Below are 81,137 nucleotides of genomic sequence, written 5' to 3' on the forward strand. Positions count from 1 at the left end.
TGGTTAGTGGTTAGTGGTTAGTGGTTAGTGGTTAGTGGTTAGTGGTTAGTGGTTAGTGGTTAGTGGTTAGTGGTTAGGAAAGTTGAAAAAAATTGGTGAAAAATAATTTTTGGAATCGTTAAATTTTATCATGAAAAGCACGCCTCACTATACCCAATGCGCTGTACTTATTACGTTTTACCTGGTAAGAAGTAGTTGGTACGGAGCAGGTGGTAAGAAGTAATTAGTATAAAGTGGTTAGGAAAGTTGAAAAATAGCCCTTGAAATCATCAACTTATGCACTAAAAGCGTATCCTAAAAGACATATAGTAAGGAGCGCTCCGTACTCAATACTTTGTACTTACTACTTTAAACTTCACAGCAAATTTGTACTTCTTCCCCAGAAACCTATATTTGTACGTATAACTACGCATATTTTGAACCATACAACCATTGTATTAGTAGACGATCATTCCTTGGTAAGGGACGGTATCCGAGCGCTTTTGGAGAGTGAGGACGATTTAAAGGTAATCGGTGAAGGGGCCGATGGTACGGAAGCCATTCAGCTTGTTGCCGAAAAAAGACCCGACCTGTTGATCGTGGACATTCGCATGCCAAAAATGACGGGTATCGAAGCCGTGGCACAATTAAGCAATTCCGGCAGCACCGTAAAGAGCATTATTCTTTCCATGCACGATTCAAAGGAGTATATTTTAAAGTCGGTAGCGGCGGGAGCTAAAGGGTATCTCTTAAAAGACACTGGTAAAACCGAGTTCATTAAAGCCATCCATACCGTTCGCGATGGTGGCAAATACTACAGTGGCGACATCTCCAACGTATTGGTAGACCATGTACTGAACCCTACCGTCGATACAAATGAAACGGCCAAACCGACCCCTACCCATGGCAATCATTTTGATTTGACGAACAAGGAAATTCAGGTTTTGCAACTGGTATTGTCAGGACTTACCAACAAACAGATCGCCGAAAAATTACAGAACAGCAAACGTACCGTTGAAACCCACCGTTTTAACCTCATGCGAAAAATGGAAGTAAAAAATTTGATAGACCTCTCTAAAAAAGCACAGGAGTTTAAGTTGGTGTAATCGTTAGTAAATTATAACTCTTCAAAAAGAACGAGGCAACTCCCTTCCCACTAACTAAAAAATCTTGTGGATTTCAGCTTACACATTTAAAACAATATCCTATTATTGAAAGTTATAATGAAAACAATCCTTGTACTTGTCTTATTTGGATTTTTCGTAGGATGCATCTCAAATGAAAAAGAAGTTTGCCGGAAGGGACTTTCCGACAACGACTATGATTTTCTAAAAGATGTCAATAGGCAATCAAATCGGGACTATCTGGAAACTATAGTAGATTTCAAGCAGTTTGGGTCTTATTCGAAAAATAAGTGGCTCCGAGAGCCATTAAACTTAAATATATTTTATGGGTCATTAAAAGCGGTAGGACTTCAAAAATTCATTTCCAAAGATGAATTTAACAAACCTTTATTCGTCGATCACTGGACCGAAACAGTTTGGGGAAACAAATCACTAAATCAAATTCTACAAGACTTGATCTCATCTTATTCCGACACTACGGGGGTTGACAAATATTATATGGAGTTTTGGAATCGAAGAAAAGCGGAAAATAATGAAAAGGTAGTTTACGACATTTTTCGTGACATCTACATCTCCTATAACCATGAACCTATCACCGAGGAAATCGGATTGGTAAGTAATCCAAAAATTGTTAGTCTTCTAGAGTTCGAAATAAAGCTAAAACATAGCGATTCAACAAATGTCAAAAAGATAACCATTGCATATTTCAATTACCTAAAGCGTATTGGCCTGTATAGTTCAGCCAACAATTTATTGAGGTATGAGAGAGAAGTCTACTACAATTCAACAAAAATTTGGGATCGGGATTATGAGGAACTCATCAAAACGATTGAAACAGACTCCGTCGATTGCGATACCTATTGGAATTGGAGAGAAAATGCGAAATGGTTTAATGAAGTATATGATTATGGCCCCTAGCGCTGCGGTGGCAACAAATGCCGAAAGTTTAAATAGTAAATAAGACATTTAATAATTCAAGAGCTCCATTGTTGTTTCCTAACATCTCAGAATTTTTGATTTGGATTGTAAAATAAAAAGGAACACAACAAAATAATAAATTCTAGCTACGTGAAACGGCCAAAACGAAAAATTTCACTCCCTTTAAACCCCGACTGGCCGAACCGTTGTTTTGAACTTTAAGAACACTATGAAGAAACTATTTTTAATACTGTTAACCACCACCATTTTTATCGTAAGCTGCGGCGAGCAGAAAAAGAAAAAAAAGACCATGGGGAAAGAGGTCCTAAAAATGGAAGCTACCGATAAAAAAAATGATTCTTTAACGATTGCAAAAGAAGAAAATGTAGATCGTAAAGAGGTCGTTATACGATACTTCCCGGATAAAAAAGATACCATAGAATTTGACACTCTTATTTCAGCGCAAAATCTGCATATTTCAATTCAAAGTAGAACTCTTGACTCTTACGTTACTAACGAATTTGAAAGTGACGGAAAAAAATACATCGACAAATACAGGGACAGCGAAAAGCATTTAAGAATATGGAAAGAAAACCAAATAGTTGTGGACACCATATTTATTAAAGAAATATTTGGCTCCTATGCTGGCAATGAGTTTCTTAACATTGCTAACTTAAGCGGGTACTGGTTCAATAGTGTTGACAACAATAGCATCGCGTTTTTCGGAGTTATCAACAAGCCAGAAACAGATTTGTCATATGACTTCTACCATTTTTTTGACCTATCAACGCGTAAGTTTAGAATAGAAGAACATATTGACGAAGAAATTTAAACAGGAATTGGCAACATCGCAATAGGCAAGTATGGTGCTCATTGGTTCAAATAGGTTCAAGACTATTGACCAACATTATTTTATTGAAAGATTATCCTTAAGGGAAGCCCTCCTTCATACCAGCTTCGGAAAACCCGAAAGTCAGAGCCCTTCAGATTTCTCGGTTATACCGCAACACCCGCAAAGTCAAGTACCGGCCAATACAACTGATCATTTCAAAGTCCTTTAAAGTATTAGGTTAAATCTAATGGATTATACTTTTGTACCTCTCTATAAAACGAAACACCGTTTTAAACAATACTATCCCACCCGAATTCGTTATCCTAAAGTAAACCGATCTTCCCCTAGAAAAGATATTTGCTTTGAAAATAACAAAACGCTGGAAACGTATTGTATTGGCGCTCATTTTTGCTCCCATTTTAGTGGTCGGAGGACTCTTGGTCTACATCCAAAGCAACCAAGCCGAAATCATCAAAGGGGAAATTGCAAAACTGAACCAAGAGCACAAGGGCCTAGTTCGTATAGGTGATAGCGAATTCACCCTATTCGGTAATTTTCCCCACATCTCCATAAAGGTTTACGATGTTCAAGTTTTTGAAACAAAACAGGACAATGCCCCCCTTGTCATGGCGGTAAAGGACATTTATATCGGTTTTAACCTATGGGACATTGTAAAGGGAAACTATGACATCCAATCGCTGCTCATAGAAGATGGCGTTTTTAATATCGTAATTCACGAAAACAATACCACCAATATTCAAAACTCCCTGGCCAGCCCTTCGGACACCACAACGACCTCGACCAATATCCATTTAAAAAAAATCGAGCTTAAAAACCTGGATGTCCACACCTTGGATGAAGCCACCAATACCGATGTCGAGAAATTCATTTACAATGGCAAAGGCGGTTTTCGCCAAACGGACAGTAGCATCGCCGGCCATATCGATACGGACTTTAAGTTGAACGTGATCAAAGACGGCGATACGACCTTCATTCGCAAAAAACACTTTGAAATTCATACCGATGTGGTATTTAACGAACATACCGGTATGCTCGACATACAACCCTCGGGCATTGTTATGGAAAACGGTGATTTTGAACTGGAAGGAGCCATTGATACCAAGAACGATATGGACTTGGACCTCTCCATAAAAGGGACCAAGCCTAATTTTGATATGCTCATCGCTTTTGCCCCGGCAGATGTAATTCCCGTATTGGAGAAATACAAAAATGCCGGGGAAATCTATTTCAATGCCAAGGCCCAAGGACCTGCCAATAAAGGAAACAGGCCTTTTATCAGCGCTAATTTTGGTGCAGGGGAGGCCTTTTTGGAAAACACCGCAAGCGCAAAAAAAATTGATAATATGGGCTTTAAAGGCCATTTTACCAATGGTGAAAACAGGGATGCCAGTACCATGGAATTTTCATTGACCGAAATGACCGCGTCTTTGGACAAAGGAACCTTCAACGGCTCCCTTTTCGTAAAGAATTTTGAATCCCCCGAGGTTGATATGCGACTAAATGCCGACTTCAATTTGGATTTTATAGCTGCCTTTTTTGAACTGGACCAAGTACAGGATGCCTCCGGTAAGATTTCGCTAAAAATGAATTTTCACGATATCATCGATATCGATTTTCCCGAAAAGGCGCTACAAAAACTGAACCAGGCGTATTATGCCGAATTGAAAGTTGAAAACCTAAGCCTAAAGGCAAAAGAGCTTCCAGCGCCTTTGAATGGTCTCAACGCACATTTGGTAATGAAAGGAAAAGAAGCGACGTTGAAACAATTTGAACTGTTGATGGGCAATTCAGATCTGTCGGTAAGTGGTTTTTTATCGGACCTACCAGCCATTGTACACCATACCAACATCCCGGTGGAAACCCATTTGGATATTGCCTCCAACACCTTGGATATAGCGGAGTTGACTCGTTTTTCGGAAAAGGATACTACCCAAACCGGTTTTGACGAACAAATAGAAAAGCTACGCTTGGGGCTTTCTTTCGTTGCTTCTGCAAAGGACTTTACCGAGTCCAAATACTTGCCAAAAGGGGAGTTTTTTATCGATAGCTTGTTTGCGGAGCTGAAGCATTATCCGCATAAGCTACATGACTTTCACGCCGACATCCTAATAGATGACGCGGACTTAAAAATTGTAGATTTTACAGGGTATATCGATAATAGCGATTTTCATTTTGATGGGTTGATACATGATTACGCCTTTTGGATGCAGCCAACACTTCAGGGAGATGTAGCGCTGGACATTAATCTCACTTCAAACAAATTGGGATTGGAGGACCTCTTTTCTTACAAGGGCGAAAACTATGTTCCCAAAGAGTACCGACATGAATCGTTCGATAATTTGGCACTGCATTTTACCTCTAGTATGCACTACAAGGACTCGGCGCTACATTCCATTGACCTTTCTTTGGATAAGTTGGACACAAAAATGAAACTGCACCCGCAACGCTTCCACGACTTTAAAGGAAACATACATTATGAAGACCAACATATTGTTATCGACGACTTTCATGGTGAAATCGGAACGACCAATTTTAATTTTGACCTAGGTTATTATTTGGGCGATGGAAAACAGTCGAAAAACCGGGACAATTATCTAGAAGTACGAGCGAATTACATCGATTATGACGCGCTCTTCAATTTCAACCTCGATCCGCCGAAACCTGCGGCAATTGCTAACTCCAAAACGGATGACGTGTCAACACATGCCGATGCGTTTAACATTTATGAACTGCCGTTTACGGCCATGCGGTTCAAGGCAAATATCGGGCATTTTATATACCACCGGATCGATCTTCAAAACATCAATGCGGCCATAAGAACGACCCCCGATCATTATATCCATATCGATACCCTGAATATGGATGCAGCCGGTGGGAACATTCGTTTGAGCGGCTATTTTAACGGTAGCGACCCAAAAAACATTTACATGCGACCCGATTTGGCGATGAACAACATCGATCTGGAAAAACTACTTTTCAAATTTGAAAATTTTGGGCAGGACCATCTCGTCTCAGAAAACTTACAAGGAAAACTCACCTCTCGAATTCGAGGCAAGGTCCGGGTATATCCGGATATGGTGCCAGATTTGGACCAATCCACTATTGAAATGGACGTAAAAGTACTAGATGGTAGTTTAAAGAACTATGACCCCATGTTGGCACTATCCGATTATATGGGCGATAAAAACCTGCGCAACATTCGGTTCGACACCTTACAGAACAGTTTGGCCATCGACAAGGGAAAAATGAGTATTCCGGCCATGACCATCGAATCGACCATCGGCCATATGGAACTATCGGGAACGCACGACAGCGATCAAAATATCGACTATTTTGTGCGTATCCCTTGGAAAACGGTACGACAGGCGTCCTGGCAAAAACTGTTCGGGAGCAAGAAAGATACGATTGTAGATCCGAACCGAATAGACGAAATTGTAGAGGATGATCCCAACAGAAAAACAAAGTTCCTTAACCTAAAGATCAACGGGTCCATAGACGATTATAAGATATCGTTGGGCAAGAAAAGAAAACAAAAACGTTGATTTCAGGTGCTTCGTTTAGGGACGAAATCCCAGATACCGGTGGAATCTGCTGCAATTGAACGCGCAAAACACCCTTGGGAAAAGACCGGGATAGCCACGATTGACAGCTCCCAAACGCTGGTATAGAAAACAACATATTTACAAAAAATAACATTTCGTTTTTAAACGGAGCCGAATTCCTAAAATGCACCCCGATCTAGCGCAAATACAAACCGATATTTATGACAAATGCGGACTTAAAATGTCGGCGTACCGGGCAACACCGGAAAGCAAAGAATACGCCGCATGCCGATTTGAATTGAATGGGTTGAACATAATCTGTAGGAATTCGAAGGTTACGCCAAAAAAAAATTGGTCAGTTTGTCACCTTTTGGAAACGGAACACGGACGGGCTTATCGCACCATTAGAGGAAACCGAGGAAGTTGACTTTTATGTAGTAAACGTACGAACCGAAAAAGCCTTCGGACAATTTGTTTTTCCAAAATCCGTATTGATCAAAAAGGAATACTGACATCGACCAAAAAAGAAGGCAAAAGGGCGTTTCGCGTGTACCCAAGTTGGGACGTTGCCACAAGCCAGCAAGCGAAACGAACACAACATTGGCAATTGGCACATTTTTACGAAATAGACGCTGTAACGGACCTTAAGAAGGTGATACGATTGTATGCGATGGAATAGCGCTTTAATACCATTTCTACCTTAAAATGGTATAAAACAGTCTCCGATATTAGGTCCGTTTTCTACGTAAAAAGAACATACTCATCATAACGTAACGAGATTAGGGTTACGAAAAATAATGCTCCTGACCGATAAACATGCGGCGCATAGGTTTCCGAAAAAAGCAACGAAATTCCCCAATCTTTAACAATCCCCTAAAATAAGCCCAAACTATTACCAAATAAACACTACGTATTTATACGTATTTTTCTAATTTGCTTTAAGAATTTGATCAGGGTATGGCCATGCGGTTTTGCTTGCGGGAAAAACCATTTCTATACCATATCAAAAACACTTGGTATGCAGAAAAAGAAAACAAAAAAAACAATCTGTTCCTATTGTGGGGTGGGCTGCGGCATTCTTGTAGATATCGACAACAAGGGCGCTTTAACGGTTTCCGGAGACCCCGACTACCCGGCAAACAAAGGAATGTTGTGCACCAAGGGGAGAAACCTCAACTACGTGGCCCAAGATACTACCGATCGCATTTTACACCCGCAAATGCGATGGGGAAGAAACCACCCCATGCAAAAAGTAAGTTGGGACACCGCTTTTGAAAGGGCCGCTGCCGTTTTTAAAAGTATCATCGCCAAACACGGCCCGGATAGTGTGGGTTTTTATGTTTCGGGACAATGCCTTACCGAAGAATATTATTTGGCCAATAAACTGACCAAAGGGTTTATCGGCACCAATAACATCGATACCAACTCTCGGCTCTGTATGAGCTCTGCCGTGGTCGGGTATAAAAAAACCATTGGGGAAGACTCGGTTCCCATTTCCTATGAGGATATCGAATTGGCCGATTGTTTTCTGATCGCCGGGGCAAACCCGGCATGGTGCCATCCAATTTTGTACCGTCGCTTGGAACAACGCAAAGCGGACCGCCCCGAAATAAAGGTTATTGTCGTCGATCCCAGAAAAACACAAACGGCCGCTGCTGCCGACCTACACCTGCAAATTCTGCCTGGTACAGATGTCTTTTTGTTCAATGCCATTGCCCGTTGGCTCATCGAAAAACGAAAAACCGATACGGCCTTTATTAAAAAACATACCGTTAATTTTGAGGCGGTCAAAACTGCGGCATTTTCCCTTTCCATACGACAAGCGGCCGAAAAATGCGGTATTCCGGCCTCCGAAATACGAAAAGCGGCGCAATATATTGGAGAGGCAAGTAAATTTTTGAGCATGTGGACCATGGGGCTCAACCAAAGCGTGATCGGTGTTTCAAAAAACGTTTCCCTACTCAACCTCTCCTTGTTGACCGGACAAATCGGAAAACCGGGTTGCGGTCCGTTTTCGTTAACGGGCCAACCCAACGCCATGGGCGGGCGCGAAGTAGGTGGTATGGCAAACCTTTTGGCCGCGCACAAAGACCTTGGAAATGCCGTCCATCGAAAGGAAGTATCGGACTTCTGGGGCGGGGAGGCACTAATCAAGGGAGAACCGGGCTACACCGCTACCGAAATGTTCGACGCCCTTGAAAAAGGGACCTTAAAGGCTATTTGGATCATTTGTACCAACCCGGTAGTGAGCATGCCGAATGTGCACAAAGTAGAAAGGGCCCTTAAAAATGCCGCTTTTGTGGTGGTACAGGATATCTCCCACAACTCCGAGACCACAAAATTCGCCGACTTGTTGCTTCCTGCAGCGGGTTGGCTGGAGAAAGAAGGTACGATGACGAATTCCGAGCGCAGAATCAGCTACCTGCCCAAAATGATCGATGCCCCTGGAGCGGCATTGCCAGATGTGGAAATTCTTTGGCGTTTTGCGCAGGCCATGGGGTATAAAGGCTTTGATTACGGCAACGCAAGCGAAGTATATGACGAGCATTGCCTGCTCACCAAAGGAACCAATATCGATATTTCCGGGCTGTCCTACGAAAGGTTAAAAAACGAGGGCAGTTTTCAATGGCCGGTACCCCACCCTACCCATCCCGGAACCCCAAGGCTGTTTACCGATATGAAGTTTCATACAAACGACGAAAAGGCCCATTTTAATGCACCATTAAAAATGGAAAACCAGTCGGAGACCACCGATGCGGACTATCCGTTAATTTTAAATACCGGTCGGGTACGGGACCAATGGCATACGCGAACAAAAACGGGGAAAGTAAAACGGTTGCTGACCCATATTCCGGAGCCCTATTTGGAAATGAACAAGATAGACGCGCACCTACGAAAACTAAAGGAAGATGATATTGCCGTAATCAAAAGCCGTAGGGGAGAAGTACGGGTAAAAGTAAAAGTGGGCTACGACATACGGGAAAAGGTAGTTTTTCTGCCCATGCATTGGGGCAAAATTTTAAACAATGATTTTGGTAGGGCGAACAACATCACCAATGATATTGTAGATCCCGTTTCAAAAGAACCCGATTTTAAGTACTGCGCCGTACAGGTTAGCAAGTATGTAAAACCAAATCAAAAAATAGTGGTTATCGGTGCAGGGGCCGCCGCCTATCGGTTCATACAATCGTATCGGGAAAAGAACAAAAAGGATGAACTACATGTTTTTTCCAAAGAAAACGACCCCTTTTACAACCGTGTGCTCTTACCCGAATATGTAAGTGACGAGCTTTCCTGGGAAGCTTTGGAAAAATTAAAAAAAGGGGAGTTGCAGAAATTGAACGTGCAATTACACCCCGGAATCGGTATTACGGCCGTCGATGCAGCGCAAAAAACGGTCACCGACACCAACGGCACCTCCCATTCTTATGACATACTGGTCATGGCCACCGGAAGTCGCGCCTTTGTGCCCAGTGAGGTACAAATGGACCTCCCCGGACGTTTTACCATGCGGGAACGTGGCGATGCCGATAAATTGAAGCGGTACCTGGCCAAAACCGGGCTTCCCCCGAACGCGCAACATGTGGTTATCGTTGGTGGCGGGCTATTGGGCCTTGAGCTGGCCGCGGCCCTAAAAAAAATAGACATCAATATCAGTATCGTACAGCGGGCACCACGGCTCATGGAACGCCAACTGGACGGTATTGCCAGTAGATTGCTTGCCGAAGATGTGGCCGAAAGAGGCATCCAAATTTATTTTGATAACGAGGTGAGTACCGTTTTTGAGGAACGGGAACGATCCAATTCCCTAAAAGTGAACCTCAAAACCGGCCGTTCCATCCAATGCAATGCCATTGTATATGCCATTGGTACCCGGCCCAATATCGAACTTGCAAAACAATCGGGGCTACAGACCCGTAGGGGCGTACAGGTCAATTCCTATTTACAGACCAGCGACCCCCATATTTTTGCCTTGGGCGAAATAGCGGAATTCAACAATTCCCTGTTCGGGATTACCTCCGCGGCAGAGCAACAGGCCGATAGCGCCGCCAATTACATTTTAGGGGACTATGGGAGTCTTTATAACGGATCGGTGCTCATGAACATCTTAAAATTCGAAAACCTGGACCTCTGCAGCATCGGTATGGTAAACGCCCCGACGAACGACCCTGCCTATGAGGAGATCATTCTTATGGACGTCAGCAAACGTTTTTATAAAAAATGCATTGTTAAGAACGATACCCTTAAAGGGGCTATTTTAATGGGGGATAAAAACGAGTTTGCCGAATTCAAGCGGCTTATCGAAGAAGAGATCGAACTTTCCGAAAAACGCAACGAACTATTAAGGGGAACATCGAATACCGTTCCCTTAAAGGGCAAATTGCTCTGTTCCTGTAGCCAAGTGGGCGAAGGAAACATTATGGATGCCATAGCCGAGGGCTGTAGTTCCTTTAAAACGCTCTGTTCCCAGACGGGGGCAGGCTTGGGCTGTGGAAGCTGTAAACCGGAAATTAAAGCGATTATGGACAAACAGTTACAGTTAAATTGATACATCCCAAAACAAATTGGTAAAGGGAAGATACATCGCTCCAAAACACAATAATGACCTTAATATAGGTCGACCAATACGAATACCATGGCAATGAACGACGATTTACATCGAATTCTATTAAAGGGAGGGGTCACCTCACCAGGGGAACTCAAGGATATCATCACCATGCTCGAAACCACCGGTTTGACGGAAATTCATTTCGGCTCGCGCCAGGACCTCTTGTTCCCTTTGGACAGTTCCAAAGAGGAACAATTGGAAAGCATTTCTACCTTCAATGCCGATATTATCGGCGAACGCAGCTACCAGAACATTGTGTGTTCCTATGTATCCGCCGATATTTTTCAAATGACCCATTGGCTAAAAGGGTCCACCTATTTGTACATTTTGGAGGGGTTCGACTATTTGCCCCAGCTACAGATCAATATAACCGACCCCAAGCAACGTTTGGTGCCTATCTTTAGTGGCCATTTGAACTTTATTGCTTCCGAAAGTGAGGATTATTGGTATTTGAACATCAAACTTCCCCATTGGAGCCAATCCGTCTTTTACCCGGTTCTGATCTACAGCTGGGACATCACCGCCATATCCAAGGCCATAGAGGCCATACACGAAACGGTTACCGATATCGACGACCTGTTTTTGAGAATGAACAAGAGCTTGAGCACCAATAACAAGAACATCGAAAAAGCCTTAAAGGTGCCGTTTACCACCTTTCCCTACTACGAGGGGGTAAACCGTATGGGAATCGACCAGTATTGGCTTGGGCTGTACTGGCGCAACAATCGATACGACCTTGCTTTTTTAAAGGAGTTTTGTGGTTTTTGCCTGGACAACAGTATCGGAAAAATTTGCATCACCCCCTGGAAATCGTTCGTAATCAAAGGCATCAAACAAGATAGCCGTCCAGAGCTGGAGCGTTTTTTAGGGCAGTGGGGCATTAATGTAAGGCATTCACAATTGGAAATGAACTGGCATGTTCCCGTAGACGATAAAGAGGCCTTGGAACTGAAAAAGTTTCTGGTCCGTAGCTTCGACCAAAACGATATCAGTACCTATGGACTCACCTTTGGTATCAGCAACGATGTGGGAAAAAGATCCCATTTTGCCGCAATCATCATCGAAAAAAACGAGGCGCCTACCCTAGTAAAGGACTTTGAAGTACGGCCAACATACAACGTACTGCATTTTCAAGATTTCGACCCGAATACGCGAAAGTATTTGACCCATGCCCAAGATGTTGATAAAATTGAACTGCCGGGCCTGCTCATGGAACTCAGTAAAATTTACTTCGATCAACTGGGAACGGTAAAAGGTCCGCAAGAAAGTGCCAAAAAAGCGGTCGAAACCACCACAAAACAGGTATACCAATGCCTATCGTGCCTTACGGTATACGATGAAACCTACGGCGATGAAAAGGCCAATATTTCTCCGGGAACCCGTTTTAACGACCTCTCGGAACAATACGTTTGCCCGGTATGCGATGCCCCAAAAAGCGAATTCCGGGAAACGGCGTTGGCGTTAACATAGCGGTGACAGCCTGTCGGGAAAATAATAAACTTAGTTCTTATTACGTACTGTAGGCACAGCCCAGAAAGAATCACAAAAGACATCTGCAGCGCCAATTTTACGCTTTCCTTGAATTTGGCTACTTTTAGGCGAACAAGTCCTAAACCACATATGTTAAAAACCTCCTGCTTTATCATTGAAGATGACGTCATCGCTTTGGACTGGCTCGTTCGGACCGTACAAAAGGAGTTTCCCCAGCTAGAGGTCGTCGGAACCGCCACAAGCGTATCTGAAGCGGTAAGAGGCATTCAAAAAACCCGCCCTGCCCTCTTACTGACCGATATTGAGTTGGATCCAGGGTCCTCATTTGAGGTTTTAGAGCAGTTAGATACCCTAGAGTTTGGTATTATTTTCATCACCTCCTTTGAACAATATGCGCTGCAGGCCATTAAGCTCAGTGCTATTGATTATGTGAGTAAGCCCGTAGACGTTTCGGAACTTCGGACCGCAATATCAAAATTCACTCAAAATCAGCAGCAACAGCTGCAAATAGAAAATGTACTGGCGCACTTGAACCGAAACCAGCAACCTAAAAAGTTGGCCATTCCCACCGAACAATATGTAGAATTGGTCGAAGTGGCTTCCATACTTTATTTTAAGGCAGAAATCAACTACTGCAGGATTTTTTTAGAGGACCAAAAACCGATTTTGGTTGCCAAAACCTTGAAAGAGTACGATTCCCTACTCGCTGATGACGACAATTTCATCCGAATCCATCAATCGCATTTGATCAACAAGAACAAGGTCAAAAAAATTATAAAATCCAAACTGCCACAGGTAATGATGTCGAACGGGGATGTGTTGAACGTCGCACGTGCCAAAAAGGGCGATTTTGAGGCACAAATGTTCCGGTGATGGTTAAGTTTTGAACTGTTTTAGACCTTTGGGATACCCCCAAAAGCATAGGCCACCGATCTTGCGATACGATGGCCCTCCCAAGCACAAGGTTAAATTAACCAAGCGCATTAGCGTTGTTCGGCACTCCACAGAACCAAACTAACGATGAATAATTAACACAGGTAAATATGCGAATATCACGTGCTATGGAAAAGCGACATGTATCGTGGAGCCCCGTTCCTGTATTATTCGGTAGAGGCGATCTATTATTTGGTATCCCTGTGGTGAAAAAAATTATACGGCGCCATTTGTAAATAAAGAAAGTGCTATCAAAGGGAAGGTTTCGGACTTAAATATTGGATTTTTTAAAGGGAACAGCATGTTTCCTGGCAAAACCGATCTATCGTTTTTACTTTCGGCAAACAAAAATCAAAAGAGAACGGGGGTGGAAAACCTGGTAATCACAAGTTTGGGAAAGCGGCGCCACTACAGCTGTTTTTAAGAGGTAAACAAAAGTCTGGTAGCGTATTTTTTGTTCAACCGGGTGAACTCATATTTAATCTTAAGACGGTCGCATAGGGTTCGTATGATGGTATGCCCCAAACCAAAACTTGGTATAGTTCTTTTAACCGATTTTTCAAGTACGAGCAAATTTTGTAGCTGTTCGGAAAACGAGTTTCGAATTTCCAATTGAACCCCTTCTCTTGTTTTAGTGACCTCAATATCGATACTTCCTCCCGCAACCCCGTACTTTCTTATGTTTTCGAATAGGTTGTCAAAAATAATGGAGAGCGACTCAAGATTATTTTGTGTGTACAAACTACGATCGACCTTGTAATTTAGTTGAATATTGGAAGCTTCAAAATGGGACTCAAAAAAATTCAACCGTTCTTTGATCAAATCGTAAATATTTATTCTAGTGGTCGATATGGCAATGTTCTCGATATTGCTTTTTATCAAGGACAAGATAATTTTGATTCGGTTCGATAATTCTTCAGTGTCCCTACTAACGTTATGGAGAATAAAGTCCAACTGCCGATCATCCAATGCTTTTGTCCTATCGATGATCTGACTCAATCCGTAGTGCATTTGATTCACTGGCTTTTTAACTTGATGCCCCAAAATCATCAACAGGTTTTCGTACTCCTTACCATACTGTTGCAGGCTTAAATTTTTTGCCAAAATGGCCTCGTTCAATTTTCGAATCTTATTGCGGTCGTTGAATATTTTATAAAGTAACAAGCTGATCAACAACAGCACGATGATCATTCCCCAAACAATCTTAAAAAAAATACTGTTCGTCTTTTTCTCTTGCACGATAATGCCTTCCTTCTCGTGTAAGAGCGCATTATTTTCGCTGATTCTTTTATTAAAGACCTTATTGTTTACATATACGTAGTTATCGACCAGCGTTTGCTTTTTTTCCTTTGCTATTCGCTGCAGGGAATCTATTGCGGTGGCCATTTCCAAACTGCGATAGTTTAAATTCCCATTGGTTTCTTGAAGCAGTTCCAAAAGCCATAAGCGGTACGATTCGCTCAAGCCCGGTGATTCATCCATAAACGTAAACGAGTCGTCCAAAAGAAGGCGTCTTTCCGCAACAGAGCCTTTGTCAGAATCCAACACCAATTGGATCATCTTGCCCAAATCGGAAACCAAGAATTCCCGGCTTATCAATTCCCTATCGATCATTGCGGAAAGATACCGTGGATTCCAATTGTCACGATCAATGGGGAACAAACAGCGCATCACATTTTCCTGAATGCTTGAATCCGAAAAGGTTTCTAGCGCTCGAATAAATTGGACCCTGGCATCATCAGGGCACCCTTCTTCCTGTAATAGAACACCCTCGTAAAAAGTGTAGTAAGCAACGACCTTGGCATTATACTTTTTAGGGTTTTCCAAGACTATCGTCAAAATTTCCCGAGCCTTTTCATAACTACCCATATTGATATGCACGGAAATAACATTAAAAAGGGCATACATGGTCAGTTGATTCTCAAACTTAGGGTCACTTAAAACGACCTCCCAGAGGTCTTCCATCCCTAATCGAAAACGATTGTTGCCAAAGTAAAGATTTGCCCTTCGCAAACGTACGGCACCGTTCAAAGAATCGATTGCCAAACATTTGGAAAGATACTCCCTAGTTTGTTCATATGCTCCACGGGAATCACTTAGAGCCGCCAAACCTAAGGCGGCATGCAATGTCCAAAAATCATCATTTGCCTTCTTGGCAAACCGATACGCCTTTAAAAGATTCGCTTCTTGTAATTCGAATTCCTTAAAGTGCTTATAAAACATTGAAACACCAAAGTGTCCTATCGCTAAATTTCTGTAGTCATCTTTTTCGGTCAAGATCAGTGCACTTTCGTAATGCCTCTTGGAAGTTTCAAAATCCATTAGTTTTTGGGAAAATCCTCCCTTAAAAAGATAATACCGAATACGGTTTTGGGTATCGGCCAAATAAAGATTTTCAGCAATTAGCGCGTCGATTTCGTGCAACCGGTCGTTCCCGTTTTTACTGAGTAGTTCTTCGCCTGTTTCCAGTAGCTTTTCAATATCGGCCGATGAAGTAGGGCGGTCATTCGCCCTTGCAGATGGGGTGTCCATCATCAAAAAAAGGAATACGGGTACCAGCAGATATTTTACTGTTACATAGAAGCCATTTTGATGCATGGTGAGAAGGATAGAAAAATCATTACGAACACTGGAAGGTAGCAAAAAACTTAAGGTTTTTAAAAATAAGCGGGGGCTTTTCGATATGTGGTATGGAAAAGAACCTAAAAATTCAGAAAAGGGAACATTCAAATATCGGAGCCGTTTGTTCGAATTCTTCATGGACCATATACTATATTGCTCTGTGATCCGTTATAATATTCCCAAGCATAGCGCATATTTTACAATGTAAATGGTACTTTTCCATGACAAGGTATATATATGCTTTTCTCTTATTATTATGTGTTGTCCAAAATACCAATGCCCAAGAAGAGGTATTGATACTGACCGTGAACGGTTCCGCCGAGGACGACAGACATTTTGAGAATTTTCAAAGTCTTTTTGGCGCCACGAATACTATCTCCATATGTGATGTTTCCATTGGGCCTGCTACGAATATCCCTCCCACGACCTGTATGGCGGATCTGGCTTCGTACGATTTGGTAATGGTCCAGGGACTTTACTCTAGTTTTACGGAAGCCTTTATTGATTGGTTGATCCTTTATCTTCAGGGAGGTGGTAATCTTTTTTTTGAAATCGACCCCGCCACTATAAGTAGTCCCGGGCTTGAAAATTTGCAAGAAGACAACATCAATAGGCTCCTTGCCGGCATTGGACAGGCTTCCATAAACCTGCAGGCCCACAACGAAAGTATTACGGATAGTTCTCCGTCAATCTTGATAGATGGAAAATTATCTACCTGTATCGCGGAACGGGTCTCTTTTTCTACCGGGGGCGAAATGGTCGGCCCCGCTCTTGATAATGCAGTTACGTTAGCCATTGGTCTGGAAGTGTATCAGGCCTATTGGGATACTGGTTTTGGGGGAAGATTGGGAGTTGCCGCCGAGTATTATACCGCTGGGCATCCCTTGCCATCGGGAGAGTCCAATGTGGGTGCGGCACAAATGGTTTGGAACTTCATGCAGGGGGTGCCCGACTGTGTTGTTTCCAAATCCTGTCTTGGGCAAGAAATGGTTTCCAACCCGGACTTTGAAACGTTCGATACATGCCCCGACAACTCTGGACAAGTAATTCGGTCAACCGATTGGAGGGCTCCCGTTGTACTGCCCTCCGGATCTAACGGATCGGAAGCGCCTGATTATTTTAATTCCTGCGCTCCTTTCATCCTTGGAACGGACTATGTAGGTACCACGGCAAACTATAAGGGAGGCTTAAATCCATTTTCAGGAGAAGCGTACGCCGGGATCCATACCTATATTACGGGTGGCCCTTCCAATAAGGAATATCTGGTTACGGAATTGTCCACCCCTTTAATCGCTGGTCGGGAATATCAAATTTCCTTTGTCTACAGTTTGGCAAAATCTTCCTCCTTTGCTTCGGATGCTTTGGGAATGTACTTGGGCGCGACCGAACCCAACACTTATGCTTCCGTCAACAATCATTTGACCGCGAATCCGCAATTGGTAACTCCTGCCGGGGTCTTTATAGACAATAAAGCCAGTTGGAGCTTGGCCGCCGCGACCTACACGGCCACGGGTGGTGAACGTTTTGTAGTTATAGGTACATTTCACGATAACGTACCCGAACAAATTGGGGTCACTTCTTTCGGAGGTGCCTACTACTATATCGACGCCGTTTCAGTGCGAGAGCGACAAGGAAATGCTACGCTGAATGCAGGCGAGGACAGCACTATAGCCTCCGGGGGGAGTACGGTGCTAATGCCCACGGCCACAGGTGGCACACCAATCTCGTATTCGTGGAGTCCGGTCGATGGTCTTGATGATACAAGTTCGGCGAACCCCATTGCCAGTCCCAACGAAACCACCACCTATACGGTAACTGCCGATTTTGGTGGAGGCTGTTCAAGTAGCGATAGCGTAACCGTTATGGTAGACGAGCTTGAAAGCAATGGTTTTCAGAGTTGCTCCGGAATAAACAACAATTGGTACTTTGGGCTGAATGCGGGACTGTCATTTAACAATGGTACGGTCACCGCCATAACCGATGGCCAATTGTCCACCGATGAGGGAACGGCCGCCATAAGCGATAACAATGGAGCGCTTTTGTTTTATACCGATGGAATACGGGTATACGATCGCAACGGAAATATTATGCCCAATGGGTCAGATCTTAAGGGCGGGAACAGTAGTGCACAAAGTGCGATAATCTTGCAAAAACCAGGAACCACCGATCGGTACCTCATATTCACTTCGGAGGAAGCCGGCAATTTTAATGGCCTCCAATACTCTGAAATCGATATGGAGTTGAATGGTGGGATGGGCGATGTAACCACTGTAAAAAATGTACAACTTGTTGAAAAAATCACCGAAAAACTAATCGCCGTACCCCATGCCAATGGAACCGATACCTGGATAATAGTACACCGATGGCAATCCAATGAATTTTTAAGTTTTTTACTGTCCCCCAGCGGAATCGATTCTGGCCCAACGATCAGTGCCGTTGGTGAAACATTGGGTATTTTGGGCAAATATGGCACCATGAAGGTGAATTCCGATGCCACGCGCATCGCAAACAGTTCCATCGATACCGGAAACGTACAACTATTCGATTTTAATGCCGGCACAGGGCGACTCTCAAACCCGCAAACCCTGAGCGACATGTTAAAACCATACGGAATAGAATTTTCTGCGAACAATCGGTTTTTGTATGTAGGGGAAAGCGGAAAGGCAGCCGATGGTAGCCGACTTTTTCAATACGATCTCAATGCCGGGACCATTGATGAAATACAAGGCTCACAAACGGTATTGAGCAATACGCCTCGCTCTGGAGGAGCCCTACAAATAGGGCCAGATGGTAGAATATACCATTCTGTTTTTAATCAGACTTCCTTGGGCGTTATTGCAAATCCGAATTTACTTGGAATGGCTGCGGACTATCAACAGGATGCCATTGATCTTGGTGGGAATCTGGCGAAACTGGGCTTACCTCCTTCGGTATTATGCAGCACATCTTGCACCGATATCGTACTAAACGATGCCGAAGTTCAAATAAGCATACCGAACTGTACGGAAACCAATGGATCCATTACCAATATCGATATTCAGGGCACTACAGAAACCGCAATTTACCAATGGTCCGATGAAAACAACACTATAGTAGGCACCTCTCCGGATTTATTGAATGTAGCGGCCGGAAGGTATACCCTTCTCGTGAGCGATACAGCTTGCGAAAATAGCATCGGCCCCTTTGATCTTCAGTGCGACCGATCGGCCGATCTGGAACTGCCCGTTACCATTGCCAATACCATGACCCCCAATGGAGACGGCGCCAACGATACTTTTTATATCCAGGGTATTGAGGCCTACCCCAACAACCAATTGATCATTTACAACCGATGGGGAAACAAGGTCTATGAAAGTGCCCCGTACAGAAACGACTGGTATGGCACCGCCAAAGGGAAAAAATTACCGGTAGCGGTGTACTACTATCAACTGCTTTTGGGCCAACAACGGCCAGAACCCATCAATGGTTACATCAGCATACTAAAATAGCCCGATGCGAACAACACTGCACGTGGAAAAGAACCATACATTGAAAACACCATATATTTTTGTCCTCTTTTTCGTTTTTGGAAGCTTTTTGGTTTGGGGGCAAAACCTTGTTGAAAATCCAAGTTTTGAGGAGATTCAAGGAAACCCGAATACTTGTCTGAACCAAGGATGCGGTTTTGGTGGCGAAGCCATAAAAAGAGCGACCGGTTGGGTTTCATACTCCTTTTCCTGCGATTTGTATCTCCCAGAATCCTGGGGCTGTTTTCAAAGCTGGGAAGAAAATCAAACCCCAGATGAACGACCACAAGAAGGGATTGCCTATGCAGGTTTTCAGGCTTACTATCCCTATAATCCGCCTAACCCCAGCTTTCCGGATATATACGGCACCCGCGAGTTTTTAGGGACCCGGTTGACCTGTCCGTTACAGCCAAATGTTCCCTATCGTATCCAAGGTTTCTTTAAAATGGGGTTTGTGGGAAGATTTAGCATTAACAAATTAGGTTTTAGATTTCAAAACAATCCGTCACTAGCAAGTAACAATCAATGCGGAACGGGAACCAACAATGTAGCTCCGGCCCATATTTGGACCGATAATCCGGTAGGTGCCGGTTGGACCGAAGTGTCCGGGGTATTTGTACCGGATACTTCATACTCACATTTGTTAGCCGGAGTTTTTGCCGGACATTCAGAAATCAGTTTTACCGATAAAGAGAATAATCCTTCCAGCAGTAATCCAGCCTACTATAATGTCGATAATATCAGTGTAGTGCCCCTTGCTGCCTGGATAGCGAATACAAATTATGAAAACATGATTACTATAAGCGCTGGTACAATGATTACACTTGAGGCGTTTGGCCCGGGCCCCTACAATTGGATATCCTCTTCTGGAGAAACCATCCCAGCGGTCAAAAATCCGACCGTGTCCCCGACTTCCACGACCACCTATAGCATTTCAGCGGATCTTGGCTGTACCACGGCAACCACGATGATCACTGTTCAAATAGCAGGTTCTAACGCCTGTGTAGGTCCCAATTTGGTTCCCAACCCAAGTTTTGAGGAGAATCCGGGCTGTCCACAGGGAATTGTGGCCAATGCGAATAACGATAGAATAGAAGATATCCTAAACGACTGGGAGCAACCTACCAATGCCACCCCGGACTATTATAACCGCTGCGCTACGGATTCTCGCATTTCGGTACCTACCAATAATAACGGCACTCAGAATACACCCGACGGAGAAGGTGATGGGTTTGTCGGTTTTTATGCCCTATCAAATACAGCGATAAACTATAGGGAATACCTTCAAGTGAGGCTTTCCGAAGTTTTGACAGCAGGCAGCACTTACCGGCTTAGCCTAAAGCTAAACCTACGTGACAATGCTATCTATTCTACCGACGAAATCGGAGTATTGTTCGAGTACAATAGCGTACGACCTGCTGGTTTTTTCCAAGAAAACCTCTCAAATATCCCTCAACTAACTACGCCCGCCGACTCTTTTATTAATGATAAGGACAATTGGACAACATTTAGTTGGGAATACACCGCAACAGGTGGTGAAGAATACATGGTAATCGGAAATTTTAACCCTGACGCTACTACGAATCTTCAAACTGAACCTGTACCATCTAGTTTTGAAGGTTCGAGCTATTATTATTTAGATGATGTTTTCCTAACCGAACTATTGACTCCGGGAAACGTAGATGCGGGAACCGACATTACTATTTTGCCCGGGGAAAACACGCAACTCGAATCAAACACTACGGGAACACCGATAAGTTACCTGTGGAGTCCCGCGATCGGACTTAGCGATATTGCGGTTCCCGACCCTATCGCGAGCCCTACGGCGACAACAACATATACGGTGACCGTAGATTTTGGAGGAGGTTGTACCGCCAGTGATACCGTAAACATAATCGTAGAAGGCGACTGCCGCTTCTCCTTAAGCGGTGGCATGGCAAACGATGCCACCTGCGCGCTAAACGATGGTAGTGTTACAGGAATTATGGTCAACGGAGCCTCTGGTAGCGAAACTTACACGTGGACCGACGCAAACGGGATGACCGTTGGGAACACTATTGACCTCCCGAACGTGGGCCTGGGCACTTACACGCTTTCGGTGACCGATGGAGCCGATTGTGAAGCTGGCTTAACATTCAACATTAACGAAGATGGCCCTCCCGATCTTAACGCCGCAAACGTTCAACTGACAACTCCTCAATGTGATGGGAACAATGGCTCCATATCGGGCATTACATTTATTGGTGACCTTACCGATATCGAGTTCGTCTGGACAGATGCAGCAGGGCTTGTAGTGGGAAGCGCCTTGGAAGTTACAGGTATTGGTCCTGGGACCTATATCCTTACCATATCCGATGGGCAAGGTTGTGGCGCAGTGGCCGGTCCTTTTACATTAGGCAACCCTTTAGTGTGCGACGGTACTGATACCAACGACGCACTTCCGGTTAAAATAGCCAATACGATGACCCCAAATGGTGATGGAGCAAACGATACCTTTTACATGCAGGGAATCGAAAACTATCCGAACAATAACTTGGCCGTGTACAACCGATGGGGGAAGAAGGTATTTGAAACAAAAGGATATAGCAACGATTGGAATGGCACATCCAAAGGAAAAGAACTGCCGGTAGCGGTCTACTATTTTGTACTCCGGTTAAACGACCCGGAACAGACCGTAGTCAATGGATACATCAACATTTTAAAATAACGAACCCCAAACTTTAAGCCAAGACCTATGTTGTCAACAATAAAAATGAACATAAAGCCAGGTATACTGCTTATGATATTGCTCAGTAGTTTTTGCGTCTGGAGCCAACAAAACCCTCAATTTTCCCAATACCTACAGAACCCGGTAGTTATCAACCCCGGCATGACCGGGGTGGAATCCTATTTGGAACTAACTGCGGCATACCGCAATCAGTGGACCGGTTTTGAAGGTGCTCCAAGGACCACTACATTCAGCTTTCATACCCCAACCTACTTGTTATCGTCGAGGTCCTCCGTTCGTGAGGGGGATACCCATCAAGGTATCGGCGCCTTGGTATATACCGATGATACAGGGCCTATAAAAAGGGGAGGTTTTTATGGGAGTTATGCATACCACCTGAAAGTATCGAACAAATGGCTTGTTTCCGTAGGTACCTTTTTAGGTGCAACGCAGTTCAAATATGATGCTTCACAGGCCATATTGGTAGAAAACCCATTTGACCTTCTGGTACAGGATACCTCTAGCTTAAACTTCGATGCCAGTTTGGGCATTTACCTATACTCCGATAATTTTTTTGGTGGAATAACCGGGAACCACCTGTTCGAAAACGATATTCCCTATGCCGTTGAGGATGGGGTATTAAATACCTCGGGAACGTTTCGCAGGAACTATAACCTTCTTTTGGGAGGAAGGATCCCTTTAAGCGATTTATGGGAAGCGGTTCCGTCCGTTTTAATAAAATCGGTATCCGGAGCACCCGTCCAGTGGGATTTAAGTACCAAAATGACGTATGACAACAAATATTGGGGTGCGCTATCCTATCGAAATCGGGATGCGATGGTGTTCATGGCGGGCGTACAATTGGCGGAACGCTTTTTAGTAAGTTATTCTTATGATTGGACGATATCCGATTTTAATCCTGGCCGGTCGGGAACCCATGAAATTATTTTGGGCTACCGATTTGCGTTTGGGAACCAAAAATGTGCTTGCCCCCAATACTCCATGTAAATAAGTAAAAAATGAACTACCCCTTGTTTTACAAACATTGTTGCCAAGGATTTCTTTTGGTCATTGCCATGGTTATGGTGCCAGTACGGGCAAATGCCCAATGTAGCCCTAATTTGGTGCCCAATCCCGGTTTTGAAACCGGAGCCTGTGGGATTCCAAAAGGAACTTTCCTGGACCTCTATTCGGTAAACAACGTTAATCAAGAACCCACCTTGGACCATTGGTATAATCCTACCAACGCCACACCGGACTGGTTCAATTCCTGCACAAATTCGGTAAGCTATTCACCACCGGTAACTTCGCACGCCGCTACCTATAACATCCAGGATACAAGGGCGGGCAGTACGGCACATGCAGGTTTTCTGAGTTACGGCGACACCGAACCCCGCGATAATGTAAAAGCGGATTATCGCGAATACCTTCAAGTACAATTGGATGCCCCTCTTTTAGCGGGAGCCCGCTACAATGTTAGTTTTTATGTGAATTTGGCCGCATTCGAAACGGCCGATGTGGAGTACACAAGCAACACGGCCTATTTTAACTATAACTTTCGAATTTTTGGAACGGATAAAATTGGGGCCTTCTTTTCAAACGGTCCTATTACGGATTACAATATGGATCCCCTTGATACGGTAATCGATGTAGAGCCCCAAATAGAATATGTAGGCGCCCCGATAACGGAGGCGAACGATTGGATACTCGTAAATGGATCGTTCATTGCCACGGGCGGTGAAGAATACATGACTATCGGCAACTTTAGGAACAACTCCGAAACCAATTTCGAATTGGTACGCAATGCAAGTACAGAGTTTGGTAAGTATCCCGATCAAATCATCGAACCCATCTTTCAAATAGCGGAATACGCATATTACCTACTGGATGATATTAGCGTGGTTCAAGAGCCCGTTCTTAATGCCGTAGACGCGGGAGCGGATGTAAGTATTAATGCAGGGGATGATTATACCTTCTCGATTGCGACGACCGGATTGCTTCCTACATCGTACAGTTGGTCGCCAGCTACAACATTGAACGACCCTACCCTGGAAAACCCGACGGCTTCTCCAAAAGAAACTACGGTTTACACGGTAACGGTCGATTTTGGTGATGGCTGTCCCGTATCGGACCAGATAACCGTAACCGTTGTCCCTTGCCCTTTGAACATTGATTTGACCAACGTATCCAGCGGTTACATCGACTGCAATCTGACCGAAACCGATATCACGGGTATTGTGGTAGCCAATGCCAGCGCCTCGGCAACCTATACCTGGACCGATGCCTATGGTAATGTAGTAGGAGACCGGCTCATATTGGAAGACGTGGGTATCGGGCAATATGACCTGCTGGTCTCGGACGGGCCAAATTGTCAAGAAACGATTTCTTGGGCAATAGATGGCGACCAATCCATTTCATTTTTAGAATATAATGTTTTTCAAGTATGCCCAACCCCCGGTAATTCGGATGGCTATATTTCGGGTATTATCGGGTTCCCTGTCGGAGGAACCTACGCTTGGACCGATGAAAACGGAACGAACCTAGGGTCAGGTGCCGGAATCATCGATTTGGGGCCAGGTATTTATACCGTTACCTACACCACTGGTGCATCCGGTAGTTGCAGTATTCGTAAAACGTTCGACCTCACCGAAAACGGTATTTGTAGCGATAACTGCCCCGGACTTATTTCCGTAACGCCTTACGCCGACAATGATCGGGACAATGTGGGTACCTTCTTTATCGATTTAGGGGATACCGTTTCATTGTATCCTGGAATACGCGCGTCCGTTACCGCAAGTGCCGATTTTTCATGGAGTACCCCGGGAAATCCCGATTTTCATCCGTTCCAGATACTATCGGACATTTCGCCTACAGAAACCACGACCTACACCATTGCGGTAGACTATGGGAACGGCTGTATTCGATCCGGTACCATAACGGTGGTGGTAAACGATCCTGGTTGTCCGTTACAAGTTCTGGATGGTACCATCGTATCCAGCAGCTGCGGTGCGGATAATGGGGGCGTAAGGGATATTACCGTCCTCAATGGCGTCCCCGGGGAAACCTATACCTGGACCGATGAAAACGGAACTGTAGTAAGCAACTCGCTTGCCCTGGACGATGTAGGGCAAGGACAATATACATTACTGATCGATCAGGGAGGGGGATGTACCAGGTCCAGAACTTGGGAGGTGCCTGTTTCGGACGGATATGACATCGATGCCGGGCCTGACGTTGCCATTGACTTCGGTAACAGCTCCTTATTGGAAGCGATTCCTTCCGGCGGTACTCCGGTAAGTTATAACTGGAGTCCGGCCACTGGATTAGATGATGTTACGCTGGCAAACCCTACCGCAAGCCCAACAACAACTACGACTTATACGGTCACTGCCGATTTTGGTGGTGGGTGTACCGATACCGATACGGTAACGGTAAATGTTAATCAGCTTGTTTTGAACTGCTCTGGTAACAACCTTGTCCCAAATCCCGACCTTGAGTCCACGAGCGGTTGCCCACAAGGATTTTCCACGGGGTTCACCTGTAATCAGAACGACCCCAACTGGCAATATCAAAACAACCTTTGTTTCGTAGAAAATTGGTTCAATGAAGGGCTATCGACACCAGATTTGATCAGTATCTCCTGTGCGGATACAATGACCGGAACCGATAATACCGCTCGGGATTATAAAACGTTGGCGGACCAGCAAAATCCTAGGTCAGGTCAAGTTATGGGTGGTATCATTACATACAACACTGCGAATTTTGACCCTAATGAGAATTCCTACTCGGAATACTATACCGTTGCTTTAGATGCAACATTGCAACAAGGTATCGAATATAGCGTTGTCTTTTACTGCTCTCTGAGTGAGGTCGCTACGATAGCTAGTTCCATAGGGGCTCATTTTTCCGAAGACCCGGTACGAAGCGCAGGGTTTAATACCTTTGTTCCGGAAACACCACAGATCGTATCCGAAGGCAATGTTACCGATACGACAAATTGGGTACGGGTATCGGGAACCTTTACCGCCCAAGGAAACGAACGATACATGACCATTGGCCGTTTTCTAGATGGATACACACCCGAGCAGGTGCAGAATACAGAACCTGTTATTACGAATGGTGAAATCTCCGCGTATTATTATATTGACGATGTATCGGTAACGGCAACCTTAAATACCATTATAATAGATGCAGGTACCGATGTATCCCTTGATCTTGGCGACAGTATCGTTTTACAGGCAACTCCAACAGGTGGCACACCGATAAGTTATAGCTGGAGCCCGGCCACGGGCTTGGATAATACCGCAATAGCGAACCCTACGGCCAGCCCCACGATAACGACCACCTACACGGTAACGGCAGACTTCGGAGGGGAATGTTCGGATACCGATACGGTAACGGTTACGGTCATTGATCCTAACTGCCCCTTGATGCTCTCCGGAGGGAATAGCGTACAAGCAACCTGTAAACAAATTGATGGCGGTATCCTTGGAATAAACGTAACGGGCAACAGCGGTAATGAGCGTTACAGCTGGACAGATGCCAATGGCATAGTGGTGGGCGCCCAATTGGACCTGGCCAATGTAGGCCTGGGAAATTATACGCTCACCGTCACCGATAACCCCGATTGTGAACGTGTACTTTCCTTTACCGTTAACGAATCGGGGCCTCCGGATTTGGACGACGCTACCCTAGAGCTAACGGATGCCGGCTGTGCGGAGACTACCGGTAGCATTGGCGGAATCGTTTACATCGGCGAAACGGTCGGCACCATATTTACTTGGACCGATGCTCAGGGGGCCATTGTAGGAAATACGTTGGAGCTGGATGGTATCGGTGCTGGCAGTTATTCCTTGGCGGTAACGGACGCTCTGGGTTGCGGTGCCATCGCGGGCCCATATACAATAGGCAGTCCTGAAGACTGTGAAGACCAATTTTCAGAAGAAGGTCCCGTACGCATCGCAAATACCATGACCCCTAATGGCGATGGCGCGAACGACATGTTTTATATTGAAGGCATAGCGGCCTACCCCAACAGTATTTTAAAAGTGTATAACCGCTGGGGCAATAAAGTATATGAAAAAAGAGGCTATGCGAATAATTGGTATGGCAACTACCAGGGAACACCCTTACCGGTCGGAACGTATTACTATACCCTTCAATTTGGAAACCCCGACCAAAAAAACATAAAAGGCTATATCGCCTTGTTAAAATAAAACCATTAAACAAACCTGTAATCGCGAAAACCCGTAAACACTATAATTTTAAAATGATGAAAGAACGTCTTCAAATCGTATGGGTATTTATTGTTTTTTCGGTTTCCTTACACCACAGTTCGGCACAGGAATTGGATTTGCCTATAGAGGTGTTTCGGATAAAGACCAACGATGACCCCGAGATATGGGACAATACGGCAGAGCGACGTTTGGACCTAGGGAATTTCGACCAAGGTGAATTGTGGCTTTTTCTTCAGGTGAACAACCTGAACGCAGCGGCGTCCATGGAATATCGAATAAAACAGGGGAACGGCGCCTACGGACCATGGCAGGCTTGTAGGCCGGATTGGACGGCCTTCCCAAAAGATCGCGCGTATGGAGGGTTAAACGGAGGTTTTGCTACCACAGCATTTAGCACTCCCTTATCGGGAGCGAGGGCCAATGGAGAAAATACCATTATGTTCCGATTCCTGGCGCAGCCAAACGAAGCGACTTCGGGATATCGGATCATACGTATCGCATTGCGCAGCAGTAATACCAAAAATGCTCCCGACCTTATTATAACTCCCCGTAACAATATAAGCGGGGCAGCATTTGAAGGCCCATTTATGGGAGATCCGAACAGGGCCGCTATGGCACAGGAAGGTAAAAAGCTTTGGATGGGAACCGTTGGCAACAATCTTTTGGACCGTAACAAAAATCCGATACAGGCCAAATGCACACATTGCCATACACAAGATGGGAGCGACCTTAAATACTTCAACTACTCGAATAAATCGATCATTGCCCGTTCTAACTTTCACGGATTGACCAAAGAAGAAGGACAGCAAATTGCGCAGTATATACGAGATCTAAATATGGACCGATCAAAAAACGGCCGTCCTTGGGAACCCCCTTACCAACCTGGGCCAAGTGCCGATACAGATGCTAGGGAATGGGCCGCAGGGCAGGGTTTGGACGCCGTATTGGAGACCGATTTGGAGATGATGGAACCCTTGTTCGGATCCAAGGAACCCTCAAAAACGCAGGTCCAAAACACCATTGCCGGTTTTGAGGGGAATACCAACATTAGAACCATGCCCATATCAGTTCAATTTCCGGATTGGAACATGTGGATGCCAGAGGAACACCCCATGGATCAACGCGATGTTTCGGCCCAATGGCCACAACTGAACACGGCCTATCAAAACCTAAGGAACAAATTGAATACCCCTGAAAAGGTTGTTCAGCGCAACACCAAAACGCAGGTATTTAAACCCTTTTTGGAAAACGGTGTGGTGGAGGCTTTCGGAGTATTTGCGGCAGAAGTACATAAGGTGGTCATAGACCTGCCGGGATCCTCATGGGCAGAAGTTTCCGGTGTTAGAAATCAAATCGACAACGGTTTTCCCGTATCGCCCGTTTGGGCCGAAAATGTGAACAACAATTATTCGGAAACCTCCAAACGAAGGGAAAAAGCCAAGCAAAGTATCGCGTTCTGGTACAGCACAAAATTGTTCGAGATCATTCAAGAGTTTGAGCTGTATCAATTGCGCCTGAACAATGTTCCCGCCAATGATCTGGAACCATTTCAATGGCCTATTCGAGAATGGTCCGTATTTCAAAATGCAGCACATATCATCGGCGCAAACCGAAACGACTCCTATTTTGAGAGCGATGCGGGTTCGGAAGATGACAAAACAAGAGGAATTTACCTTTCATCGATATGGTATCAGGTACAACTGACCTTAACTCCGGGGCATCGTCGCGGAAGTAATATCGGTCCTAACGACTTTGCGTACAACCTACAACATATTCATCGATTGGGGGCACGTTCTGGAATCTACGAACCCTCCCGGTTTTTTCAGAACTATTTAAAAACAGGCGAGCAACGGAACAATGGTACTGCCCCAGTGGCATCTTCGAACAATAATGGAAATGTATATCCCGGGTGGAACATGCGCGAACTAAGCCCTTGGCGTTTATATAGTACCGGTAAAGGAGACAGAAGGACATTTACAGAAACCCTTTCCCCTACAACAAGGCTTGCCATTCAAGAAGCCTTTATGGACGAAACCATGCGTATCCTTGAAGGATTCGGGGACAATTGGAACCGCATTCCGATTGAAACCAGCGGAAAACGTTATGATTATGAACTGGAAAATCGAGGTGCCTTGCCCTTGGACGGGTCGGCAAACCCAGGGGACTGTTTATTTTTAGATCGACGGAGCGACTGCAACGATTCGAACGACGCGGTGGAAATCGATGCCTTTTTTACATTATTGCGCAAACTCCGTCAAGATGGGGAAATTTCCTGTGCCGTTTTCGATCGTATTCGAAACTGGGCCATTGCCCGTTGGGACTATCCTGAACCAAATTGGCCCCGTTGCGGTACCGTTGTGCCGATCGAATACCGACTGAACATCGAAAATGGAACCGGTGCCGGAACATATATAGAAGGGACTGCAGTTACCGTTTCGGCAAATGTTCCCAACGGAACAGTGTTCGACAAATGGACGGGAGATACCCAGTTCCTGAACGATACCGAAACACCAACGGCACAGTTGACCATGCCCCCGCGAAACGTTTCCATTACGGCTACCTTTAAAAATCCCGCACCGGAGAACTACGTACTTAATGTAACCGACGGAAATGGATCGGGGGAATACCCGGAAGGGACGACGGTTACCGTTTCGGCAAATATCCCCAACGGAACGGTGTTCGACAAATGGACGGGAGATACCCAGTTCCTGAACGATACCAAAACACCAACCGCACAGTTGACCATACCCCCGCGAAACGTTTCCATTACGGCTACCTTTAAAAATCCCGCACCGGAGAACTACGTACTTAATGTAACCGGCGGAAATGGATCGGGGGAATACCCGGAAGGGACGACGGTTACCATCTTGGCCATCGTTCCCGATGGAATGGTATTTGACCAATGGACGGGCGATACCCAGTTTATCACCGACCTTTTTGCAATAGCGACGCAATTGCAAATGCCATCGCAAAATATCGTTTTAAAACCTCTTTTTACAACACTTACGCCCACACTTTTTAAGTTGGAAGTAATCAATGGAACGGGTTCAGGCTCGTATAGGGAAGGAGAACAAGTGACTATTGCCCCCCTATTGGAGGAAAGTGAGCAATTTGTGGTGTGGAAAGGAGATACCATTCACATCGCGGACAGCATGTCGCCTATTGCCACCTTCACGATGCCCGATAAATCGATTAGATTGGAAGCCCTCATCCAAAAAAAAGGCGGCGATAGCATAATTGTGTATCCGAACCCGGCCAAGGATTACCTATATGTAGAGCATTACACAGGCGGCCCAACAGCTCCCAGGGTGATAACACTGTGGACCCTTGGTAATAAATTGGTTCGGGTAATTCCTATTGATACCCTTCTTCCTGGCAACAACGAAATATTTATTGGCGACCTTCAAAATGCCGTTTACATTTTAAAATACAGTTCTTTTGGTTTTGATAAGAGCGTGAAGATTACTGTTCAACATTGAACCCTCCATATTTATATGGAGAAAAGAACAGTTATATTTAAAAAACACCCAGTCAATCAATTTTATTCATTTTACAGACCTATTTTTGTTTAAAGCTTTTTAAAAATTTATAAACAATTGATTTGTAGATTTTTATAATAGTATATAGAGTGCTATTATTTTGTCTATTACTTCTCATAAAAATAGATTTCTCAAAAAATAGTATCGTTTTTACGAAATTTTTAAAATAAGGTGGTATGTTTATAACAAATAATTAACACTTCTAGTAGCGTTTTTCGTTACGGCATATTTCCCAAGCCAGTTATAAGTTACCAAGTTTTTCGAATGGTACGTGCCATTGAACAGGGCACCTATCCAAACTATTACTTCGTATAACTTTAACTTAAGATGTTGATTATGAAACGACTTCTACAATGCTTGTTTAGCTTATTCATTTATACCGGCTTTGCCCAGACCGGCACTTTACAGAAATATATAGTGGTAGACCAGTTTGGTTACCGCCCTGGTGACGACAAAGTTGCCGTAATCGCAGATCCGCAACAAGGGTTTAATGCGGGGGATTCATTTACGCCGGGCAACACTTATCAGGTAAGACGACTTTCGAACGATAACGTGGTACTTGAAGGAAGCCCGGTACAATGGAACAATGGCGCAACGGACCCTGATAACGGGGACCGTGGTTGGTGGTTCGATTTTTCTTTGTTGGATCAAACAGGAGACTTTTACATCTATGATGTTCAGAAAAACCGACGCTCCCATGTTTTTCATGTTAGCGAAAATGTATATGAAGATGTACTGAAGACGGCCATGCGAACTTATTATTACCAGCGTCTTTCCGATACCGGCAATAATATTACCAAATCTTTTGGTGACGACCCTTGGAAATTCAGCGGACGATTTAGAAAGCAAGACAATGCGGCCCGAGATGCCAATAATCAAATCGCCAGCACTGCACGCGACATGAGCGGGGGATGGATGGATGCCGGAGATTCCAATAAATACGTCACCTTTGCCGCTACTGCGGTTCATGATCTACTTACCTCCTACAGGGAAAACAAAGCCATGTGGGACAACTTGGACTTGGATATTCCCGAGAGCAACAATACCATTCCCGACATTTTAGATGAGATAAAATGGGAATTGGATTGGGTTTTAAGAATGCAGGATGCCGATGGAGGGGTTTTTATCAAAATAGGTCAGATAGGTCAAAATCACCCCGATGTGTTTAACGATGCTTCCGGCGCGTTTTACGAAAAAAAATGTTCCTCTTCTACGGTCGCCGCAGCAGCAATGTATGCGCATGGCGCAAAGGTGTTTAGAAGTATCGGTGAAAACACCTATGCGAACACCCTCCAACAGGCTGCCATAAATGCATGGAACTGGTTTGTTGACCCTGATGGAAACAATAGGGAAATACAGATTGACTGTGATCCAAAATTAGTACGCTCCGGAGACGCAGATGGTGGTAGTGGTCCAGATACGATCGATGATAGAAGAGCGGCGCATCACGGAAATATAGTTGCCGCTACGGTTTGGTTATGGGAAATTACCGGAAACAATACATACCATAATGAGTTTTTGAATTATTACGATACCGAACCGAGCATGTATGTAAATTTTAAGCCGACGGAATGGGGAATGTATCAAACCTACGCTTCGGATGCCCTGGAATATTATTTGGGTTTGAACAACGCCAACTCCGGAGCGAAATCTATTATCAATGCCGCAAGGTCGCAAGCGGTTGCCAATCCCAAGTTTGTTATTACCAGTAATGAAAATTTGTACCGTTTTAAAAATACCCAAAACCATTGGGGCAACACCAAGCCAGCCGCGAATATGGGTAATTCCGCCCTTGCTTTTAGCAAGACCGGTGCGAATAACGCAAATAACAAACTATTTAAAAAGAGAGCCCTGAACATTTTACACGGGTTTCATGGGGTAAATGCGCTTCAAATGGCGTATTTGACCAATATGAAAAGCTCCTCGCGAATTCGCTGGGGCGCGGAAAGCTCTATCAATGCTATTTTTCATACCATGTTCAAGGATGGAAGTAATTATGATAATACACAAGAAAACAATGGCCCGGTGCCAGGTTACCTAACAGGAGGACCGACAACCCAGTGGATTTCTGCATTCAGCTGGCCGGAGATTCCGGGAGACCCCAGTCCCTATAAAGTACAATTGGGCACTCGGGTATACAACGCTTTTATGGTAGATCAGCCCAAAGACAAATTATATACCGAAAACACGGACGCCTACGACGAACAAAGAAACCAGTTGATGTGGCCCTATGTACTCAACGAAAACTCCATAACCTACCAAAGTGCCTATGTAAAATTATTGGCCAATTTTGTGGGGAGAAATTCGGGTAGTCCCGTGCCCGATGATGATGAAATAGGTATTTCCAATGACCTCTCCGCCAACCTTCCGCAAGATTTGGAAATCGGTGCGGACAACGATCTGAGTTTTACCTATACCGCTACCAAAAACGGGACAATATTCGTATCGCTACTGGACGCCTCTAGCGAGGACGGATGGTCCGGAATAGATGGTGCCGAGGCACAGGTAAACATAAACGCCGGCAGTGGTACGGCGACGGTAACCCTTCCGGTTCCCGCCAACTTGACCCCTGGTCCCGACTACGCCCTTTACATCAATCTGTTTGATCGCGAATTCAATAATACATTGGCGTCATACCCGACCGACAAAATCGCTTTGGTAGCCAATACCGGTGGCGGCAACAATAATGACGATGGTGATATCGTAATCAGGGCAAAGGGAGTGTGCGGCTCGGAAAGGATGGAGCTTAGGGTCGATGGAAGCGTGGTTAAAACATGGGGCAATATCTCCACAACTTTCTCTAACTACAATTATAGTGGGTTTAGCGGGGGCGATATTGAAGTGGTATTTACCAATGACTATCCGAACAATACCGCTTGCGATAGAAATTTCACCTTGGATAACATCACCGTATGCGGAACCACATATGAAACAGAAGACAACGCCACTAGAGAAAATACCAGTGGCACCGAAGATACCTTATGGTCAAATGGATATTTTGATTTCGGAACCCGCTCTTGTAACGGCACCGATAGCACCGGTACTACCTATTACTACATTCGCAATAAGCAGTTAAATGATTATCTAAGACCGGCCAATGCAAACAATGACGCCCGAATTTTGGTACAGGATAAAGACAATTCCGATTGGTTCAAATGGGAAAAAGTGGCCACGGGAAACGGACATTTTTATTTAAAAAATAAAGCATCCGGGAAATACTTTAGGCCAGCGGACAACGTGGACGTAAAGACCAATGGTTCGGTAATGCAACAAAAATCAACAGCTTGGAGCGGCAGCTACACCCAATGGAGAGAAGTGGACAGCGGTGATGGCACCTACGTACATTTGGCCAACAGACAAACAGGTCTTTACTTTAGGGCATTGGGCAATACCGACAGATATCTGATAGCAAGACCGGCATCTTGGACCGGTAGTTGGACACGTTGGTCTTTCGAGCCCGTATCATCGAATTTAAAAGCAGATTTGACTGCCGGGGAATCAGCAATTTTGCTCTATCCCAACCCGGCCAAAAACATACTGTTCCTTGCCAATGCAAAAGATAACATTTCCTATAGCATTTATGACCTATCCGGTAGGGTAGTAAAATCGGGAACGTTTTCGGATAACGCAAAAACGGGTATCGATATTACAACCCTCGAAACCGGTCTATATCTTTTAAGCACTCCCGAAAAAACCTTCAAATTCATTAAGGAGTAGCCCACAATTGTCTTGTTTGTTAGCTAAAAAGTCGGCCCTCCCTTAGGGGGCGGCTTTTAGTCGGCTACCGTACTATTACGGTCGCGGGCCATGGCACAACCTCATTTTACCGATAGATCAACATCCAATATCATATAAATAAAACAGTATCCAATGAAAAATCTATACTATTTACTGCTGCTGATAAGTATGCTCCAAACAGTTGTTCGGGGCCAGGAGGGCACCGTTCAAAAATACATAACGGTAGACCAGTTCGGCTATCGTCCCGGTGATATGAAATATGCCGTATTGGCAAATCCACAAGTGGGTTTCAATGCTTCGGAGTCCTTTGTTCCGGGCGCTACCTATGAAGTTCGCAAATGGGGAACCGATGAAACCGTTTACTCGGGAACTCCCGAACTATGGAACCAGGGTGCCGTTCATGAAAATTCGGGCGACCGAGGATGGCAGTTCGAATTTACGGATGTTCAAGATGATGGGGACTACTACCTGTATGACGTTCAAAACGAAATGCGTTCATACAAATTTCATATCGGAGATGACGTTTATGAAGATGTGTTAAAAGCCGCCATGCGTATGTTTTACTACAACCGTTCCGGTATTGCCAAAGAAGCTCCCTATGCCGAGGGCAATTGGATAGTAAACGAGGTATTCAATGAAAACGAAGTACACAGCTATTTTGTGGACGACATGGACAATGAGGACCTGGTAAGGGATATGAGCAAGGGATGGATGGATGCCGGGGACTCCAACAAATATGTGACGTTCACCTCTTCGCCCATGCATCAGTTATTGACCTCCTATACCGAGAATACGAGTATGTGGAATGCTTTGAACCTGAACATTCCCGAGTCGGGCAACAATGTTCCGGACATTCTTGACGAACTAAAATGGGAATTGGATTGGTTAATGAAGATGCAGGATATGGATGATGGCGGAGTTTTCCTTAAAATCGGGGTACGCGGTTTTGGTGCCGTCCCTTGGGAAGATGATCGTAAACGCTTTTACGAGCAAAAGTGTTCTTCTTCGACCATCGCTGCCGCCGGAATGTTTGCCCACGCCCATTTAGTGTATAAAAACATTCCGGGAATGGCCGATTATTCGGAAGAGCTAAAGAGGAGAGCCGAATTGGGATGGTCAAATTTCAAAGATTTGAATGAAGGTATTTTTGAAACCGATTGTGACCCCCAATACGACCCGAACAAGCCCTATGTCGTTGATGGCGATGGAAGCGGGGTCTGCTGTGGTGATGCAGACCGCGAGGTAAGCCCGCAAAAAGGGGAAGCCTCTGTAGCTGCCGCCTATTTACTAGGGGCAACAGGCGAACAGAAATACCAAGATGCATTTTTGGAATACTATGAAAGTAACGCCAACTATGTAGGGTATACTACCTGGGGGCAGTACAGCACATTTATGGGCGATGCGTTGACGTATTACATCGGCTTGCCCAATGCCGATCAATCTGCAAAGGCAAACATCATCAACAATAAAACATCCGGCAGTACCAATGCGGGGCTATTTATGTTCGAAAAAAACGACGATCTATACAATGCCGCTTTTAATTCTTTCCACTGGGGAAGCGCACAAGTTCGTAGCAACTTGGGGAACGCCGCTTTTGATTTTGTCCGATATGGTGTAAACAGGGGCAATAATGACAAGTACATTCAGAGAGCCAAAAACCTTTTGCATCACTTTCATGGGGTAAACCCCCTTTCTATGGCGTATCTGACCAACATGAAAGAATCTGGCATGATCAAATACGGAGCCGAATTTTCCGTATCCGAAGTATTCCATACCTGGTTTGAAGAAGGAACCGAATATGACAATGCGATAGCGAATGCCTACGGTCCGGCACCCGGTTTCCTACCGGGAGGACCGAATTCGAGATATGACGATAACTTTCCCTACAAGGTAAAGCTTGGAAACACCCTATATGACGGGGAAATCAGAAATCAGCCTAATGAAAAGGCCTTTACCGTCGAAAATTTAGGCTGGGACGATGAACTGCAACAAATAACGAACAGTTGGCAACTTAACGAGCCGGGAATTTACTATCAGGCGGCCTACATTAAATTATTGGCGAATTTTGTCGGCAAGGATTCGAAAGATGGTTCCATAGATGTGGGCGACCCTTCTAATTTTGTTGCTGCCACGCTGTTAAAAGAAGTGGAGCAAGGGGATGCCTTCAATGCCAGTATAAACTATACCTCTGGTTGCGAAGCCACTATCATTCTCCGTTTGATGGACAATTCTATGGAGACCCCCACGGAAGTTATTGCAATTTCCGAAAATGTCGCTGCAGGCACAAATGAAACGACCTTAGGTTTCGATATCCCTGCGGATTTACCGGTAGGTGATTTTTATACCATAGACATCTCGTTAAAGTCTAGAGATCTACAGACCGAACTCGCCTTCTACCCAGGACAGCCCCTAACCGTATATCTTCCCGGTGAAAAACCGCTAAGGCATTCGGTGGCAGCTGAAATTCCGACAGATATCGCGCCGGGCACGGCACTTACTTTCGACCTCGATTATTATACGGAGGATGACGGTAATCTTTTCGTCAATGTTTTTGAGACCTCCACCGGGGATTGGGTTCCCGTATTCGACGGTTCTTCCACTCCCATACTGGCCAATACTTCAGGAACGGAAACGTTTCGTTTTGAAATTCCGGAAGATATCGATGCAGAAGGCAGTTACTTTGTATGGCTGACCATCTTCGACGCAGGGTGGTCCAATATTCTGGCAAGAGAGCAAATAAACATCTCATTTCAAGACGATACATCGGCTCCCGCGACAGAGAACGGTATCAGTGCCGAGATTCCCACTTCCTTTACTTCGGGTACGACAACGGCCGTTGAAATTACCTATAGCACTTTAGAAGATGCCAATATCTTCATCAACTTGTTCGATGATTCTTCGGGAGAATGGGTGGCCCTGAACGACGGTGCATCTATTTCCGTAGTGGCCGGTTCCACCGGAACCACCACTTTGGACATCACCGTTCCCGAAGGCGCCAGGGAAGGTGATGGTTATGTCGTGTTTTTAAATATGTTCAACAGTGATTATGGCGCTACCCTGGCATCTTTTCCAAATACCGAGGTAAGCGTGGGAGCGGGAACCGCACCGCCAACCCGGAACAGCATTACCGCTACCATCCCCGAAACCTTCGCTCCCGGTAGCGCAACCCCGATCGAAATCGAATATAGCGCAATAGCGGATGCCAATATCTTTCTAAACCTTTTCGATACCTCCTCGGGAGAATGGGTGGAACTCAATAGCGGGGCCTCCGCTCCCATCGATGGTAATACCAGCGGAACCATATCCTTGGACATCACCGTTCCCGACGGCGCCAGGGAAGGTGATGGTTATATCGTGTTTTTAAATATGTTCAACAGTGATTATGGCGCTACCCTGGCATCTTTTCCAAATACCGAGGTAAGCGTGGGAGCGGGAACCGCACCGCCAACCCGGAACAGCATTACCGCTACCATCCCCGAAACCTTCGCTCCCGGTAGCGCAACCCCGATCGAAATCGAATATAGCGCAATAGCGGATGCCAATATCTTTCTGAACCTTTTCGATACCTCCTCGGGAGAATGGGTGGAACTCAATAGCGGGGCCTCCGCTCCCATCGATGGTAATACCAGCGGAACCATATCCTTGGACATCACCGTTCCCGACGGCGCCAGGGAAGGTGATGGTTATGTCGTGTTTTTAAATATGTTCAACAGTGATTACGGCGCTACCCTGGCATCTTTTCCAAATACCGAGGTAAGCGTGGGAGCGGGAACCGCACCGCCAACCCGGAACAGCATTACCGCTACCATCCCCGAAACCTTCGCTCCCGGTAGCGCAACCCCGATCGAAATCGAATATAGCGCAATAGCGGACGCCAATATCTTTTTGAACCTTTTCGATACCTCCTCGGGAGAATGGGTGGAACTCAATAGCGGGGCCTCCGCTCCCATCGATGGTAATACCAGCGGAACCATATCCTTGGACATTACCGTTCCCGAAGGCACCAGGGAAGGTGATGGTTATATCGTGTTTTTAAATATGTTCGACAGTGATTACGGCGCTACCCTGGCATCTTTTCCCAATACCGAGGTAAGCGTGGGAGGTAACACGGTCGAGGTAGTGGAAAATCTGCTGCTAACCTCCATATGTTCGGAAAATCCATACGCTGCAAGAAACTGGCGTGTTCGAAATCCGAACAATTTCGATATTGCAGTACGATGGGAAGTCTATGGTACAGATCAATCGGGGGGGTTGACCGTTCCAATGGGAGATAGCTTTTTTGAAACGGAAGCCATAAACGGTTCCAACACTACCAAAATATATTGGTCGGACGAAAGCGGAATCGAAAAATCGACGACCAAAGCTTCGAGCGGGGCTCGTTGCGAAACGGCAGCAGCGTATTTTTATATCAAAAACAAACAACTTGGTGATTACCTAAGGCCGGAATCGAATACCGTTGATACCGATATAATAGTGGCAGCGAACGATGGTTCCGATTGGTTCAAATGGGAAAAAGTAGCCACGGACGCTGGGTTTTTTATATTGAAAAACAAACAGACCGGCATGCATTTTAGGCCAATGGCAAACGCAAGTGGCTCCCCAATGCAACAAAAGCCCGCCAGCTGGACAGGCTCCTGGGTACAATGGTCGGAAACTCCGGCAGCGGATGGCAGGCATTCCTATTTGGTAAACAAAGCCACTGAAAGCTATATTCGCCCAATAAGTGCCCAAAATCGGGCGTTGGTGCTGCGGCCGAACTCTTGGAACGGGAATTGGACACAATGGCTTTTAGAATCGGCGCAGAACGGTCTTGTTACGGCAAAAACCCAAGGATTACGCAAAGCGCATTCCTTTTTTGTTCACCCCAATCCGGTAACCGACACCTTTATACTTGAAAACAAGGACTTTGAAGGTAACTTCTATCTCTATGATTTTAACGGTCGGTTGGTCCGTCGGGGATTCATCAAAAAGGATACTTCAAAGGGCATCTCCGTTCAGGCATTGCCGACTGGGATATATTCATTACAACTGGGAACCGCCCAATTAAAGATTATCAAACGTTAAAAACACTATTGGGCCTTATAAAAACCCGATTATACACACTGCAAAACTGCCCGGCTATCATATGGCGGCCGGGCAGTTTTTATATTGGTGCTCTTTTCAGATCGAAACAATCGCTTCACCGTCCATAAGAACAAATACTGTTATCTTTGGGTAGTTGTTGTACATCCCTATGGAAATTAAAGACCGTTTTTACCGCTACATTCAAGAGTTGCAAAATACGATCACCTCCGAAATCGAAAAGGTAGACGGCACCGCTAAATTCAAAGAAGATACGTGGAAACGGAACGAAGGAGGGGGAGGCCGTTCCCGAATATTGGAAAATGGCAGCGTATTTGAAAAAGCCGGGGTCAACATCTCTGCCGTACACGGCGCACTGCCCAAGAGCATGCAAACCTATTTTGGGGTTGCCGATGCCGATTTTTTTGCTTGTGGACTCAGCTTGGTGCTACATCCAAAAAATCCTATGGTGCCCACCGTCCATGCCAATTGGCGCTATTTTGAGATGTACGACAAAAATGGTAAGCTGGTAGACCAGTGGTTCGGGGGTGGACAGGACCTTACCCCCTACTATCTTTTTGATGAGGATGCCGTTCATTTTCATTCGGTCTGTAAGCGGGCTTGTGACGCGCACGATAACGGTTTTTACAACGCGTACAAAGAAAAATGTGATGCTTATTTTTGGAACGCACATCGGAACGAGGCCCGTGGGATAGGCGGCTTGTTCTTTGATTATTGCAAGGCCTCCGAAACCAGAACAATGCAGGACTGGTACAACTTTGTAACCGAGGTGGGAAACAGCTTTTTGGATGCTTATATACCAATCGTTATGAAAAGAAAGGCGCTTCCCTTTACCGACAAACAAAGGGATTGGCAGGAAATTCGGAGGGGACGTTACGTAGAGTTCAATCTGGTGCATGACAAAGGCACCCTTTTTGGCTTAAAAACGAACGGCCGTATCGAAAGCATCCTTATGAGCCTACCGCCCAAGGTGCAATGGGTATATGATCATCGACCGGATGCAGGCAGTGAGGAAGAACGGCTGATAACAGTATTGAAGGCACCAAAAATATGGGTCACCTAACCTAACGAAGCGCACAAGTGTTTACCAAAAACGTCATTTTTTTCATAGTTGTAACAACGGGCATACTGCTGTCCTGTAACCCGAAAAAGGCAAAAAGCGATATCGATATTACATTTACTCCCGATACCCTTAACGTAGGGTATACCTATTGGTGGCCAGAATCGGGGCCTTTTATCGGAAGTTGTGGCGAAGAACTTTCCCTAGTGTTGGTAGGCACCCTAGTTGCCCTCGATGCTCCCAACGACGATCCGGGACCTTTGTATACTGCCCAACGCGGTGTGGTCCAAATAGAAAAGGTATTTAAAATTAAGGCGTTGGAAGAACACACCTATGCCTCCCAACAGTTTTTGACTACCGACTGTTTTTATGGGTCCGGGCTAACCGAAGGGGATCAGGTACTGGTAAGTTGTTATGACTATGAAGGCGATTATAGCATTCCAGGGGGAAAGTCCATCCTAAAGATAAAGGGCCTTGATGTTCCTTTGATCAACTCGATCAAAACCTACATCGACACCGATCAGGACCCAAAATCCATTGAAAATGACTTTGAACTATGGGCCGAACAGGGCATGGGAAAGGCATTGTTACAGCTTTTGGATTGCGGCGAGGTGTTAGGGGAAACGGAATAATACCATTTCAAGAGCAGCACTACTTCCAAGTAATGGCCTTTTCGGGGACCTCCTTAAACTGATAGAGAATATGGGAAAGTCTAGCTTTTAACAGCAACTTTCGACCTAAGACCGTTCGGGTGTACACCAATTTGGAATCATTTACATGCTCCTTCCAATAGCCATGAAACTGTTGGGCATCGCTTTTTCTTTTACCGAACAGGGCGGGCACCACATAATAATTTCGCATTCCCCAGTACCGTTTGATCCAATGGCGGTATTCCATTAAATAGCGTGGATTTTCAATAGGTGCCAACACCTCGGCCAATAGGTTTACGAATACGCTGCTCTCGGCATTCGAAGCACCTTTCAAATAGCAGACGAACACGCCCTTACCTTGCTGTTCGGCCACTATGGACACCTGCTCGCGCGCGGTATGAAAATGATGTTGTGCATACCCCATAGCAAGTATGGCCCTGGCAATTTTTTTGGTCTTTTTATAGGTGTCCCCAAAAACGATGTACAGCCGGATCGCCTTATATGTTTTTACGGCAAAGGTGAGCGCCAATCCCACCAAAAGCATATAAATAAATTGAAAAATGCCTTTTCCGAAAAGGGTGTCGATATGCTTGGCCAGAAACTCCGGAAAAAACAGCCCTATGCCGGTAATTATCTCTAAAAACAAATATTTGGAGGCGTTGCCCCATCGTAGCTTTTTAGTTTCTTGATAGGGCAGTTTACCCAAGTAGGGCAATTTCACCTCGCGCAACAAAATACTACCTTTGGCAATTGCCTCGAACCATCGTCCTTTTAAGGCCGACCGCGCTACTGCAAGTGCTAACGATTCGCGGTTGAGGCGCTCTAAATCAAGGTTGGCACCGTAGTCAATGGGCAACTCCAGGCGTTCGATGCCATTTTCGATATAGGTAACACCTCGGGCGGACACCCCGGAAAAGGATTCGAACCTACGCTTTAGTTTTTCCATATCCCTGCCCCCATTGCCCATGGTGGGGTCGATACAGGCCAAATGCCATATATTTCCTGTTTTTCCCGGGTTATCGCTATCCACCCGTATGGCCCTTCCCCGCATTTGATTGGAGGAAACAAAGGAACCCACATAGGAAGCCAACACCAAGGTATTCATGGCCGGAGCGTCCCAACCCTCCCCCAACAGCGATTTGGTCCCGATCAGTACCCTTATCGTGCCGTTTTCAAAAAGTTCGGTAATGGCAGCGACTACCTTGCTCTTTGCTGCCCCTGTGGGCGACACGATAACGAAATCAAGGTCGCCCGGTAGGGGGCTTTTTTGAAATCCTTCCGTACCCATCAAATTTTCAAACCCTAAAAGCGCCCTAGTATGTAAAATGACCACCGAACCCGTCAATACCGCCAAATCCGATTTTAGATCCGTTTGGGAGCGCACATACTGAAAAATGGAGATGACCCCCAAGTTGTTCAGGGACGTTGGATCGGTGCCCGAAAAACTTAAAAACTCTTTTCGAATAAAATCGGTAAGCACCACCGCTTTTAAATCCTCCTTCAGTTCCTGCTTTTCCGCTTTTAAAATAGCGGCGATACTTTCCAACTTGGAAGGGCTGTTGGCCAAAGAGCGATAGAGCTGATCGCCACCGACAAAATCGACCCGCTTCTTCTCGTATGCCCCGATACGTGAAAGTTCCCTTTCCATCGAGCGCAACATGCTTTCATAAGTAACCAGGGAATCCCTTCTGGTTACTAGTAGTTCTTGTAACAAGGTTTCCAACCATTCATATGATAGGCTCGGAAATGTAATATCATCACCATCGAACCCAAGAAAATGAAGCTTGTTCTTGTCGATCTTATGGCCTGCGGCATTCAAAAAAATAAGGATCGCGGAAAAAAAACCGGGATTTTCATACACTTCTTCCAAAGCATCCGCCGTGTTGGCATAATGGGGAAGGTCCAAAAGTAGCTGCCTGAAAGCTTCGTCTTGCAGCAGCCTATCGATAAAGGCCATAATCTGTTCCCTGTAGTTTAAAATATAGGCAACCTGCGATTCTTGGGGCTTTGAAAAATATACAAAGTCCTGATGCGGACACAGATCACCGTTCTTAACCAGATCGGGCACGGCGATCTCGTCGTCTATGGGGCCACAAAGCTCAAAATACTTGCCCAACTCGTAAGCAGTGCTATCATAAGGTGGCGTTGCCGTTAATGCGATTATGGTAACATCCTCGATTTTTTTTAACGCGAACAGGCTTTTCCACCATTCATTTTTTAAATGGTGTGCCTCATCCAACACAATGGTACCGATGCCATGGCTCCGTATAAAATCGATCAGCGTTTCGGTCGTTTCCGAAAACCTTTTATCCAAGGCGTTCAAGGATTGATAGGTAGAAAACGTAATTTGCTTGGGAGCCTTGATCGAAAGGGAATAATCGTGAAAAGGAATGTCCTCCACAAAAAAACTTTGCAGCCGATCCAACCACTGGTCACGTATCGTTAAGGTAGGCGCCAGCACCAAGGTAGTTTTGTTTACACGTATTAGCATTTCCAGGCCCAAGATCGTTTTGCCCGATCCCGGCGGAGCCACAACGTGCAGATGGCCGTCCGTTAGGTGTTCCTGAAAACGATCCAGAAATCGTTTCTGATAATCCCTCCAGGTAAATCGAAAAACTAGCTGTCGTTTACGTTCGCTCAAGTGCTGCGCTGATTTTAGAATGCGATGTGGAATATTCATACCATTTTTAACTTTGAAATGGCGCGTATAGAAATTGAATTATTTTTTAGTTGTTCGAGTCAAAAAGCCTGTCACCGGCTTGACCGGGAATCAAGCATAGCCTTAGCTACGGTTATATTTTTTAATGAAGAACAGCTGAAAATAAACGATTTATTAGCGCTATTTCAAAGTTAAAAAGGTATAGGTACCTTTGGTATTTCAAAAATACGCCGATCATATGTACCCATTACGAAGAAACCGCAGACTTAGAACTAACGATGCCATTCGACATTTAGTGCGCGAAACCATTTTGACGCCAAGTGATTTTTTGGTGCCGTTGTTTGTTGTGGAGGGCACCAATGTCAAGGAAGAAATTGCCTCCATGCCGGATTATTATCGGTTGAGCCTGGACTATCTGGAAAAAGAGGTTCGGGAACTTTGGAATATGGGGCTCTGTGCCGTACTGCTTTTTGCCAAGGTACCCGAACATTTAAAGGACAATGAAGGTACGGAAGCCCTAAACCCGGACGGGTTGATGCAACGTGCCATAAAAACGGTAAAGAACGTTTGTCCGGAAATGTTGGTCATGACCGATGTGGCGATGGACCCCTACTCCAATTTCGGCCATGATGGTATTGTGGCCAACGGACAAATACTGAACGATGAAACGGTTGAACTGTTGGCCGAAATGAGCGTATCGCACGCAAAAGCGGGGGCCGATTTTGTGGCGCCCAGCGATATGATGGACGGGCGCATCCTTTCCATACGGGAAACCTTGGAAGAAGAGGGGTACTTTAATACCGGTATTATGAGCTATAGTGCCAAATATGCCAGTGCATTTTATGGTCCCTTTCGCGATGCTTTGGATTCCGCACCTGTAGACCTTAAAAATGTGCCCCGGGATAAAAAAACCTATCAAATGGACTCGGCCAACCGTTTTGAGGCCATTACGGAAACCCAAGCGGATATCGATGAAGGAGCGGACATTGTTATGGTAAAGCCCGGGCTGTGCTATTTGGATATCGTGCGGGAAATACGGAACGAGGTCGATTGTCCCGTAGCCGTGTACCAAGTAAGCGGGGAGTACGCCATGCTCAAGGCCGCAGCGGAAAAAGGATGGCTCGATCATGATGCCGTAATGATGGAACAGCTAATTGCCATAAAAAGGGCCGGTGCGAACATTATTGCCAGTTATTTTGCCAAAGATGCCGTGCGCTTGATGGGTTGAATCGCCCATATTGGCATCTGTTCAAAAAAGGCATGTTCCAATAGACCTGGAATACTATGGAAAAAGTCATCATCCTTCTGTTGATAGGGTTCGGCGTAGTAGCATTGAATGCGCAAGAACGTGGAAAATCCGATCACGGTCCTTCCCTTATCGCAAACAGCGCCTTACGTTTAAAAACCTCGTTAAGCCAAGATTCCGTTGCGATATACAATAAAGTGGACTCCCTAATGACCATTGGTATAACGAACAAGGCCTTTCCGGGGGCACAACTCCTTGTTGCCAAAGGGGGTAAGATCGTTTTCCATAAAGCATATGGTTTTCATACCTATGATAGCCTTCGGGCCGTGAACCTCCACGATCGTTACGATCTGGCCTCCATTACCAAAATAGCAGCGGCACTGCCCGCACTAATGAAATTGGTAGACGAGGGCAAGCTGGAGCTGGACCGCCCCTTTAGCGACTATTGGATCCGCTGGAAGGGTATCAAGGATAAGGAACGGCTGACGTTACGTGAAATTTTAGCCCACCAGGCAGGGCTTACGCCCTATATCGTTTTCTTGAACGAGATCGTTAAAAAAAATGGGCGTTTGAAAAAACGGTTTATAAGGATCGGAAAAAAGGGACGCTTTACACTTCAGGCCTATGATCGCCTATTCGTGAAACAACGCTTTAAACAAAAAATGTATCGGATGATCGACCGGTCGCCGGTGGAAACAAAAAAAGAATACACGTATTCCGGACTTTCCTTTTTACTACTTCCAGAGTTGGTACAGCAGCTGAGTGGGATGGACTTTGAAACCTATCTAAACACTCACTTTTATCGCCCTCTAGGAGCAAAAACCATGGGGTTTCAGCCAAAACTGGCCGGCCTGCCCAACGCCATCGTGCCCACGGAATATGATAGTGTATTCCGAAAGAGCCTAACGTATGGTTGGGTCCATGATGAAAATGCTTCCCTAATGGGCGGCATTTCCGGTAATGCGGGCCTTTTCTCCACTGCACGGGACCTAGCCAAGCTCATGCAGCTCTACCTCCAGTACGGCAACTATAACGGGGAACGTTATGTTTCCGAAAAGACCTTAAAAACGTTCACCGAAGTACAATACCCTGCCAATAATAACAGACGCGGCCTTGGTTTTGACAAACCGCTTCCCAACAATGGCCAATTGTCCTTTAAAGAGGCATACCCCAACCCGGAAGTTAGTCCGTTCAGCTTTGGCCATAGCGGTTTTACGGGCACTTTTACTTGGGCCGACCCGCAAAACCAACTGGTGTTCGTTTTTCTTTCGAATCGCGTACACCCATCCCGCAAGCACCGCAAACTCTATGGGATGAAGCTCCGGGAGGCATTGCTCCGTGTTTTTTATACCACCCATGACTAGTCGGTAGGCCCGGTTCCCATTTAATTGGTATCTTCGTTTCCATATTTTTTCACCTATGGGCCTTCTAATTTTTTACGCTGTAATTTCTATCTTCTTTTCGTTTTTGTGCTCCATTCTGGAAGCGGTACTATTGAGTGTCAACCCTACCTTTATCAATGTGAAAAAGAAGGAAGGCAAGGCCTACGCCACTACGTTGGGACTGCTAAAAAAAGATGTGGACAAACCGTTGATCGCAATACTCACTTTAAATACCATTGCGCATACCGTAGGCGCTATTTTGGTAGGGGTACAGGCTAAAGTGGCCTATGCCGAAATGTACGGTACTACCGAGCGAAGCGTTTTGGGCATTACCCTAACGGAAGATCTAATGGTAGGCCTGGTTTCAACGGTAATGACCATTTTGATCCTGATCGCCTCCGAAATCATTCCAAAAACCATTGGGGCCACTTATTGGAAACAACTGGCCAACTTTACCGCAAAAGCGCTGAAAATAATGGTACTTGCCCTAAAATGGACGGGGTTGCTGTGGATTTTACAGTTGTTTACAAGACTGGTAGGCGGCAAGGGACACCATGGTAGCGTGCTGAGCAGGGAAGATTTTAGTGCGATGACGGACATTGCCCAAAAGGAAGGGGTGTTCGAAAAATCGGAATCAACGATTATAAAGAACCTGCTCCAGTTCGATGAAATTAAGGCAAAGGATATCATGACTCCCAGAACGGTGTTAAAAATGGCGCCGGAAAACATGCCCATTGCCGCATTTTTTGAAGAAAACCCTAAAATGCGTTTTTCCAGGATACCGGTCTATGGGGAACATCCTGATGATATTACGGGCTTTGTTCTAAAGGACAATATTTTGGAGGAGCTTATCAACGAAAATGGTGCGATAACGCTTTCCGAAATTAGGCGGCCTATTCAATTGGTAGAGCGCAACACGCCCATACCAAAGCTTTTTGAAACCTTGGTCGCAAAAAGGGAACATATGGCCCTTGTAGTAGACGAATACGGCTCGCTGAGCGGTTTGGTGACCATGGAAGACGTAATTGAAACCCTTTTAGGACTCGAAATCATGGATGAAAGCGATAATGTGGCCGATTTGCAGGAACTCGCCCGTAAAAACTGGGAACACCGCGCCAAAAAAACCGGCATTATCGAAAATACCGATACTTCCGACTAATGGAGACCATTTATATTGAAACGCCTTTGGGGATTGCGCGATTGGAAGGCGACGATGCCGGCATCGTTTCCGTATCCGTATTGGATACAATTAACAAAGCACCGACCAAGGTATGTAGCGAGTCATTACAAAAGGCAGCAAACCAATTACAAGAATATTTTGATGGGAAACGCCAAACCTTTGATCTTCGCCTAAATCCGCAAGGAACGGCATTCCAAAAAAGAGTTTGGCAAGCGCTATCGTCGATTCCCTTCGGAAAAACAATTTCCTACCTGGAATTATCTAAAATTTTAGGTGATGTAAAAGCGATTCGCGCCGTTGCAGCGGCCAATGGAAAAAATCCCTTATGGGTCATCGTTCCCTGTCATAGGGTAATCGGCAGTGATGGTTCGCTGACCGGATATGCTGGTGGGCTACACCGCAAAAAATGGCTGATCGACCATGAAAATCCGGTAAAACAGCAAACGCTGTTTTAATAATCACCGACCAGTGGGTCGGTCACCCCGTAAATTTTAATCGAAAAATGTTTCCAACGTGTCGTTGGTCGAAATTTTTTTGGTTTTTATCCGAACCGAGAAGGCGCTAAAATTTATGACAGAACTACCAGTAGACCGCTGGGTCGGTTTTATCAAAATAGCCCGTTTTTTACCGGTCCAAAAAAATCGGACTTCAACGGTGCCCATTCTTGCCTTTTCAATCACATGCTATCGCACTGAACGGTCTTGAATCGGATATGGCATCCTCTTTGGAGAGCGTTTCTTGAAACAATACGAACTGATCGATAGCATGTCCCGAAGATCTTGCCGAAATTTCCATGACATAGTTTCCGGGTTCGTCAAAGGAAACATAAATAGCATGGGCATTGTTGTCAAAAGTATTGGCCTGCCACTTAAAATCCAGGTCGTTTCCGCTTCGGTATACCTTAAACCAGCCCTCAGCCGTAGCACCATCAGGATTGGGTGTTTTCCCACTTCCTTCGGGGTAAACGATACTGGCATCCTTTTGGGCATAAAAATCGGCGGCATCCGGAAAACGGAGCCAGGTGTCGTTATGGTCGGAACCGCTATTTCCCATTTTTACGGCAGATTTCCATAAAAAACGGTAGGTTCCGCTGGTCCCTATAGTAATCGTGTAGGTTGCCAGACCCAGTCCAGGTGTTTTCAACGACTGCTCTCCGGTCCACACCATATATCCCTTACCTGAAGTGATATCGCCATCTTGGTTCAATTTCCAGGCATCGTCAAAAAGGGTCTCTTCAAACTGTACTTTTACAAAACCGTCCGCTTCCAAATAACGATAATCCACTACATTGGTACAACCGGCCGGTGGCGTAACCGCGATATTTTCATCTAAAGGGGTTTCGGTACTTTCCTCGGAACAGCCGACAAGAATAAAGGCCAAAGCTGCAACGGACAGCTTCAAAAAAGAAAGGGTGCTGGTACCAAAAGAGTAGTGCATAATAACGGTAGGACTTGGGGGTTCCGGTAACATAACGCCATACCTACCTAAAAAATTGAAAGAAAAAGGGACATTTCGATGAAATACAACATTTTACCGAAACAATGATTGTTCAATATTACCGTTTTCAGGGTAGTTCGGTATGCGGGACACTTGTAACTTTGTCCCCAATACCATTTCTGATGTTAAATTACGCAAATAAAAACCAGGGATTTTTTGGGTAGGCGAAAAAGAAAATCCAAGCATAGCAGTAGCTATGGTTAGATTTTATTTTGAAGCATACACGGAAAAGAACAATTTTTAAAGGGTAATTTAACATCAGAAATGGTATAAGACCTTAACAAATCGCTTATGATGCCCCTTTCCTTCAACCACATTACCCAAAAGGCCCAAAAAGCCTTTAACCGTTTTCCTGTAGTACTCCTATGGGTGCTTTTCGGTACCCTTTTTTGCATTTACAAGACCGATAACAACACGGACGACCTATTTGATAGCTCCTACGGTACTTTTTTGACCTTTATTTTGGGAGTAAGCTGGCTGGTAGCCGCCCAGTTTTTTATTGAACAGCAAAAAAATCCGAAACGATGGCAGGCCCTAAAGTTCGTAATAGTACTGTTCCTGCTCCTGTTTTGGTGGTCGTTTCCGAACACGGCGGAAACCGAAGCGGGGCCCGAATCGGTAGCACGCTTTTTTATATACCTGATCGCCGGACATCTCTTTGTTTTTTTTGCCCCCTTTATCCAAAAATGGAACAAAGCGGCTTACTGGAATTACCTTAAAGCTATAGGGAAGGCCATTTTAAGGAGCGGGTTTTTCTCCGGAGTACTGTACATTGGCCTATTGTTGGGGCTTTTGGCCATTGATGCCCTTTTTGACGCCCGTATCAAGGATGTTCGTTTCCTACAACTGTTCTTCTTCTGTTTGGGCGTTGTGAACACCTGGATCTACCTCTCCGATTTTCCCAAAAACGTCTTGGACAACAACACCATTCAGTTTCAAAAGGCGTTGGAGGTATTTGTAAAGTACATCCTAATACCTTTGGTACTATTGTACCTCGCCATTTTATATGCCTATAGTTTCAAAATACTTCTAGAATGGGAACTTCCGAAAGGGTGGGTCTCCTATTTGGTAACCATCCTGGCCTTCCTGGGCTTTTTGGTACAGGTCATCATCAACCCGATTCAAAAAAGCATCCAAGCATGGACCATAAATCGATTTTATCCTTGGTTCTATTGGCTTCTGCTGCCCCTTTTGGTACTCTTGTACGTAGCCATCTTACGCCGGGTGTTTGATTATGGCATTACCGAAAACCGGTATTTTGTGCTGTTATTGGCCCTATGGATCACAGCGATGTGCTGTTATCTATTGTTTGCCAAAAATAGAAGGCTTATCGTTTTGCCGATTTCCCTTTTTTTGATGACCATGTGCTGCTCCTTCGGATTTTGGGGCGTTTTTAAAGTTTCTAAAAACAGTCAAGTACGACAATTTGAAAAGGTATATACCTCCGTCGTCGCCAACAATAATTTTGGCACCTCCAAAGAACTGAAACAGCTGAAATCGATACTAAAATACCTGGACGATCGCCGAATGTTGTCCGAATTGGACCCCATTACGGGAATCGCCATGGTACCTGCCTTTAAGGACAGTACATACCAAACAGATTCCTATAGAAGCCGATACACCTGGACCGATACCCGAAAAATACTGGATTCCCTGAGCATATCCTTACACCCGAGCGAAGCATCGGACCGGGAAAACGACAGCTATACCATGTACAACTACAATAGCGATTACTTTTTTAGGGGGAAATCCATATCCTTGACCGGGTACGATTATTTTGCCCCGATCTTTTGGTATGAAAATTCCGATACGATCACCGATATGGGAGATTTTAAGCTAACTTACGATAAACGGACCCTTAGCCTGTTGTTCAGCTCAAAAACGGATACCAGTATACGCCAAGCCGTTTCTTTGGAACAAAAACTAGAGGCGCTAACGAAGTATAATTCTCAAATACCTGAAAAAAACAAGCATGAAATGATATTGGACTTTAATGAAGGAGTACTTTCGGGAAAATTGATATTGACCGATATCGGATATCGAAAACAGCAAAACGATTCCATTGTATTGTATCGCGCCCATGCCTATCTATTTTTAAAACCGTAAGCCATGCTGGAACGACTGAATTTGGAACACATCTTGTTCCTTGATATTGAAACGGTACCGGAACAACCATCCTTTGATGTACTCGACCCGGAAAAGCGGGAATTATGGGAACAAAAATCACGATACCAACGCAAAGACGCATACACTCCCGAAGAATTTTATGATAGGGCCGGAATTTGGAAAGATCATCTGTATTTCCGTGGGCTACTTTAACCTAAAGGGGGATATCAGAAATTTTCGGACCACCACCTTTCACGGGGAGGAAGTTACCCTTCTGAAAGCGTTCAAGAACCTTATCGACACCCATTTTAATGGCACCCGCCACCTGCTTTGTGGCCATAATGCCAAGGAGTTCGATTTCCCTTATATCGCAAGGCGCATGATCATACATGGGATTTCATTGCCTTCAAAATTGAACCTTTTTGGAAAAAAACCCTGGGAAATACCCCATTTGGATACCATGGAACTGTGGAAATTTGGCGATTACAAACACTACACCTCCTTAAAACTATTGACCAATATACTGGGCATTCCATCTCCAAAGCAGGATATTGACGGGAGTATGGTACATCAGGTATATTACGGGGAAAACGATCTGGACCGGATCATTACCTATTGCGAGCTCGATGTTATCGCCACCGCTCAGGTATTTTTGCGACTTCGGAACGAACCGTTATTGGTCGACGATGAAATAAGGCACCTGTAACAATATACCGAACGGTTACAGTAGTATTTACCGATCAAGGATTGTACTTCAACTGAATGTATACGGGAAAGTGATCGCTGTATCCCCCGATATACTTCCGCCCGGAATACGTACGATATGGGGTTCCCTTGTATTTGCCCTTAAATTCCTTTAAGTACTCCTCATCAAAGATATTGGCGTGCGCAAAGCTGTGCGTACCCTTTTCGTAATTCAAAAAATTATGCGAAAAAATAATTTGATCGAACATGCTCCATTGCCTTCTATAGTTGGCGGTACCCCTAAACTTGCTCAATAGTTTTTCGGAAGGGTTGTACAAATTTTCGAGCTGCATGAGCGTTTGAATGCTTTTGGATTTTGGCCCATCGTTAAAATCACCCATTATAATGTAGTTCGAATTGGGCGATTTCGCCTCTATTCCCGCTACAAAGGCAAGTAGGGTATTTGCCGCTTTGATCCGTTTATAGTCCGTTTCCGTCTCACCGTCCCTTCTGGAAGGCCAATGGTTGACGAACACATGAACGGTTTCACCGTTCAGCTCTCCGTGAACGTATAAGATATCGCGGGTAGTATCCCTACGGCCGTCGGGGTTCTCGATCAAAAGCGTGATCGGTTCCGAATGCAATACCTTAAAGTGTTCCTTATAGTATATCAATGCGGCATCGATACCCCGTTCGTCTGGAGAATCGTAATGCACATATCCATAATCGCTATTTCGAAGGTGTTCCGCGTCAAGAAGGTCTTCTATCACCGTTTTGTTCTCTACCTCGGCCACTCCTACCAAGATCGGAACCTTGTCGGCCGTAGCGGCGCCGATTTCCGAAATGGTCTTCGCCAATTTGTACAATTTTCGCTTGTACCGCTTCATCGACCATTTCTTTTCGCCCTTTGGAGTGAACTCGTCGTCCAGGGTATCCGGATCGTCGATGGTATCGAATAGGTTTTCAAGATTGTAGAAGGCGATACTGAAAAGTTCCTTTTTGGTGTTTTCCGCTGTGTTTGCGACAGACATGGTCTTTTGCTTTTGGGGTGGCCAAATTTACAAAAATCGCTTGGCAACTATTGTGTAGATTTGCACTTTAAACGGGATATGCTAGAAAAGAAATCGATAGAATACGAAAAAACGGTGCTGATCGGGGTTATCAACCAGGAACAGAGCGAGGAAAAAGTAAAGGAATACCTCGACGAACTTGAATTCCTTACCTATACCGCAGGAGGAGAAGTGTGCAAACGTTTTGTACAACGCATGAACATCCCCAACCCCAAAACACTGATCGGTAGCGGCAAAATGTTGGAAGTGGAGGCCTATGTGGACGAAAATAAAATCGGTTCGGTAATTTTTGACGACGAACTTACGCCCGCTCAACAGCGCAATATCGAGAAACAGTTGCGTTGCAAGATTTTGGACCGAACAGGGCTCATCTTGGACATTTTCGCGCAAAGGGCGCAGACCAGCTATTCCAGAACACAGGTAGAACTGGCCCAATACGAATACCTACTGCCCCGTTTGACCGGCTTGTGGACACACTTGGAGCGGCAAAAGGGAGGTATCGGCATGCGGGGGCCCGGAGAGACGGAGATCGAGACGGATCGCCGGATCGTACGCGATCGGATCAGCCTTTTGAAAAAGAAACTGTTGAAAATCGACCGACAAATGGAGACTCAGCGCGGCAACAGGGGCGCCCTGGTACGTGTGGCACTGGTAGGGTACACCAATGTTGGAAAATCGACTTTGATGAACAAGATCAGCAAGAGCGATGTTTTTGCAGAAAACAAACTCTTTGCTACCTTGGACACCACCGTACGAAAAGTGGTAATCGGCAACCTCCCCTTTCTTTTGAGCGATACGGTAGGGTTCATTCGAAAACTGCCTACACAATTGGTAGAAAGTTTTAAAAGTACCTTGGACGAGGTCAGGGAAGCGGACCTGCTGTTACATGTTGTGGATATTTCGCACCCCCAGTTCGAGGAACACATCAATTCGGTAAATAAAATTCTGGACGAAATCAAAAGTGCCGATAAAAATACCATTATGGTATTCAATAAAATAGACCGGTACGAGCATGAGACCATTGCCGAGGATGACCTTACCACGGAAAAAAGCGAAAGGCACTTTACCATTGAGGAATGGAAAAAAACGTGGATGCAACGTGTCGGCGACAATGCGTTGTTCATATCGGCCCTGAACAAGGAAAACTTTGATGAGTTTCGAAAGCGGGTCTACGACGAGGTACGCGATATCCATGTTACCCGTTTTCCGTACAACAACTTTTTATACCCCGAACATTTGGACGAGTACTAGGCACAATAGCATTGGCGCGGAATCGCCCTATTGCGCTCATTTGCTTCTAATGCCACATCAAAACTATTGCTCCAACAAAATGGCAAGCAGTTTTGGGAGTGTCCCAAGCCCTGATCCGGGGATATCGCAAAGGACGCTTAACCCCGAATACATACCACTTATCGAGAAAAGGGAACCGTTCATATTTTTCACAACAGAAAGCATAGTATTCACAACATAAATTCGGTATAGGGCCATTTGCGACGTAGTTTTACCCTGTAATAAAGAAACAGTATTTGCCCCAACAAATACGATGAACTTAACCCATTTAACAGAAAAAGACAACAACCACTGACCTACTTAAAATTCACTTTAAAAATACTACATGTAACAAACCTACTTTTTAAAAAACCCGGCTCCCCGCCGGGTTTTTTTATGCTCAAAACATGCCGTTCATCGCGCTTTTCAAACACAAAAAAAAGGGACGGGCATGCGGTTGGTCGAACAAATCGTACCGTTCATAGGACACACAACAACTCAGGCTCGGTTGACAACAAATATCGTTATCAAAGCACAATGAAGCCGTACATTTACACTGTAATCGAGCAACAATATTGCCCCCAAACAATTGCCATTGCTTACCTACTTAACCGACTATAAGGTACCCCAAACACCTGTAGCCGACCTATTAAAGCTTTCCGATCCTATCGGACCAAATTTTACAAGAATACCTACTTAACTAAAAAATGCCCCGAGTAAATCGGGGCATTTTTTTATGCTGTTCGGTTTCTGTATTCCAACTCCTTCAAAAATAGTTCTGCTCGGCGCCGCAGCCGCTCTGCCGCTTCCCTTTTCTTACGGTTGTTTTTTAAAAAAATTTTCCTTCCGTTTGGTATCGGAAACTTCCTTTCGCTGCGTTCCGTACGGACTTTCGCCATCGGCATCGCCGACAATATATACCCAATCCTGCATCATATCCTTGAGTCGTTCTACAAGAGTGTTCGAGATCAGCTCTTTGTTCTAGAATATCTTTAAGGTATTAATTGTCCTTTCCGCTCCGTACATTAATTGGGCAATGTTACTTGAAGGCTGACGGTAAACTTAAAATAAAACCCTAGTTGAACTGTATTTTTATGTCGGCCTGGCCGTATAATTTTTATAATATCACCTTGTTTTCTTCTTAAAATCGGGAAGGATTTTAAGAAGAAAAAGTGTTAACGGAACATAGAACAACGACTTTACCTTACCGTTCGTCGAAGATTTTGAGCAGTTCATATTTTTCACAACACTTTCGTCTAGGCACACAACAATAATTTATTGGTGTTGCGCCTTAGCAGTAGATTTGTTCTGGAATTAATGTCGAAAAACCATCTGTTTAAACGTTTTAAAACGATTTTATACCAAAAATACCAAGCCAGATTAGACCAAACCTACTTTACCCAAAGCCCCGGAAATTCCGGGGCTTTGTCATTTAGGATGTTGACGGTCCTATATCGAGTAGAATGACCGTACAATAGCCAATTCCCTTTCCGAACTGACTGTCTCCGTCAAGTTTTGAATACCGAACCAAATTTGAGGCAGAAGTTCCGGACGCGGCTGTAAAGCGTTACGATAAAAAGGTATTTTATCGAAGAAATAGTGCATTTTAACGGATTACACCACAGCTTTGGACCAGTTCACAACAAAAATTTATTCCCGGAACGCTTTGCCCATACATTCGTCCTGTATTTAAGATTTAGAGTGTTTAATGTTTCGGCTTCATTGTTGGAACGGTCCCAAATTCGCATATGACTTTATAAGTTCGATTTGATGGAATGTGCAACCTAATTAACCAATCCTACTTAACAAAAAAACGCCCCGTGACTGTCGGGGCGTTTTACTTTAAGGCCATTACCTATGGCCGAGATATCGGTACTATGTTAGAAAGCGTAGTTCAGACCGAACATCCAATAGCTCTGTGTTTCATTGTCGATGGAATCGAAGGTCGCATCGGTATTGGTCACCAAATCATTGGCAAGCGTTTCTTGCTTGTTTCCTCTTAAACCAAACTCGAAACCGACACCGATTCCTTTCCAAAGGGTGTATCCAAAGGAGTTGATCCAGGTCCAGTTGCTCAGATTGCTGTCCTCATAGCTCTGAAAGGTAGAAAGGTTGGTCTTGAAATTGATAGCTCCCAACTGCTTTGTATAGTCTACCACGATTTTGGCACCCGCCGATGATTCGTATACGGCATCGTTATCCGCAAATACAAAATTGTAGTTCAAAGGATGGATCACCACTACCATATCGGGTATAGGGGTCCAAGTGGCACCAACACCGACATCCAGGTAACCTGGATCGTTAAAATTGTTGATGATGGAGGTACGGTATTCCCCAAGGGCCGAAATAGCAAATTTATCGCTAAGTTTATATCCGTACAAAGAGGTAATATTGAACACATCGGTGGTCCCGTCAAAACTATCGCTGTCTTCCGGATTGTCCTTATCGTCCAATTTCACCCATTGCAGGTTGACGTTTGCGGAGTTCCTCCAAAAGAACTTTTCTTTGTCCAAATTGGCAAAACCGTTTACGGTAACCCCGATATTACCCGAATTATTGTTGGGCGTTCCCTGTAGGTACCAGTTGCTAAAATTGGAAATGTTGGCTCCAATAGTACCGAAGGCACCGGTTTTCCAGCCGGGAAAGGCATCTATTTGCCCTTGTAGGGCGTCGACCCTTGCCTGGATCGCGGCAATCGAATCCTTTTTGCTTGCCTGTTCGGCTTTCAGCTCATCTACTGTCTGTGCAGTTATTGTCGAACATAAGAGTAACGACACTGCGGTAAAAATTAATTTTCTCATAATGGTAAAAGTGTTTAAAATTATTTTCGAAGGCAAAAATAACAATTGCGCACCTATACCTTACTAGATTAACAACAATTATTTCTTTTTAAAGAGTGGCACTGCGGAGCAGGCTTCGCCGTACATCAGGGACTTTGCAACGGGTAAAAGCTTTGTGGTGGCCCACAGATAGGCATTGTCGGGAACCGGTTTTTTACCGCATCCTTTTATGATAACGGAACGATCTTTAAAGGGAGATACGTCTAAATCTGCAATAATTTCCTGATATAGGACCGTTTCCAGGTCCTCTAAAGTGCCCAACACTATTTTTTTTGCCCTAGCGGCAAGTTTACTGCTCAACAGCATATATGCCCATACGGGCACTATGGCGTCCGAAGAACAATGCAAGGCCACAAAACTGTCATCATAAGCTTCCCAAGCGTGGTTGTCGGCCAGCTCTCGAAAGGGTTTTTCGCGAAGTACGAGTCCCTCGTACAGCCAGTCCTTAATGTCCAAGACCATTCTTTTGCCTTTGGGATAATAGGCCTCCAAATCAAAGGTGACCAGTTTGCTTTGGGCGACCCTATTGATAATTTCTTCTGCCATGGCAATTTGTATTTTTTTCTAAGGAGTGGTCGGTTATGTTATACCATTTCTGGTGTTATGGGCCTATAACAGTCCCAATTCCAATTTGGCCTCTTCACTCATCAGATCTTGTGTCCATGGCGGATCAAAGGTAATTTCTACCTCGGCATCGGTGACCATGTCCAACGACTTTACCTTTTCTTCCACTTCTACCGGTAATGTTTCTGCAACCGGACAATTGGGCGAGGTAAGGGTCATCAAAATTTTCACTTCGTTGGCCTCATTGACCAAAACGTCATAAATCAGCCCTAGTTCATATATATCCACGGGAATTTCGGGGTCATAAATGGTTTTTAAGACCCGTACGATTTTCTCTCCCAATGCTTCCGTTCCGTTCGCTTCGTTCACTTCGCTCATATCTTCTGGGTTTTTCTATTTTAACTGTGTCTGATATGCCACGGCATACAGCTTTAATTGTTTGATCATACTCACAAGACCATTGGCCCTAGTGGGGCTCAAGTGTTCTTTTAGCCCTATTTTATCGATAAAGAGGGTATCGGCCTCAATAATGTCCTTTGGTTTTTGATTGCTAAAGGCCCGTATCAAAATCGCAATGATTCCCTTTGTAATAATGGCATCGCTATCGGCAGTGAAAACCAATTTGTCCGTTTCCAGTTCCGCATGCACCCATACCTTACTTTGACATCCTTTTATAATATTGTCGTCGGTTTTATAAGTTTCTTCGATCAATGGTAGGGATTTGCCCAACTCGATCATATACTCGTACCGTTGCATCCAGTCGTCGAACATCGAAAACTCCGCTATGATATCTTCTTGTATTTCCTTTATGTCCATCTCCCAATTTTGTACAAAAGTACAACAAGCGCCGCAGCTATTCAACAGTTTAAGCCAATGATAGGATCAGCGATCTCGATACGGTTTAACCCGGATTATGCATTAGAAAATCTATTACAGCTTCCAGCTACTTCAAAATATGATGCTGCGCTACATTTTTAAATGTAACCGTAGCGGTGCTATGCTTACATTCATAAAATGTCATATTTTATCGCAGCTAAAAGCTTCATTACGAAGTTCTAATGCATAATCCGGGTTTAAAGTTGAAAACGGTACCGCGTATGCTGTTTCCACATGAGTATACAATAAAAAAGGCATTCTTTCGAATGCCTTTTCCGGTCAGTGTAGTTAACAAAATAATATCAGTTGACAAAACCTTCCCTAGGACCGTTCGCAACGAACAAAGCGCGCATACGATCACGTTGCCCGTTGGAGAACATGTACATACAATCGTCCTGAACGTAATCCATATAATTCATGGTCATATCGTTACTTCTGCAATGTACCGTTGGATAGTTCGGGCAGTTGTAATTGGCCTGGTCCGATTTTGGGGTATCCGCTACATAGTCGTCCCGATTGCAACGGCCGTCCCCCCAAATGTGCCTAAGGTTCAACCAGTGACCCACTTCATGTGTGCCCGTTCTTCCTTTTCCGTAGATTCCACCCGCTGCATTTTCGCCAAAAAAGTCCGTCCCGATGACCACCCCGTCCGTTGCGTCCGCTCCTCCAGGAAATTGTGCATACCCGAGTATTCCTCCGCCTATTTCGCAAACCCAGATATTTAGGTTAGTGGTGGGGTCGGTGGGTGCAATCCCCCCCTGCGATGGGTCTTTCATGGCATCGTTCGATCCCCATGAAGCTCGCCCATCTACCTTTCTGTTTACCGTGGCCGTTACAAAATTAACCGCAACATCGGCTACCAACCCGGCAAACTCTGAAGGTACATTGCCCGTATTTGCGTTGTTGTTATTAAAATCCTCGTTCAATACTCGTATTTGTGAGGTAATTTGGGCCTGGGTCACTTCTCCAGAAAATCTTTCCAAGATATTGACCACTACCGGAATGGTTATCGCACCCTCATAGATGGGCGGTGTACCTCCGCCGCCTCCGGGCCTTCCCCTTCCGTTCCCTTTTTCGGCAATGGCTTTTCGTACTTGGTACTCGATATCGTACATTCTTTGTGAAAGGCCTTTATCTTTGGCCAAACGGTATTCCAAATTTTTCATGGAAACGCATTTCTCCGCGTTTCCTGCGACCTTCCCCGTTAAATCGTCGTCAGCTACATACAGACTAAAATCGTCCATATTGATGATAACGTCTTGTTCTTGGGCGTCCAAGGTTTCCTTTTCGGAATTTGCCACCTCACTTTCACAGGATGCCAGCAATACCACTAGCGCTCCCATACATAGAATCACTTTTTTCATAAATAAATAGTTTGTGTTAATGTATGGCGAGGTAAGATTAAACGCATAAGCAAAATCCTAACACTAATGTAGGCATTATCATTTTATTAACACAACATATCATTTAAGAATATGTTCGGAAAACAACTCCAACTTCGGTATGCAGGTATGTCGAGCGTGTCAGGAAAGCATTTTGCGTGCCCTTTCTACGGCCGCTACCAGGGCATCGATCTCTTCCTTGGTATTGTAAAAACTAAAACTGGCCCGCACCGTTCCGGGAATTTGGTAGAAATCCATAATGGGTTGCGCACAATGGTGGCCCGTACGTACGGCAATGCCCAACTTGTCCAAAATGGTACCGATATCGTAGGGGTGTATGCCTTCGATATTAAAGGAGATGACAGCTGTTTTGTGGGCCGCGGTACCGTAAATTTTTAGTCCCGCTATCTTCAACAGTTCCTCTGTTGCGTATGCTAGCAGTGATGCTTCGTAAGCCGCTATTTCTGTAAGACCGATACCATTTAAATAGTCCAACGCGGCTCCAAAAGCGATACCACCGCAAATATTGGGCGTCCCTGCCTCGAATTTATGGGGCAGATCGGCATAGGTGGTCTTTTCAAAGGTAACTTCGGCTATCATCTCGCCCCCGCCTTGGTAAGGGGGCAATTTGGCGAGCCATTCCGATTTTCCGTAGAGCATTCCTACACCGGTAGGGCCACAAAGCTTATGTGCCGAAACGGTATAAAAATCAACATCCAAAGCCTGAAGGTCCGCTTTCACATGAGGGGCGGCCTGTGCTCCGTCGATTACAACGGCCGCATCTACGGCATGGGCCGCCTCGATAATCTCCTCGATCGGATTGATAGTGCCCAGCGCGTTGGAGATATGATTGCAGAACACCAGTTTGGTGTTTTCGGACAACAACTCGCGGTAAACGTCCATCCGAAGCTCCCCTTCGCGATTCATGGGAATCACTTTTAAGGTAGCCCCTGTACGTTCACAGAGCATTTGCCATGGGACAATGTTGGAATGGTGCTCCATGGCCGACACCAAAAGTTCATCGCCTTTTTGTAACAGCGTGGTAAACCCATTGGCCACAATATTGATGCTATGGGTGGTACCCGACGTAAAAATAACCTCTCGGGAAGCGGCAATATTAAAATGCTGCTGTATTTTCTGTCGTGCTTGCTCATAAGCGTCCGTAGCTTCCTGTGAAAGGGCATGCACCCCTCTATGGATGTTCGCGTTGTATCGGGAATAATAGTCCACGATGACGTCGATTACCTGTTGCGGTGTTTGGGAGGTTGCGGCATTATCGAGGTATACCAAGGGCTGACCATTGACCGTTCTGGAAAGGATGGGAAAATCGGCACGTATTTGAGCAACATCTTTCATAGTCATATTTCTAGCATACAAAGATACTTGATATCCGGATCAAGCCGTGGCGTAAACGGTCTAAAAACGAAACCCCGGCCCAACTTTTATGTAATACCATTTCTAATGTTAAATTACCCATTAAAAATTGTTCTTTTCCTTAGAAAACAAAACGTTTATCTACATCTGGAGTAGAGGGGTTAACGAAAAAGGTAGTTGAGAGAAACTTGAAATACGGTATTAAAATTCTGAACGTCCCCGCCCGCCCCGTTGTTCAAACGGTTGCGCACCCCCTGGTAGATACGGCCGGAAACCGCCCATTCTTCGTTAAGGTGGTACGAAACTCCGGCGGCCACACCATAATCCAGTTCAAAATCGCCGTTTACGGAACGTTTTTCGTCCAAAGCACCACCGTCTACCCCTTCAAAATTCTTCAGTTTGGTCACCTCGTTCAGTAAAAATCCAAATTGAGGTCCAAATTGTAGAGAAAAGCGGTCGTTCAACGAAAAGTCTCCCAGCAAGGGTACGGTAAGGTAGTTCGATTGCACTGCGGTCTTAAAATCGTTGCCATCGCCAGTGCCGCCCCCTTCGATAAATGCCAAGTCGGTATTGAACTGAAAGCCTTGGGAGGAATACAACAGTTCCGGCCGCAGCGCAAATTTTCTGGAATAGCGTACGGAAACGAACCCGCCAAAATGTCCGGAAAACCTTGGGTTGACCCCTTCGGTAAGGTCGCCTACGATAGTACTGTAATTCATGCCCGCCTTGAGCCCAAAACGGGTTTCCTGTGCGGAGGAGGTACTGTTAAAAAAGGAGAGTACCACTACCAAACATACCGACCGAAACGTTTGGTCCAAAACCTTTTTACCCTGCGTTCGGGCAATGGTGACACTTAAATGGTTGAACATTGGCTATAGGGCTATAGATCAAAACCCAAATTGACGCCGAGCTTTTTCGCGATCAATTTATTGATACGTGTTTTTAACTCTGGAATGCGCACACTTTCCAATACGTTGTTGGCAAATGCATACATCATCAATGCACGGGCCTCTTTTTGGGGAATGCCCCTCGATTGCAGGTAAAAAAGCGCATCCTCGTCCAACTGCCCGATGGTACAGCCATGCGAACATTTGACATCATCGGCAAAAATTTCCAATTGTGGTTTGGTGTTGATCGTTGCCTTATCACTTACAAGAATATTGTTGTTTTGTTGAAAGGCGTTCGTTTTCTGTGCTATTTTATCGACCACGATCTTTCCGTTGAACACGCCCGTGGCATTTTCCCCATAGATTCCCTTGTAGTCCTGATGACTTTCGCAATTGGGTTCAATATGGTGTACCAAGGTATGGTGGTCTACGTGTTGTTTTTCTCCAAGAATGGTCACTCCTTTCATGGTAGAATCGATATGCTGCCCATTTTGGTAGAAGTTCAGATTGTTCCGCGTCAGTTTGCCCCCAAAGGAAAAGGTATGGACCTTGACAACACTGGTATCTTTCTGTTGGATATAGGTATTGTCGATCAAAGATGCCTTGGAGCTATCGTTCTGCACCTTGTAATAATCTACTATCGCGTTTTTGGCCGCAAAGATCTCGGTCACCGAATTGGTCAGCACCTCGTTAGCGGTCAAACTCTGGTGTCTTTCAATTACCTGTAGTTCGGCATTTTCCTCGGCAATGATCAAATTACGGGGCTGTAGCAATAAGGATGCCTCGTTTCCAGTAGCAAAATGAATGATTTCTACCGGTTTTTTGGGCATTTTGTTCTTAGGGATATAAATATAGGCCCCTTCCCTACTAAAAGCAGTATTTAAAGAGGTAAGCGATTCGTCCTTTGAGGCGGCCTTGTTAAAGTACACGTCCATTACCTGTTTGTACATCGGCTTGGTCAGGGCCGAGCTCATCAAACAGATATCAACACCATCGTGCGTGGTCTCGGATAGAAAAGAGCTGTAGATACCGTCGATAAAGACAATTTTATAGGTGTCTATTTCATGAAGAAAGTACTTCTTCACATCCTTATACTCCAGCGCGTTCGCCTCCTTTGGAAAAATACTGAAATCGGTATTTCGCAAGCTATTTAAGGAAGTATACTTCCAGGCCTCGTCCTTTTTGGAGGGAAAGCCTTTTTCTTCAAAATTTTTAATGGCCTCGGTGCGCACATCGTGTATGGGATGGTCGATATCGACATTGTTTTCAAATGCCATAAACGAGGCGATCAATTTATCCTTTAAATCCATAGTATCTATTTCAAATTGCTTAGGCATCACGCATGTTAACGGTGCCGAACAAACTTAAACCACCGCTTCGTTCTTGATCCAATCGTATCCTTTTTCCTCGAGTTCAAGCGCCAGCTCCTTACCTCCGGATTTTACTATTTTACCATTGTGCAGCACATGTACAAAATCGGGCACGATGTATTCCAACAGTCGTTGGTAGTGGGTGATAACGATAATGGCGTTGTCCTTGCTCCTCAATTTATTGACGCCGTTGGCCACGATACGTAGGGCATCGATATCCAGACCGGAATCAGTTTCGTCCAAAATGGCCAATTTGGGCTCCAACATGGCCATTTGAAAAATTTCGTTTCGTTTCTTTTCTCCTCCGGAAAACCCTTCGTTCAGGGAACGTGACAAAAACCGACGATCGATTTCGAGCATTTCGGATTTCTCTCGGATCAACTTTAACATTTCATTGGCCGGCATGTCTTTTAATCCCTTGGCCTTTCTGGATTCATTGATGGCCGTTTTCATAAAATTGGTCACCGATACGCCCGGAATCTCCACTGGGTACTGAAACGAAAGGAAAACGCCTTTGTGTGCACGTTCTTCCGGTGCCGCATCTTCCAAGTCCTCTCCGTCGAGTACTACCGATCCCTTGGTTACCTCGAACTCCTCTTTCCCTGCAATAACGGAGGCAAGGGTACTTTTACCGGAACCATTGGGGCCCATAATGGCATGTACCTCTCCCGCATTTACCGCTAGGTTAATTCCTTTTAAGATATCTTTCTCTTCTACCCTTGCGTGTAGTTCGTTAATTTTTAACATGCTTACTTCGTTTAAATAATTCGGTATTTCTGGTGTTTCGTTTTCTTTTTTAAAAAGCTGCTTCTTGGTATTTCTACGTCGCTATCGGATCAAGAATAGCCCATCACAAGTTTTCAGGTGCGGTATCCTATCCCACGGAACCTTCTAAACTGATTTCCAATAGTTTTTGTGCCTCTACGGCAAACTCCATCGGCAACTTGTTCAATACTTCCTTGCTAAAGCCGTTTACGATCAAGGCGATGGCCTTTTCCGTATCGATCCCACGCTGGTTACAATAGAAAATCTGGTCCTCCCCGATCTTACTTGTTGTGGCCTCGTGTTCGATCTGGGCCGTTTTGTTTTTTACTTCGATATAGGGAAACGTATGCGCGCCACAGGCGTTCCCCATTAAAAGGGAGTCGCATTGCGAAAAATTTCGGGCATTTTCGGCCCTACTGTTCACCTGTACCAGACCACGATAACTGTTCTGTGATTTTCCGGCGGAAATTCCTTTGGAAATAATGGTGCTACGGGTGTTTTTACCCAAATGGACCATTTTTGTACCGGTATCGGCCTGTTGATAGTTATTGGTGACCGCTATGGAATAAAACTCGCCTATCGCATTATCGCCCTTTAAAATACAGGAAGGATACTTCCAGGTGACGGCAGAACCGGTTTCGACCTGGGTCCATGATATTTTGGCGTTCTTTTCGCAAATACCCCGTTTGGTGACAAAATTGAACACGCCGCCCTTGCCTTCCTTATCTCCGGGAAACCAATTTTGTACCGTTGAGTATTTAATTTCGGCATCATCGAGTGCAATGAGCTCTACCACGGCCGCATGCAGTTGGTTTTCGTCCCTTGAGGGAGCGGTACATCCTTCCAAATAACTTACATAACTGCCTTCGTCGGCGATGACCAATGTGCGTTCGAACTGACCGGTTCCTGCCTGATTGATGCGGAAATAGGTCGAAAGTTCCATGGGGCAGCGCACTCCTTTTGGGATATAACAAAAGCTTCCGTCGGAAAAGACCGCCGAATTCAAGGCCGCATAAAAATTATCTTTTTGGGGCACTACCGAACCGATATACTTTTTCACCAACTCCGGGTGTTCCTTTATGGCTTCGGAAATGGAACAAAAAATGATTCCTTTTTCCGCCAGCGTCTTTTTAAAGGTGGTCGCTACCGAAACGGAATCCATCACGATATCCACAGCAACCCCTGCCAGTTTCTTTTGTTCGTCCAAGGAGATTCCCAACTTTTTAAAGGTGTCCAGCAATTCGGGATCTACCTCGTCCAAACTATCATATTTTGGTTTGCTGTTGGGTGCCGAGTAATAGGATATGGCCTGAAAGTCCGGTTTGGCATAGGTAACGTTTGCCCACTCGGGCTCTTCCATCGCCTGCCAATGTCGAAAGGCCTCCAAACGCCAATCCGTCATCCATTTCGGCTCACTTTTCTTTTTGGAGATGGCAACTACGATATCTTCGTTCAATCCAACAGGAAAGGTATCGGACTCGATATCGGTATAAAAACCGTATTCATACTCCTTTGTTTCCAGTTCCTTCTTTAACTCTTCTTCTGTATACGCCATAACTTCTAATTAAATTTGAACGAAAAGTGCTTTCGCACCGCTACGTTCCGTGAAGTACTTATTATATCGTTTTCTTGACAACCATATTGTCAGGTACCTTCGAGTCCCGAAAGGCCTTTGTCCTTAAAGGGAAAAGCTCTCTCCGCAACCGCAGGTACGCTGTGCGTTGGGGTTGTTGAATACGAACCCTTTCCCGTTAAGGCCTCCCGAATATTCCAATACGGTTCCCACGAGATATAAAAAACTTTTTTTGTCCACAATAATGCGTACGTCATTGTCCTCAAAAACCTTGTCCGCTTCGGAAATGGTCTTATCAAAATCAAGCTCGTAGGACAGGCCACTGCAGCCGCCACTTTTTACGCCTACGCGCACGTAATCTTGGCCCGCATCGAACCCTTCTTCCGTCATCAGGGAAATTACCTTTTTTCGAGCCGTTTCAGATACTTGGATCATGGTTACTTGGATTTGTTCTAAATAGTTTTCAAAGATACGTCATACTGGGGATTTCGACCCAATTCGTAACATTATTATAACAAATGTTTTAATAGGCCTTTTCTATCGTTCCCTTTCGAAACCGTTGCGGGCCGTTTACCGTATTTTTAGCAGTACCAGGTCGGTCGTTCCCTTATTGTCGATTTCAGCCATATCCGTACTACCGGTCTCGCCTACCAAAACAATGCTACCATCGGTGTTTTCCAAGGCATCAAAACCGAAGTCCAAACCCGACCCTCCAAAGGATTTTTGCCAAACCAGTCCGCCATCCCCATTGGTTTTGAGCAACCAAAAATCGTTCTCCCCGTGGTTATGGTCCGCATCCTTATCATTGCTCTTGGAATTGCCGGTAATGATAAAGCCACCGTCCCTACTTATTTGAACGCTATGGGCTGCATCAAAACCGCTACCGCCATAGGTATTTTCCCATAATAGGTTTCCTTGGTCGTCCAATTTTACCAACCATACATCGGACTCCCCATTATTTTTAGAAATGTCGGTATCGGTACTGAACGTATTGCCCACAATGGCATAGGCATTGTCGGGGGTCCTTACGATATCATAGGAAATTTCGATACCGGAACCACCAAAGGAGCGTTCCCATACCAAAGTGCCCTCGGCATCGATCTTGAGCACCCAAAAATCATAGCTTCCACGGCTATCGGAAATATCAAAATCGGCACTCTCGCTAAATCCTGTCATTACAAAACCACCATCGGACGATTGCACCACGGCATGCGCCCGATCGTTATTGGTCCCCCCAAAATACCTTCGCCATTCGATGTTCCCTTCGGCATCCAACTTGGTTCCCCAAAACTCGCCTACGCCATGCCTTGTAAGGGATGTCCCTTTTTCCGTAAACCCATCGGCCCGGGCCGCGGTAACATCTAAAAAACCGATAAAAAAGTAGCCGCCATCGGCCGTTTGCACCACATCATAGGAATGATCATGGCCGGAAAAGCCATAACTGCGCTCCCATTCAATAGTTCCAACGGCATCCAATTTCAACAACCAATTGTCGTGAAAACCCTCATTATTGCTTCCGTCGCCATCGTCGCTCATGGCATACCCGGTCAACATAAAACCGCCATCGGCCGTTTGTATTACGGCCTGCCCTTGGTCGTCCTTGCTACCACCAAAGGTTTTCGACCATTCCAAGCTTCCTTCGCCATTCAGTTTTAACAACCAATAATCGTTTACCGGTAGAGCCTTGCCGCTCAGGTCCCCGTCCGTACTGTCCGAAAAACCTAAAATGGCATACCCGCCATCCGTAGTGGAGATGACCGAACGTGCCGTTTCCGCTCCCGTACCCCCATAGCTTTTTACCCAACTGGTTTCCCCTAAAAACTGGAACACTTCGGAATCCGCCACCATAAGGTCGTCCACATTGTCGGTACATGACAGCAAGAGCGTTCCAAAAAGTAATGGTATGGCCAATCGTACGTTTACACTGCTCATAAACCGGTCGATTTTTTGATTACAAAAAGCCCCCTATTGATGTCGCTGACGACTATTTTTCCACTTTCAAAAAAAGGGTATACGCTCCAAACCCCACTAAACTGGGCCACATCGGTTTCCGGATGCGTATCAAAAAATGCCTTTTCAACAATGTTTCGTTCTGCAATTCCGTTGAGATCTAAAACCCGCACCCCGGCAGTGTAATTGGCCAGAAAAAATTCATCCCCCTTTACATATCCGTTATGGTCGATCGCACTGGTAGGGCCCAAATAGGTATCGTGCAATAGCGGATTGTCCAAATCGGCAAAGTCAAATATCAAGGTGCGCGACTGAAACCCTAAGCGCTGTTCGTCCGTTTCGTCCCCTAAAATAAAAAAACGTTGGTCTTCGGTAAACCATCCTTGATGGGTATATCCAATGTTCGGATAGGTGATGGTGGCAATTTCCGTGGGCGACGCTTTATCGGTCACATCTACGATAACCACCTGATTTTCATTGGCCCCGATATAAATTTCACGGCCGGTATAGTCGGTATCTGCTCCGGAATAGGTAATTACCTGTGCATCGTGGGTGTAGGCGTTGGCCGAGTGCCCCCCGGCGGCCAGCGGGTTTTTTGGGTCGCGAAGATCAATAAAATGACCGCCTCCCAAAAAGGTTGCGGTACCCACGGCATAACCAAAACCGGTTTCTTCGTTGATGACGATGTTGTGTGCGTTCCCGAACTCCCCATAGCGCACATCGGCATCGAAAACAACTGGTGGATCGGCAACGTTGCGCAACCTGGTAAGATCGAACACCTGCATGCCATGGTCTGCGGCCTCGGAAACGATAAAGGCGTGGTCGTTATATACCTTTATGTCGCGCCACGAACTGTTTACCGTAGCCGTGGGCAGCTTTCCAAGATAGATCAGGTTTTGGTCATCGGAAATATCTACGAACGCCGTTCCATTATCCAGCCCCATTAAGGCGTATTCCTTGCCTGAAACCGGGTCGGTCCACCCCCAACTGTCGTTGCCACGATCAGCTGTAAAAATGGCCAACGGCAATTGTCCGACCAAATCGTATCCATTGCAGGGAAATGCTCCGGCCATGCCATCCTCGCAAGGTGTTATTGCGCTGTCCGGTTCGTTGCCAATGTCGTCATTCATTGGGCCGCTCGGTCCATCATCATTATTGGAGCAACTGAAAAGCAATGCAAAAAGCAAGGTGCTCATCATTATATTTTTAACAAAAGTCATCTGTTTCATCTGTTAATATTTATTGTTTTTTAATGGTCAGATGTAATTCGGCAATAATCATTTCGGTTGGTATCAAGAATTGTTATAGCTCATTTCATACTTTATACCATTTCTACCTTGAAATTACCCATTAAAAATTGCCCTTTTCCGCTTATACTTCAAAATAAAAAACAACCGTAGCTAATGCTATGCTTGATTTTTCTTTTTCGTCCAAGCAAAAAATCACTGCTTTTTATTTGGGTAATTTCAAGGTAGAAATGGTATTAAAGATACTATTTCTTATTGCGTGGTCCGAAGTATGGCATGCACAGCCGTTTTTTGGGCCTTTGCCCCGTTGTAACCTGCGTTTTCATTTTTGAAAAGCGATTGCCAAAAAATACCTGTATTTTTGCCCTATGTTGGAAAATAAAGAACAGGAACGTACCGCTTTGGAACGTTTGGGAGAGTTTGGGCTGATCGAACACCTTACCAAAGACTTCCCTATTGAAATGCCCGCAACAGTAATGGGAATCGGTGACGATGCCGCCGTACTTCAGTTGAGCGATGACCACAGCGTTGTCACCACGGACCTATTGATAGAAGGCGTGCATTTTGACCTGAGTTATATGCCCTTAAAACATTTGGGGTATAAGGCAGTGGTGGTGAATTTGTCGGACGTGTACGCCATGAACGCCAAAGCCACCCATATTACCGTTTCGGTAGCGGTCTCCAACCGTTTTCCACTCGAGGCTTTGGAAGCCCTTTATGAGGGTATTCGGCTCGCTACCAAAACCTACGGGGTAGACCTGATCGGCGGGGACACTACTTCCGCTACCGCGGGAATGCTCTTGAGCATTACCGCCTTGGGCACGGCCGCCGAAAAAGATGTGGTATATCGGAAAGGTGCGCGGGCCAACGACCTATTGGTAGTATCGGGAGATCTTGGAGGTGCCTATATGGGGCTTCAGGTATTGGAACGGGAAAAGGAAGTGTTCAAGGTAAATCCGAACAGCCAACCCGACCTAGATCCGTACGCCTACATTGTAGAACGGCAACTGAAACCGGAAGCCCGTAAGGATATTATTGCTCTTTTCCCCCAATTGGGAATTCGTCCGACATCCATGATCGACATTAGCGACGGACTTTCCTCGGAAATTTTGCACCTGTGCAAACAAAGCGGTGTCGGCTGCAAACTGTTCGAAGAAAAAATTCCGCTGGACCCTACGGTCATTAACGCCTGCGAAGAGTTTAAGATCGATAGCAGCTTGGTCGCCCTCAGCGGTGGGGAAGATTATGAATTGCTCTTTACCATTGATCAAAAGGATTTTGATAAAATCAAGGGAAATCCCAACCTTACGGTAATCGGACATATGACCGATGCTTCATTGGGTGCCCATTTGGTGACCCGGGACAACAGTCAAATTCCATTGACCGCGCAGGGGTGGAATTCTTTTGCCTCGAAATAGGAGAAGTTTCCCAGAGGACAAATCGTTACCACAATCCATAAATCAAAAATGGAGACGATCTTAAATGCAGGTTTGGGTATTGGTGTTTTTATGTTTTTGGTCTTGTTGTTCAAACGGGGCAAAAAACGGAGCGACTATTATTTTCTGAGTTGGATTTTGGTGACCATAGGCCAAATCGGGTTTTATGAGGTAACCATATTCCAGTTTCCACTTTCCGGGATTATCGGAGTTCTGGGCTTTGCGCTGCCCCTTTTGAGTACACCGTTATTGTTCCTTTATCTGCTGGCGCTTACCGGGCATTCCATATCATGGAAAAGCGTTTTTGTACATCTAGCTATTTACCCCATTTACGTTATCACGTTAATGGTGCTCGCCGAAAAAAACGGCTTTGTCCTTTCCGCTTCCAATGGGTATTTTATGCCCCCGAAAAACGCTCCTTTATGGATGTTTTACTATGCCGTACCGCTTGCCATTTCGGGCACGACCTACTTTTTTTTGAACCTGTTGTTATTGCGGAAACACCAAAAATCTATAGTATCCCTCTTCTCCTACGATGAAAAAATAAACCTGAAATGGGCGGTTTACGTCATTTACGCCTCTTTTGTGCTTTTTGTAGTAGTTTCCTTCCTCATTTTTGGGGCCACCCAGTTTCAGTTGTTCCCGATAAAAAACGCTTTTGCGCTTGTAGGGATTTGCTCGGGCCTTGTGTTGATCGCATTCGGGTTTTACGGGTTTCGACAGACTACTATTTTTTCGAATATGGAACCGCTTTTTTTAAATGATGATGCGAAAGCGTCGCCCTTGGAAAAATCATCCTATGCAAAATCCGGTCTCACGGAAGCCGCTATCCAACAACTGGCCCAAAAGCTGACCTTGCACATGGAAAAAGAAAAACCATTTTTGAACGAGGACCTCAACCTCCATTTGCTGTCCCAACAGACCCAAATTCCCCCTTCGCATCTTTCCCAAATCATCAACCAACATTTTAAAAAGCATTTTTACGACTTCGTCAACAGTTACCGGGTAGCAGAGGCCAAAGAAAAGATATGCTCGCAAGCGCATGCCCATTTATCCCTGTTGGGCATCGCCTTTGAATGTGGATTTAAGTCCAAGTCTTCCTTTAATCGGTATTTCAAGAAGTATACAGGCAGTGCTCCGTCCGAGTTTAGAAAAAAGTAAGCTTTTTTGGTTCAGCCCATGGGTCGGGTCGTGTGGATCTTTGCTTTAGAAGAGCTTTGCTTAAAACAATATACATGGACGAATACGCTGTTCTTCATCAAACTAATATTATTGTTCACGTATGCGCAGGAACCATAGCATTGCTGGTCGGGTTGATTGCTTTGGCAACCAAAAAAGGCAAAAAATGGCATCTGAAAAGTGGGCGAATATTCCTTTGGCTTCTATCGATCGTAATCCTGACGGGGCTTCTAGGGGTATTCGTGTTCAAAGGGAATGCATTTCTTATCGTTATTACCGTTTTAAGTGGCTACAACGGTTATTCCGGGTATCGGTGTTTAAAAACCAAATCGAACCTTCCACAATGGCAAGATATCGTCGCAGTCGTTGTCGGTATCGCGGCCGGTTCCTATTTCCTGTACTATTTTAAAACCATCGGTATGATGTGGGCCCCGGTAATCATCTATGCTTCGGTAGGATTTCTTTTTTTCATCATCTCATACGACCTGCTTCGGTACCTAATTCCCCGAAAAAAGTATAAAACCCTTTGGTTGTACGAACACATCTATAAAATGATCGCTGCCTTTACCGCCTTGCTATCGGCCGCCACGGGAACGGTACTTCCCCACTACAAGCCCTATAGCCAGTTTTTACCATCGCTATTGGGTACGTCCTTCGCTATTTTTGCCATTATCTATACGTATCGGAAACGCGCTTCTTTGCGGTTAAAATCTTCCTAAAGTACGCCAATGCGTATGTGGACGTGACCGCTTTTCGCATGGTTTCAGGGGGCCGAGGGGCCATCCCTATCCCAAAAAAGAAAATTCCCAAAAACCAAGGGCGTTCCAGCTTAACTGTTGTGGGGCATACGACAGTGAAGAAAGTGGGCGCTTACTTAATTTTCAGGAAATTATCTTCAACCCCCATTAAGAACGGGGGTTTGCTCGCCAAAGCATAATTAGGCTACTTGTTTCGCAGCTCTATGTCTTTTTTGGTATATGATCTCTAAAGTGTTATTGATGTCTTGAAGTTCCGGTGTAAGTGCGGAGAGCTTTCCGCTTACGTCCGTGGTTACCTCTCTACCGCAATGGATACATTTGTATTCTTTGATGTGTGACGTTACTTTTTTTGACACTGAGTAATGGTGTCCGAACAGATTACAAAATACTTTTTTCATGCCAGTAGGTTTTATAAAGCAAGCTACTTTTGGGGAAGTAGTTTTGCTTTGCCAGGTGTTGAACTTTTGCTTCGAAAGCCTTATTTCAAAAAGCTTTTTTCTCTAACGCACGCGCTTAAGTTTTTATTGGGGCGCCAACGAATTTTTCTTACTTTTTTCGATGAACGGTTCATTTCGAACAAAATGTTCGACGAACTACCACTTGAGCCAAGGAAAGTCTTTGTCGAATTTGCAAAGTGCCCCCTTTCTATTTTTATGGAAATGGGTATCTTTCCCGTATCGTTTTCCATAAACGGCACCTATTCTTATAGCCCATTGTAAATGAAAACCAAAAAAGCGCTCTTTGTCACCGCCTTTGCCCTTTTTTCGCTATTTTTTGGTGCGGGAAACCTGATTTTACCGCCTTTATTGGGGTTTCGTTCCGGAAACCTTTGGTGGTTGGTGGCCATGGGGTTTTGCCTGTCCGCCGTACTGGTCCCGATCTGTGGTATTCTGGCACATGCCAAATTACAGGGGACTATTTACGATTTTGCAAAAAAGGTATCCCCCAATTTTAGTTGGGTGTACGCGCTACTGATCTATAGCATTTCCATTGCCCTACCTTCCCCTAGAACGGCGGCCGTAACCCATGAAATTGCGATAGCGCCACTTTTTGGAACCCCACCCTTGGCAACCAGCGTATGCTATTTTGTTTTGGTCTTTATTTTTGTGTTGAACCGTTCCAAAATACTCGATGGCATCGGAAAGGTGCTTACCCCTACGATCATTCTGATGCTGCTGGCCCTAATCGGTAGCACCTTGCTCGGACAAGAGTATGTTTTCGGACTTTCCAGCTTTGAAAATCCGTTTTCGGAGGGAATTTTAGAGGGATATCAAACCTTTGATGCGATCGGTGCCGTTGTCGTGGGAGGGGTCATCATCATTTCCATCGACCTTAAATACCCGAACGCCCCGTATTCGGAAAAGAAAAGCCTGGTGCGCAAGGCAGGATTGCTGGCAGGTTTTGGACTGTTGCTTATTTATACCGGACTTATTGTGACCGGTGCACTCGCCCATGGCGCTTTTGAAGCTACTGTTTCACGCACGGCCTTACTCAATGGTATCAGTACCCAAAACCTGGGAAGCGGCGCCAATATGATACTCAGTATTTTGGTTAGTTCGGCCTGCTTTACCACAGCGGTCGGTATTGTCACCGGCACTGCAGATGTTGCAAAACATTGTTTTAAAGGTTCGCAAAAGGCCTATGTTGCGGCAACAGGTATCGGCTGTGTTTTGGGAATTGTAATGGGCCAATTTGATGTATCCTATATTATATCCGTAGCCTTACCTATTCTTATGATCATTTATCCCATTACTATCGCGCTAATTATATTGAACGTACTCCCCGACAAATATACCTCCACAACCGTATTCCGGGGAGTAATTATCGTTACCGGTATATTCAGCATCCCTGATTTTATGGCGAGTATCGGTTTAGGGGAAGGCATACTGTTTTTACAGCACCTTATTCCATTGAGCAGTTTTGGCATGGCGTGGGTGCTTCCAGCGGTGATAGCGTTCGTTGTAATGAATTTTATGTCCCGGCCATCCACCATCAAAACAGGTGACTAGGCTACTTTCTTATCTTGACCATTTCTTTCTTTTATGGTTTCCGTGCCTAACGATTCAAGAACGAACAAGCCTTGTTTTATTGCTAAAAAACGTCCCTTTTAAGTGTTTCCACTTAAAAGGGACGTCCTATGTTGTTCCTTACGGTCGGTAAGGGGTAGAACCACGTTCCGTACGGAATGTACCAATACCGGTTCAATTTCCTAGTACCATTTCAAAGTTAAAATGGTATTAGGCATCACCGGCTTCAGGGGACAGGTATTTATACACCACTCCCGCCAATAGCGCCCCAACGATGGGAGCGACCCAAAACAGCCACAATTGGCCAAAGGCCCAATCACCGACGAATACTGCTTGACTGGTACTTCGTGCCGGGTTTACCGATGTGTTTGTCACCGGAATGCTCACTAAATGGATCAAAGTAAGACATAACCCTATCGCCAGCCCGGCAAAACCTTTTGGCGCCTTGGAATGGGTGGTTCCCAAAATAACGAAAAGAAAAATAAAGGTGAGCACAATTTCTGCAACCAAGGCCGCGATCATGCCATATCCTCCAGGGGAATGTTCGCCATATCCATTTGCGGCAAAACCGCCAAGTTCAAAGCCTGCATGGTCCGAAGCGATCAGGTATAGGATTCCCGCCCCCGCAATGGCCCCAAGCACCTGTGAAACAATATAGGGCAATAGGTCCTTTCCATCGAAGCGCCCCCCTACCCAAAGGCCAATGGAAACGGCCGGGTTCAAATGACAACCGGAAATGTGCCCTATGGCATAGGCCATGGTCACTACGGTTAGACCAAAGGCGATGGACACCCCAACAAAACCGATTCCAAGTTCGGGGAAGCCTGCCGCCAAAACGGCACTTCCACACCCTCCCAATACCAACCATAAGGTACCGATAAATTCTGCGATTACTTTTTTCATACGTACTGATTTAGTTAATGATTATAGTGTTAGTACGGTAAGTTATCAAAAATTTAAATGTCAGCATATCAAAAAGTAATGAAAATCAGTGATTTACAACGTTTTCTAGAGAAGAAAACCCGAGGAAGAATGCCGAAAAGCACCCTAAAAAACAGGGAGGCGAAGTTGTGGCTCTTTTTTTAACGTTGGTTTTGAACGCACAGGAAATAACTGCCTTCTAAGCTATATTAATGGAATTGGCTGTGACACTATCCCGATTAGCGGATAATACCATTTTAACTTTGAAATGGTGTGACTTATGTCGATTGGATATTTGGCAGAAGTGTTGGCCCCTCTTAAAAGTGATACCAAAACGCCGATTGAGCGTCCCGACGCGGATGGAAACGTTTCGACTTTTGTTTTCGGGGTCTCCAGAGCATGGTGAAGGAGTGATTACAATGCTATTATGCACACCTTGCTTTGTTAGCACGGAGGCCAGCGGAACAATAGGGAACACTGGATATTTTACCTTTCGCAAAAAATTGGATTTTGTTTTAGGAGAATTATTTGATAGGTTCCTGTTTCGTACCCCTAAAGTTAATGATTTCGATAATGCCTTTTCTGGGCCTTATTCTGTAGATGATATAGTTATTCTTGTCCACCAAACCTTTGTGGACATTTTTATGTTTGGCGGTCGCAGGACAGATCATCGGGTATTTGGCGATACGCCCCATTAGACTTTTTAGGTTCTCTTCCAAATTATGGATTTCCTTTACCGTCCATTTCTCTTCAAGGAATGCTATGACCGTATCGAGACCTTTTTCGGCTTGTGGCGTCCAGACTATTTTCAACGCCATTTATCAAAACGTTTCATTACGGTACCATTGGAAGTGTATTCCCCTTTGTCCGCTTGTCCTAGTCCTGTTTCAATCTCCACTTGTTCTTCTTTCGAGAGTTCGCTCCACCAATCCATCTGTTCCTCGTCGAACACTTTTTTGAGCTTTGCCAATAGGCTTTCTTTTTGAGTCTGCAATAAAAGATGCATCAACTCCAATTTAGTGGTCTCTATATTCATGATTTCTAAGGTATTTGTACTTATAACAAAGATAATTTATATTTCATTGCCCTAGGTGCAACCAAAGATTACCCCTAGTTGGTTTGTGTTTTCCTTAAGTAAATGACCTCGGGACAAGCCCACGAGGCATTAGAACGAAAATTACCATTGATTTCGACGCAAGCGTCGGAGCATTTTAAATCTCGATTATCGAGTAAACTACTTAGGGGCAATCCTACGAGGCATTAAAAAGAACTGTCCTTTACTATTTCGATGCAAGTATCGGGTTAGGGGAACCCGCTCATAGGAATCAAAAATCTATACCGTTTGGTGGCGTAAGATTATGCTCCCGCCAGTTTGCAACTGGTGGCCACTCATGTAGGCCAACGACAGACGCGCCACCGGTTAAAGACTAGCGGGAGCTGCGAGCGGAGTACGGCCGGTGCACTTTGTCATAATTTTATAGTACTTACTCAGTAGGCCACTAGTTACAAACTAGCGGGAGCCGGGGTTTCCGTTGTAAAGGGGTGGGGCCAGTTTTCAGATCGTGCCAAAGGTAACCATTTTAGTGTTGGACCGTCTTCTTTACCGACATAGAACCAGCTTATGCCAATGTAGGAACTGGACGAAAAAGGAACGCTCCATGATATTCAAGATGATCGATTCTTTCCTGACCAAAAAGAAGTTCAAGGACTTTTTCAACAAGAACGTGGCTTCGCTCTAAAGCACAAAAAACAATGAAATCCCGCAGCAGTCCTTGGTCGTAACGCTATAATACTTACTCGGAACGCCACTAGTCACAGACTAGCGGGAGCGGGGAGCGGGGCGTTATTACTTTGTATCTTCCACATAAATTTCTTTCTCAAAATAATACTTTTTCACCGGTATACTGTCCAATGCCTTATCATCTATTGGAGGAACCTTGCCAAGATATTCCATAATATACCCCCTTATGGTGTGCATACCTGTTCTTGAAAACTTACGGCCAAAGATTGTAGTTTTTTTATAGTCCATATTGCGAACCCATTTTTGATTTGTAGTATCGTTTTTTAAATTCAGAAAAATAGCTATATCAATATCATACTCATTTGACAAATCGGACTTTAAGGGCAAACTATCATTGTTTTCCATGAAGACCATTATCTCGGATTCGGCATTCGCAAAATAAGGTTGCTTAAGTTTAGCAAATATTTTCACAAATTTACCCACTTGTACAGTATCTGAAGTAGCTGTTACAGAAAATACTACTTGCGGGTCATCTACTGAGCCTTTTTTTTCTTCTAAGCATCCAATATGGACAAAAGCCACTAAAACTAATGGATAAATCAATTTTTTTCTTAAAATCATGTTAGGTATTTATCATTTTATTCCCTTCTTACAGTCGTATCTTTAACTGAGGATTTGAGATTCTGTCCGCCTCCTCTAATCACGTGAGACTTAACACTAATGGAATCAACATCTACATCATTCGACATTATACTATCTGCCGTATTTACCGCATTTTGATGAGCTCCGTCCACTCCATGTCTTGGAACAAAGAAATCATTCGAAAACTCGGTGCTGAACTCTCCGTTGCGATACTTCAATAACTTGAAGGCATAGGGGTCTGCCACTGTAGGCTCCGGTGGTGGTGGTTGCTGCATTGTACTGGGCGTTGAAGTTGGTGAAGGCAGTATGTCCTTAACAGCATCCGCTCTTTCATATGTGCCCATTAGCCATTCCCAAAATCTAATCCATGGATTCCCTCCTCCTTTAGCGGTACCAAAACCAGGTAAATCACCATGACCAAGTTCTCCTTTTCGCGGTCCTCTTGTACCACTATCTTCCTTTCCAATGCCTCAATAAGTCGGATTGCCTTTTCTTGATTTTTTCTTCTTACCCGTTACTACGACTTCATCCAAGGCGATGGGATTATATCTCACAGGTTTGCCATCTATGCCCCAAAGGGTTCTTGTTTCCTCATCATAATACGTTTCGCCAAGATAGGTGGCACCATTTGGAACATCATCGGGCCCGTGAACATTAGGGTCATAAATGACCGTGCCATCGCCTCTATCATAGTAATCGGTTTTACGATAAGAGCCATCTCCGGGAAACAATCCATCAACATCAATATAATAGACCGGATTGTTAAGAGTATAGTTATAAGGAGAATAGCTCTTCATCATTCCGGCCAAGTTATCCATATTGAACCATCTCCCCAAAGCAGGATCATAGTTCCTCCAACCATAATCCAACCAGCCCAAACCAAGACTTTCTTCCAGTTCTTTCCCGTTGTAGGTCATGAAGTTATTTTCCTCGCCATTGATAACATTGTTGTACCCTTTGTGCTGCAGTCCGAAGGGATAATAGTTGTTCTCCTCGATGATCTCCGTACTTGGGTCTATGGCCCCGTCGTTGTCGGCATCGGTATAGGACAATCGTACGTTGCCCAAATGGTCACTGTACTGATACACGTAATCGTACCCACCGGAACCGTTAGGGGCAATATACCCCTCGGCATGGTTAAAGAACTGAAGGTCCCCGTTCTCATAGATGTAGTTCCCCGCATAATCCCTTATGCAAAAAAACGCGTTCCCGGCCCTTTCTTTGGCCTGTTACCTCTAAAAAAGTATGTAAAAGAACGTTTTTGTTAATTTTAAAGATAGACATATTTACCGTTAAGTCCTCGCAAGCAAAGCCCAGTTTTTTATGCTAAAAAGCCCCTGTTCTTTGCTTGCTCCCCTGGCCCCGGTATGTTACATAATTTGCATTATAATACGGTTCGGTATTTTCGGTTCCCATTGTCCTTTTGGCCGTACTTATAATGTAAACTATGTAAAATACTCCCTCAAGCCCACGCCGCCAACGCTTGCCCTGTAACCAATCCCGAACCGTCGGGAGGCTTCTGCCCAATGATTTTCGGGGAAGGGATTATAGTATCACGCCCATGTAATCCCCGGTTAAACGTGATATGGCGGAGCGTAGGGGCCTTTTGCCCCGCATTTCATAGTATTAGCTCGGTAAGGCTTTGGGGCATGATGTTTTGCGGACGTATGGCGAGAGAGGGACTTGAACCTATGGTCTTCTGCTCCCAAAGCAGGAGGTCGCAGGTCATGAAGTCGGCGGACGGTTTTCGAGGGTAGCGTTTTTAAGGATGGCTAACTGCGGCCGTGTTCCCTGAGCGCAGCCGAAGGGAGGAGCGCAAAGGCGTTCGCCATCCTTAAAAATGATGGCCGAGCGGCCACGGAGCGTCCCGGCATTAGTAAGTTTGTCATGACAACAACACATCTTGAATTGGGTGTTGTAATCTTGTTTTGGGCAAGTAAATATGATATTTTCGTTTTATATTTCGTTTAACTCTTTCCGCATTAATTTTATAATATCACCTTTGATTTTTTGTATCACTAACCCGGATACTTCTATTTCCTCTTGATTCCGTTTCATTCCTTCTTGGTCATTGCTCAACATAAGTTTTGGCAAGTCGGACATCATTTTATGTGATTTTTCCATATTCCTGTCATAAGCCAATTCCATCAAATTTAACTTGTCCAAGATTTCATCACTTGCTATTAACTTGATAGTGTTCGTTTCTTGTTTAATTTTCATTAAATCCTCATTGGCCTCGAAGGTCAGTTTTTGGATTTTCTTGGACATTGCAGTAATAGCTTTATTTTCATTTCGCTTATTGTTTTGACTGGAAGCGTTCAGATAGTTTCTATTAAATTCTTCTAAAATGGGCATTAATTTTTCCTGCGTCGATTTGTTGGCCTCGCTTGTAAACTGGTCGATTAATTTGAAGTAATTAACATACTGTTCTTTTTTGCTCTCGTATTGATATTTGCGTTTCGCTATATCAAGTTGATGGTTCTTTTTAATAGATTCGGTTTCTTCAATCAGTTCTTTGTTTTTTCTTTTCAATGCAGCAATTTTTCCGCTCTCCTGAACAAAACTCCGTATGTATAAAATCAAAAGTGTAACGAACCCCGCAATTATGTAAATCAAGTAAGGCTCTAAAAATGTTAAATCAATATCCATTAGCCTATAAGTATTGTACAATCATATTCTGTTCGTTTACTTCCAAAAATACGTAAATAAAAACGTGGTCTAGTGTAGGGTATAGCGGCAATTTTACATAATAGCAGTTATGGCTACGCCCGCAACAATAACAGCTCGCCGTAGGCAACCAAAAGGGAAGCTACCATAACTTCTATTATGTAAACATTGCTTTGGCGGTGCGCTGGCGAGGAAGCAGGGCAGGCCTAGGGGATTTTTGCTTTTCGCAACAATCTAGGTCTGCCCTGTGCGGGG

50 protein-coding genes and 3 pseudogenes are annotated in these 81,137 nt (G+C 44.9%); 29 read left to right on the forward strand and 24 right to left on the reverse strand.

All coding sequences use genetic code 11. The annotated features are described in order from the left end of the window. The first annotated feature begins 413 nt into the window (after nt 1–413). The 8 genes and pseudogenes from ACRD7P_RS16055 (at nt 414) to ACRD7P_RS16090 (ending at nt 13,389) form a co-directional block, all read left to right on the forward strand. The gene (locus tag ACRD7P_RS16055; RefSeq protein ID WP_430908721.1) at nt 414–1,085 is read left to right on the forward strand and encodes a response regulator transcription factor; all 672 of its coding nucleotides are present in this window, start codon (nt 414–416) and stop codon (nt 1,083–1,085) included. A gap of 117 nt (nt 1,086–1,202) precedes the next feature. Then, nucleotides 1,203–2,021 (forward strand): hypothetical protein, encoded by an 819-nt coding sequence (locus ACRD7P_RS16060; RefSeq protein ID WP_430908672.1) that lies wholly within the window; start codon nt 1,203–1,205, stop codon nt 2,019–2,021. Between the two features lie 229 nt (nt 2,022–2,250). Next, nucleotides 2,251–2,853, forward strand: a complete 603-nt coding sequence (locus ACRD7P_RS16065) for a DUF4738 domain-containing protein (RefSeq protein ID WP_430908673.1) — start codon at nt 2,251–2,253, stop codon at nt 2,851–2,853. A 362-nt stretch (nt 2,854–3,215) separates the two neighbouring features. Further along, nucleotides 3,216–6,416 carry an AsmA-like C-terminal region-containing protein gene (locus ACRD7P_RS16070; protein ID WP_430908674.1) on the forward strand — a complete coding sequence of 1,067 codons (3,201 nt, stop codon included), beginning with the start codon at nt 3,216–3,218 and terminating at the stop codon, nt 6,414–6,416. Nucleotides 6,417–6,811: 395 nt separating this feature from the next. Continuing rightward, nucleotides 6,812–7,095: pseudogene (locus ACRD7P_RS16075) on the forward strand (MepB family protein). A 339-nt stretch (nt 7,096–7,434) separates the two neighbouring features. Continuing rightward, nucleotides 7,435–10,965, forward strand: a complete 3,531-nt coding sequence (locus ACRD7P_RS16080; protein ID WP_430908675.1) for a molybdopterin-dependent oxidoreductase — start codon at nt 7,435–7,437, stop codon at nt 10,963–10,965. A gap of 93 nt (nt 10,966–11,058) precedes the next feature. Continuing rightward, nucleotides 11,059–12,495 carry a rubredoxin gene (locus ACRD7P_RS16085; protein ID WP_430908676.1) on the forward strand — a complete coding sequence of 479 codons (1,437 nt, stop codon included), beginning with the start codon at nt 11,059–11,061 and terminating at the stop codon, nt 12,493–12,495. A gap of 150 nt (nt 12,496–12,645) precedes the next feature. Further along, on the forward strand, nt 12,646–13,389 hold the full coding sequence (locus tag ACRD7P_RS16090) for a LytR/AlgR family response regulator transcription factor (RefSeq protein ID WP_430908677.1): 744 nt from the start codon (nt 12,646–12,648) through the stop codon (nt 13,387–13,389). Nucleotides 13,390–13,869: 480 nt separating this feature from the next. On the opposite strand, the gene ACRD7P_RS16095 is transcribed toward ACRD7P_RS16090, so the two are convergent. Next, entirely contained in the window at nt 13,870–15,984 is a 2,115-nt protein-coding gene (locus ACRD7P_RS16095; RefSeq protein WP_430908678.1) for a hypothetical protein, read from the reverse strand. A 308-nt stretch (nt 15,985–16,292) separates the two neighbouring features. Here ACRD7P_RS16095 and ACRD7P_RS16100 point away from each other — a divergent pair, with 308 nt between their 5' ends. From ACRD7P_RS16100 to ACRD7P_RS16140, 9 genes are all read left to right on the forward strand, one after another. Beyond that, nucleotides 16,293–19,559, forward strand: coding sequence for a gliding motility-associated C-terminal domain-containing protein (locus ACRD7P_RS16100; protein ID WP_430908679.1), 3,267 nt, complete (start codon nt 16,293–16,295; stop codon nt 19,557–19,559). A gap of 4 nt (nt 19,560–19,563) precedes the next feature. Continuing rightward, nucleotides 19,564–22,284, forward strand: a complete 2,721-nt coding sequence (locus tag ACRD7P_RS16105; RefSeq protein WP_430908680.1) for a gliding motility-associated C-terminal domain-containing protein — start codon at nt 19,564–19,566, stop codon at nt 22,282–22,284. 27 nt (nt 22,285–22,311) lie between these two features. Beyond that, on the forward strand, nt 22,312–23,292 hold the full coding sequence (locus tag ACRD7P_RS16110) for a PorP/SprF family type IX secretion system membrane protein (RefSeq protein ID WP_430908681.1): 981 nt from the start codon (nt 22,312–22,314) through the stop codon (nt 23,290–23,292). An 11-nt stretch (nt 23,293–23,303) separates the two neighbouring features. Next, nucleotides 23,304–27,500 carry a gliding motility-associated C-terminal domain-containing protein gene (locus ACRD7P_RS16115; protein WP_430908682.1) on the forward strand — a complete coding sequence of 1,399 codons (4,197 nt, stop codon included), beginning with the start codon at nt 23,304–23,306 and terminating at the stop codon, nt 27,498–27,500. Nucleotides 27,501–27,553: 53 nt separating this feature from the next. Beyond that, on the forward strand, nt 27,554–31,000 hold the full coding sequence (locus ACRD7P_RS16120; RefSeq protein WP_430908683.1) for an InlB B-repeat-containing protein: 3,447 nt from the start codon (nt 27,554–27,556) through the stop codon (nt 30,998–31,000). A 396-nt stretch (nt 31,001–31,396) separates the two neighbouring features. Continuing rightward, nucleotides 31,397–34,777: a glycoside hydrolase family 9 protein gene (locus tag ACRD7P_RS16125; protein WP_430908684.1), complete on the forward strand. Its 3,381-nt coding sequence runs from the start codon at nt 31,397–31,399 to the stop codon at nt 34,775–34,777. A 153-nt stretch (nt 34,778–34,930) separates the two neighbouring features. Then, nucleotides 34,931–39,862, forward strand: coding sequence for a glycoside hydrolase family 9 protein (locus tag ACRD7P_RS16130; RefSeq protein ID WP_430908685.1), 4,932 nt, complete (start codon nt 34,931–34,933; stop codon nt 39,860–39,862). Nucleotides 39,863–40,037: 175 nt separating this feature from the next. Further along, a complete protein-coding gene (gene hemF / locus ACRD7P_RS16135) occupies nt 40,038–40,943 on the forward strand; it encodes an oxygen-dependent coproporphyrinogen oxidase (RefSeq protein ID WP_430908722.1) in 906 nt (301 codons plus the stop codon). Between the two features lie 17 nt (nt 40,944–40,960). After that, nucleotides 40,961–41,572: a hypothetical protein gene (locus ACRD7P_RS16140; protein WP_430908686.1), complete on the forward strand. Its 612-nt coding sequence runs from the start codon at nt 40,961–40,963 to the stop codon at nt 41,570–41,572. A 19-nt stretch (nt 41,573–41,591) separates the two neighbouring features. On the opposite strand, the gene ACRD7P_RS16145 is transcribed toward ACRD7P_RS16140, so the two are convergent. Then, nucleotides 41,592–44,270, reverse strand: coding sequence for a DEAD/DEAH box helicase family protein (locus ACRD7P_RS16145; protein ID WP_430908687.1), 2,679 nt, complete (start codon nt 44,268–44,270; stop codon nt 41,592–41,594). A 217-nt stretch (nt 44,271–44,487) separates the two neighbouring features. On the opposite strand from ACRD7P_RS16145, the gene hemB reads away from it, so the two are divergent. Genes hemB through ACRD7P_RS16165 form a run of 4 tightly spaced genes read left to right on the forward strand, consistent with a single transcriptional unit; the run spans nt 44,488 to nt 48,512 of the window. Beyond that, nucleotides 44,488–45,477 (forward strand): porphobilinogen synthase, encoded by a 990-nt coding sequence (gene hemB / locus ACRD7P_RS16150; protein WP_430908688.1) that lies wholly within the window; start codon nt 44,488–44,490, stop codon nt 45,475–45,477. A gap of 56 nt (nt 45,478–45,533) precedes the next feature. Next, nucleotides 45,534–46,859, forward strand: a complete 1,326-nt coding sequence (locus ACRD7P_RS16155; RefSeq protein ID WP_430908689.1) for a serine hydrolase domain-containing protein — start codon at nt 45,534–45,536, stop codon at nt 46,857–46,859. A gap of 55 nt (nt 46,860–46,914) precedes the next feature. Beyond that, a complete protein-coding gene (locus ACRD7P_RS16160) occupies nt 46,915–48,036 on the forward strand; it encodes a CNNM domain-containing protein (protein WP_430908690.1) in 1,122 nt (373 codons plus the stop codon). Beyond that, nucleotides 48,036–48,512 (forward strand): methylated-DNA--[protein]-cysteine S-methyltransferase, encoded by a 477-nt coding sequence (locus tag ACRD7P_RS16165; RefSeq protein ID WP_430908691.1) that lies wholly within the window; start codon nt 48,036–48,038, stop codon nt 48,510–48,512. The genes ACRD7P_RS16160 and ACRD7P_RS16165 overlap by 1 nt, the downstream gene beginning before the upstream one ends. A 217-nt stretch (nt 48,513–48,729) precedes the next feature. On the opposite strand, the gene ACRD7P_RS16170 is transcribed toward ACRD7P_RS16165, so the two are convergent. Next, nucleotides 48,730–49,494: a hypothetical protein gene (locus ACRD7P_RS16170; RefSeq protein WP_430908692.1), complete on the reverse strand. Its 765-nt coding sequence runs from the start codon at nt 49,492–49,494 to the stop codon at nt 48,730–48,732. Nucleotides 49,495–49,845: 351 nt separating this feature from the next. On the opposite strand from ACRD7P_RS16170, the gene ACRD7P_RS16175 reads away from it, so the two are divergent. Both ACRD7P_RS16175 and ACRD7P_RS16180 read left to right on the forward strand, forming a co-directional pair. Beyond that, complete coding sequence (locus tag ACRD7P_RS16175) at nt 49,846–51,660, forward strand: DUF4153 domain-containing protein (RefSeq protein WP_430908693.1); 1,815 nt, start codon at nt 49,846–49,848, stop codon at nt 51,658–51,660. A 3-nt stretch (nt 51,661–51,663) separates the two neighbouring features. Next, nucleotides 51,664–52,366, forward strand: a pseudogene (locus ACRD7P_RS16180) (3'-5' exonuclease). 34 nt (nt 52,367–52,400) lie between these two features. Here the strand turns inward: ACRD7P_RS16180 and ACRD7P_RS16185 are convergent. Continuing rightward, the gene (locus ACRD7P_RS16185; RefSeq protein WP_430908694.1) at nt 52,401–53,375 is read right to left on the reverse strand and encodes an endonuclease; all 975 of its coding nucleotides are present in this window, start codon (nt 53,373–53,375) and stop codon (nt 52,401–52,403) included. Between the two features lie 78 nt (nt 53,376–53,453). On the opposite strand from ACRD7P_RS16185, the gene hflX reads away from it, so the two are divergent. Further along, nucleotides 53,454–54,665 (forward strand): GTPase HflX, encoded by a 1,212-nt coding sequence (gene hflX, locus ACRD7P_RS16190; protein ID WP_430908696.1) that lies wholly within the window; start codon nt 53,454–53,456, stop codon nt 54,663–54,665. Nucleotides 54,666–56,563: 1,898 nt separating this feature from the next. Here the strand turns inward: hflX and ACRD7P_RS16195 are convergent. The 13 genes from ACRD7P_RS16195 to ACRD7P_RS16255 form a co-directional block, all read right to left on the reverse strand. Continuing rightward, a complete protein-coding gene (locus tag ACRD7P_RS16195) occupies nt 56,564–57,484 on the reverse strand; it encodes a DUF3078 domain-containing protein (protein ID WP_430908698.1) in 921 nt (306 codons plus the stop codon). Between the two features lie 78 nt (nt 57,485–57,562). Next, on the reverse strand, nt 57,563–58,069 hold the full coding sequence (locus tag ACRD7P_RS16200) for a DUF2480 family protein (RefSeq protein WP_430908699.1): 507 nt from the start codon (nt 58,067–58,069) through the stop codon (nt 57,563–57,565). Nucleotides 58,070–58,132: 63 nt separating this feature from the next. Beyond that, nucleotides 58,133–58,465 carry a DUF59 domain-containing protein gene (locus ACRD7P_RS16205; protein WP_430908700.1) on the reverse strand — a complete coding sequence of 111 codons (333 nt, stop codon included), beginning with the start codon at nt 58,463–58,465 and terminating at the stop codon, nt 58,133–58,135. A 15-nt stretch (nt 58,466–58,480) separates the two neighbouring features. Beyond that, nucleotides 58,481–58,903, reverse strand: coding sequence for a SufE family protein (locus ACRD7P_RS16210; protein ID WP_430908701.1), 423 nt, complete (start codon nt 58,901–58,903; stop codon nt 58,481–58,483). Nucleotides 58,904–59,265: 362 nt separating this feature from the next. Then, nucleotides 59,266–60,327: a zinc metalloprotease gene (locus ACRD7P_RS16215; RefSeq protein WP_430908702.1), complete on the reverse strand. Its 1,062-nt coding sequence runs from the start codon at nt 60,325–60,327 to the stop codon at nt 59,266–59,268. A 159-nt stretch (nt 60,328–60,486) separates the two neighbouring features. Continuing rightward, entirely contained in the window at nt 60,487–61,701 is a 1,215-nt protein-coding gene (locus ACRD7P_RS16220; RefSeq protein WP_430908703.1) for an aminotransferase class V-fold PLP-dependent enzyme, read from the reverse strand. A 179-nt stretch (nt 61,702–61,880) separates the two neighbouring features. Then, complete coding sequence (locus ACRD7P_RS16225; RefSeq protein ID WP_430908704.1) at nt 61,881–62,588, reverse strand: porin family protein; 708 nt, start codon at nt 62,586–62,588, stop codon at nt 61,881–61,883. Nucleotides 62,589–62,599: 11 nt separating this feature from the next. Next, nucleotides 62,600–63,916, reverse strand: coding sequence for a Fe-S cluster assembly protein SufD (gene sufD / locus ACRD7P_RS16230; RefSeq protein WP_430908723.1), 1,317 nt, complete (start codon nt 63,914–63,916; stop codon nt 62,600–62,602). 54 nt (nt 63,917–63,970) lie between these two features. Continuing rightward, on the reverse strand, nt 63,971–64,723 hold the full coding sequence (sufC, locus tag ACRD7P_RS16235) for a Fe-S cluster assembly ATPase SufC (RefSeq protein ID WP_430908705.1): 753 nt from the start codon (nt 64,721–64,723) through the stop codon (nt 63,971–63,973). 127 nt (nt 64,724–64,850) lie between these two features. Next, complete coding sequence (sufB, locus tag ACRD7P_RS16240) at nt 64,851–66,296, reverse strand: Fe-S cluster assembly protein SufB (RefSeq protein WP_430908706.1); 1,446 nt, start codon at nt 66,294–66,296, stop codon at nt 64,851–64,853. Between the two features lie 123 nt (nt 66,297–66,419). Beyond that, complete coding sequence (locus tag ACRD7P_RS16245; protein WP_430908707.1) at nt 66,420–66,749, reverse strand: HesB/IscA family protein; 330 nt, start codon at nt 66,747–66,749, stop codon at nt 66,420–66,422. Nucleotides 66,750–66,884: 135 nt separating this feature from the next. After that, nucleotides 66,885–68,246: a hypothetical protein gene (locus tag ACRD7P_RS16250; RefSeq protein WP_430908708.1), complete on the reverse strand. Its 1,362-nt coding sequence runs from the start codon at nt 68,244–68,246 to the stop codon at nt 66,885–66,887. Beyond that, entirely contained in the window at nt 68,243–69,484 is a 1,242-nt protein-coding gene (locus ACRD7P_RS16255) for a choice-of-anchor B family protein (protein ID WP_430908724.1), read from the reverse strand. Before ACRD7P_RS16255 ends, ACRD7P_RS16250 begins: the two co-directional genes overlap by 4 nt. Before the next feature lie 395 nt (nt 69,485–69,879). On the opposite strand from ACRD7P_RS16255, the gene thiL reads away from it, so the two are divergent. The 3 genes from thiL (at nt 69,880) to ACRD7P_RS16270 (ending at nt 72,845) form a co-directional block, all read left to right on the forward strand. Continuing rightward, entirely contained in the window at nt 69,880–70,929 is a 1,050-nt protein-coding gene (gene thiL, locus ACRD7P_RS16260) for a thiamine-phosphate kinase (RefSeq protein WP_430908709.1), read from the forward strand. A 48-nt stretch (nt 70,930–70,977) separates the two neighbouring features. Further along, entirely contained in the window at nt 70,978–72,108 is a 1,131-nt protein-coding gene (locus tag ACRD7P_RS16265; protein WP_430908710.1) for a helix-turn-helix domain-containing protein, read from the forward strand. A gap of 74 nt (nt 72,109–72,182) precedes the next feature. Continuing rightward, on the forward strand, nt 72,183–72,845 hold the full coding sequence (locus tag ACRD7P_RS16270) for a hypothetical protein (protein WP_430908711.1): 663 nt from the start codon (nt 72,183–72,185) through the stop codon (nt 72,843–72,845). 218 nt (nt 72,846–73,063) lie between these two features. Here ACRD7P_RS16270 and ACRD7P_RS16275 read toward each other — a convergent pair whose 3' ends face one another. Continuing rightward, nucleotides 73,064–73,282 carry a hypothetical protein gene (locus tag ACRD7P_RS16275; RefSeq protein WP_430908712.1) on the reverse strand — a complete coding sequence of 73 codons (219 nt, stop codon included), beginning with the start codon at nt 73,280–73,282 and terminating at the stop codon, nt 73,064–73,066. A 321-nt stretch (nt 73,283–73,603) separates the two neighbouring features. On the opposite strand from ACRD7P_RS16275, the gene brnQ reads away from it, so the two are divergent. Then, a complete protein-coding gene (gene brnQ / locus ACRD7P_RS16280) occupies nt 73,604–74,893 on the forward strand; it encodes a branched-chain amino acid transport system II carrier protein (protein ID WP_430908713.1) in 1,290 nt (429 codons plus the stop codon). A 228-nt stretch (nt 74,894–75,121) separates the two neighbouring features. Here the strand turns inward: brnQ and aqpZ are convergent. After that, nucleotides 75,122–75,817: pseudogene (aqpZ, locus tag ACRD7P_RS16285) on the reverse strand (aquaporin Z); the annotation flags it as partial. Nucleotides 75,818–76,112: 295 nt separating this feature from the next. On the opposite strand from aqpZ, the gene ACRD7P_RS16290 reads away from it, so the two are divergent. Further along, nucleotides 76,113–76,238 (forward strand): hypothetical protein, encoded by a 126-nt coding sequence (locus ACRD7P_RS16290; protein ID WP_430908714.1) that lies wholly within the window; start codon nt 76,113–76,115, stop codon nt 76,236–76,238. 118 nt (nt 76,239–76,356) lie between these two features. On the opposite strand, the gene ACRD7P_RS16295 is transcribed toward ACRD7P_RS16290, so the two are convergent. The 5 genes from ACRD7P_RS16295 to ACRD7P_RS16315 form a co-directional block, all read right to left on the reverse strand. Beyond that, entirely contained in the window at nt 76,357–76,650 is a 294-nt protein-coding gene (locus tag ACRD7P_RS16295) for a type II toxin-antitoxin system RelE/ParE family toxin (RefSeq protein ID WP_430908716.1), read from the reverse strand. Continuing rightward, a complete protein-coding gene (locus ACRD7P_RS16300) occupies nt 76,641–76,868 on the reverse strand; it encodes a hypothetical protein (protein WP_430908717.1) in 228 nt (75 codons plus the stop codon). Before ACRD7P_RS16300 ends, ACRD7P_RS16295 begins: the two co-directional genes overlap by 10 nt. 810 nt (nt 76,869–77,678) lie before the next feature. Next, nucleotides 77,679–78,194 (reverse strand): hypothetical protein, encoded by a 516-nt coding sequence (locus tag ACRD7P_RS16305; protein WP_430908718.1) that lies wholly within the window; start codon nt 78,192–78,194, stop codon nt 77,679–77,681. A 491-nt stretch (nt 78,195–78,685) separates the two neighbouring features. Next, nucleotides 78,686–79,282: an RHS repeat-associated core domain-containing protein gene (locus tag ACRD7P_RS16310; RefSeq protein WP_430908719.1), complete on the reverse strand. Its 597-nt coding sequence runs from the start codon at nt 79,280–79,282 to the stop codon at nt 78,686–78,688. A gap of 889 nt (nt 79,283–80,171) precedes the next feature. After that, nucleotides 80,172–80,864, reverse strand: a complete 693-nt coding sequence (locus ACRD7P_RS16315; protein WP_430908720.1) for a hypothetical protein — start codon at nt 80,862–80,864, stop codon at nt 80,172–80,174. Between the last annotated feature and the right edge of the window lie 273 nt (nt 80,865–81,137).

Origin of the sequence: Maribacter sp. 2-571, assembly GCF_050589625.1 — a bacterium.
In the GTDB taxonomy this organism is placed as follows: domain Bacteria; phylum Bacteroidota; class Bacteroidia; order Flavobacteriales; family Flavobacteriaceae; genus Pelagihabitans.

Bases quoted from the DNA above. Each gene is read 5' to 3' on its own strand.
- ACRD7P_RS16165 (WP_430908691.1), top strand. From the start codon at position 48,036: ATGGAGACCATTTATATTGAAACGCCTTTGGGGATTGCGCGATTGGAA.
- ACRD7P_RS16290 (WP_430908714.1), top strand. From the start codon at position 76,113: ATGTCGATTGGATATTTGGCAGAAGTGTTGGCCCCTCTTAAAAGTGAT.
- ACRD7P_RS16185 (WP_430908694.1), bottom strand. From the start codon at position 53,375: ATGTCTGTCGCAAACACAGCGGAAAACACCAAAAAGGAACTTTTCAGT.
- ACRD7P_RS16085 (WP_430908676.1), top strand. From the start codon at position 11,059: ATGAACGACGATTTACATCGAATTCTATTAAAGGGAGGGGTCACCTCA.
- ACRD7P_RS16090 (WP_430908677.1), top strand. From the start codon at position 12,646: ATGTTAAAAACCTCCTGCTTTATCATTGAAGATGACGTCATCGCTTTG.
- ACRD7P_RS16175 (WP_430908693.1), top strand. From the start codon at position 49,846: ATGATGCCCCTTTCCTTCAACCACATTACCCAAAAGGCCCAAAAAGCC.
- ACRD7P_RS16245 (WP_430908707.1), bottom strand. From the start codon at position 66,749: ATGATCCAAGTATCTGAAACGGCTCGAAAAAAGGTAATTTCCCTGATG.
- ACRD7P_RS16100 (WP_430908679.1), top strand. From the start codon at position 16,293: ATGACAAGGTATATATATGCTTTTCTCTTATTATTATGTGTTGTCCAA.
- ACRD7P_RS16220 (WP_430908703.1), bottom strand. From the start codon at position 61,701: ATGAAAGATGTTGCTCAAATACGTGCCGATTTTCCCATCCTTTCCAGA.
- ACRD7P_RS16065 (WP_430908673.1), top strand. From the start codon at position 2,251: ATGAAGAAACTATTTTTAATACTGTTAACCACCACCATTTTTATCGTA.
- hemB (WP_430908688.1), top strand. From the start codon at position 44,488: ATGTACCCATTACGAAGAAACCGCAGACTTAGAACTAACGATGCCATT.
- ACRD7P_RS16155 (WP_430908689.1), top strand. From the start codon at position 45,534: ATGGAAAAAGTCATCATCCTTCTGTTGATAGGGTTCGGCGTAGTAGCA.
- ACRD7P_RS16115 (WP_430908682.1), top strand. From the start codon at position 23,304: ATGAACTACCCCTTGTTTTACAAACATTGTTGCCAAGGATTTCTTTTG.
- ACRD7P_RS16060 (WP_430908672.1), top strand. From the start codon at position 1,203: ATGAAAACAATCCTTGTACTTGTCTTATTTGGATTTTTCGTAGGATGC.
- ACRD7P_RS16300 (WP_430908717.1), bottom strand. From the start codon at position 76,868: ATGAATATAGAGACCACTAAATTGGAGTTGATGCATCTTTTATTGCAG.
- ACRD7P_RS16210 (WP_430908701.1), bottom strand. From the start codon at position 58,903: ATGGACATAAAGGAAATACAAGAAGATATCATAGCGGAGTTTTCGATG.
- ACRD7P_RS16250 (WP_430908708.1), bottom strand. From the start codon at position 68,246: ATGAGCAGTGTAAACGTACGATTGGCCATACCATTACTTTTTGGAACG.
- ACRD7P_RS16295 (WP_430908716.1), bottom strand. From the start codon at position 76,650: ATGGCGTTGAAAATAGTCTGGACGCCACAAGCCGAAAAAGGTCTCGAT.
- ACRD7P_RS16255 (WP_430908724.1), bottom strand. From the start codon at position 69,484: ATGACTTTTGTTAAAAATATAATGATGAGCACCTTGCTTTTTGCATTG.
- brnQ (WP_430908713.1), top strand. From the start codon at position 73,604: ATGAAAACCAAAAAAGCGCTCTTTGTCACCGCCTTTGCCCTTTTTTCG.
- ACRD7P_RS16110 (WP_430908681.1), top strand. From the start codon at position 22,312: ATGTTGTCAACAATAAAAATGAACATAAAGCCAGGTATACTGCTTATG.
- sufC (WP_430908705.1), bottom strand. From the start codon at position 64,723: ATGTTAAAAATTAACGAACTACACGCAAGGGTAGAAGAGAAAGATATC.
- thiL (WP_430908709.1), top strand. From the start codon at position 69,880: ATGTTGGAAAATAAAGAACAGGAACGTACCGCTTTGGAACGTTTGGGA.
- ACRD7P_RS16195 (WP_430908698.1), bottom strand. From the start codon at position 57,484: ATGAGAAAATTAATTTTTACCGCAGTGTCGTTACTCTTATGTTCGACA.
- ACRD7P_RS16225 (WP_430908704.1), bottom strand. From the start codon at position 62,588: ATGTTCAACCATTTAAGTGTCACCATTGCCCGAACGCAGGGTAAAAAG.
- ACRD7P_RS16160 (WP_430908690.1), top strand. From the start codon at position 46,915: ATGGGCCTTCTAATTTTTTACGCTGTAATTTCTATCTTCTTTTCGTTT.
- ACRD7P_RS16205 (WP_430908700.1), bottom strand. From the start codon at position 58,465: ATGAGCGAAGTGAACGAAGCGAACGGAACGGAAGCATTGGGAGAGAAA.
- hflX (WP_430908696.1), top strand. From the start codon at position 53,454: ATGCTAGAAAAGAAATCGATAGAATACGAAAAAACGGTGCTGATCGGG.
- sufD (WP_430908723.1), bottom strand. From the start codon at position 63,916: ATGGATTTAAAGGATAAATTGATCGCCTCGTTTATGGCATTTGAAAAC.
- ACRD7P_RS16270 (WP_430908711.1), top strand. From the start codon at position 72,183: ATGGACGAATACGCTGTTCTTCATCAAACTAATATTATTGTTCACGTA.
- ACRD7P_RS16170 (WP_430908692.1), bottom strand. From the start codon at position 49,494: ATGCACTACTCTTTTGGTACCAGCACCCTTTCTTTTTTGAAGCTGTCC.
- ACRD7P_RS16105 (WP_430908680.1), top strand. From the start codon at position 19,564: ATGCGAACAACACTGCACGTGGAAAAGAACCATACATTGAAAACACCA.
- sufB (WP_430908706.1), bottom strand. From the start codon at position 66,296: ATGGCGTATACAGAAGAAGAGTTAAAGAAGGAACTGGAAACAAAGGAG.
- ACRD7P_RS16275 (WP_430908712.1), bottom strand. From the start codon at position 73,282: ATGAAAAAAGTATTTTGTAATCTGTTCGGACACCATTACTCAGTGTCA.
- ACRD7P_RS16200 (WP_430908699.1), bottom strand. From the start codon at position 58,069: ATGGCAGAAGAAATTATCAATAGGGTCGCCCAAAGCAAACTGGTCACC.
- ACRD7P_RS16125 (WP_430908684.1), top strand. From the start codon at position 31,397: ATGAAACGACTTCTACAATGCTTGTTTAGCTTATTCATTTATACCGGC.
- ACRD7P_RS16095 (WP_430908678.1), bottom strand. From the start codon at position 15,984: ATGATGGACACCCCATCTGCAAGGGCGAATGACCGCCCTACTTCATCG.
- ACRD7P_RS16315 (WP_430908720.1), bottom strand. From the start codon at position 80,864: ATGGATATTGATTTAACATTTTTAGAGCCTTACTTGATTTACATAATT.
- ACRD7P_RS16215 (WP_430908702.1), bottom strand. From the start codon at position 60,327: ATGAAAAAAGTGATTCTATGTATGGGAGCGCTAGTGGTATTGCTGGCA.
- ACRD7P_RS16145 (WP_430908687.1), bottom strand. From the start codon at position 44,270: ATGAATATTCCACATCGCATTCTAAAATCAGCGCAGCACTTGAGCGAA.
- ACRD7P_RS16130 (WP_430908685.1), top strand. From the start codon at position 34,931: ATGAAAAATCTATACTATTTACTGCTGCTGATAAGTATGCTCCAAACA.
- ACRD7P_RS16080 (WP_430908675.1), top strand. From the start codon at position 7,435: ATGCAGAAAAAGAAAACAAAAAAAACAATCTGTTCCTATTGTGGGGTG.
- ACRD7P_RS16305 (WP_430908718.1), bottom strand. From the start codon at position 78,194: ATGATTTTAAGAAAAAAATTGATTTATCCATTAGTTTTAGTGGCTTTT.
- ACRD7P_RS16265 (WP_430908710.1), top strand. From the start codon at position 70,978: ATGGAGACGATCTTAAATGCAGGTTTGGGTATTGGTGTTTTTATGTTT.
- ACRD7P_RS16120 (WP_430908683.1), top strand. From the start codon at position 27,554: ATGATGAAAGAACGTCTTCAAATCGTATGGGTATTTATTGTTTTTTCG.